This window comes from Alkalicoccus daliensis (genome assembly GCF_900103955.1).
Taxonomy (GTDB): domain Bacteria; phylum Bacillota; class Bacilli; order Bacillales; family Salisediminibacteriaceae; genus Alkalicoccus; species Alkalicoccus daliensis.
Genome location: NZ_FNIL01000008.1, coordinates 1 through 115,343, shown reverse-complemented (window position 1 = coordinate 115,343; position 115,343 = coordinate 1). Strand labels below are relative to the sequence as shown.

General features: G+C 42.9%; 98 protein-coding genes, 1 rRNA gene and 1 riboswitch. Of the genes, 24 read left to right on the top strand and 75 right to left on the bottom strand.

Translation table 11 applies throughout. The features are described 5' to 3' along the window. Nucleotides 1–595 precede the first annotated feature (595 nt). Nucleotides 596–1,669 carry an alpha/beta hydrolase gene (locus BLP92_RS12655; RefSeq protein WP_175444284.1) on the bottom strand — a complete coding sequence of 358 codons (1,074 nt, stop codon included), beginning with the start codon at nt 1,667–1,669 and terminating at the stop codon, nt 596–598. A 378-nt stretch (nt 1,670–2,047) separates the two neighbouring features. Here BLP92_RS12655 and BLP92_RS12650 point away from each other — a divergent pair, with 378 nt between their 5' ends. Further along, entirely contained in the window at nt 2,048–2,575 is a 528-nt protein-coding gene (locus BLP92_RS12650) for a tetratricopeptide repeat protein (protein WP_090843322.1), read from the top strand. A 152-nt stretch (nt 2,576–2,727) separates the two neighbouring features. Here the strand turns inward: BLP92_RS12650 and BLP92_RS12645 are convergent, their stop codons facing one another. Beyond that, nucleotides 2,728–3,684, bottom strand: a complete 957-nt coding sequence (locus BLP92_RS12645; protein WP_090843321.1) for a DMT family transporter — start codon at nt 3,682–3,684, stop codon at nt 2,728–2,730. A gap of 135 nt (nt 3,685–3,819) precedes the next feature. Further along, nucleotides 3,820–5,784 (bottom strand): glycoside hydrolase family 127 protein, encoded by a 1,965-nt coding sequence (locus BLP92_RS12640; RefSeq protein WP_090843320.1) that lies wholly within the window; start codon nt 5,782–5,784, stop codon nt 3,820–3,822. 522 nt (nt 5,785–6,306) lie between these two features. Here BLP92_RS12640 and BLP92_RS12635 point away from each other — a divergent pair. Together BLP92_RS12635 and BLP92_RS12630 are read left to right on the top strand one after the other, a co-directional pair. After that, nucleotides 6,307–7,533: a processed acidic surface protein gene (locus tag BLP92_RS12635; protein WP_090843319.1), complete on the top strand. Its 1,227-nt coding sequence runs from the start codon at nt 6,307–6,309 to the stop codon at nt 7,531–7,533. Next, entirely contained in the window at nt 7,520–8,203 is a 684-nt protein-coding gene (locus BLP92_RS12630) for a class D sortase (protein WP_090843318.1), read from the top strand. Before BLP92_RS12635 ends, BLP92_RS12630 begins: the two co-directional genes overlap by 14 nt. A 57-nt stretch (nt 8,204–8,260) precedes the next feature. Here the strand turns inward: BLP92_RS12630 and BLP92_RS12625 are convergent, their stop codons facing one another. From BLP92_RS12625 to BLP92_RS12610, 4 genes are all read right to left on the bottom strand, one after another. Next, complete coding sequence (locus BLP92_RS12625) at nt 8,261–8,989, bottom strand: AAA family ATPase (protein WP_090843317.1); 729 nt, start codon at nt 8,987–8,989, stop codon at nt 8,261–8,263. A gap of 113 nt (nt 8,990–9,102) precedes the next feature. Next, nucleotides 9,103–9,660, bottom strand: coding sequence for a guanylate kinase (gmk, locus tag BLP92_RS12620; RefSeq protein ID WP_090843316.1), 558 nt, complete (start codon nt 9,658–9,660; stop codon nt 9,103–9,105). Nucleotides 9,661–9,948: 288 nt separating this feature from the next. Beyond that, complete coding sequence (locus BLP92_RS12615; RefSeq protein ID WP_090843315.1) at nt 9,949–12,051, bottom strand: glycoside hydrolase family 3 protein; 2,103 nt, start codon at nt 12,049–12,051, stop codon at nt 9,949–9,951. Nucleotides 12,052–12,307: 256 nt separating this feature from the next. Beyond that, nucleotides 12,308–13,621: an exo-beta-N-acetylmuramidase NamZ family protein gene (locus tag BLP92_RS12610; protein WP_090843314.1), complete on the bottom strand. Its 1,314-nt coding sequence runs from the start codon at nt 13,619–13,621 to the stop codon at nt 12,308–12,310. A 736-nt stretch (nt 13,622–14,357) separates the two neighbouring features. Between BLP92_RS12610 and BLP92_RS12605 the strand changes: the two genes are divergently transcribed. Together BLP92_RS12605 and BLP92_RS12600 are read left to right on the top strand one after the other, a co-directional pair. Next, nucleotides 14,358–15,101, top strand: a complete 744-nt coding sequence (locus tag BLP92_RS12605; RefSeq protein ID WP_090843313.1) for a DUF4352 domain-containing protein — start codon at nt 14,358–14,360, stop codon at nt 15,099–15,101. A gap of 414 nt (nt 15,102–15,515) precedes the next feature. Continuing rightward, on the top strand, nt 15,516–15,695 hold the full coding sequence (locus BLP92_RS12600) for a hypothetical protein (RefSeq protein WP_090843312.1): 180 nt from the start codon (nt 15,516–15,518) through the stop codon (nt 15,693–15,695). Nucleotides 15,696–15,766: 71 nt separating this feature from the next. On the opposite strand, the gene BLP92_RS12595 is transcribed toward BLP92_RS12600, so the two are convergent. The 4 genes from BLP92_RS12595 to BLP92_RS12580 form a co-directional block, all read right to left on the bottom strand. Then, the gene (locus BLP92_RS12595; RefSeq protein ID WP_090843311.1) at nt 15,767–17,833 is read right to left on the bottom strand and encodes a putative bifunctional diguanylate cyclase/phosphodiesterase; all 2,067 of its coding nucleotides are present in this window, start codon (nt 17,831–17,833) and stop codon (nt 15,767–15,769) included. Between the two features lie 564 nt (nt 17,834–18,397). Continuing rightward, complete coding sequence (locus BLP92_RS12590; protein ID WP_090843310.1) at nt 18,398–19,351, bottom strand: calcium/sodium antiporter; 954 nt, start codon at nt 19,349–19,351, stop codon at nt 18,398–18,400. 96 nt (nt 19,352–19,447) lie between these two features. Then, on the bottom strand, nt 19,448–20,527 hold the full coding sequence (locus tag BLP92_RS12585) for an MBL fold metallo-hydrolase (protein WP_090843309.1): 1,080 nt from the start codon (nt 20,525–20,527) through the stop codon (nt 19,448–19,450). A 190-nt stretch (nt 20,528–20,717) separates the two neighbouring features. Further along, nucleotides 20,718–21,890 (bottom strand): DUF418 domain-containing protein, encoded by a 1,173-nt coding sequence (locus tag BLP92_RS12580; RefSeq protein WP_210184567.1) that lies wholly within the window; start codon nt 21,888–21,890, stop codon nt 20,718–20,720. Nucleotides 21,891–22,287: 397 nt separating this feature from the next. On the opposite strand from BLP92_RS12580, the gene BLP92_RS12575 reads away from it, so the two are divergent. Beyond that, entirely contained in the window at nt 22,288–24,033 is a 1,746-nt protein-coding gene (locus tag BLP92_RS12575; RefSeq protein WP_090843307.1) for a gamma-glutamyltransferase, read from the top strand. 113 nt (nt 24,034–24,146) lie between these two features. Here BLP92_RS12575 and pckA read toward each other — a convergent pair whose 3' ends face one another. From pckA to betB, 6 genes are all read right to left on the bottom strand, one after another. Continuing rightward, nucleotides 24,147–25,718 (bottom strand): phosphoenolpyruvate carboxykinase (ATP), encoded by a 1,572-nt coding sequence (gene pckA, locus BLP92_RS12570; RefSeq protein ID WP_090843306.1) that lies wholly within the window; start codon nt 25,716–25,718, stop codon nt 24,147–24,149. Nucleotides 25,719–25,760: 42 nt separating this feature from the next. Further along, nucleotides 25,761–27,092, bottom strand: coding sequence for a 2-hydroxycarboxylate transporter family protein (locus tag BLP92_RS12565; RefSeq protein ID WP_090843305.1), 1,332 nt, complete (start codon nt 27,090–27,092; stop codon nt 25,761–25,763). Between the two features lie 28 nt (nt 27,093–27,120). Further along, a complete protein-coding gene (locus BLP92_RS12560; RefSeq protein ID WP_090843304.1) occupies nt 27,121–28,311 on the bottom strand; it encodes an NAD(P)-dependent malic enzyme in 1,191 nt (396 codons plus the stop codon). A gap of 516 nt (nt 28,312–28,827) precedes the next feature. Then, the gene (locus tag BLP92_RS12555) at nt 28,828–29,541 is read right to left on the bottom strand and encodes a response regulator (protein WP_090843303.1); all 714 of its coding nucleotides are present in this window, start codon (nt 29,539–29,541) and stop codon (nt 28,828–28,830) included. Then, complete coding sequence (gene dcuS, locus BLP92_RS12550) at nt 29,531–31,138, bottom strand: DcuS/MalK family sensor histidine kinase (RefSeq protein WP_342028392.1); 1,608 nt, start codon at nt 31,136–31,138, stop codon at nt 29,531–29,533. Before dcuS ends, BLP92_RS12555 begins: the two co-directional genes overlap by 11 nt. 549 nt (nt 31,139–31,687) lie before the next feature. Further along, nucleotides 31,688–33,160: a betaine-aldehyde dehydrogenase gene (betB, locus tag BLP92_RS12545; RefSeq protein WP_090843302.1), complete on the bottom strand. Its 1,473-nt coding sequence runs from the start codon at nt 33,158–33,160 to the stop codon at nt 31,688–31,690. Nucleotides 33,161–33,447: 287 nt separating this feature from the next. Between betB and cudC the strand changes: the two genes are divergently transcribed. From cudC to BLP92_RS12530, 3 genes are all read left to right on the top strand, one after another. Beyond that, nucleotides 33,448–33,996 carry a choline uptake/conversion transcriptional regulator CudC gene (gene cudC, locus BLP92_RS12540; protein ID WP_090843301.1) on the top strand — a complete coding sequence of 183 codons (549 nt, stop codon included), beginning with the start codon at nt 33,448–33,450 and terminating at the stop codon, nt 33,994–33,996. Between the two features lie 151 nt (nt 33,997–34,147). Further along, nucleotides 34,148–35,131: a glycine betaine ABC transporter substrate-binding protein gene (locus BLP92_RS12535; protein WP_090843366.1), complete on the top strand. Its 984-nt coding sequence runs from the start codon at nt 34,148–34,150 to the stop codon at nt 35,129–35,131. A 158-nt stretch (nt 35,132–35,289) separates the two neighbouring features. Next, complete coding sequence (locus BLP92_RS12530) at nt 35,290–35,607, top strand: TIGR04104 family putative zinc finger protein (RefSeq protein ID WP_090843300.1); 318 nt, start codon at nt 35,290–35,292, stop codon at nt 35,605–35,607. A gap of 426 nt (nt 35,608–36,033) precedes the next feature. Here BLP92_RS12530 and betA read toward each other — a convergent pair whose 3' ends face one another. The 4 genes from betA to BLP92_RS12510 all read right to left on the bottom strand — a co-directional run bounded on the left by betA (nt 36,034) and on the right by BLP92_RS12510 (nt 42,855). Continuing rightward, on the bottom strand, nt 36,034–37,719 hold the full coding sequence (gene betA / locus BLP92_RS12525) for a choline dehydrogenase (protein WP_090843299.1): 1,686 nt from the start codon (nt 37,717–37,719) through the stop codon (nt 36,034–36,036). A gap of 363 nt (nt 37,720–38,082) precedes the next feature. Continuing rightward, on the bottom strand, nt 38,083–38,520 hold the full coding sequence (locus tag BLP92_RS12520; protein WP_090843298.1) for a DUF1801 domain-containing protein: 438 nt from the start codon (nt 38,518–38,520) through the stop codon (nt 38,083–38,085). A gap of 85 nt (nt 38,521–38,605) precedes the next feature. Continuing rightward, nucleotides 38,606–41,701: an AAA family ATPase gene (locus BLP92_RS12515; protein WP_090843297.1), complete on the bottom strand. Its 3,096-nt coding sequence runs from the start codon at nt 41,699–41,701 to the stop codon at nt 38,606–38,608. Then, on the bottom strand, nt 41,698–42,855 hold the full coding sequence (locus BLP92_RS12510; RefSeq protein ID WP_090843296.1) for an exonuclease SbcCD subunit D: 1,158 nt from the start codon (nt 42,853–42,855) through the stop codon (nt 41,698–41,700). Before BLP92_RS12510 ends, BLP92_RS12515 begins: the two co-directional genes overlap by 4 nt. Nucleotides 42,856–43,099: 244 nt before the next feature. Between BLP92_RS12510 and BLP92_RS12505 the strand changes: the two genes are divergently transcribed. Beyond that, the gene (locus BLP92_RS12505; protein WP_090843295.1) at nt 43,100–43,498 is read left to right on the top strand and encodes a GerW family sporulation protein; all 399 of its coding nucleotides are present in this window, start codon (nt 43,100–43,102) and stop codon (nt 43,496–43,498) included. Nucleotides 43,499–43,872: 374 nt separating this feature from the next. Here the strand turns inward: BLP92_RS12505 and BLP92_RS12500 are convergent, their stop codons facing one another. Then, nucleotides 43,873–44,190, bottom strand: a complete 318-nt coding sequence (locus BLP92_RS12500) for a hypothetical protein (RefSeq protein WP_090843294.1) — start codon at nt 44,188–44,190, stop codon at nt 43,873–43,875. Between the two features lie 550 nt (nt 44,191–44,740). Between BLP92_RS12500 and BLP92_RS12495 the strand changes: the two genes are divergently transcribed. Together BLP92_RS12495 and BLP92_RS12490 are read left to right on the top strand one after the other, a co-directional pair. Then, on the top strand, nt 44,741–46,015 hold the full coding sequence (locus BLP92_RS12495; RefSeq protein WP_090843293.1) for an RNA-guided endonuclease InsQ/TnpB family protein: 1,275 nt from the start codon (nt 44,741–44,743) through the stop codon (nt 46,013–46,015). A 327-nt stretch (nt 46,016–46,342) separates the two neighbouring features. After that, the gene (locus BLP92_RS12490; protein ID WP_090843292.1) at nt 46,343–46,705 is read left to right on the top strand and encodes a toxin-antitoxin system HicB family antitoxin; all 363 of its coding nucleotides are present in this window, start codon (nt 46,343–46,345) and stop codon (nt 46,703–46,705) included. Between the two features lie 358 nt (nt 46,706–47,063). On the opposite strand, the gene BLP92_RS12485 is transcribed toward BLP92_RS12490, so the two are convergent. Next, the gene (locus tag BLP92_RS12485; RefSeq protein WP_090843365.1) at nt 47,064–48,056 is read right to left on the bottom strand and encodes a tRNA dihydrouridine synthase; all 993 of its coding nucleotides are present in this window, start codon (nt 48,054–48,056) and stop codon (nt 47,064–47,066) included. A 251-nt stretch (nt 48,057–48,307) separates the two neighbouring features. Here BLP92_RS12485 and BLP92_RS12480 point away from each other — a divergent pair, with 251 nt between their 5' ends. From BLP92_RS12480 to BLP92_RS12465, 4 genes are all read left to right on the top strand, one after another. Next, nucleotides 48,308–49,234, top strand: coding sequence for an AEC family transporter (locus BLP92_RS12480; protein WP_090843291.1), 927 nt, complete (start codon nt 48,308–48,310; stop codon nt 49,232–49,234). Nucleotides 49,235–49,562: 328 nt separating this feature from the next. Continuing rightward, nucleotides 49,563–50,333 carry an alpha/beta fold hydrolase gene (locus tag BLP92_RS12475; protein WP_090843364.1) on the top strand — a complete coding sequence of 257 codons (771 nt, stop codon included), beginning with the start codon at nt 49,563–49,565 and terminating at the stop codon, nt 50,331–50,333. A gap of 116 nt (nt 50,334–50,449) precedes the next feature. Beyond that, nucleotides 50,450–51,295 (top strand): aldo/keto reductase, encoded by an 846-nt coding sequence (locus BLP92_RS12470; RefSeq protein ID WP_090843290.1) that lies wholly within the window; start codon nt 50,450–50,452, stop codon nt 51,293–51,295. Between the two features lie 241 nt (nt 51,296–51,536). Continuing rightward, nucleotides 51,537–51,638, top strand: a riboswitch (SAM riboswitch). A gap of 109 nt (nt 51,639–51,747) precedes the next feature. After that, entirely contained in the window at nt 51,748–52,800 is a 1,053-nt protein-coding gene (locus BLP92_RS12465; RefSeq protein ID WP_090843289.1) for a homocysteine S-methyltransferase family protein, read from the top strand. Between the two features lie 247 nt (nt 52,801–53,047). Here the strand turns inward: BLP92_RS12465 and BLP92_RS12460 are convergent, their stop codons facing one another. Genes BLP92_RS12460 through BLP92_RS12445 form a run of 4 tightly spaced genes read right to left on the bottom strand, consistent with a single transcriptional unit; the run spans nt 53,048 to nt 57,836 of the window. Beyond that, nucleotides 53,048–53,506 (bottom strand): hypothetical protein, encoded by a 459-nt coding sequence (locus tag BLP92_RS12460; RefSeq protein WP_090843288.1) that lies wholly within the window; start codon nt 53,504–53,506, stop codon nt 53,048–53,050. A 5-nt stretch (nt 53,507–53,511) separates the two neighbouring features. After that, entirely contained in the window at nt 53,512–55,698 is a 2,187-nt protein-coding gene (locus tag BLP92_RS12455; RefSeq protein ID WP_090843287.1) for an MMPL family transporter, read from the bottom strand. Nucleotides 55,699–55,756: 58 nt separating this feature from the next. Beyond that, nucleotides 55,757–57,145, bottom strand: coding sequence for a sensor histidine kinase (locus BLP92_RS12450; protein WP_090843286.1), 1,389 nt, complete (start codon nt 57,143–57,145; stop codon nt 55,757–55,759). Further along, complete coding sequence (locus BLP92_RS12445; protein ID WP_090843285.1) at nt 57,132–57,836, bottom strand: response regulator transcription factor; 705 nt, start codon at nt 57,834–57,836, stop codon at nt 57,132–57,134. The genes BLP92_RS12450 and BLP92_RS12445 overlap by 14 nt, the downstream gene beginning before the upstream one ends. Nucleotides 57,837–58,427: 591 nt before the next feature. Between BLP92_RS12445 and BLP92_RS12440 the strand changes: the two genes are divergently transcribed. Then, a complete protein-coding gene (locus BLP92_RS12440) occupies nt 58,428–58,907 on the top strand; it encodes a GNAT family N-acetyltransferase (RefSeq protein ID WP_090843284.1) in 480 nt (159 codons plus the stop codon). A gap of 465 nt (nt 58,908–59,372) precedes the next feature. On the opposite strand, the gene BLP92_RS12435 is transcribed toward BLP92_RS12440, so the two are convergent. The 14 genes from BLP92_RS12435 to BLP92_RS12370 all read right to left on the bottom strand — a co-directional run bounded on the left by BLP92_RS12435 (nt 59,373) and on the right by BLP92_RS12370 (nt 68,980). Continuing rightward, nucleotides 59,373–59,723, bottom strand: coding sequence for a DUF1048 domain-containing protein (locus BLP92_RS12435; protein WP_090843283.1), 351 nt, complete (start codon nt 59,721–59,723; stop codon nt 59,373–59,375). Next, nucleotides 59,723–60,064: a PadR family transcriptional regulator gene (locus BLP92_RS12430; RefSeq protein WP_090843282.1), complete on the bottom strand. Its 342-nt coding sequence runs from the start codon at nt 60,062–60,064 to the stop codon at nt 59,723–59,725. The genes BLP92_RS12435 and BLP92_RS12430 overlap by 1 nt, the downstream gene beginning before the upstream one ends. A gap of 443 nt (nt 60,065–60,507) precedes the next feature. Further along, entirely contained in the window at nt 60,508–61,239 is a 732-nt protein-coding gene (locus BLP92_RS12425) for a CoA-transferase subunit beta (protein WP_090843281.1), read from the bottom strand. Further along, complete coding sequence (locus BLP92_RS12420) at nt 61,236–62,084, bottom strand: CoA transferase subunit A (protein ID WP_090843280.1); 849 nt, start codon at nt 62,082–62,084, stop codon at nt 61,236–61,238. Before BLP92_RS12420 ends, BLP92_RS12425 begins: the two co-directional genes overlap by 4 nt. A 15-nt stretch (nt 62,085–62,099) precedes the next feature. Then, on the bottom strand, nt 62,100–63,431 hold the full coding sequence (locus BLP92_RS12415) for a CoA-disulfide reductase (protein WP_090843279.1): 1,332 nt from the start codon (nt 63,429–63,431) through the stop codon (nt 62,100–62,102). A 722-nt stretch (nt 63,432–64,153) separates the two neighbouring features. After that, the gene (locus tag BLP92_RS12410) at nt 64,154–64,420 is read right to left on the bottom strand and encodes a EutN/CcmL family microcompartment protein (protein WP_244516834.1); all 267 of its coding nucleotides are present in this window, start codon (nt 64,418–64,420) and stop codon (nt 64,154–64,156) included. Continuing rightward, nucleotides 64,420–65,082 carry a phosphate propanoyltransferase gene (locus BLP92_RS12405; protein ID WP_090843278.1) on the bottom strand — a complete coding sequence of 221 codons (663 nt, stop codon included), beginning with the start codon at nt 65,080–65,082 and terminating at the stop codon, nt 64,420–64,422. The genes BLP92_RS12410 and BLP92_RS12405 overlap by 1 nt, the downstream gene beginning before the upstream one ends. Before the next feature lie 23 nt (nt 65,083–65,105). Then, entirely contained in the window at nt 65,106–65,381 is a 276-nt protein-coding gene (locus BLP92_RS12400; protein WP_090843277.1) for a BMC domain-containing protein, read from the bottom strand. Between the two features lies 1 nt (nt 65,382). Further along, on the bottom strand, nt 65,383–65,688 hold the full coding sequence (locus BLP92_RS12395; RefSeq protein WP_090843276.1) for a BMC domain-containing protein: 306 nt from the start codon (nt 65,686–65,688) through the stop codon (nt 65,383–65,385). Beyond that, nucleotides 65,681–66,004, bottom strand: a complete 324-nt coding sequence (locus BLP92_RS12390; protein ID WP_175444282.1) for a BMC domain-containing protein — start codon at nt 66,002–66,004, stop codon at nt 65,681–65,683. The genes BLP92_RS12395 and BLP92_RS12390 overlap by 8 nt, the downstream gene beginning before the upstream one ends. Further along, nucleotides 65,994–66,305: a BMC domain-containing protein gene (locus tag BLP92_RS12385; protein WP_090843274.1), complete on the bottom strand. Its 312-nt coding sequence runs from the start codon at nt 66,303–66,305 to the stop codon at nt 65,994–65,996. Before BLP92_RS12385 ends, BLP92_RS12390 begins: the two co-directional genes overlap by 11 nt. Further along, nucleotides 66,305–66,646: a BMC domain-containing protein gene (locus BLP92_RS12380; RefSeq protein ID WP_244516832.1), complete on the bottom strand. Its 342-nt coding sequence runs from the start codon at nt 66,644–66,646 to the stop codon at nt 66,305–66,307. Before BLP92_RS12380 ends, BLP92_RS12385 begins: the two co-directional genes overlap by 1 nt. A gap of 5 nt (nt 66,647–66,651) precedes the next feature. Continuing rightward, nucleotides 66,652–68,193, bottom strand: coding sequence for an aldehyde dehydrogenase family protein (locus BLP92_RS12375; protein WP_090843272.1), 1,542 nt, complete (start codon nt 68,191–68,193; stop codon nt 66,652–66,654). Between the two features lies 1 nt (nt 68,194). Then, entirely contained in the window at nt 68,195–68,980 is a 786-nt protein-coding gene (locus BLP92_RS12370) for a class II aldolase/adducin family protein (RefSeq protein ID WP_175444281.1), read from the bottom strand. Nucleotides 68,981–69,136: 156 nt separating this feature from the next. Here BLP92_RS12370 and BLP92_RS12365 point away from each other — a divergent pair, with 156 nt between their 5' ends. After that, nucleotides 69,137–69,913, top strand: coding sequence for a DeoR/GlpR family DNA-binding transcription regulator (locus tag BLP92_RS12365; protein ID WP_090843270.1), 777 nt, complete (start codon nt 69,137–69,139; stop codon nt 69,911–69,913). Between the two features lie 74 nt (nt 69,914–69,987). On the opposite strand, the gene mtnA is transcribed toward BLP92_RS12365, so the two are convergent. The 8 genes from mtnA to BLP92_RS12325 form a co-directional block, all read right to left on the bottom strand. Beyond that, nucleotides 69,988–71,052: an S-methyl-5-thioribose-1-phosphate isomerase gene (mtnA, locus tag BLP92_RS12360; RefSeq protein WP_090843269.1), complete on the bottom strand. Its 1,065-nt coding sequence runs from the start codon at nt 71,050–71,052 to the stop codon at nt 69,988–69,990. Beyond that, nucleotides 71,018–72,295: an S-methyl-5-thioribose kinase gene (mtnK, locus tag BLP92_RS12355; protein WP_090843268.1), complete on the bottom strand. Its 1,278-nt coding sequence runs from the start codon at nt 72,293–72,295 to the stop codon at nt 71,018–71,020. The genes mtnA and mtnK overlap by 35 nt, the downstream gene beginning before the upstream one ends. A gap of 27 nt (nt 72,296–72,322) precedes the next feature. Continuing rightward, nucleotides 72,323–73,312, bottom strand: coding sequence for an ABC transporter permease (locus BLP92_RS12350; RefSeq protein WP_090843267.1), 990 nt, complete (start codon nt 73,310–73,312; stop codon nt 72,323–72,325). After that, entirely contained in the window at nt 73,305–74,798 is a 1,494-nt protein-coding gene (locus BLP92_RS12345; protein WP_175444286.1) for a sugar ABC transporter ATP-binding protein, read from the bottom strand. Before BLP92_RS12345 ends, BLP92_RS12350 begins: the two co-directional genes overlap by 8 nt. A 73-nt stretch (nt 74,799–74,871) precedes the next feature. Next, complete coding sequence (locus BLP92_RS12340; protein ID WP_090843265.1) at nt 74,872–76,047, bottom strand: sugar ABC transporter substrate-binding protein; 1,176 nt, start codon at nt 76,045–76,047, stop codon at nt 74,872–74,874. Nucleotides 76,048–76,795: 748 nt separating this feature from the next. Then, nucleotides 76,796–77,062 carry a hypothetical protein gene (locus tag BLP92_RS12335; RefSeq protein WP_090843264.1) on the bottom strand — a complete coding sequence of 89 codons (267 nt, stop codon included), beginning with the start codon at nt 77,060–77,062 and terminating at the stop codon, nt 76,796–76,798. 127 nt (nt 77,063–77,189) lie between these two features. Then, nucleotides 77,190–77,876, bottom strand: a complete 687-nt coding sequence (locus BLP92_RS12330) for a Crp/Fnr family transcriptional regulator (RefSeq protein WP_175444280.1) — start codon at nt 77,874–77,876, stop codon at nt 77,190–77,192. Nucleotides 77,877–77,956: 80 nt separating this feature from the next. Beyond that, on the bottom strand, nt 77,957–79,078 hold the full coding sequence (locus BLP92_RS12325) for a TIGR04053 family radical SAM/SPASM domain-containing protein (RefSeq protein WP_090843262.1): 1,122 nt from the start codon (nt 79,076–79,078) through the stop codon (nt 77,957–77,959). A gap of 134 nt (nt 79,079–79,212) precedes the next feature. Here BLP92_RS12325 and ric point away from each other — a divergent pair, with 134 nt between their 5' ends. Continuing rightward, entirely contained in the window at nt 79,213–79,926 is a 714-nt protein-coding gene (gene ric, locus BLP92_RS12320; protein ID WP_090843261.1) for an iron-sulfur cluster repair di-iron protein, read from the top strand. Nucleotides 79,927–80,729: 803 nt separating this feature from the next. After that, nucleotides 80,730–83,324 (top strand): LamG-like jellyroll fold domain-containing protein, encoded by a 2,595-nt coding sequence (locus tag BLP92_RS12315; RefSeq protein ID WP_090843260.1) that lies wholly within the window; start codon nt 80,730–80,732, stop codon nt 83,322–83,324. A gap of 331 nt (nt 83,325–83,655) precedes the next feature. On the opposite strand, the gene BLP92_RS12305 is transcribed toward BLP92_RS12315, so the two are convergent. From BLP92_RS12305 to groES, 10 genes are all read right to left on the bottom strand, one after another. Beyond that, nucleotides 83,656–85,623, bottom strand: a complete 1,968-nt coding sequence (locus tag BLP92_RS12305) for a methyl-accepting chemotaxis protein (RefSeq protein ID WP_175444279.1) — start codon at nt 85,621–85,623, stop codon at nt 83,656–83,658. 500 nt (nt 85,624–86,123) lie between these two features. Next, nucleotides 86,124–86,294 (bottom strand): hypothetical protein, encoded by a 171-nt coding sequence (locus BLP92_RS18050; RefSeq protein WP_175444278.1) that lies wholly within the window; start codon nt 86,292–86,294, stop codon nt 86,124–86,126. Between the two features lie 9 nt (nt 86,295–86,303). Next, nucleotides 86,304–86,738: an RDD family protein gene (locus BLP92_RS12300; protein WP_090843257.1), complete on the bottom strand. Its 435-nt coding sequence runs from the start codon at nt 86,736–86,738 to the stop codon at nt 86,304–86,306. Nucleotides 86,739–86,813: 75 nt separating this feature from the next. Next, on the bottom strand, nt 86,814–87,116 hold the full coding sequence (locus tag BLP92_RS12295) for a Dabb family protein (RefSeq protein ID WP_090843256.1): 303 nt from the start codon (nt 87,114–87,116) through the stop codon (nt 86,814–86,816). Nucleotides 87,117–87,222: 106 nt separating this feature from the next. Further along, nucleotides 87,223–87,861 carry a DUF1643 domain-containing protein gene (locus BLP92_RS12290; protein WP_090843255.1) on the bottom strand — a complete coding sequence of 213 codons (639 nt, stop codon included), beginning with the start codon at nt 87,859–87,861 and terminating at the stop codon, nt 87,223–87,225. Between the two features lie 124 nt (nt 87,862–87,985). After that, nucleotides 87,986–89,080: an NERD domain-containing protein gene (locus tag BLP92_RS12285; protein WP_090843254.1), complete on the bottom strand. Its 1,095-nt coding sequence runs from the start codon at nt 89,078–89,080 to the stop codon at nt 87,986–87,988. Between the two features lie 262 nt (nt 89,081–89,342). Beyond that, entirely contained in the window at nt 89,343–89,699 is a 357-nt protein-coding gene (locus BLP92_RS12280) for an HI0074 family nucleotidyltransferase substrate-binding subunit (protein WP_210184568.1), read from the bottom strand. Then, nucleotides 89,696–90,040: a type VII toxin-antitoxin system MntA family adenylyltransferase antitoxin gene (gene mntA / locus BLP92_RS12275; RefSeq protein WP_090843253.1), complete on the bottom strand. Its 345-nt coding sequence runs from the start codon at nt 90,038–90,040 to the stop codon at nt 89,696–89,698. The genes BLP92_RS12280 and mntA overlap by 4 nt, the downstream gene beginning before the upstream one ends. Nucleotides 90,041–90,274: 234 nt before the next feature. After that, entirely contained in the window at nt 90,275–91,909 is a 1,635-nt protein-coding gene (gene groL, locus BLP92_RS12270; RefSeq protein WP_090843252.1) for a chaperonin GroEL, read from the bottom strand. A gap of 48 nt (nt 91,910–91,957) precedes the next feature. After that, nucleotides 91,958–92,242, bottom strand: a complete 285-nt coding sequence (gene groES, locus BLP92_RS12265) for a co-chaperone GroES (RefSeq protein WP_090843251.1) — start codon at nt 92,240–92,242, stop codon at nt 91,958–91,960. Nucleotides 92,243–92,554: 312 nt separating this feature from the next. Between groES and BLP92_RS12260 the strand changes: the two genes are divergently transcribed. From BLP92_RS12260 to BLP92_RS12250, 3 genes are all read left to right on the top strand, one after another. Continuing rightward, entirely contained in the window at nt 92,555–93,289 is a 735-nt protein-coding gene (locus BLP92_RS12260) for a CPBP family intramembrane glutamic endopeptidase (RefSeq protein ID WP_090843250.1), read from the top strand. Beyond that, entirely contained in the window at nt 93,286–93,489 is a 204-nt protein-coding gene (locus tag BLP92_RS12255; RefSeq protein ID WP_090843249.1) for a YdiK family protein, read from the top strand. Before BLP92_RS12260 ends, BLP92_RS12255 begins: the two co-directional genes overlap by 4 nt. 199 nt (nt 93,490–93,688) lie before the next feature. Beyond that, on the top strand, nt 93,689–94,942 hold the full coding sequence (locus BLP92_RS12250; RefSeq protein WP_090843248.1) for a methyl-accepting chemotaxis protein: 1,254 nt from the start codon (nt 93,689–93,691) through the stop codon (nt 94,940–94,942). 367 nt (nt 94,943–95,309) lie between these two features. Here the strand turns inward: BLP92_RS12250 and BLP92_RS12245 are convergent, their stop codons facing one another. The 9 genes from BLP92_RS12245 to moaC all read right to left on the bottom strand — a co-directional run bounded on the left by BLP92_RS12245 (nt 95,310) and on the right by moaC (nt 107,284). Next, nucleotides 95,310–96,173 (bottom strand): ROK family protein, encoded by an 864-nt coding sequence (locus BLP92_RS12245; RefSeq protein ID WP_090843247.1) that lies wholly within the window; start codon nt 96,171–96,173, stop codon nt 95,310–95,312. A gap of 164 nt (nt 96,174–96,337) precedes the next feature. Continuing rightward, on the bottom strand, nt 96,338–99,460 hold the full coding sequence (locus BLP92_RS12240; RefSeq protein WP_090843246.1) for an alpha-mannosidase: 3,123 nt from the start codon (nt 99,458–99,460) through the stop codon (nt 96,338–96,340). A 20-nt stretch (nt 99,461–99,480) separates the two neighbouring features. Beyond that, nucleotides 99,481–100,323 (bottom strand): carbohydrate ABC transporter permease, encoded by an 843-nt coding sequence (locus tag BLP92_RS12235; protein ID WP_090843245.1) that lies wholly within the window; start codon nt 100,321–100,323, stop codon nt 99,481–99,483. A gap of 1 nt (nt 100,324) precedes the next feature. After that, entirely contained in the window at nt 100,325–101,245 is a 921-nt protein-coding gene (locus tag BLP92_RS12230) for a carbohydrate ABC transporter permease (protein WP_090843244.1), read from the bottom strand. Nucleotides 101,246–101,254: 9 nt separating this feature from the next. Further along, the gene (locus BLP92_RS12225; RefSeq protein ID WP_090843243.1) at nt 101,255–102,541 is read right to left on the bottom strand and encodes an extracellular solute-binding protein; all 1,287 of its coding nucleotides are present in this window, start codon (nt 102,539–102,541) and stop codon (nt 101,255–101,257) included. A 368-nt stretch (nt 102,542–102,909) separates the two neighbouring features. Next, a complete protein-coding gene (locus BLP92_RS12220) occupies nt 102,910–104,046 on the bottom strand; it encodes a GntR family transcriptional regulator (RefSeq protein WP_175444277.1) in 1,137 nt (378 codons plus the stop codon). Between the two features lie 421 nt (nt 104,047–104,467). After that, nucleotides 104,468–105,898 carry an MDR family MFS transporter gene (locus BLP92_RS12215; protein WP_090843362.1) on the bottom strand — a complete coding sequence of 477 codons (1,431 nt, stop codon included), beginning with the start codon at nt 105,896–105,898 and terminating at the stop codon, nt 104,468–104,470. Between the two features lie 221 nt (nt 105,899–106,119). Beyond that, on the bottom strand, nt 106,120–106,758 hold the full coding sequence (locus BLP92_RS12210) for a redox-sensing transcriptional repressor Rex (protein WP_090843241.1): 639 nt from the start codon (nt 106,756–106,758) through the stop codon (nt 106,120–106,122). Between the two features lie 34 nt (nt 106,759–106,792). Next, nucleotides 106,793–107,284, bottom strand: coding sequence for a cyclic pyranopterin monophosphate synthase MoaC (gene moaC / locus BLP92_RS12205; protein WP_090843240.1), 492 nt, complete (start codon nt 107,282–107,284; stop codon nt 106,793–106,795). A 155-nt stretch (nt 107,285–107,439) separates the two neighbouring features. On the opposite strand from moaC, the gene BLP92_RS12200 reads away from it, so the two are divergent. Next, the gene (locus tag BLP92_RS12200; protein WP_090843239.1) at nt 107,440–109,341 is read left to right on the top strand and encodes an ABC-F family ATP-binding cassette domain-containing protein; all 1,902 of its coding nucleotides are present in this window, start codon (nt 107,440–107,442) and stop codon (nt 109,339–109,341) included. 428 nt (nt 109,342–109,769) lie between these two features. Here the strand turns inward: BLP92_RS12200 and tsaD are convergent, their stop codons facing one another. From tsaD to rrf, 7 genes are all read right to left on the bottom strand, one after another. Then, nucleotides 109,770–110,789 carry a tRNA (adenosine(37)-N6)-threonylcarbamoyltransferase complex transferase subunit TsaD gene (gene tsaD / locus BLP92_RS12195; RefSeq protein ID WP_244516842.1) on the bottom strand — a complete coding sequence of 340 codons (1,020 nt, stop codon included), beginning with the start codon at nt 110,787–110,789 and terminating at the stop codon, nt 109,770–109,772. Beyond that, nucleotides 110,789–111,214: a ribosomal protein S18-alanine N-acetyltransferase gene (rimI, locus tag BLP92_RS12190; RefSeq protein WP_090843361.1), complete on the bottom strand. Its 426-nt coding sequence runs from the start codon at nt 111,212–111,214 to the stop codon at nt 110,789–110,791. The genes tsaD and rimI overlap by 1 nt, the downstream gene beginning before the upstream one ends. 13 nt (nt 111,215–111,227) lie before the next feature. Then, entirely contained in the window at nt 111,228–111,944 is a 717-nt protein-coding gene (gene tsaB / locus BLP92_RS12185) for a tRNA (adenosine(37)-N6)-threonylcarbamoyltransferase complex dimerization subunit type 1 TsaB (protein WP_090843237.1), read from the bottom strand. Continuing rightward, complete coding sequence (gene tsaE, locus BLP92_RS12180) at nt 111,941–112,396, bottom strand: tRNA (adenosine(37)-N6)-threonylcarbamoyltransferase complex ATPase subunit type 1 TsaE (protein ID WP_090843236.1); 456 nt, start codon at nt 112,394–112,396, stop codon at nt 111,941–111,943. Before tsaE ends, tsaB begins: the two co-directional genes overlap by 4 nt. Before the next feature lie 19 nt (nt 112,397–112,415). After that, entirely contained in the window at nt 112,416–113,390 is a 975-nt protein-coding gene (gene thiL / locus BLP92_RS12175; RefSeq protein ID WP_090843235.1) for a thiamine-phosphate kinase, read from the bottom strand. Nucleotides 113,391–113,513: 123 nt separating this feature from the next. Further along, nucleotides 113,514–114,662, bottom strand: coding sequence for a trans-sulfuration enzyme family protein (locus BLP92_RS12170; RefSeq protein WP_090843234.1), 1,149 nt, complete (start codon nt 114,660–114,662; stop codon nt 113,514–113,516). A 561-nt stretch (nt 114,663–115,223) separates the two neighbouring features. Beyond that, nucleotides 115,224–115,340: ribosomal RNA gene (gene rrf / locus BLP92_RS12165) — 5S ribosomal RNA — on the bottom strand. Between the last annotated feature and the right edge of the window lie 3 nt (nt 115,341–115,343).

The following is a 115,343-nucleotide window of genomic DNA, read 5'->3' as shown; positions in this document are numbered from 1 at the left end:
AAGTGAATTTTTTTGTTTGTTTTTTTCAACAGGTTTAATACTAGTCTAAACCGGGTATAAAAATAAACCCCTTTTTTGGAATGTAATAGAACTCTAATCACTTGTAATATTCTTGTAATATATTATTTTCGAATAAATATTTACTCTTTTTCTCTAAATGATCCTTTTCAGATACTGCCATATCAGACTTTATAGTGAAATTTACAAGGTGAATATAGAAGATTAATAACTATTTTTTTCAGGGCAGCAGCTTTGAATTTTACCAAAAATCTTTTTCTTATATTTTATGTACAATTGGATTTTCAGAGATATACAACGTCCGTATTATTTAAAAATCTATCTGGAACATATAAACTTCATTAATTAAGAAGCGGTACCGTCCTTCACTTAAGATATTGTTTCCACTAACAATGAAGACTCCAGTATAAATTCTTGCACGCTGCTGGTTCTTTGTCTGCTCTCTCTTACGTTACAGCGCAATGTTTATTTCATCTTTCATGGTGTAAACAGCCGCGTGTTGTTTTAAGAAAGCTGCGCATGCAGCAGTATATTAAACATAAAAAAACTGGCCGCTGATAAGGCCAGTTTTTTTAGTTTATCTTGTTTTGCGCATCGTCTGATGGTAATGCTTCGATATTTCATAGACAGCATCTGCTGCCTGAGGGTAATATCCCAGCTTTCTTATAAAGGCGTGGGCCATCCCTTTGTATTCAATATGACGAACTGGAACTTCCGCTTCCATTAGCTGTGCAGAAAATTCCTCCCCCTGAAGCCGGAGAAAATCAAACTCCGCTGTTATCATTGTCAGTGGCGGCAGTGACCGTTTTTCCTGACGCAGCAGAGGTGAAACTAAAGGCAGCATCACGTCTTCCAGGTTTGTCAGATATATCGATTGAATAAACGATAGAGATTCTCTCGTAGTAATTAATTCCTGCCGGATCAATTCCTGATCTTTCGCTAAGTTGTAATGTTCAATATTCCAGGAGCTCTTGGAAACCTCAGAAAAATCAACGAGAGGACATAATAACCCTATATATTGAATATCCCAGGCTTCTTCTTTACTTAAATGGTGCACTCCGAGAGCCAGGTTTCCGCCCACACTGTCTCCGACTAAACTGATCTGTTTTGCATCCACCGACAGTTCCTCTGCGTTTTCATATACGTAGCGCAGACTTTCCAGACAATCATCAATCCCGTCCTGATAAGGGTGCTCAGGTGCAAGACGGTATTCAGGTGCGATGACTACTGCTTCCGCTTCCTGCGCAAGAAGTTTACAGATATTACTCATTACTTTTAAATCTAACTCAAAGAACCCTCCGCCATGAAAAAAAATAATTACAGGCTTCTTTTCTTTTGTGCGGTTATATATTCTTACCTTCATCGTATGATCAGTTAAATACACTTTTTCCGTTTCCATTCGGATACCTTTACTTAAGTCCTTGGTATGTTCTTCTGTTCGGCTTCTTATTTCTTCCAAACCATCAATTTCAAGCGGCCGGCGAAAGTTAGGATTTTCCTCATTTATAAGAAATTCTTTTACTCTCGGATCTAACCCCCCTTTGCCTTCGAAAAAAGGTATTTCCTTACTGATTATTTCCAGTCTTCCTTTATTGGATAAGGTAACTTTTTCTTTTAATCGCTGCCCTAACTGTTTCTGTTCCTCATTCATTCTTCCAGAGACCTCCTTTAAAACCCGGACTTCCTGTGAAAACAGATCTGATCGAAACAAAACTAATACAGTTCCCTCCAAACGTAAGTTTCTCTCTTGTTCATTTCTATACCCATTTTCGATAAAAGCTAGTGCTTCCAGGCTGATTCCTTTTCTCATTTTTCAGTAATTTTTCCCTTCAGGAGATCCAGATCATATTTCACTGGGCTGCCTAGTAAATATTTCCTGAAATAAAGATACATGTGTAATACTTGATTGATTTCTTCAAAAAAAGGGAAGGCTTTTTAATGAAGGAAGGTATTTACAATATAAGTATTTTCAATGTTTCTATATATTTATTTCACCTGAGTAAAACAGAATATGAAAGGAGTTATTCAAATGAGCATTTTTAATTTTTCCAAGAAGTTTTCTAACTCTGAAAAATCAAATGCACCGAAACGTAATGATAAATACAATCTGGCAATGAAAGAATTTGAGAGTAATAAATACAGTGACGATGAAAAAGCAAAAGATTATCTTCAAATTGCTTATGAGGCATCGAATGGACACCCATTAGACCGTCATTACTGGTATAATGCCGCTATTGACTACTATTATAATTTAAGCAGAACTGAAGGATATAAAGCCTTGGAAAAATGTAAAGAGCTTTGTAAGGAAAGTATTGAGTTTACACCGGAAGCACTGGACGCTTTTAAAGAGGAATATCATGGAGAGTCTCTTTTAGACTTTATTCCCCCGAATGTTCCCGCGTTCAAGCGTCTTGCAGTCATTTACGAAGAGGAAGGGAATTACAGTGATGCGATTGAAGTCTGTGAAGAAGCAATAGCTCTTGGGTTAAGAGATGGGACCCCCGGAGGTTTTGAAGCAAGAAAGCAGAAGCTCGAGGAAAAGAGAATGTCCAATTAACCTTCAAGATTAAAAAACGCCTCCCCCGACTGGGAAGAGGCGCTTTATAAAATGTTTACAACGCAAGAAACTATTTTGAAGCTTTCCTGTGTAACACTATGGTATCTCCTTTATCTTATTCAAAAAAATTATTTTAATGATAGAAAGCTGTGTCAAGCTGCCTTTCGGACAATTTTGTTGTGTGAGGGAAGGCTGTGGATGATCATGCCGGCAATAATAAGCATCAGCCCTCCTATCGCTGAACCGCTTGGCAAGGGAGTTGCCAGCAGCACTATTTCTCCGAGAAGCACGAATATTACCGTCATGGACTGCGTAGCCTCTACTGCTGCAAGTCTGCCGATATCTCCCCGGACGCTGTTGGTAGCAATAAAAAAAAGAGAAGTGGCGATGACCCCTGAACAAATGCCCACGATAAGCGTCTGCAGGAGCTGGCTTCCTGAAGGCGGACCTGCCTGAATAAATCCTGCCGTACTGATGATCAGCCACAAAGGCAGGCTGCAGATGATCATGCCAAGTATGCGCTGAAAAGTATTTAATCTTTCCCCGCATACCTCCATCATTTTACGATTTCCCAACGGATAAGCGAAAGCTGCAATCACAACCGGGAGCACTCCTGCACTGAGCATATGTAATGATATTCCTTCCGCCTGCTGAAATTGAATAAGCAGAACCCCGCTGAAAATCATTAAAGAAATAAACAAGGCCTTTCCGGGAATTTTATGCCGTATCTTCATTTGCCCCTCTGGAGTGTCAGCTATATGAAAAAAGAATGGACTCAGCAGCACACCAGCTACGATCGTCAGCTGCCAGGTTCCGGCAATCAGCCACCCCGGCCCGTATGCCGCCGCGTATGTCAGCGGTGCATAGAAAAGACCGAATCCTACCGTACTCCAGAGCATCCACGTATAGGGGCGCTTCGCTATTTCCACAAACACTTGTTTTAGATTTTTACTGAACAATAGAATAAGCAGTAAAAAAGGAATCATAAAATAAAACCGCAGGGAAGAACTCCACATCCAGCTTCCCCCATCGAGCTCCATGGCTCTGTTTAAAATAAATGTCACTGCAAAAAACATGGAAGCTGCAATTCCAATACCTATTTCTTTCACCTTTCCTCACCTCATATTCAAAATATACGTATTAAAAGGCATTGAAAGGTGCCGAACTGTTTGTACAGAAGCTTATTTTTTATTCCCTCAGCTTCTCTTACATAGGAAAACCTGACATTCCAGCCTTTTCTAATTTCATATGTTTGTTTGAATCCAGACTTTCATTTCGCCTCTTCCCCTGTTTGCCCATGAAAAATAGGGAATAAACGTTAAAGGCATTGTTTGCGGCGGAATTGTTTCCTGAGCTTTATACAGCTTCTCTCCCCAATGATCCGCCGGTTTTTTATTTCCTTCTCCAGTAATTATCTTTAGTCCCCGGAAATGTTCACTGCCTTCTTTAATATTAAAACTTTGACTGGACTGGAGAAAAATATTATGCAGATTGGCTCCATTGTCGGCTTCTTCCAGACAATACACTACAGGTCCCCGCTGTACTGCAGTTTTTCCCGCAGCATGCCGGACCCGGGGATGCGCCTGCATCAGCATAATTGGAAGCGACAGCTGAAGCCTTATTTTGTCCCCCGGCTTCCATTTTCTACTCAGCAGGATATATCCACTTTCTTCCGGCATCGGCAGTGCTTGTGCCTGATCATTAATAAACAATTCCACTTCTTCACTCCAGGCAGGAACGCGGAGCGCAAGCGCAAATACAGCCTCTGCTTCCGGCGTTACCGTAATCTCTACATTGCCATCCCACGGATAGTTTGTTTGCTGCGAGAGCAAAACTTCTTTATTATTCAGGGTTATTTTTGCATCACTGCTGATATACAGGTGGGTGTAAATCGTTTCTTCCATTACAGTATAAATATACTGCCCTAAGGAAGCAATCAGCCTAGCCACGTTCGGCGGACAGCAGGCACAGGTAAGCCATCCCTGCCTCACAGGAGCAACATGATCGTATCTGCGGCTTTCTTCTGCGGCCTGCGGCTCTACCTCCAAAGGGTTTACATAGAAAAATTCTTTCCCGTCCATCGACATACCCGCAAGCACCGTATTATAGAGGGCCCGCTCCAGCACATCTGCATATTCTCTGTCAGGCTCTATCTGAAGCATTCTGTTTGCAAAAAAGATTAAGCCGATCGAGGCGCATGTTTCTGCATAGGCAGTATCGTTCGGAAGATCATAATCAATCGTAAAAGATTCTCCGTAACTTTGAGATCCGACAGCACCTGTAATATACATCTGTCTGTCTACAACATTCCTCCACAGTCTTCTGCACGCTGCAAGCAATTTTTCGTCCTTGTATTTATCAGCAACGTGGGCCATGCCGGTGCACATATAAGCAAACCGTACAGCATGTCCGGCCGCTTCTTTCTGCTCTGTCACCAGTGCATGCGCCTGGCTGTAGGACTTGTCTTCAATCATCATTTTTCCGGGGAAGTGATGGCTTCCATTTCTTTTTTCTGCCTCTATATCATAAAAATGCGGCTGCTTCCCGCGTTCCAACAGGAAAAACCGGCTCAGCTGCAAATACTTTTCATCCAACGTCACTTCATATAATTTTACGAGTGCCAGTTCAATCTCCTGATGCCCGTCATATCCTTGTGTCTGTCCTTCCTCCGGCCCGAACACTTCATAAATGTGATCTGCAAACTTTACAGCCACCTGAAGCAGCTTTGTTTTTCCAGTGGCCTGATAATAAGCAGCTCCAGCCTCTATCATATGACCTGCACAGTACAATTCATGACACTCACATAAATTCGTCCACTCCCTGCCCGGCTCTTTCAAAATAAAATAAGTATTTAAATATCCATCTTCACGCTGGGCGTTGGATATAATTTCAATGACCTCATCTGCACGCTGTTCAAGTTCTGCGTCTTCCTCTCTTGCCAGCAGGTAACCCACGGCCTCCAGCCATTTAGCCACATCACTGTCCTGAAACACCATCCCGTGAAATTCACCCTTTTCCATCCCTGCAGCAATCTTAAAATTTCTAATGGCGTGACTTGGCTCAATATCAGGTATATTGTCATTTAACGCATCCCACTGATAAGGAACAACTTCCTTTCTCACAAGTTCAATATAGTCTGCCCAAAAGCTGCCATTAATATATACATTTTTCAACGGAATCGTTTTTACCATTTCACGGTCATGCTTCATTCTGCACCGCTCCTTTAAAAATATATGAAAATGCGCTTTCGTATCATTTCCCTTCGCTCGGCAATTTCCTATAGAAATTCAGGCTGAAAAGTACGGTTAATGAAAGAACCTGCAATATTTTAATAAAATACACTGAGAATATCGTTTCACATGTATATATTATATAGTTCTCGCTTTCAGAGAATTATCCTTCCATTCTTATCCATAAGTTTTTTCCAGCATAATTTTTATAGAGTTTCTCTTATTCCTGTTTAATTTTATGAAGATACGGGAGCTTCTGCGTGCCAGCGCCATCGCTCATTGGCTTTATGCATAATTTGGAAAACATTTTATTTATGGTTTCGAAATACTTATTATATGTCAGTAAAATCTATTTATAGTTACTTAGAACGACTTGTTTACCTCTCATTGTGTTATTTATGTAAATTTCCTTTAATTTAGAAAAATAAAGCTACCTTTTTTAAAAATTAAAGCATATAATATACTAGAAATTAACAATTACATATTCTAGGAGGAGCGACTTTGAAAAAATTTATCATCTTGTTATTAGTATCAGCAATTTTATTTGCAGGAATTCCCCTTTCTGCATCTGCAGCCCCTGCAGGAAAAGATTTAACTGCGTATTTGGAGAAAATATCCTGGATACAGCCGGAGCTGGAAGAGCACCTTGATTTTTATGATTTGAAGCTGAAGGATTTCGAGGATGTGGAGGATCTTCGTTCTTTCCTGGGCCCGGTACTTTCCCCAAATAGATTTGCGGTGATTCTGGAAGACTATGAACTTACAGAAGAAGAAGCACTGCAGCTCCTTCGCGATAATGGAGAACTGGAAGAAGGACAGTCAGTATTCGACGCATATAAATTCGCTGACGATCTTGATTATGACCTTTACTTTTATTCACTTACTCCAGTAACTGATGAAGCAATGGAAGAGCTGCTGAAAGAATTCAACTTAACCTACAAAGAATTAGAAGCGCTTTTTGCAGAGTATGATGATGACTTGTCTTACTATGAACATATGGAAGATTTGTATTGGATGACGGAACTTTATTTAAGCGGAGACTATGAAATGTATGAGGATTTCATGGATATTGATGAATTATTTGCTGCTATCGGCTTAACAGAAGAGGAACTTGACCGTCTGATTGAGCACTTTATGGAGCTGGATATTGAAAACGATGCTTTCTGGGAAAAACTTGAGGAGCTTTCCTACCGCATGATGGCATTTGAAGAGTTTGATTATGCTTCTGAAGTTACACCGGAAATGATTGCCGAGCTGCTTGATATTTTCACAGAGCTTCTAGACCTTTTCCAAATGGATGCTTCCTTCTATTTAATTAAAGGAGAGGAAAAGAAAGAAATCAATCTTGCTGCACTCGTGTCAATGACTACTACTGATGGATATGATCTATTAATTGAACTTTATAATAAAGAGGGAGATTTCCTTGCTGATATCCTGCTTACTGGGGATATGTTCGGCTCTGAACTGATTCAGGATACAGGAAAAGATCTTAAGGAAATGGAAGAAGTTGTGGAGACAGCAGTGAAAGAAGTAACTACTGTTAAAGCTGCACCTGCTGCTCCTGCTGCTGTATCAAAAGAAGCAGTAGTTACTACTACTGAACGCGGAGGCAGACTGCCTGATACAGCGACAAACAGTGTGAATGGCCTGCTCGCGGGGCTGTTCGTCATGATGCTTGGAGCTGTGTTGTACCGCAGAGCCCGAGTCAGTGCCAATGAAACTCGTTAAATCACGAAAATTTCTGCTCGTCGCTGCTATCCTGCTTCTCAGCGGCGGGCTCTGGTTTTCCACTACCAACGCTTACACATTTGCAAAAGGTTATATGCTGTATAAAACAGGCAGCGCAGAAACAATTTCATTTTTGGCAGCACCGGAGAAAACTGCATCGGGAAGAATGCTGGGACAGCTCCCTGCAATCGAAGAAACTGCAGCTGCTTCTGCTCTGGAAACGACAGAAGGACCGGATGCTCCACTTTACAGTGCACAGCCTGAAAAAGGCGATCTCATCGGCGAATTATCTATTCCGAAACTGGATGCAGTGCTTCCTATATATCATGGCACAGAGGAAGAAGAGCTGGAGCTTGGCGTAGGCCACTACGCAGGAAGCGTCCTGCCCGGCCTGCCGGATAACAGTGTGCTTTCCGGACACCGTGATACTGTCTTCCGGGAACTGGGAGAGGTAGGGGAAAATGATCTGCTGATTGTTACTACCGCTGCCGGAGAATTTGAATATAAGGTAAAGCGGGTGCGGATTGTGGATAAGGAGGATCGGACAGTAATTGTGCCCAAACCAAAAGCAACGCTTACTGTCTCCACCTGCTATCCTTTCTCCTATGTTGGCAATGCACCGGACAGATATGTACTCGTGGCGGAACTAAAAAGTCAAAAACTTTTTTAAAGGAACTCTTCTTTTCATAAAAAAATCGTCTGCTCCTTTATGGAGGCAGGCGATTTTTTACGTATTCTCTTCTTCACTGGATAAGATATCATGCAGAAATTTTTCCCGGTGCTGCAGAAAATATTTTGTGATTTGATAATGATCTGTGTCCTCATAAGCAGTTTTTTGAATTTTTCCATGGTCGAAACTGAAAATCTCTGCGCCGGGGCATCCGAGAAGAATGGGAGAATGGGACGCAATGATAAACTGGCTGTTTTTTTCTGCGGCCAGCTCATACATGATTTTTAAAAAGGAAAGCTGCCGCTGGGGGGATAATGCTGCTTCCGGTTCGTCCAGCAGATAAATTGCATTGCCTTTGAAACGATTTACAAAAAGCGATAAAAAAGATTCTCCGTGCGACTGCGCGTGTAAAGACTGTCCGCCGTAAGCAGCTCTCGCTCCCACTTCATCTACATGCGAAGCAAACTGATGAAAAGACTCCGCCCGCAAAAAAAAGCCATTTGTCACTTTCGGCATCCAGGAGAGCCTGATGAAATCTCCCAGCGCAGCATCCGAAGCATCTGTGTCATAGTAATTATTACGGCCGCCGCCTGCAGTATTAAATTCACATTTATCAGCGACAGCTTCCAGCAGGGTAGATTTTCCGGAACCATTTTCCCCGACTAAAAATGTGATCGGAACATTTATCTCCAGTTCGTCCAGACTCTTTATAGAAGGAATTGAAAAAGGATACTGATGATAAGAAGGCACCTGTTCTTTTAACAGTGTAATTTTCTTAAGAAACATTGTTCCCTTCCTTTCTGCCCTGGATAATAAAAACGGCTTCTTTATTGAATCAATTTATGATACAAATCAGATGATATTGAAATTAGAATAATAGAATGATGAAATTGATTCTATTATGAAAGCTCTGCTTCGTTTTTAATAATCTCCAGGCATTCTTTTGTCGCCTGGGCTAAATCATCGTTATACACGGTATAATCAAATTTATCTTTGAGCTGCAGTTCATATTCAATCCGCTGCATTCGTTTCATAATGTCGGCTTCTTTATCTCCTCTGTTCCGCATTCTTTCCAGTACATCTTCAGGATTGGTAGGCTGAATGAATATTAATGCTGCCTGCGGAAAACGCTCCTTAAATTTTACCGCTCCATTCACATCAATATCTTTCACGATTGTTTTTCCTTCTTTAAATGCGAGTTCATAGGAAGATAAGGGAGTGCCGTACAAATTGCCGTGGACTTCTTCATATTCAATAAAGTCGTTTTTCGCTACCATATGCTGAAACTGTTCCATCGATACAAATTGATAAGGATTTCCCTGGGCTTCTCCCTCCCGCTTATTTCTGGTCGTATAGGAAGGAATATACGTAAGCGACGATTCTATTTCAAGCAGGTTGTTGATTATTGCGTTTTTTCCTGCGCCTGCGAACCCACTCAGGATAAAGATTTTTTTCATATATGATCACCTTTCTTGAGAAAATATTTTGTATCAGCGTTATGTACAATAGCTGCTGCTTTCATGTGTTAAAACTGCTCCATAGTAAACTTTATCTGTTTTCACTGGTGAACTCAATTATTTGTTTGAGTTTTTTCCAGGCCTGCCCTGAAAAAAATTAATTATCAGCATAGCTGTTATGAAAAAAGTTTTATGAATAACCTCTGGAGTATTAGTATGGAATTCTCCCAAAAATAATATCCCTCCTTTTCCTGATTAAAGAAAAGAAGGGATATTAAATAGGAAAGATTAATAGCTTAAGCCTGTACCAAATGGATAAAGCACACCATTTTCATGATCCGGGATGGTTACCGGCAGTGCACCTGTAGGATTATTTTCTCCAAAAATTACAGAGGCCGTTGCTGCAAAGCTTGCATCCCGGAATCCGTATTGAGTAAGATAGCCATCCACATCCTGGTAGCCCATAATGTCATAGGGATTGCGTATCCCTACACCAATTACATCTTCTTTCAGGTCCAGAATCTGATGAAATACCTGCATGGCTGCATTTTCCGGAGATCTTCCTGCCACATTAAAGGTGTAGGAACCAATAATGACCTGGCCGGCCTCCTCAATTAATTCCTGCTGGGAAGAAGTAAGTGCAGTTTGGCCGCTGGAAAGTGTGATAGTCGTCACGTTTTCATGATAATTTTGAAGAGCTCCTGCTAAGCTGCCGATAAATGAAGTGCCGACCACTACAATTTCCTCGTCGCTTTCCATGCTTATTGGCAGTACATCTTCATTTTTAACCATTGTAATTGATCTGTCTGCTATCTCCTGTTCTACTGCTTTATGCGCTTCTGCACCTATCACCTGCAGAGCATTTTCGGCTTTCTCCTCCTGATTTAAAGTCTCCTCTGTTTTAAAAATACCCCGCTCCATTTTTAAGGTGAGGATGCGTTTTACAGATTGATCAATTTCTTCCTGCTGTATTTCTCCGCTGGAAAGAGCTTCACGGACGCCGGAGAAGACTTCTTCTAACCCTACCGGCATTAAGATAATATCTGCGCCTGCATTAATAGCACGGATCGAAGCATCAACTGGCCCAAAATGATCTGTGATCGCATTCATATTCATCGCGTCTGTCATTACTACTCCCTCATATCCCATTTCGTCCCGCATTAAATCCGTTAACACAGTCCGGGAAAGTGTGGCTGGAATAGAAATTTCGGTGCCGTCTTTTTGGGAAATTGCTTTACTTCCATCAATCTGCGGGAAGGTTACATGTGCCGTCATAATTGCATCAATTCCATGATCCATTGCCTGCTGGAAGGGATAGAGCTCCACTTCTTTCAATCTTTCCATATCATGAGGAACTTCCGGCAGTCCCAGGTGGGAATCCACTGCTGTATCTCCATGTCCCGGAAAGTGTTTTGCTGTAGCTGCCACACCATTCTGCTGGAGGCCGGCAATGTAATTCATCCCCATTTCAGCAACAAGATCCGGATCTTCTCCAAAGGAGCGGACTCCAATTACCGGGTTGTCAGGATTATTGTTTACATCGACTACGGGAGCCAGATTCGTATTTATACCAAGCGCTGACAACTCCGCACCTATGACATCTCCCGCCATTTCAGCAAGCGCCGGAGAGCGGGTGGCACCAAGCGCCATATTTCCCGGCAGATGGGTGCCTGTCTGCAGTCTTGTCACGATTCCACCCTCCTGGTCAATCGTAACCAGCAGGCCGAACTTTTCCGCCGCTTCCTGATAATCGTCCACCAATCTGCTCGTCTGCTCTGTCTCTACTACATTTTCTGCAAATAATATAACTCCTCCCAGATGATATTCCTCTACGAGATCTTCTATCTCCGGAAGCATCTCGGTTACTTCCTCACCCTCAAAGTGACGGAAATCAGGCATCATCATCTGCCCGATCTTTTCATCTTCGGATAAAGAGGCAAGTGCCCGATCAACAACTTGATATCTTTCTCCACTTTCTTTTTTCACTTCGATACTATTAGGCGGCTTACCCTTCCCTGTTTTCTTAGAGGCATCTGCTTTCATCTGCAGGCCAATACGATCTGTATGTTCTCCATTTGTTACGGTAATAAAAGTTTTACCCCGCTGCCCTGAAAATGTCACTTCCCCGTTTTCATTCACAGCTGCCACATTTTGATTGGAAGATTTCCATTCCAGTTCCTCTGTTGCTTCTGTATAGTGTCCCTCTTCATGAATCTGCAGTGTCCGAAGATCAATGCCTTCTTCTGTCAATTCCGCTTCCACTTCCGGTATGTTCTGATAAAGTACTAAATCCTCTGAACCCTGCGTGCCTTCTGCAAAAGCAGGCTGTGCAGCAGCGAATACGGGGGACAGAAACAGTACGGAAGCAAGCAGACTTTTTTTGAATTTCATATATTTTCTCCTCTCCTGAGTAAGTAAAAACCGCTGGGAAAATAAAGCTGTTTTCAATGAAGATCATTCTTATTGCCGTCCACTCTCGGTGAAGGCCAGTTCTCGACTAATATGGACGAAGCAGAGCTTCGTCCATATGCATTCTCAAACTGCTGTGATTTCTGAGCGCCCTGCCTTTCGCTTTACAGCAGTTTAAATTTCAGCAACTATGGAGCAGAAATCTTTCGTGTACGCAGAACCGAAGAGATTATTCAGCTTAATTTTTACCAGGAGGGTTATTTCCTCTTCCTGGATGATCCTTACTTCCGGGGGATCGGCCTTTTGTATGCTCCTCATAAAGTAGATATTCCTCTCTTACTTCATGGAAATCTTCCAGTCCATCCTGCCAGGAGTCGGTAATTTCTTCTGCTGACATGCCGCTTAGAATCTGCTGACGCGTATCACCGTTGCCGATCAGATTATCGAAGAAATTGTTGCTTAGAAATTCAAAGTCCTCCGGGTATAACTCCTGTAAGGTGACTAATAAATGAATTCCGGTTTCTATCGGCTGGAATGCTTCGTAGTCGTCAATGTGTATCTGCACCCCGTTGCTCAGCTGACCTGCATGTTTAGAAAACGCAGGAGTAAAAGAAGCAGCACGGAAAGTAACACCTTGCAGATTCAGCGCATTCATGGCCGCTGCTAATTCTGTGGAATCAATGAAAGGGGCACCAACAAGTTCAAACGGCTTTGTGGTCCCTCTTCCTTCAGAAAGATTGGTACCTTCAATTAACGCAGCACCTGGATACACGTAGGCTGTATCAAGAGTTGGCATATTAGGAGACTGGAGTACCCAGTGCAGCGGCGTATCGTCATAGTTCATCCAGCGCTCCCATCCGTCCATTTCTACTACAGATAAATCCGCCTGAATATCAAATTCTTCATTAAAAAGCAGTGCCAGTTCTCCAACTGTCATCCCGTGGCGAAGGGGAATTGGATACATTCCTACAAAAGATTCAAACTCCGGCTCCAATACCGGCCCCTCCACCTTATCTCCACCAATAGGATTTGGACGGTCGAGCACAACTACCGGGATATCATTTTCTTCTGCTGCTTCCATTACATAAGCCATTGTATAAATGTATGTGTAAAAACGTGTGCCTACATCCTGAATATCAAATAACAGCACTTCTATGTCTTCCAGCATTTCTGCAGTTGGTTTCCTTGTAGCACCGTATAAACTGTAAACCGGCAGTTCTGTGCGTTCATCAATATAAAATTCAACATAATCTCCTGCCTGTGCATCGCCCCGCACCCCATGTTCCGGCCCGTACAATGCAGTTAAATCGACTTCGGGATGCTCAAATAATATATCCACAATACTCGTTAACTCCTGATCAACGCCCGTAGGATTAGTAACAAGACCTACTTGTTTTCCTCTGATTAAATCAATTTCTTCTTCAAGTAAATTATCAATTCCGAGTGAAAAAGCCTGGTCCTTTTTACCGTTTCCTGACTGTCCTGCGAATGCTGTTGTCACAAACGACATAAGTAACAGGAGTGCTAAGCAAAGTAATAATGTTTTTTTCATATCTGATGAAACCTCCCTGGAATTTTATCTCTTACCCCGGCAGCTCCGTCCTCCTTTCTTTTTATTCCGTCATTATATTTCAGCAATAAAATTAATTACTAAAATATTATTTCATATATAAACTTACCATATCGATATTTTGATTCAATAGCCCATTAGGTTTAAATATTCAAAATATAATAAATATTGCCTTCTCTTCCTGACATCTCCGGGTTAATTTTGAATATCGCTTTAAATTTCAGAGGAGTTCACAAGAAAAAAGTCCTGATTAAATTTGAGAATTGATAATTTTATTTTTAATGGGAAACTGTTTTAAAGAAAAGTCTTAGGTCATTATAATCCTGTAAACTTTAATGATGGAGCCAATTTCATAAATACATTTTCAAAAAAATTGACGAACTTTCATTGACATTAAACATTTAATGTTCTTTTTTAATTAGTGCTCCGAAGTGACAGACGGTGACTCCCGGAGGATCAGCGCAGTCTGAAGATCCAATAGGACGAAAGTTTTTTATCGTCCTATTCAGTTGAAGACAAGCCCTCGGGAAAGCATCCGTCTATAACGAAGCAACCTTCTATTATTCGTTTTAAATTAACTGATTTTGTATTGTGAAATGGGCTCGATTAATTGAATTTTATTTGCATTACTTTCTTTTATTTATTAACTACCGTATTTACAACTACTGCTATTTTTATGTTACAGTAGTAACTTATTACATTTTTAGGAGGAATTAAGGTGAAGAAAACAACGATTATACTATCACTTAGTACTTTAGCGGTGCTTGCAGCATGCGGAAACGAATCTGTTAATAATGAAAATACTGCAGAAGCTGATAACGCAGCGGAAGAATCAGGGGAAAATACTCCTGATGCAGAAAACGAAGCCGATGAACCGGCAGCGGAAAATACGGAAGAGACTAACATGGAAACAGAAGAAACAGAAAATAACAGCGAAGCAGAAGGAAATGAAGAAGAAGCTGCTGAGGAAATAGCAGAGGATGGATGGGAAACGGAAGTAGGAGAGACGATCGAAAACGAAGGCGGTACCTTCACTTTACATGCAAGGCAGGACGAAATCGATACAGTAGAAACAGGTCCTGTAGTAATGGAGATTACACAGGTGAATGCAGCTTCCGGAGAATTAGCTCCTGACTTAGCAGAAATGATGGAAACTGAAGAATTGGATTACATACAAATGGATGTGGAAGTAGAAAATACTGCAGATGAGGATATTACTTTTTATGCAAGCCAGGCTACTATTTCCACCTCTACCGGTGAGCAGCTGGAACAGGATTTATGGCTGTCTGATCATATCGATGGTGAATTGATGGCCGGAACTTCTCACAGCGGCAGCTTTTTCTTTGTTCTTGAAAATTCTCAGGCGGAAGAAGTAGAAAGTCTTCGTGCTGTTTGGAGCGCTCCGCATGATGAGGATTGGGAAGATCTCGGAGAAGAAGTTGATATTGAAATTGAATTTTAATTGAATTTTTTATAACAGCGGCAGCCTGAAGATCAGAGAAATAATTAACTAAGCTGATAAAAGAAGTCCTTCCAGGACTTTTTTTACAGGCTGCTGAAAAATGTGTTTTTTCTGTATGAGTATACGATTCTAACCTTTTCTTTCGAAGGTATAGAGGTAACTCTCGCAGCTAACCTGCCTCCTTAAAAGGATCTTCCTCCTTCCCAAAGGTGTCGGCCTTCTGTGGCTGCAGTGCAGAAAAAAACGATTGGATCTTAAACAGGAACTCCACTATTAGCGCAGCTTTTTCAATAAAACACCTTTTCTCCTTAGCGTCCGGCAGCCACAGCGGGATACAAGCGCAGTCCTATACTTTTTTCTGATTAAATTGAAAAGGTACTTTATGCTACACTTAGGAGCGGAAGGAGTGAAAAAATGAACTTTGTAAAGCCGCTGTTATGGATTAATCTGCTCGGAAGTCTCGGAGCGCTGCTCGTTTATGCTTTTACTTTTAATACATTTAATTACAGAGATGATTTTCTCGTTCTGGCAGGTTTGTTTGCAGCAGTAAGTGCCTTAGGCCTGCTGTTATTGAAAACCTCGAATCAGTCATAGCTGTTACTCGGTTTAATGATAAAAGGAAGATTCCTGGGACCAGAAACCTTCCTTTTTTGCTATTTCCATACTTAATTATTCATCTTTAATCCAGGTATTAATTTTTCCGGAGGAAGCGGCTTACTGAAGTAATAGCCCTGCCCGTTCTCACATAATTCCTCTTTTAAATACTTAAGCTGACTTTTTTCTTCAATCCCCTCGGCTATCACCCCCATATTTAACTTTTTTGCTAAAGAAATAATAGTAGAAGTAATCGCCCTTCCGCTGCCTCCCTCTGCAATATCATTAATAAAACTTCGGTCTATTTTCACTCGGTCAAAAGAAAATTGCCGTAAATAGCTTAATGATGTATACCCTGTACCAAAATCATCAATAGATAAAGAAATTCCCATTGCCTTTAATTTTCTTAAACTTTCCTGGATATTGGCTGTGTCTTCCAAAAGAATACTTTCTGTTATCTCCAGTTCCAGCCACTCAGGAGCCAGGTCTGTTTTCTCTAATGTTTCTTTTACCATATCTATAAAGTCCGGATGCTGCAGCTGAATAGTGGAAATATTTACACATACTTTAAAGGGTTCGTAACCTTCTTTCTGCCAGGATTTAATCTGCGAACATGCCGTTTGGAGCACCCAATTTCCTATAGAAACGATTTGCCCGCTTTCTTCTGAAATAGGTATGAATGTATCCGGAGGCACCATTCCCAGATGCGGATGCTGCCATCGGATCAACGCTTCTATTGCTTCTAATTTTCCCGTATTCAGGTTTTTAACAGGCTGATAATGAAGCACAAACTCACCGTTTGCAACAGCAGTTTTTAAATCATTTTCCAGTGTCAGTTTATAAACCGTTTTATTATCCAGTTCGTCTGAATACAGTTTGTAATTATTTTTCCCTAATTTTTTTGCGTAATACATAGCCATATCTGCCTGCTTAATCAGCTCATCACTGCAGGCCTGTTTCCCGCAGTAAACCGAGACTCCAATACTCACGGTGACGCTGATCGAGTGTCCCAGCACCTGGAAGGGCGCTGCCATTACGTGATTCAAATTTTTAGCAAGTGCAAGTGCTTCTTGTTCCTCAGTGCCCGGCAGTAATACTGCAAATTCATCTCCCGCAAAGCGGCCGATAATTCCATCCGGCTGCACATTCTCTGCCAGCCTTTGTGCTACAAGCTTTAAAAACTCGTCTCCCATATGATGACCTAAAGAATCGTTTATAAACTTGAATCGGTCCAGATCAAGGAATAATACTGCAAGCTGCTGATTTGCAGTTTTGGATGCAGCAAGCGCCTCATGGAGTGTTTCTTCAAATAATTTTCTGTTTGGCAGTTTTGTTAATGCATCGTAATAAATAAGCTCTTCCATCATTTTTCTATGCTCTATCTTTTCTGTAATGTCTTTTGCGATGCCGTAAATTCCAATGATTTCTCCATTCTGGTGCATTGGAACTTTGGTGATTTCAATCTGCTTTCGCGCTCCGTTCTTTTGGATGATAGAGATTTCATGAAAGTTGGTGATGCCCTGTGCTGCCTGCTGAAAATATTCAATCGAAATGGAAAGATCTTCTTCTGCTACAATCGGTAGAAACGACATCTGCATCAGCTCTTCTCTTGAATATCCGGTAAGGGTTTCACAGCTGTCGTTCGCTCCAGTGAAATTTCCTTCCAGATCAAATACAAAGATGGAATCCGGATTGTTATCGAACAGTGATTTGAATCGTTCTTCACTTTCCTTCAGCAGCAGATCGGCCTCTACTTTCGTGGTTACATCATAGACAGTGCCCATCACCAGTTCTTTCCCGTGCCGCTTTATTTTCATCGAATGAATTTCAATGTGGCAGATTTCCCCGCTTCTTTTAAAAAACCGAATCTGATAACGGACTTCTGCATCTGCTGGATCCCGACCAAGTTTTTTTATGACGAACGGTAAATCTTCCGGATGCACAAGATCCTGTAAAGTGACTTTTCCTGAAATCAGCTCTTCTGCAGTATATCCGCTCAGTATACAGAAATAGTTATTCACATAAGAAAACCTGCCATCTTCAATCAGATACATACTTGCAGAAGACTCCTGTACCATTACATCAAACATTTCTTTATAAAATTGATCATCCTGTGAGGCTTCAAAATTCTTTATCATGTATTCGCTCCTGTCCTTGTTTAATTTTTACAACTTAAACTGCGAATTTGTAAGTCTTTTTTCATGTTAATTGCTGTGATTAGTTTTATTTTACCTAATCTGCAAGAAAAAAGCACCATTTATATCATGACAAAAGAATTACAAAAAGGCTTTTCATAAATATTCTATACTTACGAAAAGCCAGGCTGTTGAAAAATATTATTTCTGTATAGGTATGCGTTTCGGCGGGAACTCTCTCAGCGAACCTGACTTTCTTAAAAGAGGAGCATGGCTTCACGCAGCCAAAACACTGGCTGGTTTTGCGCATGCTTACTTTATCTTTCCGGCAACACACTTGGGAAGATATAAGAATCGTTCTTCATCCTCCCGGAGTCAACTCTTCTGCGGCTGCAGCTGAAAAAACAGGATTATATTTTATACAGCGTCTCCAGTACAAGCGCAGCCTGTGATCCTTTTTTCTGCCCAAGGGCAGGAGAAAGAGTTGAAGAAGAGCAGGCAAGCTTATCCAATGGGTTGCTTTCGACTAATTTTAGCGAAGTTAAGTTCTGTTTTGATGATAGTTTTTTAGTTTCTCAGAATAATATAAACCATATAAACAATATAAGCGCCCGCTAAAATCAAACCTTCTGTTCTCCCTACCTGGAATTTCGTCCTTGAAAAGATAAGCAGAACTATTGTAAGGGTGAGCATAATAATTACATCAATAAACATGCTGGCATCTACTGCTAAAGGTGCCACCACCGATGCAGTACCGAGCACAAAGAAAATATTGAATATATTGCTTCCTACAATATTTCCGACAGCAATTTCACTTTCTTTTTTTATTGCAGCAGTAATCGAGGTGATCAGTTCTGGAAGCGATGTTCCCACTGCTACAATCGTTAAGCCTACAAGTGTCTCACTCATGCCAAAAGTAACAGCGATGTCCGTGGCACTGTTCACTACCAGATCTCCGCCAAAAATAATAGCAGCTAATCCCCCCAGCGTGAGCAGTATATTTTTCGTCCAGGAACTGGAGCTTTCCTGTGTTTCCGCTGCAGCAGTTGTACGGTTTTTTCTGGCAACTTCAAAAATGTAATATAGAAACACTGCGAAAAAGAGAAGAAGAATCAAGCCGTCACTGCGGGAAATAACACTTTCGTTAAGGGCGTATAATGCCTGGTCACTGATCACAATCAGCAGGGCAATCCCTGCAAGCAGTGTAAAAGGAATTTCCTTGCGGATCGTTTCACTTTCCACCCGCAGGGGAGCAATCAGTGCAGTCAGTCCGATAACGAAGGTAATATTAAATATGTTGCTGCCAACAACATTGCCGACTGCTACGCCGGCGGTACCTTCGAGTGCTGCGACAATACTTACTGTTGCCTCCGGAGAACTTGTTCCAAAAGCAACAATTGTCAAACCAATCAACAGCGGAGATACCCGCAGGGCAGTGGCTATATGAGAAGCTCCTTTTACAAACAGATCCGCTCCTTTAATTAATAAAAGGAATCCTATCACGAGAAATAAATAAGTCACATGCATTCCCTCATTTGTGAATAGTTAATATGCTGCTTCAGTAAATGTCTCAAATACTTCATTTGTTGATAAAGCAACAGCTGAAATGTTGCTTGTTTACCTCCACCACTTCGGCTGCGGGGCCGGTTCATGAATGGAAACTGTACTGCCGACTGCCGGCGTCAGGAGTTCCACTTCCTGCGCCTCCGCTGCTTTCAGCGCTCTTTCCACCGGCTCTTTCCGGCTGTGGTAAGCGAGCGTGAAGCCGCCCCAGTGTGCGAGCATCATCTTCCTGCCGTGCACATCTTTATGTCCCTGCACTGCTTCTTCCGGCCGCATATGCACCCAGTTCCATCTATCGTCGTACTGTCCGCCTTCCATCATTGTCAGATCAAAAGGTCCATATGCTGCACCAATTTTTTTAAAATGAGGTCCATACCCTCCGTCCCCACTTATGTACAGCCTGGTATTTTCGGCCAGAACTGCCCAGCCTCCCCATAGTGTATGATCCCTGTTCAGCATCCCCCGTCCGGAAAAATGGCGTGACGGCGTCAGCGCAAAGAGAATACCCTCTTCTTTAGTTTCCTCCCACCAGTTAAGCTCTGTAATTTTTTCCGCTTCCACTCCCCATCTTTTTAAATGCGCTCCTACACCAAGCGGAACAAGAAAGCGGCGAACTTTACTGTGCAGCTTTTGTATAGAAGGATAATCAAGATGGTCGTAATGATCATGCGTCAGCAGAACCACATCAATTTCCGGCATTTCTTCAATTAAATGAAGCAGACTCCCTGTATAGCGCCTGCTGCCTAAAAATGACACTGGCGAAGCGGCGGGACCAAGCATTGGATCCACGAGTATTTTAAAATCACCGATAGTTATATAAAAGGTGGAATGTCCGAACCAGGTGATACTGTTTTCTCTTTTCCAGTCTGTATATGCGAGAAGAAGATCCCCTGCAGGACTTCGCTCTTCTCTTTTTTGAAGAGAGTCTTTTAAAAAAGAATACAAATCAGCTGCATTCATTTCCATGTTTGACGTCTTTTCATTAACAAATCTGCCTTTTTGAATATTCGGCAGGCTTCGGAAAGTATTTCTTTCCTTCTTATCAGGACCTTTTCCAAAGCCGGGATGGACATTTACAAACAATGCAGCTGCGGCAGCTGCGACTGCGGATAATTTAAATATTGTTTTCAGCATAAGAGTAATCCTTTCCGATTGCTTTTTCTTTCATCTTAAGTTTGGACCAGCATCCCTGCAAGGAAAGGGTCTTTCGATTTTATGTTTTAACACTGAAAAAAGCAGAATTATGGAAGCTGCTCCGATTCATTCTGCTTTTTCGCTTTCAATATGAATAACAAAGTCTTTTAGCTGAAGCTTGAAAAATACATTATTTATTAGCATTTTCTCTTATCATCGGAACGAGCTTTCCATAGGTGCCGACCCTCCAGATCCATTCAAAAGGACCGTAATAGAATTTTTTCATCCATAATTGGCTGAAGATCATTTGGAAGACAAAGAACAGAAGCCCCAGGCTGAGAGCAAAATGATAGCCTGGATTTGTCCAAATACCGCCTTCCTGAAAAATTGTCTGTCCTCTTCCTGTAAATACTGTGGTAAACACTAGTGACTGGAGCAGGTAATTTGTAAAAGTCATTCTTCCGACAGCAGTAAAAGGAGGAAGCAGCTTTGAGGCAACTGTTCTGCTGGTGCCTGTCAGCACCACTCCTATCGCCACTCCAAGCGTTAAAACAAAAGGGAAAAAATTTTGCAGACTCTGGATAAAAAGATTATCCGGTATTAACAGCAATGCAGTTTTCCCGAGAAATCCAACTATAAAAAAGAGCAGAGAGAAGAGCCACATTTTCAGGCGGTGCTCCACAATAAAATAAATTCCTTCTTTCCGGTAAATGAAAATACCAAGCAGAAAAAATCCGAGGTGATTCAGCATGGAAGAAAATTCATTCAAGAAAAGGGTCATTCCTGCTATTGCTTTCCAGCTTTCCCACTGCGCTCCAAACACGGCTGCAGGTGTGACGGATATTCCCAGGTAATTACTATAGAAATCCTGGCCGACCGTATAAAATATCCATAAAGACATTCCAAGTACAAACAGCCATTTCCCGGACAGCTTTAATAAAGCCAGCATGATAAATCCTCCCATAGCAAACATCAGAAGGATGTCCCCCGCCCAGACAGCATACGCATGTATTGTTCCCGCAATTCCTAAAATCACGAGTCTTCTTACTAACATTGGATAAGGGTTCTTATCTTTTATTTTTGTTTTATCGTATAACAGAGCAATACTTAAACCGAACATTATTGCAAACAAAGGCCTGGCACTATCCTGCATTAAGATTTCCAGAAAACTTCTCAGCACAGGCTGCGCATCCGGGGAAACTCCGGCAAGACCGGGGATGTTCATAAGAAATATTCCTAATAAAGCAAAGCCTCTGAGCCGGTCCAATATAATTATTCGTTCTCCTTTTACAGAGTTATCTACTGAGGACATCGAAGAACCTTCTTTCATGATGAATACAATCTGCAGATGAGTTTTTTTCATGAAGCAGATTATTTCTTGGTCTATGTATCGATTTTCATCATCCCAATCAAGACAGCAAAACACGCATAATTGACTAATTCTTCCGTGCCGGCGGTCTTCAAAATATTCTTTAGGATACTCCATAAAAACGAAGCAGTATCAGGAAATGAGTGATTTTCCCTTCTATTCCCGCTTCTCTTATGCAATACACCCGCACTTATTGATAATAATATGTTACGGATAAAATTGCTTCTTTCGATAAGTAATACTTAATAAGTAAAAAGTACTTTCCTCTTAAGTGCTGCAGTTTGTTATTTAATTAATCAGGGAAAACTGAATCACATACGTATTTCTATCTATAAGAGTTCAGCAAATGTATTTTGCTTTCGATACAATCTCCACGAAAGGAGCATAAAATATGTGCAGCATGTATATAAACCATGGAAATTATGCACTTCCCCCTAAGAAATTTATTGTCTCCATTCCTATTCTTTTTATAATGTTGATCGGTTGTGCCCCGGAGGATAATGCGGAAAATTCTCCTGCTGAAAATCAAAATAACCCAGAGGAAAATACAGAAAATCAACAAGAGGAAGTAAATAATAATATTTCTCAAAATGAAGAAGAAAATAATAAGATGAACAGCACCGAAGAGGAAGAAGAGCAAACTGCTTCTTACGGCGTCAGCGCAGGACACCCTGATGCCGTGGACGCCGGAATGGAAGTGCTGGAAGCAGGAGGCAGCGCTGTAGACGCAGCAATTGCAGCTGCTTATGCCGTATCCGTGGTAGAACCGTTCGCTTCCGGGATCGGCGGCGGTGGTGTGACGCTTGTACATGAACAGGGAGAAGCACCCGAGGCTTATGATTACCGGGAAGTCGTCCCGCAGGAAGGAATCCCTGCCTCCAACATCGGCGTACCGGGGTTTGTTGCCGGTACGATGGAGCTGCACGAGGATTATGGTACTGCTGCATGGGAGACGTTACTTGATCCTGCCATTACGCTTGCAGAAAGCGCTGAAGTTTCTTCTCTGCTCGCGCAGCAGCTGCAATCCGGGCAAACCAGGCTTCCTGTTGAACAGCTGGACCATTTTTATCCGGAAAGAACACCTTTAGAGGCAGGTGCAGCTTTGGAACAGCAAGCGCTGGCGGAAGTACTGACAGAAATCCGGGACACAAATGGAGCATCTTTTTATGAAGGAGAGGCGGCAGAAACACTCGCTGCAGCAGTTGAAGGAATCGATACAGCCTCGTTAGAAAGTTTTGAGGTGGGACGGCATGACCCTGCTGCCGGATCGTTTTTAGATTATGAGATCATTGCAGCACCTCCGCCGCTTCCTGGAATCAGCGTCATACAGATGCTCCAGATGCTTGAAGACAGAGAAATAATGGATATGGAACGAAACAGTACAGAGTTCATACACAATACAGCAATGTCTTGGAGAATTGCACGCGAATTTATTGAAACTGATCTGGGAGACCCCGCTTTTACAGAGGTGCCCGTTGCGGAATTAACAGATCCGGAACGAAACGCAGCGATTGGAGAGCAAATCTCGACTGATTCGCTGCTGCAGGCAGAAGAGGGAACCCCTTACGGCGGCTTTGACCCGAACACTACACACATCACTGTGGTGGATGACGAAGGGACGGTGGTCTCTATGACGAATACCCTGACTAACTTCTGGGGCTCGGGAGAATATACAGACGGTTTCTTTCTTAATAACCAAATGGCCAGATTCAGCATCGGCAACGGAGGAAATAACGAACCGGAACCCGGAAGACGCTCTGTGACCTGGTCCTCGCCGATGATCGTAGCGGATGATGAAGGACCTGTGCTGGGCATCGGCAGTCCAGGGGGAGAAAGAATTCCGATTATGCTTACCCAGGTAATTGCAGACTGGGCAGGCAGCGGAACAGACCTGGAAACAGCAGTGCAGGAACTTCGCTTTCAGCTGGAAGACGATACGCTCATAATGGAGGAGCCTCCCGGGCCTGAACAGGCGGATGAATTATTATCCATTGGCTACAGCGAAATTCTGGATCCGCCGACACCGCTGTATTTTGGTTCCATGCAGGTATTGGAATTTGACCGGGAATCCGGGGAGATCATTGGCACAGCCGACCCTCGCCGGGAAGGTGCCTGGCGCGTAGAAGAAAGAGAGTAAATACCAGTTATAGTTTTACAATGGCGCCGTGCTCATGAGAAAGAGGAGATATAAAAATCATATCTCCTCTTTTCGTATGATCTTTTTCAATGAAAAATGACATTCTCGGCTTGCTACAACTTCGGTCCTGCTTCTTTTATTTCCGGCAGCTGATGCGTGAAGCGGTCGAAATTTGCAGTGAATCTTTGCGCTAATTCCTTCGCTTTTTTGTCATAGGCAGCCCCGTCTTCCCAGGCATCACGCGGATGCAATATTTCCGTCGGGACCTCCGCTATTTCATCCGGTACATAAAGACCAAACACCGGCTCCTGCTTGTAAGAAGTGTTTTCAAGTTCTCCCTTTACAGCGGCTTTGACCATTGTTCTCGTATAGGCCAGCTTAATTCGTTCGCCCACCCCGTATGGGCCCCCGGACCAGCCTGTATTCACCAGATATACACGCACCTCATGCTGATCAATTTTCTTCCCAAGCATCTCTGCATATACGCTTGGTTTGAGCGGCAGAAACGGTTCTCCGAAGCAGGCAGAAAAGGTCGCTTCCGGACTTGAGACTCCGCGTTCGGTGCCGGCAAGCTTGGAAGTATAGCCGGAAAGAAAATGATACATCGCCTGTTCTTTCGTCAGCTTTGAAATCGGCGGCAGCACCCCAAATGCATCTGCAGTGAGAAAAATAATTACGTTCGGATGCCCGCCCATGCTTGGGGTCACTGCTCCTGTAATTTTTTCTATAGAATACGCCGCCCGTGTGTTTTCAGTATGTTTATTGTCATTGAAATCCAGCGTGCGGGTCTCTTTTTCCATTGCTACATTTTCCAAGACAGAGCCATATTGAATTGCTTTCCATATCTGCGGTTCTTTTTCCGGGGAAAGCCCGATACATTTTGCATAGCAGCCGCCTTCAAAGTTAAAAACGCCATTGTCGGACCATCCGTGCTCATCATCTCCAATGAGATTTCTTTCCGGATCTGCAGAGAGTGTTGTTTTTCCCGTACCTGACAGTCCGAAAAACAGCGCTGTATCTTCCGCACTCTTTCCACTGTTTGCTGAACAGTGCATCGGCAGGACATTTTCAGGCGGCAGTAAAAAGTTAAGCACACTGAACACGGATTTTTTCATTTCTCCTGCGTACGCTGTGCCGCCAATCAGCACTGTTTTTTTCTCGAAAGAAATAGCAATGAACGTTTCTGAGTGCAGCTGGTCTTCTTCAGGATCGGCTTTCAGTCCCGGCAGACAGATAACGGTAAAGCCAGGCTCCTGACGGTCTGCTTCTCCATCGATAAACAGTTGTTTTACAAAAAGATTGTGCCATGCCAGTTCGTTGACCACCCGGATGGAGAGCTGGTGCGCTGGATCTGCACCTGCTGCTCCTTCAAACATAAATAATTCTCGTTCTGCCATATAATCAAGTGCTTTCTGATACAAAGATGCAAACGTTTCAGGCCGCATCTGCTGGTTCACCTTCCCCCACTTCACTTTCTCCTTTGTGAAAGAATCCGCTACGATATATTTATCCTGCGGGGATCTGCCCGTAAACTCCCCGGTAAAAGCATCCAGTGCACCTGATTCGGTGAGCACAGCTTCTTTACGGGTAATCGCCTGTTCCATTAGTTCAGGCACGGATAAATTTTTATGCATCTTTTTTGCAGTAAATGTTTTTTCCTTATTCATTACAGTCATTTCTCTCATTCCTTTCCTCGTCACCAAGTTTTTCTGCAGCTGCAAGTTATCTTAAATAAACAAAGGGATGAGCAACCCGGCTATTAACAGGATTAAGGCACCGCCTAATCGTGAAGAAATCTGTGCAAAAGGCATCAGTTCCATTCGTTTCGCTGCAGAAAGCACAGCCACATCTCCTGTACCGCCCATGTTTGCCATACAGAGTCCGGCAGTAATTCCTGTTTCAATTGGGTAAAAACCGACCAGCCTTCCTAACAGTGCAGCTCCAAGTACCGCCCCTAATACAACACCCAGGACTGTAAGTACATATTGGAACGTCAGCGCTGCAAGTACAGCTTCCAAATCGGTATAAGCAATACCAATTCCGAACAGTAAAGCAAATGTCCAGTTTTTCGCTACAAACTGATACCACTGGCTTGCTCCATCCACCACAGGGGATGGAATAATATTTGCAATCTTTGAAAGAGCCACCAGAATAATCATGATTGCATATGCATGAATTGGAATAATCCCGCTCAAGAGTGTTCCGATTGTAAAGAATGCAACGGCTGCGAGCAGTCCCACGCCCATTTTTTCAATATCATATTTAAATTCCGGCTTTTCATAGTTATATCCTTTGATTAACTGGCCGTTTCCTGTAAGTGAAGGATACGCTTTGCCGACTTTATTCAGCATGCTCGCAATCACAATCGCGAATACGTTCCCAAGTGCAAGCGCTGGCACAAGGATAGAAATATAATAGCTTGGATCATTTCCTAGCAGTTCTGAGTAAACCTGGCTCATCGGCACTGCTCCCGCTCCCATGCCACCGCCGAGAATCGGCATCGCAATAACCAGTACGGCTTCCTGAAGCGTGAAACCAACGAGAGAGCCAATGATAGCAGTCAGTACAACCGCTCCAAGAATAGCCCCGCCGATCGGAAGAAAGTAGCGAAGGCCCACTTTCTTTAAAATTTTAGAATTCATGCCTAGAATACTGCCCGTGATTAACGCTGCAATATAAAAGTTCAGAAATCCGCCTGTCGTCATAAAGTCTTCTACCCCGACGATAACAGATTCCGGAAGAAAGCCCCCATATACCATGTAAGCGGCTCCAAATATTGCCAAAATAGCGCCCCCGCCGAGGTAGGTTTTAATAATAGGCAGTCTGTCCCCAATCCATCCGAACAGCTCTCCGAGAATAATCATGACGAGCAGGCTTCCTATCATTCCTCCAGGCAGGTTTCCTGTGTACATGCTAATCAATGTTACTGCGGTGAATATTCCGAACCAGAGGACCGGCATATTAAAAATCTTCATTGGCTCTTTCTCGTGAAGAGGTTCCACCTTATGCAGCTGTTCTTGCGGTTCACTGTCTACCTTCTTTTTCGCTAATTCTGACATGCTGGTTCCTCCTCGTTATCTGTTATATTTATGACACTGAAATGATTCCTTTTTTCTCTTGATTCGCTGCATTTCTTACCGCTTTTGCCACGAGCATTGCGACTCTTTCATCGAGTGCATCTGGAATAATGTAGGCAGGGCGGAGGTCCGTTGCGGGAATTGTATTGGCTATCGCCATCGCTGCTGCCACCTTCATATTCACTGTTATATTTTTTGCCTTTGCATCAAGTGCGCCGCGGAATATGCCTGGAAACGCAAGCAGATTATTTACTTGATTCGGATAATCCGACCTTCCTGTTCCGACTACTGCCGCTCCTGCTTCCAGTGCTTCCTCCGGATAAATTTCCGGGATCGGGTTTGCCATCGCAAATACGATGGGATCTTTTTTCATCGCTTTAATGTGCTCCTGTTTCATTACTCCCGGGGCTGATACTCCTACAAAAACATCTGCCTCCTGAATGGCATCATGGAGGGTGCCTGTAATTCGTTTTTTATTTGTTTCTTCTGCGATTTTCACCTGCGCTGTGTTCAGCCACTTCTCTCCTTGGCTGACCACGCCTTCCAGACTGACGAGAGTAATATCTTTAAAACCTGCATGCAGCAGAAGCTTCGCAATGGAAATGCCGGCTGCTCCGGCGCCGTTAATGACTATTTTTATATTTTTATGCGTTTTGCCGACTACTTTCAGCGCGTTATATAATCCTGCGAGAACAACAATAGCTGTTCCGTGCTGATCATCGTGAAAAACTGGAATGTCGAGCTCTTTAATCAACCGCTCTTCTATTTCAAAGCAGCGTGGTGCAGAAATGTCTTCTAAATTAATTCCGCTGAAGCTTGGCTGCAGTGCTTTGATAATGCTTACAATTTCATCCGTGTTTTTTGTGTCGAGGCTGAGCGGCACTGCATCAATATCTGCGAACTTTTTAAAGAGAAGGCTTTTCCCTTCCATCACCGGTATCGCTGCTTTCGGACCGATATCTCCCAGGCCAAGCACTGCTGTGCCGTCTGTCACCACGGCCACCATATTTCCTCTGGCAGTCAGCGTATCCGCTTTCTCCGGCTGCTCCACGATTTCCCGGCAGACATCTCCTACGCCCGGCGTGTACGCGAGACTCAGCCCTTTTGCGTCGTCGATCTTGATTTTGCTCGTGATTTCAATTTTTCCTGCGTGATATCGGTGAAGCTCTACAGCTTCTTCCCGCAAATTTTGTCTACTCATGATCTGCCTCCTCTATTTGTAACCGTTTCCAATATAAGATTCAGCTTAGTGCATCTTTTCCACTGGAGAAAGGTTATAAAATTAATGAATTCTTTTTGTAATTAAAAAAAGCACAGGAGCATTTCCCGGGCAGGAACAAAAGTTCTTTATTTGCATTTTCATTCAATAGACCGGGCATGAAAATTCAATATGGCTTTTGGGCATGGATAAGGTCCTCGTATTCTGTCATTAGCAGCCGTTATCTATACACGATGACGTATTATCTGCTTTTAGCAGGGGATATTCTGTTATTAATGTGTGTATCTGTTACTAAAAAGAAGGAATCTGATTTTAAGTACGCTATTTCCCCGTTTATCTGTCATTAGTAGATGTGAATCTGTTATTAGCAAATAAGTACCTCACCCCGCCCTCTCCTCTTCATTCCTCCTGCCTCCACAGATACCTCGGCGTTCGTCCACAAAAAAGCAGATGATTATTTCCCAGGCAATAAAAAATAACCCAACACAAAGTGTTGAGTCATTTCAGATAGGCATCTACATTTTTGCTGTTTCCTTTGTATTTGTAATGAGAGACTGGCCTGCCGATCCCGTAGGTTAATGTTTCTTCCAGCACTTCGATTTCCTCGAGGAAGAAAAGGTACTTCCTTACTGACACTCTGGAAATGCCTGTGGACCTGGCAATTTCGTCCGTAGTAAACGATTTTTCTTTCGGGAGCTTTTCCATAATCGCAGCCAGGGTGCTTTTTGTTAATCCTTTTGCTAGCACCTTCTGCTCCAGCAATTTCTCCTGCTTTGCCCTTAATAATTTTTGATCCAGCTCTTTTTGATTCAGGCTCTCACGTCCGTGCATCAGTTCAAATTTTTCTTTATAAAGCAGGAGTGCCTGCTTGAACCGGTCAAATTCAAAAGGCTTAATTAAATAATCGATCGCCCCGTAATGGAGAGCCGTCTGTATATTTTCCGTATCATCTGCGGCGGTAATCAAAATCACGTCAATCGGCAGTGCTTTTTCCCGGATCGCGGAGAGCATTTCCAGTCCGGTCTGCCCCGGCATATATACGTCCAGCAGCATCAGGTGAATCTCATTTCCCTTTTCTTTCAGCCACTGTGTAGCTTCTTCCGCAGATCCGGCGATACCGAGCAGTTCATAACCTTCAATCATATGGAGGTATCGTTTATTAAATTCCGCCACCATGGGGTCATCTTCTACAATCAGCACTTTAATCGTCATCTTCCTCCTCCTTCCCCTTTGTGATATGCTCCACTTCCACCTTAAATATGGTACCTTCTTCATTTGAATCAACCTCAAAGGTTCCATTTAGTTTTTCCATACTTTGCTTCATTAAATAAAGGCCGAATCCTCTGTTGGTCCCTTTCGTAGAGAAGCCTTTCTCAAAAATCTGCTTCACATTTTCCCGGCTGATTCCGGGACCGTTATCCGCAACTGTAATCTGCAGTTTATCTTCTTTTTCTATAATCTCCAGCGAAATTTCTTTTTCCAGCGTATTGGCAAGTGATTCAATCGCATTATCTACGAGATTTCCAATGATCGTAATCAGTTCTTTACTAATGCCTACGTCCAGCTCCCGGCTGATTTTCGTTTCAGGGGATATGATAAATGTGACATTTCTTTCTCTGGCGTAACTCATCTTTCCCATGAAAAAACCTGCCAGAACTGGATCTTTTACTCTTTTGGTAACTATGTCAGCATCCTGCTTTTTCAAATCAATTATTTTCCGGATGAATTCTATCAGCTCGTCATATGCTTCCATCTGTACCATACCAAGAATAACATGCAGCCTGTTCATAAATTCATGGGTTTGTGCACGGAGCGCCTCAATATAGGTTTTCACCCCTGTTAACTGCTGGGCCAGCTGGTTTACTTCCGTTTTGTCGCGGAAAGTGGCAATGGCACCAACTACTTCCCCGTTCACAATAATCGGCTCACGATTCGTTAAGATCGCTATTCCATTTAACGTCTGTTCTTCATCCCGTTCAGCATCCTCTGTTTCCATGACCCGGTCCAGCTTTGTATTCGGCATAAAATCTGTAATCTTCATGCCGATTGGCTGCTCAGGAAGTCCAGCCTGCCGAAATAATTGAAGCGCCGATTGATTGACTAACGTAATTTTTTGCTGCTCATCGACCGCCACAATTCCCTCATGCACTGACTGCAGCATCGCACTCCGTTCCTCCAGCAGCTTGGAAATTTCATAAGGCTCCAGGCCGAATAAAATTCTCTTAATATATCCTGCGAGTAAAAGTGCTCCCAGAATACCTACAATAATTCCTACCAGACTCCCGTTAACGATGTTCCAGTGATTTTCCTGGAGGGCGAGATCAACATTTTCCAGAGAAATCCCCACAACAACAGCTCCAAGCTGGTTGCCAAAGTCATCATAAATCGGTGTAAAAGCCCTTAAAGATTCTCCAAGCGTCCCTTCAGAGATCGATACATACTCTTCCCCTTCCAGCACTTCTTCTTCATCTCCTCCCGCAAAAGGTAGACCGATTCTTTCCGGGGTGGGATGCGTATAGCGGATCGCTTCCATATCCATGACCACGACAAACAGCAGTTCCGTAATTGACTGCACTTCATTGGTATAGGCCTGGATTTCTTCTGTAGGTTCCCCTGCGGCCAGACTTTCTGCCACGATGGATGATTCCGCTACTGTCCGGGAAACAAGCAGTGCCTTTTCTTCCTCACTCTCCTGGATCCGTTCACTTGTAGAGGTGGATATCAAAATATCTGTCACCAGTAAAGACACCAATACAACTATGCAGACGAACAGTGTGATAATAGTACTCAATCCGAATTTCCGCTTCAAGATTATCCCCCCCGTTCTCTCTAGAAGGATTATAGCAAAATTCAATTGGATATGTAGGTAGAATTTCACTTTGAACTTCGGCTGCTTTGCGAAAATATATATTGCAGCTAAGGTGGTTTAGACGCCTGCGGAAAAAGAAAGCGTGAAGATCATCCCGGACGAAAGGAAGGGATAGCTGAAGGTTTTCTCCGCGGCAAGCAAAGAAAAAAGAGCCTTAGGCGTACCTTTCTTATATCAACACTATCCTTTAACAGAGACACTCATGCAAAATTTTTGCACCATGAAGTATGAAAGTTAATACTGCTGTGTAACGAAGGAGAGGACGCACGAGCGCAGTTGGAGAATCCATGTTGGCGGACGTTCTTTCCGTCAAAATTAGTCGAGAACAAGCCCTTGGGTAAGCCTCTCCGAAAGTGAAGCAGCAGTATTACTTCTTTTTAGCGGAACTTTTATTTTCAAGGTAGCCTAATTTAAATAAAAAAACTGCCGGCAGGTCTTTTTCGCAAAGACTTACCGGCAGTTTTCTAATAATTTATTTTTTGAAAGAGATTAAAACCAGTTCAGCGGTGCTGGCTTCAGGTTGTGAAAAATATGCTTTGTTTCTGTATATTCTTCAATCCCGAGCTTTCCAAGCTCACGGCCGATACCCGACTGCTTGTAGCCGCCCCACGGTGCGTGCGGGAAGTACAGATTGAATTCATTGATCCATACCGTACCCATGCGCATTTTCTTTACGCAGCGCTCTGCTTTGGCAATGTCGTTCGTCCAGACGCCGCCGGCGAGGCCGTAGATCGAGTCGTTGGAAAGTTTCACAGCTTCCTCTTCTGTCTGGAATTTCTCCACGGTAATCACAGGACCGAATGCTTCATCCTGCACGACGTTCATGTCTGTAGTGCAATCTGTAAAAATCGTCGGCAGATAGAAAAAGCCTTTTTGGAGTTCCGGATCTTCCGGACGGCTGCCGCCGACAGCAAGTGTGGCACCTTCTTTGATTCCAGCTTCTACATACGCTTCCACTTTCGCAAGGTGTTCTGCGGAAATCAGCGGCCCCATCTGCGTATCTTCTTCAAACCCGCTGCCGAGCTTGAATTTTTTCACGCGTGCCACCAGCGCGTCTACAAATTTATCATGAATGCTTTCTTCTACAATCAGTCTTGTGCCGGCGGAGCAGATCTGCCCTGCGTGGAAGAACACTCCGTTTAATGCCTGGTCTACAGCGATATCGAAATCGGCATCCGCAAAGATGATGTTCGGGTTTTTCCCGCCGAGCTCCAATGCCAGCTTCTTTACATTTACGCTTGCTGCCTGCATGATTTTCTTTCCGGTCACAATCCCGCCGGTGAAAGAAATAAGATCCACGTCCAGGCTGCTTGATAATTCTGCACCAACTGTGTGCCCTGCGCCGAGTACAAGGTTGGCAACCCCTGCAGGGACGCCCGCTTCTTCCATCAGCTGAAATACTTTTACCGTCGTAAGCGGCGTAATTTCACTTGGCTTCATAACTAATGTATTGCCTGTTGCAAGTGCCGGCGCAAGCTTCCAGGAAGCCTGTAGCAGCGGATAATTCCAAGGTGTGATCTGCGCACAGACACCGACTGGTTCGTGAACGACTTTGCTGATTGCATTCGGTACGGGAGCATCAATGATTTCTCCCCCGTTTTTATCTGCGATTTCTGCATAATAGCGGAATACTCCAGCAATGTCGTCCATGTCGCCGCGGCTTTCTTCAACAGTCTTTCCTGTATCGAGTGATTCCAGTTCCGCAAGTTCTTCCCTGTCTCTTTCTATTAATTCCGCAATCTTTCTTACGATTGCTCCCCGCTCCGTTGCCGGTGTGTCCGCCCAGTCTCCCTGGTCAAATGCTTCTCTTGCCGCAGCGATTGCTGCTTTCGTATCTGCTTCGTCCCCTTCAGGAGCCTTAGCAATTACTTCCTGATTATATGGATTAATAATATCTCGTGTATTTCCTGATATAGCGTCTACCCATTCTCCATTAATATACTGCTGTGGTTTTAAATTCAAATTTGTCAACTCCAGTAATAAGATAAATTAAGTTTGTTAAAAATATATTTAACGTTTAAAATAGCTTAACACGTCTTTTTCCTGCTGTCAAAGTCTCATCCACAAAAAAAATCAGAAAGAATTTAAAACAGGATTAAGCCTTACTATTACTGAATAATTTGTTTAATTCATCTGCCTGAATTGTGCTTTTGCCATTGACATTTGTTTTGAATTCGGTAACATAAAGTTTGTAAAGAAAATTAAATAATATTTTAACACGCTTTACTTTAGGTCAAAGGAGCGACTATATGAATGAATCTACCGAAGCTTCCAGAGCGAAAATCGAGGATGCCAAAGATAAAGTAATTGGAGCAATTGCAGAGACGATGGATATTTACGGTGTCACACCGGCTGCTGCAAATTTATATGCCACCATGTACTTTAAAGATCAGATGACACTTGATGAGATGCGCACGGAGCTTGAAATGAGCAAACCAAGTATGAGTACCAGTGTCCGTAAGCTGCAGGAAAATGAAATGGTCAAAAAAACATTTACCCGCGGCTCCCGGAAGCATACTTATGCAGCGGAGAAGAACTTCTTCCGCTCCTTCATGGCATTCTACTGCCACATGTGGGAACGGGAAGTGAAAATGAACATGGAAGCAATTGAAGAAGCGCAGACGGATTTAATCGATGCGATTAAAGATTCTGCCAGCACACCGGAGATTGTTGCCGAAGCAAAAAAGTATTATGACCAGCTGGAAGATTCCAAGACGTATTACCGCTGGCTCGACAGCTTAGTTGGAAGTATTCGCAGCGGTGAAATTTTTGAGTTTTTACCGAAAGATGCGAAGTAATAATTTACGGACAGTGTAATGAAAGAATGTTTCCTCTATCTCTTCCTTGCGAAGAGATAGGTTAACTATAGATTTTTTGTTAAATTTTTATTTAACATATTTAATATTGTTAATGTTCCATCCAAAAATTCTGGGGAGAGTGGTTAACTTGATGAAGAAAAAAGGACTAAGTGTAATCGTTTCACTAATTGCAGCGGGCACACTGGCTGCATGCGGAAATTCGAATGAGAATGCAAATGAAGAACAGGCTGATGCAGAATCAAACAACAGCCAGAATGAAGCAGAAGTGAATGAGAGCGAAGAGAACGAAAACGCAGCAGAAGATGAAAATAACAATAATGAAGAAGCAGCGGGAAATGGAGAAGAATTAACGTTTTCTCAAATTAACTGGGCGGAAAATATCGCCGTGACAAACATGTGGAAAGTGATTCTGGAAGATGAAGGCTATGACGTGAACCTGAACCTACTGGAAATGGGCTTTACTATGGAAGCTCTGGCAAACGGTGAACTGGATGCCAATCTGGAAATCTGGCTGCCGGTACAGGATGCCAACTATCTGGAGCAGTATCAGGATTCTGTGAACTTTTCAGAAGAAACATGGTTTGATAACGCAAAAGTAGGACTCGTTGTTCCTGAATATGTAGAAGAAGTAAACAGTGTAGAGGATCTTAATGAACATAGAGATATGTTTGACGGTGAAATCGTCGGTTTTGATCCAGGTGCAGGAACGATGGAAGTGACAGAAGATTTAATTGAGGAATACGAGCTTGATTTCGTACTCCAGCCAAGTTCTGAACCTGCAATGATCGATGAAATCGGCAATGCGATTCGTAATGAAGAAGCTATTGTGGCACCTCTTTGGAGCCCACATTCGGTTTTCTCAAACTATGACCTGAAGTTCCTGGAGGATCCGGAAAATGTGTATGGCGGCGTGGAAAAGATTCACCATGCAACCCGTCACGGGTTTGAGGAAGACTTCCCGGAAGTAAGTGAATGGTTAAAGAACTGGAAGATGGAAGATGAGGAAATTGGAGAACTGATCGACTATGTTGAGAGCGCGGATGAGCATATTGAAGGCGCAAGAGAATGGATCGATGAGAACCAGGATCTCGTGGATGAGTGGATGAATAGATAGTAAAAATAAAAAAAGCTGGTTTCCCTTCGGGGGACCAGCTTTTTTTGTGAAGAGCAGGATTTTTAATGGCCGAATGATAAAAAGGGATTTAATCCCAATAAAAGAAATTTATGATACAATAAGACAAACAAACATTTGTATCTTAAGAGGTGACAGTAATGAAACCTGCATTACCAGTGTGTGAAGCCTGCGGTGTAAAATTGAATTGGAAAGAGGCATTAAAAGCTCAGCGATTTTTGTATGAATATACTTACTGCCCATACTGTAAGGAAAAACAGTTCATCGCAACAGATAAAATAGTAATGTTCCTCATACCCATCATTTCTGTATTGCCCCTGACATTGAATCTTTTCATTGATTTAACAATCTTTGCTTTTCTTTCTATGTCCTTAGGGTTGTTGACAATTTTCTTGTCAGCTAGTCCTTTTATTTACAAATTGAAATCCAAGGATCCCCGGCTCCCCATCAGAAGCTAATAAGCACGGTACTCCCATTACTGAAGTGTTTTCAATATGTATTTGGGTATGTCCTGCAATGGGCAGAGTATAGTTTTAAATCGAGGTGATTAAGTTGTTAAGTCATGTTAAGTTCTTCTTATTTATGGCAGCTGGACTTTTATTATGGAAGGTGTTCTCCCCTTCTAACCTTTCAATGATGCAGATAATAGGCACCGCTTTTTTTGCAACTATTTTCAGATGGATATTTGATCATACTTGGAAAAGGAAACCAGATAGCACTGAATCATCTTGAAATCTGCTCATCATCAATCGAGGCCTGTAATTGGATAAGGGAACAGCTTTATCAATGGAAAGTAAATGCTTGCGTGTTTTATTAACTTTATCAATGCCAAAGAAGTCCTCTTTCAAAATGCTTTGAAAGAGGACTTCTTTGTTTTAGTTATATTAAGAAGTTACAGTCCCTGCATCTGCAGGATGCACGCCGTGACGGTAGAAGTCTGCGTTGATTGGGTCAAGCGGCTTGCGTCCCAGAATAAGGTCCGCTGCCTTCTCAGCAAGCATCAGTACCGGTGCGTGGATGTTTCCGTTTGTTACATAAGGCATCACAGAAGCGTCGACAACGCGGACGTTTTCCAATCCGTGTACTTTCATCGTCTTCGGATCTACCACTGCCATCGGGTCAGATGCTGGTCCCATTTTCGCTGTACAGCTTGGGTGCAGTGCAGTTTCTGCATCTTTTGCTACCCAGTCAAGAATTTCTTCATCTGTCTGCACAGACGGTCCTGGAGATATTTCTCCTGAGTTATAAGGAGCCATCGCCGGCTGGGACATAATCTCCCGTGAAATTCTTACTGCTTCGATCCACTCGCGACGGTCCTGCTCTGTGGAAAGATAGTTGTAAACCATGCTTGGATGCTCCTTTGGATTCTTAGAGCGGATCTTCAGAGAGCCCCGTGCATCAGAATACATTGGTCCAACGTGTACCTGGAAACCGTGCTTTTCTTCTGCTTTCTGTCCGTCATAACGCACTGCCAGAGGGAGAAAGTGGAACATCAGGTTCGGGTAATCCACTGTTTCATTAGAGCGCACGAAACCGCCGCCTTCAAAGTGGTTTGTTGCGGCCGGGCCTTTACGTCCGAGCAGCCACTGCAGCCCGATCCAAGGCATTTTTAATTTGTTCAGGTTCGGCTGCATAGACACCGGCTGCGGGCAGGAATACTGAATATAAGCTTCCAGATGGTCCTGCAGATTTTCCCCTACGCCCGGTAGATCTACGACCGGCTCTATTCCAAGAGAGCGCAAATGTTTTGCATCTCCTACGCCTGACAGCTGAAGCAGCTGCGGTGAATTGATCGCACCGCCGGAAAGCACTACTTCCCCCGCAATTACTTTATGGACTTTTCCGTTATGCTTATAAGTTACGCCGCTTGCACGCGTTCCGTCGAAGTCAATGCTTGATACAAATGCACGCGTCTGGACAGTAAGGTTTCTCCGCTTCATGACCGGGTGTAAAAATGCACGTGATGCAGACAGACGTCTTCCTTTATATACGTGCTTGTCAAATGGGCCAAATCCTTCCTGACGGAAACCATTCACGTCCGGAGTACGGTTGTATCCGGCTTCCACGGCAGATTCAAAGAATGCCTGGAATAAAGGATTAGTTGCGGGACCGCGCTCTAATTTCAGCGGGCCGTCCTGGCCGCGGAATTCGTGATCGTCTTTAGATGCAAGCGCAGTTTCCAGGCGCTTGAAATACGGAAGGCAGTGCGCGTAGTTCCACTCGTCCATGCCTTCATCCGCACCCCATCGTTCATAATCCAGTGGATTTCCCCGCTGATAAATCATGCCGTTGATAGAGCTTGAACCGCCGAGCACTTTTCCTCGCGCATGCTTGATTCGCCGGCCGCCCATGTGCGGTTCCGGGTCTGATAGGTATTTCCAGTCATACAGGCTTTTTCCTGCCGGGAACGGAAGTGCCGCCGGCATTTGAATTAACAGATCCCATGCATAGTCGCTGCGCCCTGCTTCCAGTACAAGTACTGTGTTTTCTTTATCTGCACTTAAACGGTTTGCCAGCACAGAGCCGGCGCTTCCGCCACCAATAATTACGTAATCATATGTTTGTGTCATATTAAAATCCTCCTAGTAGATTAAAAATTCATCATTGTGATCGAATGAAAAATATCTTTATTTGTAGTTCTGTTCGATCAGAAGATAGTTCTTTTAATAAATGAAGTACCCTGGCAGATAGCCTGTATTATTCCACATATTTTATGGCCTGCTGCTGATTCATGTGCTCCTTTATTAAAAGTGTTAAATTTTTATTTAACGTATTTAATATTTTAAATTTAACACAATGCGTTTTTTTTGTAAACCTGTGTGGAGGTAGTTTTAATGGTTTTTTTCGTGAATGATATGTAAAAAAGGGAGTTGAAATAAAATAAAGCTGATCTTTCCGCCGGTTCACAGACGAAAAGATCAGCTCTTCTAACTTTAAGATATTCGTTCATACATTTTTATCCATTCCTTCACCGTAACTCTGGAGACAAGGTCGCCGAGCAGTTCATAAGGAATTTTATCTGGATTGGTAAAGCGGATGCAGCTTTTACCCATGTTTAATTTTGTACTCATATGCCTTGAGTATTCCCCCTGAAACCACTGAAGTAATTCCTGATCCGCATAAATTCCCATATGATAGACAGCGATGTGATTTTTCTGCGCCGCAACACTGATAAAAGGAAGCGGCGTATTTTTTCCTGCATGATATCCCGACGGATACACAGTGAAAGGAACGACGAAAGAGGGCATCCTGTACTGCATCTGCAGTACAAATCCTTCGGGAATATTCTGTTCAATAACTTGTAAAAGTTTCTGAAAAGAGGGTTTCCACTTTTCATCTATGCTGTTTAGATAAGGATTTATTTCATTCATATGCTGCCCCCTGGGTGCCTTAATTCCTGTGTCAGAAAATTCGGCTGTTATAATACTTTTTTAAAAGCGTATTAAATACTAACACCTAATTCAGTACAAACTTCGTTTCACTGTGTCCTTCTTTTGATTTTTTTACTTCGAGCGTTGCCGGAATGACCTGCTTCATTTCCTGTACGTGGGAGATGACGCCGATCATTCTGCCGGACTGCTGCAGGTCGACGAGCGTATCAATCGCTTTCTGCAGGGATTCTTCGTCGAGAGAGCCGAAACCTTCATCGATAAACATCGTTTCGATGGAGATTCCTCCCTCGTAGGACTGAATGATATCTGCCATGCCGAGCGCGAGACACAAGGAGGCATTGAATTTTTCTCCGCCGGATAATGTCTTCACGTCGCGCATCTGTCCGGTGTAGTTATCGAGCACATCAAGTCCGAGTCCGCTCTGCCTGCCCCGCTTCTCCAGCCGGGCGCTCCGCATCAGGTAGTACTGTCCGTTCGAAAGACGCTTCAGCCGTTCGTTTGCGGCGTGGATAATCTGCTCCAGAAATTCAATCTGCAGATAGCGTTCGAAACTGATTTTTTTCGTGTTTTCCCCGCGTACAACGTCATACAAATCTTTCACCAGCTGAAATTCCTGCTCCACATCTGCCAGCGCCATTTCCGCAGCGGCGATTTTTTCTTTTCCCTGCTCCGCGGTTTCCAGAGAAGCTGCTGCCTTTTGAAACGCTGTGCGTGCTTCTTCCATTTCCTGCTGGAGCGCGTGTAGTGTTTCCTGCAGGCTGTGTACATCGACCCGCTCTTTGTCTTTTAATTCTTCCTGCAGGTCTTTTACCTGCACCGAAACGGTATGCACTGCGGTATGATACTTTTCTATTTCCTGCTGCAGCGCCTCGCGGACATCTGCCGGAAGCTTTGCTTTCTTATATGCGTCTTCTGAAGCAAAACCGGCTTTCTCCAGTGCATTTTCATACTCCTGCTGCACTTTTTCTTTCTTTGCTTCCGTATCCTGTACTTGTTGCTCTGCATGCTTTAAGTCGGACTGCGCCGTAAGCAGCTGCTCCTGCGCCTGCTGGCGGACCTTTTGTGCTTCTTCCCACTGTGTTTCAAGCCGCTGCTTCTTCTCTTTTGTTTCCTGCATTTTTGTTTTCAGCTGCTCCAGCGCACGCAGCTCTTCCGGAATTGCAGTCAGGCTTTGTTCATATAAAGACGTTTCCGTTTTATAATCGGAACGCAGTTCGGTCAGGCGCTCCACTGTTTTTGTTTGTTCCTCTGTTTTTGCTTCGAGCGCTTTTTCCGTATTTTGCAGGGTTTCCCTGAGCTGATCCACGGATTCCTGATCTTTTTTCAGCTGGGTAATTTCTTCTCCCAGCTTCTTTCCCTGCTGCGCAATTGTCTGGAAATCGTCTTTTGCCTTCTCCGGGGCATAGCCTGCGTCAATCACTTCCTGCTTTTTTTCGTTCAGCTGATCCGCTGCTGCATTTAATTTTGCCTGCGCCTGCGTATAGTCCATTTCTTTTTGCTTTTTCTGGCGGCGTTTTTCGTCCAGCTCGTCTTTTGTTGGAATGTCCTCTGTTAAAACCGCTTTGTTTGGATGCGCTTCGCTTCCGCAGACGGGACACGGCTTCCCGTCATGCAGATGATCCGCTGCAAGAATGCTTGCCTGTCCATTGAGCCAGCGTTCCTCCAGCTGTGTAAATGCCGCTTCTTCTTTATCATGAACTGCTTTGAACCCGGAAGCTTCTGCCTCTGCTTCCTCTTTAGCTTTCTGTCTTTTTAAATAATCTCTTAAAATAAGTGCGTCCGCTCGCAGATCTCCCTGCTTTTCCGTCAATGCCGGCAGAGATCGAATGCTTTCTTCCAACGGCTTCAGCTTTTCTGTAAGTTTTGTTCTTTCCTCTTTAGCCCGCTGGACTTCCTGCTCTCCTGCTGCGGCTTTTTTAGAAAAGGTATCTACTTCTGTTTCCAGCTGGCGAATTTTCTTTTTTCTGCCTTCCAGCTCTTCCACTGCAGGGAGTATTGTCTCCAGGCGGTCGAGTTCCCTTGTCGCTGCTTCCCGATGCGCTCCATTTTTTTCTTCCTGTTCGAAAACTGCCTGCGCTTCCTGCTGTTTTCTCTGTGAGTCGCTGCACTTCTTCTCGGCCGTATCCCGCTGCTTTTTTTTGCTGCGGTATTCTTCCTGGATTTCTACTGCCTGCTTTTCGTAAACCTCGAGCTGTGCTGCTTTTTCGGCAAGCTTCTGCTGCTGCTCTTTTTCTTTGAACTGTTCTTTTTGTGCTTCGAGCTGCTGTTTTTCGCGGACTTTTTCATTCAGCAGATCGATCCGTTTATTCATTTCCTGCGCGCGGAGCATCTGCGCTTCGCACTTCTTGGCGCTGTCTTCCTTCTCCTGAAATACTTCGAGCTTTTCTTTCTTACTCTGCTCGTAGAAAGAAATTTCTTTCTCCAATCCATCGATAATCTGATGGGTATTATAGTGCTCCTGTGCGAGGACGAGGAAAAATGCAGATTCTTCTCTTTGCGGCAGGGAAGCTTTGAGATTTTCAATATGTATATCTCTCGTCTGCTTCTGCCCTTCAAACTGCTTCTGCACATCTTTCCGTTTCTCATTCAGATGCTCGACAACTTTATTGTAAAAGCTCGTTTTGAAAATTTTCCGCAGAATTTCTTCCTTGTTTTCCGTCTCCGACGTCAGGAGCTTCCGGAATTCTCCCTGCGGCAGCATGACAATCTGGCTGAACTGATCCTTCGTCAGGCCGATGATCGACTGAATTTTTTCATTCACCTGCGAAACGATAAAGCGGTCGGTCAGCGGCACTTCTTTTCCATCTGTGATTTCATAAAATTCATATTTTTCCCCGGTGCCGCTTTTGTTTCCTTCCTTTACGTGCGGAAGCTGGCGGAACACGCGGTAAATGCGGGATTTCAGTTCAAATTCAAATTCCACTGACGTATGGAGATCATCGTCTGCAAAGTGGCTGCGCATGGAACGGATGTCGCTGCGGTCTTCCCCGCTTGCGTCCCCGTAAAGCGCAAAGCAGATCGCGTCGAAAATAGACGTTTTCCCTGCCCCGGTTTTCCCGGAAATTACAAACAGTTTGTGCTCCTGCAAGTCCTTAAAATCGATGACTTCCTGCTTTTTATAAGGACCGAAGGCGGTCATTTTTATTTTTAATGGCTTCATTTGCGTTCCCCTTCTTTCGCAGCAAGCGACTGCAGTGCTTCCTGGAACAACTGCTCCGTTGCTTCTGTCGCTTCCGATCCTCTTACTTCCTGATAAAACGATTGGAACAATGTGAAGTCGTCCATTTTCGTGCGGTCTTTCGGCGTTCCTGACGCATCTGTTAATGACAGTGCAGGAAACTCTCTTTCTACATGCATCGCATTCGGATAAACGGAACGGATCTTTTCCATCGCAGAAAGCACGACCGTTTCGTCGAGCAGTTTTACAAACACGTAGTCCTCACAGATATCGTGCTGGAGGATGTCTGCGATGCAGCCTTCGACTGCATACATATCCCGTCTTGGCTCGAGCAGCTTTTTTTCCACTGCCACCGCTCCGTTTTCGTTTATTTCCACGACCAGGTATCCTTTTTTATGATGCTGCTCGGATAAAGAGTATTTCAGCGGAGAACCGGAATACTGCATTTTAGGATTACCCACATGATGTGCCTGATGCAGATGGCCGAGTGCCACGTAGTCAAATCCGTCCAAATACTTTGCGCTCGCATGATCTGCTCCACCGATGGAAAGCTGCCGTTCGGAGGTGCTGGTGTTTTCCTTTTCTTCTCCGTGGGAGGTCAGAAATGCGTGACCGACGAATACATTACGGACGTCGGGATTTTTCTTTTCTTCGATATTTGCGGCAATCGCCTTTAACGCATCATCGTGGGTTTTGATCGTTTCATCTTCCAGCGCAATGCGTACCTGGCTCGGGTCGGTGTAAGGAATTAAATAAAAGTGCACCTCGCCGTAATCGTCATGTAAAACAACAGGCTGGCACGGGATGTCCAGTTCTCCGGTAATATAAAAGCCGGACTGCCGCATCATTTCCCGACCGAAATGCAGCCGGCTCGGACTGTCATGGTTCCCAGCAATCGCTAGCAGCGGTGTTTTCAAATCGATTGCGATCGTTTCCAAGGTACGGTTCAGCAGCTGTACGGCATCTGTCGGAGGAATCGCACGGTCATATAAATCCCCGGCAACAATTACCGCATCCGGCTTTTCCGTTTTCACCGCTTCCATAAACTGCTCCAGAATGAATTCCTGGTCTTCGGTCATATAAACTCCCTGGACGAGCTTTCCTAAATGCCAGTCCGCGGTATGGAAAAATTTCATCAGTGACGCCCCTTTAACAAGATATATTTAAGTAACCCCTGCAAAGTTCCTTTAGGAAATTTCAGAGAATGTATGTTCTGTTAGGATAACTATACCAAATCGGGAGGTGTTTTTGTATGATTCGTTGATTCTCGTTACTCAAAAAGAGAGTGCTTCTAACGTCTGTTCACTTAAAGCTTACTAACGTTCTCTGTACAGGAAAATAATTTCCAATATTAAAAGGGAAAGAAGGGAGACGTGGGGAATGGATAAGTACTACTATACAAGAGGAGTGATAAACATGAGCGAAGAAAAACTACCGAAAAGCTTCCCCCTTAAGTCCATCTTTGATAAGTTTGCCGAAAAAAGAGACGTGACACTTGTTTACGGGGATCCGATTAAACTTGAACACCGGACGATCCTGCCAGTGGCAAAAGTGAAGTACAGCGTAGGCGCCGGGAGTGGCTATGAAGACGGAGATGAAAATAAAAAAGGCAGCGGCGGGGTTGGAGGCGGCGGCCAGTTTTCAATTAAACCGGTTGGTGTGTATGACATAACGGATGAAAAAACAACGTACAAACCGGTAGTCCCGCTGGAACTGATTTTCATTATTCCTGTGATTATCACGGGGATTGCCATGCTGTTCGGTGCTAAATCAAAATAATTTATTGTGCGAGAGAATGACCACAATCCCAAAGAAGCTTTTTATACTTACAGCAGCTGAATTTCACCCGAAATAAAGGATTTTTAAAGATGGTTTCAAGTAGTGGGAAGTGGCTGCGGCCAGATTCCAGGTTGTTAAGATTACGTAAGAGTTTAAACTAAATTCGCTATATTACACATAACAGAAAAAACCGCAGATGCGCTAACGTCTACGGTCACTTACAACTGGCTCACTCAAAGAGTGGCTGGCTCAGGTTTCGTTGAAAATAGATCTCCCTTAAACTTGCGAAGGCTTAAGGAGGTCTATTTTTCTGTCTTATGACAAGTATATCCACCATTTAAAATCCCTTTTTTTATTATGTACAATACGGATTTTTAGGAATAACTTTCCTCTTCCCTGCTGTAAATTTCGTAACCAATATACCCGCCAAGGAGCCCGAGAGCGGCGCCCAAGCTTAATCCATAAGAAATAGAGAAAGTAAAAATGAAGCTTAACACCATGCCGGAACAACAGCCAATCACCATCCCCAGCGGAATCAGGCTATCGAGCAGAGTCTGCGCCCGTGTTGAGTTTTTCTTCCCAAGCGTCCCCTGCTTGTATTTCTGCTTCATCCGCATAACTACAAATAATGCCATCACTCCAACGAAAATGATTGGCAGCAGAATCGGTATCATTTCCATCACAAACTCCATCAGTGATTCCCCTTTCTGTTTTCTTCCGGGTAATTTTATGTGATCTACCTAAGTCGAGCTTTTAAAAGAAATAATTAAGGATCTAAACTTTCTTACTTCTAAATTTTTCATTTTTAATTCTACCACGGGAACTGATACTTTTTAGTTGAAATATGGAATTGAAAATTATATATCCTAATCTCTTTGCGACACCGTATACGGTACCATAATCACAAGAGTAAAAGGAGGTGAATCATTGCTGGAGTGGAATAACTGGTTGATAAAATGAAACGTCAACCGAATAACATAACGTTCTCAGAAATGAAAAAGGTTTTAGGAAATAGCCGAGAACCCTCGTGACTTCAGTCATGAGATGAATCGGCTTCGGGCGAGGGGAACGCAAGTACCCCTCGCCCGACTTTTTTTCTGTTCCTTGTGATATACTTTTCATGAGGGCGGATATCCGAAAAATTTTAATGAAACCCTAGTTAATTTATTGCTACAGAACACAAACAACAAGTATTCCCATAGATGCAAACCCTAGATAAGAAAGAACAAGGTGGTGGAGATCATGGAAACAATCGTACAACGTGGATATGTGTATGCTGCGATGCCTGCATCTAAGGAAGTCGAAACATATCTTCGTCAATGTTTCGGTGCGGCTCGCAAACTCTATAACCTGCATGTAGCGCACTTATACGATTATCTGGAAAAGAATGATTACCAGCCTGGGGAGCGCTTACCATCCATGAAAAAGATGCAAATGCCTTCTGTTTCCACGTTCAAAAAACAGTGTGTGGATGAACATGGATTTCCGTATCTTTATCTCGTAGATGCATTCGCCTCGAACGAGGCAAAACAACACTTTCAGAAAGCCATTTCCGCCTTTAATAAAATTGCGTATAAGAAGCAGTTCAAGAAATCTGCGTTGCAACGTCAAAAGACACTGAGGACGGAACTGACGTTCCGTGACCTCCAAGGGATGCCTCGTTTTCATAGCAAAAAAGGAAGCAAAGCGAGTTACACGACGTTCAACCAAAACGGGACAATCTCTATCAGAGAGGGAGTGCTGTATCTTCCTACGGCGCAGAAATCTCCGATGAACGAAGTTGCTTTAACATTAAATATGCACCGCCCCCTGCCAAAGGGAAGTAGTATCAAAAACGTCACGGTGTCTGTAAATGCACAAGGGAAATTCTACGTATCTCTCTGTGTGGCATTCCCAAAAGAAATAGCGCTCATAAAACAACCCAAACAGATCTTGGGCATCGATTATTCCCAATCTCATTTTTTTGTCGACAGCGAGGGTAAGAAAGCCAATTACCCGCAATATTATCGACAGGCAGAAGAACGATTGGCGAACGAACAACGCTTGTTGTCACGACGAGTAAAAGGGTCGAACCGCTGGGAGAAACAACGCCTTGTAGTGGCACGCTTACAAACGAAGGTAGCGAATCAGCGGAAAGATTGGTTGCATAAAAAATCTTATGCACTGGCACGGCGTTATGACATGGTCGTAGTCGAAGATATCGACCTTCGGTCGCTCAGTCAAAACAAACGATATGCGAAAAACCAGCAGGATAATGGATTCGGAACCTTTCGCCTGTATCTCCAATATAAACTGGAAGACAGAGGAAGGCGCTTTGTCAAAGCACCGAAGCAGTTTCCTTCTACGCAATTATGTTCGTGCTGTGGTTGTAAAAACACCTTGCTAAAAGGGGACGTGGGTATTCGCTACTGGAAATGCCCATCGTGCGAAGTTGCTCACGATCGCGACATCAATGCGGCATTCAACCTTAAACAATACGGAGAACGACACCTACACGAATCACACATATCTGCTTAAACAAGGACGGGTTGCTTGGAGCCCAAACAGCACCTCTTGCGTGGTTTAAAGGGCAAGGCGTTCGCCTTGTAGTCCGCTGTGAATTCCAGAGGTCGCAAGACCTCACAAGCCCGTGACTTCAGTCATGGGTTGTTGACAAGCTTATGGCTATGAATTGGCAAGGATCAAAGGAAGTCATCATATCTTTAATAAACTATACTTTTGAAGATCGCTGGCCTTTGCCGAGACAAAAACCTTTGAAACCTTACTTAATCAGAGAACTGTTGAAACGAATAGGGGAAGAGTGATTCCCCTGTTTCCAAACCCACTTTACAGTCATGGCATAAGATGAGTACTTTAGAAAAGAAACAGCTGAAAGAATATTTAGAACGGCCATATAATATCATTTTAAAAGCAATTCATGATGAAGCTGGCCAATACTATGCTGCCAGAGTATTGGAGTTTGATGGCTGCATCGCAACTGGAGAGACAAAAGAAGAAGCATATGCTGCTGTCTCGGAAGTGTTAGAAGGATTTATCGAGGATATGCTGGAAGACGGCGATCCGATTCCTGAACCGATAGGTGATGATCAATTCAGCGGGAACCTGAGAATCCGCATGCCAAAGAGCCTTCACCGCAATTTAAGTCAAGCTGCGAAGCTGGAAGGCGTATCTTTAAATCAGTATTTGATTCATAAGCTGAGTAAGTAACGGCACCAACTGCTTTTTTGCGATTAAGCTCTATCCTTGTATTTCAAAACAGAAAGCGATCTCAAAATGTATATTAAGTTGATATTTTGTAGGTGAAGTATGATTAGCAGAATACTTTGATAAGCCCGGCTTCACTCCCGGGATGATGCTTTCCTGCGGGCACGGCCTCAGCTAAATCGTTCCTTTCGGATCGATTTGATCTTCGGCTCGTGCTGACCCGCCAGAAGTCCCATCCCTTCGCTCTGCCGGTTATTTGTTTTTTTATCTTTCAAGAAATGCATCAATAAAAGCCAGCAGACCTCCTTCTAAAAAGGTCTGCTGGCTTTTTATAAATTATTTCTAATGTTAATTCCGTGCATTAGACATGCAGTTGTTTTTCTTTCTCCCTTACCTTTTCCTCAAACGCATCGAGCAGTTCCCGCACTTCATCGGTCGTCTCCGTCTGCATCAGCTGGTTTCTTAATTCTCCCCCGCCGCGGACACCGCGGATGTAGATTTTAAAGAAACGGCGGAGCGGCTTGAATAAAATCGGCTCGATTTCTGTGGAATATTTGTCGTGAAGATCAAGGTGCAGCCGCAGGAGGTCAAACATTTCCTTTGTGCTGTGCTCTCTCGGTTCTTTTTCGAACGCGAACGGATTTTTGAAAATCCCCCGCCCGATCATGACGCCGTCGATGCCGTATTTATTGGCAAGCTCGATACCGGTCTGGTAATCAAGAATATCACCATTAATCGTGAGGAGCGTTTTCGGTGCAATTTCATCGCGGAGGGCCTTGATCTCGGGGATCAGCTCCCAGTGCGCGTCGACGTTGCTCATTTCTTTTTTCGTGCGCAGATGAATCGACAGGTTGGCAATATCCTGCTTCAGTACGTGGGTCAGCCAGCCTCTCCACTCGCTTACGTCTGTATAGCCAAGTCTTGTTTTCACACTGACCGGCAGTCCACCGGCTTTTGCTGCCTGGATAATCGCAGCTGCATTTTCCGGCTCCCGGATCAAACCGCTGCCCTTCCCTTTCGCGGCAACGTTCGGCACAGGGCAGCCCATGTTAATGTCCACCCCTTTAAATCCCTGCTCCGCCATGCCGATACTCATTTCCCGGAAGTTCTCGGGTTTATCTCCCCAGATGTGTGCAACCATCGGCTGTTCATCCTCGGTAAACGTGAGGCGCCCGCGTACACTGTAGATTCCTTCCGGATGGCAGTAGCTGTCGGTATTCGTAAATTCTGTAAAAAACACATCGGGTCTTGCTGCCTCAGCCACTACATGACGAAAAACTACATTCGTTACATCTTCCATCGGCGCCAGTACGAAAAACGGCTTTGGCAGTTCTGCCCAAAAATTTTCTTTCATATTATATTCCAATCCTTTCGTATATAAAATAAAGGGTCCGCCCTTCATTTAACATTTCTTAGTTGTCTATCTATCGGCAAATGTCATATTTTTAAAGTTATTTCAATTATACGTAACCTTATACATTTTACACAAATCAGGCGTTTGTGCAAAGGGGCAGTATTCCTTTTCTCTCCTGAAGGTACGAGAACCTTCTTGCGCCACGGAGAAGTGCGCGGTACCATGGATAAAGATGGAAAGGAGGAACTTTCTTGGGAGAATTTATGATCATTTTCCAGAGTATTATCCTGCCGATATTTGTGATTATGACTGTAGGATATGTCCTCCAGATAAAATTCCAGATGAATCTGCAGACGCTCGCGAAATTAAATATATACTTTCTCGTACCCGGCTTTATTTTCGTGCAGCTGTACGAAACCGAAATTGCGGCTTCCCTGTTCGGGTATGTATTGTTATTTTTCGTTCTCTACTGTCTGCTGTTATATTTTCTCGGAGAAGGAATCGGCCGGGCGCTCGGACTGAAGGAGAAAAAGACAACTTTTACGAACAGCCTTATGTTTTTCAACTCGGGCAACTACGGCGTGCCGGTAAACGACCTTGTTTTCCGCGGGGATCCGTTTGCGATGTCCATTCAGGTGATTATCCTTACCTTCCAGAATATCTTTCTCTTTTCCTACGGTATTTTCTCCCTCCAGGCAGCCAATATCGGGCGCTTAAGGGCAGCTGCGGGCTACTTTAAAATGCCGGTGCTGTATGCGATGCTTCTCGGAGTGACGCTCAACTACTGGAACATCGGCATTCCTGAGTTTATCTGGACTCCCGCGAATTACGTGGCGGATGCCATGATTGCCATGGCACTCATTACGCTTGGCGCACAGGTGGCACAGTTTAAAATTACAACCCATCTTACTTCGATTTACTGGAGCATCGGTGCCAGACTGATTATCGGACCGGCAGTGGCGCTTGTTATTATCTGGCTGCTTCCCGTCGAAGGCGTCATGGCCCAGGCACTGTTTATTGCTTCCGCCATGCCAACCTCGGTAAACAGTGCGATCATTGCACAGGAATATAAAATCCACCCCGAATATGCTTCACAGGTGGTGCTGTTTTCAACGCTGTTCAGCGCATTCACCGTTTCTGTCGTGATTTATTTGTCGAGAATATTCTTTGGAGGGTAAGACGTAATCCAGCATTTGAGTGACGTTTTTTTATAAGTATTACTTCTTCCTCTACTCTCTATGTTTAAAAACCTCTACAGTACTGAAACGACAGTACAAGTAATATCACTGAGAGAGCAGTAAATAATAGTATTAGAGATAGAAAGTATTGAAAAAACAATCTTATCTCTTCCCTATTTCTCTAATTTACTGATATAAATAAAGATTTTTAAAAATATCACCTGAAATTCAGATGATCAGCATCCTCTCGTGTACAATGAATATATCATATATTCCCTATTTTGCATGAAATTCCTTTTAATAAAAATTCTTGAGATACAGGAGGGATATTGCCTTGTTTTATAAAGAATATGGAGAAGAGAATGCTGTAATGATAGTGTTTATCCACGGCGGCGGAGTAAGTGGCTGGATGTGGGAAAAACAGGTTGAGCACTTTCGTTCAACCTTTCACTGCCTGGTTCCGGATCTTCCGGAGCATGGGAAGAATACAGAGGGCTCACTGTTTACAATCGACAGTTCTGCGGAAGAAATTAATGTGCTGATTAAAGAAAAAAGTAAAGAAAAAAAGGTCATAGTGATAGGATTTTCGTTAGGTGCACAAATATTAATTGCCATGATCAGTAAGCAGCCGAAGCTGATTGATTTTGCAATGATTAATAGTGCGTTAGTAAAGCCGCTGCCGTTAGCAACTCCATTAATCCAATCGATGATGCTGGCATTCCCACTGATTAAAAATAGAACCTTTTCAAAAATTCAAGCTAAATCCATGTATTTAAAAGATTATCAGATTAAGACGTATTTTGAAGAAAGCAGGCAAATAAGCAGAGAGACTTTTCAAAGAGTGATGCAGGAAAATATGTCATTTTTCCTCCCCACTGATTTTCATCAAACAAAGGCTCGTCTATTCGTAACCGTCGGAGAAAAAGAGCGGCGCATCATGAAGGATTCTTTTGATGAAATTGTAGAAAGCAATCCTGCCTGCACAAGACTCATTATTCCTAACATGGGACACGGTGTTTCTTTAGGAAATCCCGAACTGTTTCACATGTTGCTGGAAGAATGGCTGGAAAAGGAAGCCATAGCAAATGATTTTCGCTGAACTCCTGTTTTATCGTTAACGTTTTAACATTTCTGGGCGTGCACCACTTCTAACAATCATTAGAAAAGTTTTCAATTTCATGGTAATCTCAAAAAAATAGAAAGGGGAAATTTAATATGAGCAGATCCATTCCAGAAATCACGCTGCACGATGGCATGACCCTGCCTGTACTCGGTTTAGGTACATATCAGCTGAAAGGAAAGCAGGGTGCTGAGGCGATACAGCACGCAGTAGATGAGGTAGGATATCGTCTTATCGACTCGGCTTATAACTACGAAAACGAAGGTACTGTTGGAGAAGCAGTCAGACGCTGCAGCACGCCGAGGAAAGATTTGCGGATTGCTTCTAAGCTGCCCGGCCGCTACCAGGAATATGACAAGGCGCTCGTAACAGTAGAGGAATCTTTATACCGCGCTGGCCTGGATTACTATGACCTGTATCTCGTCCACTGGCCGAACCCGAAGCAGGATCAGTATGTGGAAGCATGGCAGGGATTAATTGAAGCGAAAAAACGCGGCATGATCCGTTCTATCGGCGTCTGTAATTTTCTGCCGGAGCATCTTGAACGTCTCGAAAAGGAAACCGGAGAAAAGCCGAGCCTCAATCAGGTGGAGCTGCATCCTTTCTTTAACCAGAAGGAACAAAGAGAATGGCACGAACAGCACCAGATCGTTACCCAGTCCTGGAGTCCGCTTGCAAAAGCAAAAGATATTCTGGAAAACAATACGCTCCAGCAGATTGCAGAAGACCATAACAAAACCATTTCACAGGTAGTACTTCGCTGGCATTATCAGCTTGGTGCTGTCTCGATTCCAAAGTCTGCATCGCCGGAAAGACAGCTCGAGAATATCTCTATTTTTGATTTTTCCCTCCGTGATTCAGATATGAAAGCAATCTCTGAATTGACAAAAGCAGACGGCAGGCTGAATGATCAGGATCCTGCAGAGTATGAGGAATTTTAACGAAAAATATAATATTTGAAGCTTCATGTTAAAGTCCGCAGAGCAAAGCAGCATATCACAGCTGCCTGCTGCGGACTTTTTAAAACGGGTCGAAGCTGTCTGTCTTTGAGATCTGTCAGTATCTTCTCTTCTTCCTATAACTGCTTGTGAAAAAGTCCTGAAATTTTGAAATGGTTTTTAGATGGTTGACTTTTCCCAATTGCAGCTGTATTCTGATAATCACCAATTAAATATGCATTTTTTCTTATCCAGAGAAGTGGAGGGACTGGCCCTTTGACACTTCAGCAGCAGACTAGTAATAGTACTGTGCTAATTCCAGAAGCAGCAGGCTTGAAGATAAGAAGAGCAATTTGTCGTCATTCGCCAAACCCTCTTCTTTTGATTAAGAAGAGGGTTTGTTTTTTCATAAGACAATGGCGGGAGCAAGATAATAGGTAAAAGGGGAGAATAACATGACAAAACGAAGCTTGGAACAACGACTGCAAGAAGGAACGGTCATTGCCGGAGAAGGATTTTTATTTGAACTGGAACGCAGAGGCTATTTGCAGGCGGGCTCGTTTGTGCCGGAAGTGGCACTGGAGAATCCGGACGCGCTGAAGGAAACCTACCGTGATTTTATGAAGGCAGGATCTGATGTGGTGCTCGCTTTCACCTACAATGCCCACAGAGAAAAAATGCGCATCATCGGCAAGGAAGAGCTGCTCGAACCGCTGAACAGAAGTGCCATCCGCCTGGCGAAAGAAGTGGCAAAAGAACACCCCACGGAAGAAGCACTCGTTGCCGGGAATATTTCCAATACGAATATTTTCGATCCGGAGGACCCGGAATCGAAAGAAAAAGTCCGCGCTATGTTCGCGGAGATGATCGGCTGGTGTAAAGAAGAGGGTGTGGATTATATACATGCGGAGACGTTTTACTACCACGAGGAAGCAGTCATCGCCCTCGAAGAAATCCAGAAGCAGGGACTGCCCGCGGTGATTCTGCTGGGACTGATGGGCGAAAACATCCTGCGGGACGGGTATACCGTAGAAGATTCCTGCCAGGTGCTTTCCGAAAAAGGGGCACTGGTCGTAGGGATGAACTGCTTCCGCGGACCGGATACGATGCAGCCGTATTTAGAAAAAATACGTAAACAGGTAACCGGCTATACAGGAGGCCTCCCCGTTCCTTACCGGACGACGGAAGAACATCCGACATTCTTCAATCTGCCCGATGGCGGATGCAGCTGTCACCTGCCGACAGAAACCACTTTCCCGACGGCGCTCGAGCCGCTTTCCCATAATCGGTACGAGCTGGCAGAATGGGCGAAGGAAGCAAAGGATATCGGGATCAATTACATCGGATTGTGCTGCGGTGCCTCCCCTGCCATGATACGTGCAGTGGCAGAAGCCTGCGGTCTGGAAACGATCAACTCCCGCTATTCACCGGATATGGAAAAACATTTTCTGTTCGGTAAAGACAAGACGTTAAAACAGCATAATTTAAACTATCGTTCCAAAGCGTAAAACAGCAGATGCACCTATCTTTTTATTAACCTTGTGAAGGACATGGGCCGTTTGGATTTTCAATTTTCTCCTTTGCAGAGTCATAAGTATACAGTTTTCGTTTTTAAGAAAAACAGAAATTTTTTGTCGGTTCCTTACGCACCATGTAGTTTACGGAGGATACAAATCCTCTTTTATCTATGCTTTTCACAGATCAATATCCGTTAAAAGTCAAAGTGCGTGTCCCTGACTGGAACACGCACTTTCATTAATTTATTCTCATCCCTACTACAATGATAACAAGCAAAACGAGTGCAGCAGAACTGAACATATAATTGGTATGCGCCAGACTTAATGCTTCCAGCGTTTTATCTTTTTTCAGCGTTTCTCCCTCCAGTTTCTTCTTCAATCTGCGGCTGTACACAGAAAGCATCACCACCGTCAGCAGCACAATCATGGAGCCTGCCTGCTCCATAAAGATCATGTAGAACGGCAGTGTCTCCCGGTTGAGCTGCAGGATCATATACACTCCCGTCAGCATCACTACCACCGCTCCCGGCAGCACCCCGTAATTAATCCATATTCTGATTTTATTAATAACACTGCGGTAATTTTTCATCGGTTCGTCTTCCCGGACGAGTGATTGAAGCAGGAACCCGAAGGCAGTAAAGGATCCCAGCCATAATGCCACCCCGATAATATGAATAATATAAGATAAAGAATACATTTTCTCTACTTCCTTTCTTCAAAGTTTTTTTCATGGACGGGCCACCAGTTCCATTTTCCAAGAACCGTTACAATCGCTGGTACGAGTATTCCCCGGACGAGGAATGCATCCAGCAGAATGCCCAGACCTACGATAAAACCGAACATATATAATTCCATCAGCGGCTGTGTCATCAGCACCCCGAAAGTTGCGGCCAGTATAAGTCCTGCAGAGGAAATAACTCCGCCGGTCAGTGCGACCCCGCGTTTCACGGCAAAGTTGGTGCTGTAGTATTTTGCTTCCTCTCGTATACGGGAAATCAGCATAATATTATAGTCAACTCCAAGAGCTACGAGAAATACAAATGCATAAAGTGGGATCCGGTAGCTCATTGCCTCAAAACCAAACAAGTTGTGGAAAATAAACCAGCTTAGACCCAGTGCAGACAAGTAGGAAAGAAGAATCGTAGCCATCATATACAGCGGTGCTATGAGCGAGCGTGTCTGCCAGAACAGCATGAGCGTAATCACAAGGGTCACTGTCATTGCAACGACGAGCGTATCTCTCTCGTTTAGTGCACGGACATCTGCCTGCTTTGCCGATTCTCCTGCCAGGAATAAACTGAATTCTTCCGGAGGAAGGCCGCTCTCTGCAAGAAGTTCTTGCCGCTGCTGATTCAGCCGTTCTACTGTATCAAGGGAAGCATGATCATACGGATGCTGCGCCATGATCAATTGCCCGCTCAGTGCGTGCCCGGTTGCATCCAGATTGTTATTTTCTTCTATTTCCTCCAACGAAAGAAATGTCACTTCATAGACTCCGTCATCAGCACGGAGAAGTTGTTCAAGTTTTGCTATATACTCCCACTCTGCTTCATGTAAATCAAAACCATCTTCACTTTCTAATATCACAGTCACCGGTGCCAGGTCCCCCGCCGGATAGCTTTCTTCCATTACCTCAAAACCGACGCGGCTCTGCATTTCTTCCGGAAAAGAATTAATGAGGTTAAATGATTGTTGAATTGTGGGTACATTTGACGCGTTGATCACGAGAAAAATAAGTACCAGACTGCCGGTAAGTATCGGGCGCTTCGTTACGAGACTGCCTATACCGCCCCAGAACCGGTTCTTCTCCAGTGTTTTCTCACCTACTTTGGGAATCATCGGCCAGAATGCCCTCCGCCCAACTGCTGTAAAAAGGGCAGGGATAAGTGTCAGTCCAGCAAGCAGCACTACAGCGATAGTAACAGCAAAAGTATATGCGAAATTATTGTAAGGTCCATACTGTGCCAGTAATAAGACAAGCATGGCAGCAAACACCGTACCTCCACTGAAGAATATTGGTTTTGCTACGCCGTCCACGGCTTTGGTCATGGAAACAAACTTATTTTTCTGCAGCCGGAGTTCCTCCCTGAAACGGGAAAAGATAAACAGGCTGTAATCTGTGGTAGCACCTAGCAGCAGAATCATCACAATCGACAGCGACTGTGTTTCAATCGTAAAAATTTCGTTTGCTGCAAACATCCCGAGGACGCGGTCAGTTATTTGATATACAATACCCGCCGCTGCCAACGGAATAAATGCAAGCAGTGGTGATCGGTAAATAATGATCAGAAGTAAAAGTACGAGACCGATCGTAGAAAAAAGAAGTGTCAGATCTGCATTAGAAAAAATAGCAATTGTATCGGAAGCTATCCCTGCAGGACCGGTAACATACAGCTCTCCCTGTTCCAGAGTTTCCTCACCCTGCTGCATAATTTCCATTACTGTATCATTTATTTCTTCCATTGCCAGGCCGCTTTCTAAAACAACCGGAAGCACCATCGTAGTGCCGTCTTCAGATCGGAACGCTGAACGAGCCCCCTCTGGAAATTCATGGAACGGCACTGCTTCATCAATTGTATCTAAAGGAAAATCATCGGCAATCCATTCGGTGATCACTGCAATATTTTCCCATCCTGATCCATTGTTCCATTCTGTTTCCTGTGTAAAGACGAGGAGGGCCAGCTGCCCATCATCCTCCGGGAAATATTCCTGTATTTTTTCTTCAGCAATCACAGCATCTGCCTGTACAGGCAGATCATTTTCCCCTGTATTTATCGTATGATCATTTGCGGAAGGGGCAATGCTTAAGGCGCCGGCGGCAAACACCCATAGAAGAATTGTTATCCATACTGCTTTTCTGCTGGAGGTAAGCCTCAATAAGAACTTCATCATTTCTCTCCTTATAATATATTACTGCGTATAATTGAATGAACTCCGCTGCAGGACGTTATTTTTTCAGTGGCAGCTGAAACGTAAAGACTGTTCCTTGGCCAAGCTTGCTTTTTACAGTGATTTCCGTTTTATGCAGCTCCATTATCGATTTTACGATAGAGAGGCCGATGCCGGTGCCGCCCTTTCCCGTCCGGGACTTCTCCCCTTTATAAAATCGTTCCCAAATGTGCTTCAGCTGTGCTTCCGGAATACCTTTTCCTTCATCCTGGACATGCACTGCCAGCATATCTCCTGTTGTTTCAAGCTGGATACGGATTGTTTCCCCATTTAGGGAAAACTGCAGTGCGTTATGCAACAGGTTTACGAGTGCCTGTTCGATTCTATCTTTATCAGCCACCACGAATAGGTCTGTATCTTCAGGCTCCAGCTGAATTCCCACACCTTTTCTCTCCAGCTGCGGTTCGAGGAGCACAGCGATACGCTGCAGCTGTCTCGTTAAGTTGTATGGGGCCGGCGCAATTTCTATCTGTCCTGCTTCCAGCCGGCTCATATCGAGCGTGTCATTTACAAGCTGAATCACTCGTTCTGTCTCTTCTTTCATCAGGAGATAATAATGGTCCCGTTTATTTTCCGGGATGGTGCCGTCGAGCAGCGCGACAATAAATCCTTTCATTGAAGTAAGCGGCGATCGCAGATCATGGGAAACATTTGCAATGAATTCCTTGCGCATTTTTTCAAGACTGTTCAATTCTTCCGCCATATAATTAAACGTGTCTCCCAGCTGTCCGATTTCATCTCGGGAAGAGACCGTTACTCTGCGGGAAAAATCACCGGTTGCAAGCTGGAGTGCTGCCTCATTCATATGCCGGAGAGGGGCTGTAATTTTTTGTGATATGAAATAAATAATTCCTCCGGAAAAAGCGATTGTAATAATGAAAGGAATCAGCACCATGAGTGCCATCTGTTGATATTGATGATTAAGATCATGGAACACCATAACAGCCACATATGTCTCTTCATTACCAGGCACTGAGAAGGAATCTGCAATAATATAACTTAAATTCCCATTCATAGTAGCTCCTTCAGAAACGAATTCATCAGAAGCAGTGAGAATGATTTCCTGGTCCGGTTCATATTCAGCGTCGCCTTCCGGCTGAATGAACAATTCCCCTGTATTATCGTAGATGAATATATTGTAATTCCGGTGGTGCAGTGACGGCTGTATGAGGTCCGCTGTCTCCTCATCCGACCAGCCTTCCTCTGCACTTTGAGCAATCTGTTCCTGCAGCCGTTCGTAATGAAAGTCATACAATTCCTCATAATCATCGTAAAGATTCAAATGAAAAATGTAGATGAACACAAGTCCAAACAAGGTGAAAGATAGAAAAATAATCATTGAGTAACTGAGGAAAAGTTTTGTGAAAAGTGTTTTAGTTTTTATCATGATGTATTTCCTCAAATCTGTAACCGATTCCCCGGATCGTTGTAATGGACCATGATGCCTGATGACGATGAAGCTTATCCCGTACGCGCTTTATATGTACATCGATCGTACGGGGATCTCCCTCAAATTCAAACCCCCATACATTGTCGAGAAGCTGCCGCCGGGAGAGCACCTGATTTCGATGTACAGCAAAATAGTAGAGCAATTCCATCTCCCGTGGTGCTGTTTCTACGTTTGTGCCATTCACCCGGAGCCTGAAATCACGCTTATTAATCTCCATATTCGAAAAAACAAGTTCCTCCTGCTGATTGTCCGTTATCCCTGCCCTTCTTAACATGGCTTTTATTCTTGCACTGAGTTCATTTGGATCAAATGGTTTAACCATATAATCATCTGCTCCTATTTCCAGTCCTTTTACAATATCGTAGCTTTCTCCTTTTCCTGTGAGCATGAGAATAGGAATATGCCTATCATCGAGACGAATCATTCTGCAGACTTCCCAGCCGTCAATTTCCGGAAGCATCAGATCCAGGATTATACAATGCGGGGACATGTCATAATACATTTCCAGACCTGCACCACCATCGACTGCAATAAGCGGCTCAAAATTCATTTTTTTGACATACATAGAAATCAGGTCAGAAATATTCGGGTCATCTTCAATTATCAGTATCTTCACGGGAAGTTTCATCACTCACAGCTCCTCTTTCAATTACATTCTGCCTTCAGCATACTGCAACAGTTATTATTTTTACACAGCAATATGAACAGAGTGTTAACAACCAAGGAAAGTATTTCTTTTCAGGCCTTCTCATAACTCTCGTGCGCAAGTTGAGTTCAAGCTGAAGATTATTATATCTGCCGGCACTGCTCCTGGATAAATGCTTTCGTTCTCTCTTACAGCGGACGGTTTTTTTGCTGTACTTTAAAAAATTGGTCAATCAGTGACATAAATCTGTGAAAATGCCACCTGCTCCTTCTTTTATAACTTAATATCATTTTTTGCTCTTTCGTTTTATAAATATACTGTGGCGCAAAAGAGCTCCTGTAGAATTTTTGCATTCTGGACTAAATAAACAATTGTATTATCCAGAATAATCTTGGAATTTATTAGAAATAAAACTATATTATTCAAGGAAAACAAATCCTAAATTTAGTAAATTATAGTATACTTAAAATGTTCGGCTGTATAAGATTTAAAGAGGATCCGATCAGCCAAGCTGGGCAGTTCCCTCCTCGTAAGAAATGTTAGTAAAATTGAAAAATAAAAAGGAGAAAGAAAATGAATTTAGCGCTGCAAACTGAAAGGCTTATACTTACCCCTTGTACTGACAAAACATTATTAATCTATGCTACGAAGGGATATGAGCTTGGACCTCACATTGAAATGTATCTCGAGGAAGTTAAAAAAGATGCATCTGCTTTAGGCTGGGGAGTCTGGCTTGTGATTGATAAACAAACAAATAATATCATTGGGGATATAGGGTTTAAGGGGAAACCTGATAAAGATAATTCGCTGGAAGTAGGATATGGCATTACCTCTGCAGAACAAAACAAGGGTTACGCAACAGAGGCATTAAATTGTCTTATTGAATGGGCATTTAACGCTGATTCGGTACATAAAATAATAGCTGAATGTCTGGAGGATAATATCCCATCCATAAAAGTACTAAAAAAACTAAACATGGTAAAAATGAAAAAGGATAACCAAATGCTCTACTGGCAGTTAAATAAAAGCGCAGGTAAGAGCCTTGCTCTTTAACTATTTTCCCAAAGAAAATTCCTCGAATTGGAACTTCCTTTTTTTCATGTGATATGTACAGTAAACTTCACATTCACTTTTCACACAAAAAAGAATCTTCTTCTCGACTAAGAATAGAAGATTCTAATAAAAAGAAAATACCTTTATGAATCAGCAGTGCAAGTGAAGCTGTCTCCAATTTGAATATCTCACGATCGCATGTACGATAAAGGTTCCATTCTGGTTCTCAGCGAACAAACGGACAACCTGCAGTTATAATCCAGGAAAGAATAATACACCTGCTTAGATAGTACTTTTGCCGAACTATATAGTAACAATGATAATCAGTATTACTGACTACTGAAGTAAAATAAAAACCGGAAAATAAGATTGTTATTTTCTCAGTTTCACTTCTGCGGCTGAATTTCTATAGAGACTGCACTATTCATGAAATTGCTCATTCACTCGAATCTGGGCAAAAGACAATTATACTTCTCCGTTGTTCTGCCCTATTTTTTTGTTTAATTTTTCTCGGTACTTGTCGTGCCAGGTAACAGTATCTTTGAGCAGTTCGTCACAAAAAGCGGCAACGTCCTCTCCAGTAAGGTCAGTTACTTTTCTTCCATCAGCTGCACCTTCTTCGAACATATCCAGAATCCCGCCAAAAATTCGTTTTATATCTTCCCAATCAGACAGACCGCCCGAGCTCCACAAATATTCTTTAATTGCTTTATAAGCGTTTTGGTACTCCAGCGGCAAAGCTTTCGCCCGTGCTTCCATCGCTTTCCATTCCCGCTTCTCTTTCCGATTTCCAATAATTTTTTCAAATATACTCATCATGATTCTCCTTTCGATTTTGCATTCATTTTCAGTTCAGTCATTCTGCTTGATACGAACTCCCACTTCTTCCAGAAATTTTTCAGGTGTTCTTCTCCCGCTTCATTGAGCATATAAAATTTTCTGGGCGGTCCTTTCGTGGATGGCTTTTTTTCGATATCGACCAGGTTGTTTTTCTCCAGCCGCATGGTAATTGCGTAGACTGTGCCTTCTACCACATCTTCAAAACCGAGTTCTCTCAGCTGCTGCGTAATTTCGTAACCGTAAGTCTCGCCGTGGCTGATAATCTCCAGTACACAGCCTTCCAGAACTCCCTTGAGCATTTCCGTATTGTTATCCAAACGAACCCTCCTCCCAAATATCATAAAATCTGCAATACAGTATTCATTAATACTACTTACTAGTATATAGTAATACTGAATACTGCAATAGTCAAGCCTGTTTCTTTATAAATGAGTAAATGATTAGACAGTTGTTCCATAAACTTTATTCATCCCACAGAATCTACTCCGCGTACAGGACTTCTCTCAGTGCATTTGTTGCGACCATCGATAAATTATAAGCAAAGTGTTATATAGTCAATATCGAATTATTCTTCTTAAAAAAAGTTTGTTAACTGAAACTTATAATTTTCTATTTTACTCAGGTTAATATGTAAGTTCTTTTCGAAAAATATTGTGTCCCCTTCTGGTATACGTTAATTTACATGAAATTGCTAACATCTTCTAATTAAGATCTGGCATTTTCGGCGTACAAAAAAAGCACCTGGTTTCAGGCACCTTTTTCACTTAAATTCAATTGCCCGTAAATTGTTCGGGTCAATTTTTCTTAGAGTATTTAATTCCTGCTGCGTTGGGGCGGCATTTACCGGAACTTCTGTTTCGTGTATTTTGAATCCGGTCTGGGCTTTAACTTCTTCGACTGTCGTTCCAGGGTGGATGGAATCAAGAACTAACCTTCCTTTAAAATAATCAAAAACACACAGGGGCGTGACTATTTTCCACAAGTTTCCTTTTGTTGTAATGAAGTCCACATGTTCTACAAATGTACGGACGTCATGCTTCGTTCTCCAGACAATCGCCTTTTTTGCCGTAGGTATCAACACTGCGCTTCCTGCTCCTCCTGGCAGTCTCACCTTTAGATTATCCGGTGTACCGATAATCGAAGCATTTACATGACCGTGCTGATCAAATTGAACACCTCCGAGAAAGGCCACGTCCAATTTGCCTCTTATAGACAGATCAAATACGTCCAGGAGACTGAAAGTGGATTCACTGTGGCGCACCAATTCCGTACCTGCCGAGGAATAACTTGTATTTCGAAGAGTTGAAGGGTTCACGCCACCAGGGATGTTCAAATGCACCATAGAAGGAGCATGAAGTGCCTTGGCTAACATCATGGAGACCATGGGCATATGTGAAGATACCCCGTGGAACGCTACTTCTCCGTCTTGAAGAAGCCGCGACATCGCGCACGTCATCATATCTGCTGTTGTATAAGCCATTTTGTCCCTCATCGTCTAAATCCTCCTGCTTGTTGACGTAGACCTTTTCGATCAGTTTGATCATAGTTATCAAGCCAAATCTGGTGATCCTTTTTCTCCCTGCCCGATAGGAATTTCTTCAGCATACGGTGATCTACTTCATAAAGTCCTTCATAGCTGCACGGTTTGGCCCCACCGGGTACTTCAATCACCGCATCGGTCATGAAGCCAGGGATATCAATCGTCTTTTTCCCGTACGTGCCTTTTAATGATGGGATGATTTTTTCAGCTGTGATAATCACATGATCTGCCGCTCTCCAAATAATCTCATCATCATACTTTGCCCCGTTGATGATGGCGTTACCCTGTTCATCAGCCTGATGGACATGGATAATCGCGACATCTGGTTTGAGTGTTTTAACCAAAGTAACAGGCTCCTGACCGCCAAAGGGATCATCGACTACTTTGAAATAGTCATTCTCCACGAGAAGATCACTGTACAGCAGGCCATGAACCGGCATAAAAGGTACATTCATGATGGCGCCTCTCAAAGCACATAGGACCGTGTAGCAAGCATGCTCATTTCCTGTGATTCGCTTTTCTTCCACGCCTTTGCGGTAGTGCATGCATAGCCCGTAGACGGATTCATAGCTGACGAAACCCGCATCCACAGTGTCTACCAGGCCCATTGCGCATAACAGATCAATATCAAGTGCGCCTGCTGTTTTTACGATCTTGAGTTTGCTGATCTCCTGCCTGGCAATTTCTCTCACAGCTGCCATAGGCGCACGATGAAGCGCGTTACCGCTGAAACAAAGCCGGCTTCCCGGTCTGATAAACTGTTTGATTGCTTCTTCAAGTTCCATGCGTTTCGACATCTCTATGACCTCCAATTATTTTACTGCGTTACTAACAATATGAACGGCATCCCAAACACCAGCAAAGGGCGGTGCATAACAAAAATCGACCATTCCTAATTCATCTGTCGTCATTTCGTTATGAACAGCAAGAGCAATAAGATCTACTCTTAACACGGCACCCTTTTCACCGACGATTTGGCCTCCAAGGATTTTTTTCGTCCGCTTCTCACAAATCAGCTTTAATTCAAGAGGGACGGAGCCAGGATAATACTGAGGATGGTCTCTTGCTGTCAGAGTCACCGTGGAAATTTCGTCATACCGCTCTTCTGCCTCAGACTCGCTCATACCCGTACGACCCATTTCCAGATTAAATAGTTTTATGGCTGCACTGCCAAGGGTTCCTGTATATTTACGCCTTGCCCCGGCAATATTTTCTCCTGCGATTCTCCCGCATTTATTTGCATTGGTTCCAAGGGGAATGAAATCTGTTTCATCTTTTACTTTGTTATAAACCGTTGCACAATCACCCGCCGCAAAGACGCCAGGTATGTTCGTTTTCATTTCTTTATCAACTATGATGGCACCTCGCTGATCCAACCGTAACGGCGTCGCATGAAAGAGAGATGTCGCTGGGCGTACGCCGGTGGCTAGCACGATATAATCAGTCTCGTAGGTTCCTCGGTCTGTGACGACCTTTCGCTTTGCACCTGTTTCATGAATCTCTTTCAACGTTTCTGAGAGATGGAGACTGACGCCATTCTTTTCCATCTCTTTTTGTGCAATGTCTACTATTTCCGGGTCAAAAGGCATCAGTATTCTCTTCGCCATTTCAATCACACGAACCTGTTTGCCCATCGTTCGAAGCGCTTCAGCCATCTCAATCCCGATATACCCTCCTCCGATAACGGTAACATCGGAAACGTCATCGCCTTGAAGTCGTTCCTTCATACCAAGTCCATCTTCCATGGTTTTTAACACCCGGACATAGTCATTGTCTATTCCCGGCACTGGAGGGATAATCGGTGATGTTCCTGTGGAGATCATCAAACGATCATAAGGATCGATCCAAACTGAACCCGTTATCAGGTCTTTCACCATGAGCTGCTGTCGGTCAAAATCCACTTTCACAACTTCGTGGTTCAAGTTCACTTGAATATTCTGTTTTTGGAATTCTTCTACTGACCTGGCAATCATCCGTCTGTGGTCGTCATTTTCATCTGAAATATAATACGGCAGTCCACACGCCCCATAAGTGGGGAAGGCACCTTTCTCATAGACGACAATCTCTGCGTCAGCATTCATCCGTCTTAACTTGGATGCGGCCGACATTCCCGCCGCGATACCTCCGATTACAATAAGCTTCATGGGGTTTCCTCCTCCTTCACCAGGATGGCTGGCGTGTCATCCTTGTCTTGTTCAAACATTTCTCTTGCCGTCTCTTTACCATGAAATGCTTTCGCGCCTTCCCTGTAGAGAGGTATCGAAAGCGCACCTTTATCGCTTCTTACCGGTAATGGCTCGTGACATCTTTAAAAAGTTCAGGGTATACACGCCACCATAGATATTGATTTGAATCTCCATCATCGGTCGTTGCCAACACCGGTTAGCACGCATAGCTTGTTCGTTCATCGCAAAACCAAACTGTCCGCCTCACGTCACAAGCGACGACATTGGATTGCAGTGATCCTTTGTACTCCTCACTGGCGTAGGTCTCCTTAGAACTGCCATAAACAATGCGATTCCTGGGCTTCAACACCAATATCCCAGCAAAAATCAATCAGCCCTGTCTTATGTAAGAAACAGACATCGAAGTAAAACCTCTACGACAGAATATCAAAAAAAGATTTTACTCGACGCTTCCTTTAAAGCATTGCAGGACGAAGAACTTTTAGCGTTTTTGGCGATATTCATCATTTCTGAAATCTTAGTTGTCCTTGCAAATGGGCAGGAGGGTTTTATCTTTTCTGCGGACCAAACATAATCCCGGCAAAAAATGGAGATAAATATAAGGTTTCCTTAATGTATATTTTGTCGATCTGATGATGTTCCGTCTCATAAACTAACACCACAGGATTCTCTTCATGACTTTAGCTTTCAACTATAGGTTTGCTATCAATAATTCCTACGACCAGCATATCCACGGGGGTGTCGCGGTGAAGCCCGTGTTTAACTTGCTCACCTGTGGACAGAAGGACATATTCCCCTTTTCCAGCTCCGATGATATCTGCAGCAACCCGGTATTCTTTCTGTTTTTGATGCATCAATTCGATGACCAGCAGCGTATAGCCCTGCAGCGAATCTAATTTTCGTGTCGAGACGACGTTGGAAATGACTTTTCCCATTAACATGTTCATCACCAACTTTCTTTTACGATTTCACCTGATTCTGACCCTTGGATCAGGAAGGCATTTCCATCATCTGTATCTATATGCATATCAAGTTTATATGTGTCTTTTACGCGAACGGTGACATTCCCCATAATCCCTGGTTTTTCACCAGAAACCTTCACAGCAATCCGGTCGCCATCCATAACGTGAAACCTGCTTGCGTCCTCAGGAGTCATATGAACATGACGATCGGCAATGATGCACCCTTCCGACAGGCTTAACTTCCTGCCATTGATTGCAATCAGGGTTACGGCTTCTGAACCTTCGAGGTTTCCCGACCTTCTCACCGGTGGTTTGAGACCTAATTTCCTTGCATCCGTCATTGAGACCTCAACTTGTGTCTGGCCTCTTGAGGGACCAAGGATTCTGACATTGTCAATGCGTCCTCTAGGTCCTTCTATACTTACTTTTTCTTGACATGCATATTGACCAGGCTGGGAAATGTTCCGGAAATAAGTCAGTGAATATCCTTTTCCAAAAAGAGTTTCCACATGTTCTGGAGATAAGTGAACATGACGGGCTGAAACACTGATTGGGATCTTTTGAGTGAGAACAATTTGTATGCCCTTTTCTTCTAAGATCTTCGTTATCGAACGATAGATTTCTTTCTCAATCTGCATTTGATTCATACCGTCATATCACTCCTTATCATTTATTTCATCATGGGTAAAATTTTTATTACATCGTCGTGCGGTCTTGGAATTACGTGCGCAGCAACCAGTTCACCTGTTCTTTCAACCGCTTCACTGCCTACATCGATAGCAGCTTTCACAGCTCCTACTTCGCCCTTGATCACGACTGTGACGAGTCCGGATCCGATCTTCTCGCTGCCAACCACTTCCACATTCGCTGCCTTAAGCATGGCATCTGCTGCTTCAATAGCTGCTGTTAATCCTCTGGTTTCAATCATCCCGAGTGACTGGTTCATATTATTTTCCTCCTTGTTTTGCATCTTGTTTTATATCTTGTTTAGGTAACAGTCTTGCCAAATCACTATGCGGACGAGGAATGACATGAACAGCGACAAGTTCTCCAATTCTTTGGGCTGCTTCTGAACCAACTTCGGTCGCTGCTTTCACTGCACCCACATCACCCTGCACCATAACAGAAACCAGTCCAGATCCAATTTTCTCACTGCCTACAATTTGAACATTTGCCGCTTTTAACATGGCGTCCGCTGCTTCAATGGCCGCTGTTAAGCCTCTAGTTTCGATAAATCCTACAGATTCACTCATTGTTAGTATCCTCCTTTTTTTTACGTTCTTCGCCAAGATAATTCATGATTTCATCTGATGGCTGGGAAATCAGCACGGTGTTCATCAAATAGTGACCATCAAACTGACTGCTTATCGTGACAGCAATATCAAGGGCCGCCTGCACATTTTCAATCGTACCGCCAATTACGAGCGTCACTAGTCTTCCGCCGAGATCGTTCTCACTGGAGACGAAAACGACTTCAGATCCCTTGCACATGGCGTCAAGAAGCTGAGATGCCAGCGTGAAATACTTTACTTCAATAAGGCCGATTGCATCATATTGTTCAACTACCATCTTCATCACCTCTTTGCATGCCCTGCTGATATTTAGTTATCATTCGTTCCCAGCCCGGGTAAGGCTTGGCGATAACCCGCCCAGAGATATCACCCGTCAATGAACAATTCATCGCTTCTTCCACCGCCATCTGCACCGAGGCCAAATCACCTTTTATCACTATTGTCAGATACCCGGAACCGAGTTGTTCCAATGACTCAAGTTCAATGTGATTTGACTTGAGCATGTGATCAAGAACAACCAAAGCCTCCACATACTGCCGGGCTTCAATGAAGCCGAATGAAAGCTTGTCGTAATTCATTATCCGATCACCTTCTTCTTCACCTTGCCATTGGTTAATAGACCCGCCATACGGTTATCGGTTTTCGGGATAATCGTTGTTTTCACAACATCTTCAGACAGATAGTTCAGCGCTTTCGTTCTTGCAGCTTGCATTGCCATTTCCACATTGGCTATGTCCCCTCTAAATTTCACTTGAACAACCAGGGGGATCTCCGCCTTGTCCCCCTCTATCGGATTATTACAGTCAATTCCTTCAATCGTAACGTCTGCGTATTTCACTGCTTGATCCGCTGCAGCGATGGCAACACTGAAGCCGAGTACTTCGAGCATACCTAATGCTTTATTCATCGTGTCCACCATCCTTCTCAGCCAATTATCCGAAACCCGCCTTCTGCAAGTACACAACGTCTTGTTCTCGTGAATGTCCTTGGAGAGGTAATTCCCTCTCCTGTAGGCCCAGCGATGGTCATAGAGGTATATCCTTCTCCTCCAAAACCTACCCCCGCAAGAGAAGAAGCGTTTTTTACAAAAATCGTTGTTTGAATTCTTTGGGCAAAATGAGTTAATCTGTCGACATTTTTAGAATGAATGATCGCCGTATGACGATTGCCTTTCTCTGCGATTACCGCCTGGTCTACTGCTTCTTCAAATGTGGAAACTTTTACCAAAGGCAATACCGGCATCATCTGTTCAAGCTGTACGAAGGGATGGGCTTCATTCACATCACAAAGAAGTAATCTTGGGGAATCATTCTTTCCTGTTGCTTCTTTTAATATTCCTACGGCACTTTTTCCTATCCATTTCTTTGCCACATGATACCTTTTTTTCGTTTCTGATACGGTACATCCTTTAGAGGCTTCTGGACCTGGTGTCTGATTAATCAAAACGGTTGCCATGACCTGTTTCAGCTCAGCTTCATTGAGCATATAACCGCCATACTGCAACAACTGATAGACAAGTTCATCAAACACTTCTGCCAACACGAAAACTTCCTTCTCCCCAATACAGAGGATGTTATTGTCGAAAGCCGCTCCCTGAATGATCGCTTTGGCGGCTGCCTCGATATCTGCCGTTTCGTCTACAATTACCGGCGGGTTCCCGGCCCCGGCACCAATGGCTTTTTTACCAGATTTCAGGAGCGACTTAACCAGTTCTTTTCCACCTGTGCCAACAAGCAGTTGGACATCGGGATGACTCGCGAGCTGATTTACGGTCTCTAACGTTGGTTCTCCAATCATCGTAATCAGGTTTCCCGGCCCTCCTGCCCCTTTAATTCCTTGATTCACATCCGCTACGACTTTGGCACATGTAGCCTTTGATGATGGATGAACATTAAATACCACCGTATTTCCAGCAGCCAACATCGCCAGACTGTTATGAATCACAGTCGTTGTAGGATTCGTCACCGGTGTCACCGCACCAATAACACCAAATGGCGCATCTTCTTCAATCGTCAGTCCGAAATCCCCACTGACTGCTTCTGTTCTCAAATCTTCAACACCAGGGGTTTTCGAAATGACCAGTTCATGTTTCGCGACTTTATCTGATACAGAACCTAGTCCGGTTTCCTCTACTGCCATGGTTGAATAACTTTCTTTGTTCTCTTCGACGACTTTTTTGATTGTTTCCAGAATACTTTTACGTTGTTTAATGGAGTAGGTCATTAATTCTTTTTGGGCTGCTTTAGCTGCATCGACTGCATCATTTACCTTCGTAAAAATGCCGGAATGACCTTGGCTGATTAAATCTGACTGGTGAGTATATGGAGGCAGAACCGACTTTTTCTCTTGAAAGGTTTCCACGTTAACACCTGGATGAGGTGTTGAGGTTGAATGTCCTAATTCTTCCTCCACATTTTTCATCACCGAAGTGACAATTTGCTTTAACATTTCCTCGGAAATGGACACGTTAAGCCCTCCCTTCTTTAATATTTTTCAATACTTCATTTGTCACAGAAGCGATTATGTCTTCCAGATTAACAGCGTCTTTCTCGTCTTCACTTTCCTCACTCCGACATGAAGGAGTCCCACCGGTTGTGAATCCCAGTTTCGATCGAATACCAATTAAATCGGAAACTTGATTGCAATTGAGTTCGTTACTTTTTTTAAGAATGTTCGTTGAGTACATCGTCATCAATGCGTAATGTTCAAGGCTTTCTAAACGGAAATAAGCCTCAGTGAGGTCTTTCCCCCAGGTTAATGCCCCGTGGTTTGCTAGAAGTACGGCATTATGTGTCTTACAATAAGGCGCAATTGATACCGGGACTTCCTCAGTTCCGGGTGTTGCATAAGGAGCGATCGGCACCGTGCCCAACAAAACAACAGCTTCCGGTGAAATAGGGCGATCGAGTTCAACTCCTGCGATAGCAAATGAAGTGGCCACTGGTGGATGCGCATGAACAACAGCATTGATTTCAGGATTTTCGTTATAAGCACGCAAATGCATTTTCACTTCAGAAGAAGGTTTGTATTTTCCTTGCAGAACTTTTCCTTTCAGATTCATTTTGACCATCATTTCCGGCCTCATGAATCCTTTACTGACTCCTGTAGGTGTTGTCCAAATGGCATCACTGCCAACTTTTACAGATATATTTCCATCATTGGCTGCAACAAAATTCTTTTTATAAATCCTGTCACCAATTTCACAAATTAATTTCTTTGCTTCAAAATCAGATAAGTAAGGTGTTTTTTTCATTTTCAATAACCTCCCTTCTTTTATTTTCTTTGTTTGTGTTGTTTTTGTCAATATTTATTTTGTTTTATACTATATTCATTTGTAATTCGTTTGTTTATTTCCAATAAATCATGGTATAATACAGATAAAAATTAATTCAACAGAGGAGACATTTATATGCTGGCTATTGAACGGAAGAAATTCATTAAAGATTTAATCATTGAGAAGAAAAGTGTCACCGTAGCTGCATTAACCAATCAGTTCAAAGTAACAGAAGAAACTATCAGAAGAGACTTGAAGCAACTCGAGGAAGAAGGTGTACTCACCAGGACATATGGTGGTGCCTATATTTCCGAAGGTGTACAAAACGATGTGGATATCAACCTCCGTGAACATATTCATGTGGAAGGAAAGAAAAAAATTGCCAAGGAGTGCCTGAAACATATCCACAGTGGCGATTCCATTTTTCTCGATGCTTCCACGACTTCCTTGATGATCGCACAGCTGTTAAAAGATATTAAGCTCACAGTTGTAACCAATTCCATCAAAGTTGTTCAAGCTTTAAATGACAATCCTTCTGTCAATGTCGTGGTCATAGGAGGTCAGTTTTCCCGTTCTTCCCAATCAAATTTAGGAAGACTGTCTGAAAAAACCCTTGAATACTATTATTTTGACATTGCGTTTATCTCTTGCCGGTCTGTGAGTATGGAACATGGGATCACGGATTCCAATGAACTGCAAGCTGGAATCCGGAGAATCGCTGCCGATCATGGCAATACCGTTTTTCTTGTAGCAGATTATACGAAATTCGACAAGACATCCTTCATCCACATTTCCGAATTTGACCAAATCCAACATATTGTCGTTGATGGACAATTGTCAGAAGAATGGAAGGAATTCTTGAGAGTGAAAAACATCTTTTTGCATCAGGCAGATACACCTTCACCACGTTAGTTAACCTTTCATACCGTGCTGTCACCTCGTTCATTATTCGAGTGGTGCCAGCATGGTACATTTTAATTTAAGTCTTATTTGTGAAACAGTTCGTGCAAACTTTCCTGGTAACCTGGATAAGCAATCCCTTTTTCTGTAACAATTGCCGTAATCAATGAATGATCAGTGACATCAAAAGCCGGGTTATAGACTTTCACGTCTTTAGGGGCCATCCGTTCGGAGTACCACTTTTCCGTGACTTCTTCCAGGCTTCTTTGTTCGATTTCGATGTTCTCCCCTGTTTCACACGCTAGATCAATGGTAGATATAGGGGCGCAAACGTAAAACGGTATACCGTAATGCTTCGCCATAATAGCTACAGAAGATGTCCCAATTTTGTTAGCCGTATCGCCATTGGCAGCCACCCGGTCACAACCGACAAGAACAGCTTCAATTTTGTTTTCTTTCATAACGATTGAAGCCATGTTATCACAGATTAAGGTGACATCAATGCCGGCCTTCTGCAGCTCCCATGCCGTTAAGCGGGCACCTTGCAGTAAAGGCCTCGTCTCATCCGTGAAGACCTTGAACTGGTAATCCTGCTGATGACCAAGGTAAAGAGGTGCTAGCGCTGTACCATATTTTGCAGTAGCTATAGTGCCTGCATTACAATGTGTTAAAATCCCCATACCTGGCTTTAACAGTGTCAATGCATGTTCTCCAATAGTTTTGCAGACTTCTTCGTCTTCGTTGCGGATTTTATCGGCTTCTTTTTTCAATTGTTGCTTCACTTCAGGGACAGATAACCCGTCAGCAAAGGCTTCATGCAGTCTTTTCTCCATTCGCTCCAAAGCCCAGAAGAGATTGACGGCAGTCGGTCTTGAGGACGCAAGATAATTTTTCGCCTTAGCAAAGGCTTTAGTGAAAGCATCGCGATCCGTTTCATTTTCCTGCTTGACCGCCAGATAGACCCCGTAAGCTGCAGCGATTCCGATTGCTGGTGCACCGCGTACTTTCAGTTCATAGATGGCCTCCCAAACATCCTCAACGGTTATTAAATCAAGATATTTTTCCGTTTCAGGCAATACAGACTGATCGAGGATAACGAGAACATTCCGACTGTCTTCAAGCTTCACCGATTGAATTATTAACCCTTCCATTATTCATCGCTCCTTTATTTTTATCTAATAACTTTGTAACCACATTTAAGAATTCTTCCCCAGTTGAGAAAGTCTCTCGTTCGAGAATAAATGTCTTTCCGGCCTTGAGACAAATCGTCTCTGCATAGATGCGTTGCTCGTGATTTTGAATAACAGTAAGATCCTTCACATGCGCAATTCCCACCGTACGTCTGATTAATTCGCAACCCGCTGTACCTGCAGTATCTTTTAGTAACCGTGACATATAATAATTATAAAATCCGCTATACTCAGCAGTCCTCTCTTTATCAGCTTTTCGCCAGGCTATTTCAAATTTCGCTTTGAAGAGGTCCACCACTTCGATGATCGTTTGAGATAAATATGCTAAATAACTTTTTTTATCCTGCTCATTTTCTATTGTGACAAAGCCGTTCATATAGGCAAAAATAAGGTTAGCGATCACGTTTCCCACGTCATATCCTGCAGGTCCGTAGAATGCGAATTCGGGATCGATGATTTTTGTAGAGTCCTTTGTAACGAAAACCGAGCCCGTATGAAGATCTCCGTGGATCAGTGACTGAGCATTTGTCATGAATTCAAATTTTAATTTGGCCGTCTCCAGCTTTAACTGTTCATCAGACCAGATCAGATTTTCAACTACTTCCTTTGAACCCTTGAATACATCATTTCTCGGACAATCGTAGAAAGGTTCAGTAAAGACCAGATCCTCGCTGATCTCACATAGATCCGGGTTAACAAATGATTTTACCAGTGCTTTCTTTTCTTTATGATTCATAACCACGTCAGACGTATTCAAAAGTGTATTTACCATGAATGTCGTAATATGATCGGCAAAATTTGGAAAGGTTTTCTTCTCCATAAGAGCATCACGCATGATCTGATGATCAGACAAATCTTCCATGGACATGCAATTCATAATCGGATCATAGTGATAAACTTTTGGTACTAACCCCGGTGCAGACTCTCCCTGTAGCTTGAGAATGTCATATTCGATTCGGTTACGGTCCGGCGATACAACAAATTCATCCGAGATCCTGGCTACAGGCCCTGCCTGCTTGATAATTAAAGAACGATTCATTTTCCTCTCCTTAATTAAAAAAACATAGTTGAGGTTTCCGTCTCCAATCTCATTCACCTCCAATTCAGCATCTTTGTCGAAATAAGTCATTTGTGTTAATACATATTGTCTGACGTCGTCCTCATTCATAGTGAAATAAGCAGATTCGAAATCTTTTTGAGTCATTTTTCATCCTCCTCAGGTGTTCATTCGCTACTTGTTTTTGTAATACGTTAATGCCAGTGCCAAGGCAAGAACTGTTCCTTTTACAATATCCATGGCATAATACGGTACACTCATCATGATGAGTCCATTTGCCAAAATTCCAATTAACACAGCTCCGATAAATGTTCCAAAGGCATTTGGCTTCCCTGCCCCAAGAACGGCAAAACCAATAAATGCTGCGGCAACGGCGTCCATTAGATAAGGACCGCCGGCATTGATTTCTGCTGTCATTACCCGCGATGCGAGGATCATTCCACCGATTGCTGCAAATGTAGCCGATAATAAATAAGCAGCAACTTTATACTTATTAACCGGTATACCAGAGAGTCTTGCTGCTTCCTTGTTGCCTCCGATGACATACATATATCTGCCATGCTTCGTATAAGTCAAGAAAATATGTACAACCAGAACAGTGACGGCCATGATGATGATAATCCAGGGGACTTGTCCCAATGTCGCAAAAAATGGAGTAATTTGTCCTTCGGCATAGGTGCCGTCTGACATAATCATATTCTGTGAAATTGTTGCGCCACGTGTATAAGTCAAAGCAACGCCTTGGATGATGAACATGGTTGCCAATGTCATTAACAAATCTGGGATCTTAACTTTAACAATCATAAACGCGTTAAAAGCACCGACCGCCAATGCAGCAAGAATCCCTGCACTGATTGCTATAAGAGCGGGTTGCTGGTACCAGACAAACATTGAGATAACCACTGCATTTGACAAGGAAGCCACCGATCCTACGGACAGGTCAAAGCCGTTGACAGATAAAGAAATGGTAATTCCTACTGCGATAATGGTGACAATGGAAATAGCTCTTAAAATATTGATGATGTTTCCTGTTGATAAGAAATTCGGGTTCATTAGTGCAAAAAAGACAATCAAAACAACAATTAATATCAATGTCCCATACCGGTAAAGAAAATCAAAAAAATCAAATTCAGTCTTTGCGACTGATGTATTCGTTTTACTCACTGGCCCCGCCTCCTGTAGAATATAGAAGCAACATTTCTTCGTCTGTTTCTTTTTTCATTACTTCTTTTACAATTTTGCCGTCATACATTACATAGATTCTGTCACTAATTCCCATAATTTCAGCCAGTTCACTGGATGCATAAATCACCGATTTTCCTTTATCAGCCAATTCGGTGATCAGCTTGAATATATCTTTTTTTGCACCGACATCCACTCCTTTTGTCGGTTCATCAAAAATATACACTTGCGCATCTGCGACAAGCCATTTTCCAATGGCAATCTTTTGCTGATTTCCCCCGGACAGATTTTCAACGATGGTTTTTTCAGACGGAGTTTTAACATCAAGTTTTCGAATCATCTCTTGTGCTTTTAAAGCTTCTGATTTGAAATCCAGAAAACTGAATACTTTCAGGAAGTTGTTCATACTTGCTACACTGAAATTAACGGTAACCGTCTCTTCGACCAACACGCCTTCTTTTCTTCGTTCTTCCGGGACAAGCGCCATGCCTTCTTTCACAGCGTCGTAAGGTGATTTCAGTTTGAGTGTTTTTCCATTAAGAGTAATTTTACCCTCCACTTTCTTTGACTCACCGAACAACGCCTTGCAAAATTCTGTTTTTCCCGCTCCTACCAGCCCAGCGATTCCAACAATTTCGCCTTTTTTTGTGTGTAGTGTCACTCCATTTACACTTTCTTGATCATTTAAATTATCAACTTGTAAGGACAATTCTCCGATATTTGCAACTCGATCCGGAAATTGATCTCCTAATTTTTGACCGAGCATATGTTCAACTACTTGATTTACATGGGTGTCAGCTATCTGTTCTTTAATCACAAACTTTCCATTCTTCATAATGGTGATTTCATCACAATTATCGAATAATTCAGGTAATCTGTGAGAAATAAAAACAACCCCTACATTTCGTGAAATTAAATCTCGGACAATACGGAATAATTCATCGGTTTCCGTTAAACTTAGCGGAGCTGTTGGTTCATCAAGTACGAGAAGTTTACAATCTCGGGAGATGGCACGAGCAATGAGAATCATCTGCTTTTGCGACAGACTGAGCTCACTCACGAGTTTTTTCGGTGACAAATTTACGTGAATGCTGTCGAGTACTTCTTTCGCACGGCGATAGATATGCTTCCAATCAACGAATTGTTTCTTACCTAGATCACTCACGGTTTCATTGAGCATGATATTTTCAGCTACGCTCAAGTATGGAATCAGAGCCGTATCCACTTCTTGATAAACGATTTGAATTCCTAAGTCTTGGGCGTCTTTTGGAGATCGAATCGCTACCTTTTCACCATTTATAAAAATATCACCTGTGTAATGGCTGTAAGCTCCGGCCAGCACTTTCATCAATGTAGACTTCCCCGCTCCGTTTGCTCCAATCAAAGCATGCGATACACCCGTTTCCGTTTTAAAGTCGACTTGATCAAGCGCTCGAACACCTGGAAATTCAATGGTGATCTTTTTCATTTCAATCACTGTTCGTTCCAATTTATAAATCTCCTTTCAAAAAAGAGGAGGGTGAAAACCCCCCTCAGTTTTATTATTCGTTTTGGCTTTTTAACACTTCCATCCAGTCCTCAAGGAACTCATCTGTTTCGCCCCATCCTGGTATGATTTGATTCAAAGATTGCATATTCACCGCTTCATCGCTGCTTTGGAGATCTTCTTGAGAGATTAAATCCGCTTCAAGGTCATACGTATCTGGAGTATCTTCACCTGCAAGCTTCTTTGCAAGGATACGCATGTTCACTGCTCCGATCACCTTAGGATCAACTGCAGCGGTATAAAGCCATGGACTTCCTTCTTCTTGCATGATTTCAAGATCCGCGTTCGATACATCGATGCCGTAAATATCAATTTCATCTCTTCCTGCCTCGTTTATAGCTCTGGCTGCCCCGATCGCAAACGCATCCCAAGTTGCAAATATCGCATCGATTTCCCCTTCTTCGTTTGCATTTAACATAGAGGCTACAGCATTTTGAGTTTGTACTGTTGTATCTTCAGCTGCCACACCAAAGCGTTCTAACTCTTCCAACCCATCATATTCTTCAAGATAATCCAAGTAGACATTGTTTCTTCTTACCATTGGCGGGAACCCATCCACCCAAAGGTAAACAATATTCGCTTCTTCGTCATAATCTTCCACTAATTGATCGAGTACTAACGTAGCTAGAGCTTCATCATCCTGAGAAGTAACCGTTACATTATCAATCTCCGTCAGTTCAGGAATCGAATCGAAGGTTACCACCTCAATACCAGCTTCCCTTGCCTCTTCCACCGCTTCATACGTGGCCTCATCATCACCATGAGAAATCACTAATCCATCTACCTCTTCTTGAATGGCTTGTGAGATTGCATCATGAAACTGTGCTGAGTTCCCATCTGCAGTAAATAAATCAACATTAAACCCTAAAGAGTTTCCTTCTTCGCTTGCACCGGCCAAAAATTGTGCTGTATGATCATCTCCACCAATTTTACGGATAACACGGATGTCGACTTCCTCATCGCCACTGAATCTCTCCGGGACTTCTTCATCAGCACTGGCAGCACCATTCGAATTGTCTTCGTTTTCATTTTCCTCATTATTTCCTGACTGATTATTGCTACTTCCGTTATTCTCTTCGTTACTAGCAGCATTATCTTCACCACAACCTGCTAAGAAAACTGTTGAAACAGCAGCAACCAGTAATGATTTTCTAAAATTTCTTTTTTTCATTTGTAAACCTCCCCTGAGTATATTAAAACGCTTTCATAAATATAAACAAAATATACCATAAATGTTTTGCTTCATCAATGTTTTATTTTTGTTTTTACCTTATTTATTTTGTTTTATTTTTGATTTGATACAAAGTGAAGTATCTTTCGATGAAAAATATAGAAAATACCAGCATTATTTATAGGGTTTAAGTGAGTTTTTGTGGTTTTCTAATTTCGTTCTGAAGGGGGCACTTCTACTTTAACAACCTGTAATAACTGAAATTCACTTTCTTAACGATATTTTTTTACACTCCCAACAACTTCTCTTTTTACAGTTTTGTCATACTTATTTTTATTTTCCGGATGTATCTTCGAATAAAGACTCCTCCTACGTTATATTCAACGGTGTTTGCGAAAATTCTTTTTTAAAAGATGGTTGAATTGATGTCCTTATTTATCAGTCACAGCTTGAAAAATGATCTTTAAGGTCATCATACATACATATCCTTTTAACTAGATATTGTATAGCTGTTCTTTTAATTTTGAGAATAATAATTATGTATACCTAGTTATACTATACAAAAAATTACAGTTCATCACATTAAAATATACAAAAAACTGTAAATAAGTCTCTTATGATACGAGACTTATTTACAGCTGCTTATATAAGTTAATATAATTCTTTCTTTTAATTTAACGTTCTGAGAATTTCTATTACATACAATAACAGTTCCTTGCTTCTAACAATTTTTTATTCTTTTCTCTTGCTACTTCTTCTCTCTTTCCTTATCTGCACGCTGCTTATCCAATTCGATTGCTTCTTTTTCCTCTTCTTTTCTCGTATTGTCATAAAAAGCCGCAACTACAATTACCGCGGCTATCATCACCAGCGTAACAACGACCGCCCAGAAGCCTGCCCAGCCATTGGATAGCACCAGTCCCAGTAAAAAATATAAGGAAATCGCATAAGCAACTATTCCAATAGGTGCCGTAATGGCTCCGAGCAGTATCAACATCCATCCCCGTCTGGTCATACGCCACCTCTTTTTTTACTGGTTTTATCCCTGAAGTTACCTTTTTACGATTGATTTGAAGATAATAAAGAAAGTAAGTTTACTATATACTAACTGTGTAATTTTTCCAACAGAAAGATCATCGGCCTCATTCATACTCCGATAATCTCTCCATATCCAATATCAATATTTCTTTCCGGCTGTGCTCGATGATTCCTTCTTTCTTTAAGCGGTTCAGTGCCCGGTTGACGGACTCCCGAGTGACGCCGATGAGATTCGCGAGGTCCGTATTCGTCATCGGCATATTGATTTTTATCGTCTTCCCGTCTGTCTGCACTTTTCCAAGTTCCCGCGAAAATTTCACTAAGGCGCCGATGATTCTTGTAAATACATCCTGGGAAGTGATCGACTGGATCCGCTGCTGCAGCTCGAGCAGCTTCTCTCCCATCACTTTCATCACCTTGATCGCGATTTTGGGGTTCCGCAGCAACAGCTGATCAAACGCGTCAATCGGAATTCGCAGCAGCTGCACGTTCGTCACCGCTGTGGCAGTCGCAGGATAGTCCGTATCATCAAAGAATCCTACATGCGGAAACATTTCTTCCGTCTGCAGAAAAGAAATCACCTGTTCCTGCCCTTCGCTGCTCACCTTAAATACTTTCACCAATCCGGAAAGAATAAAATACACTGCTGTCCGTTTCTCCCCTTCCACAAATATCGTGTTGCCGCGAGGATACGCTTTTTGGCTCGCAATCTGCGCGACTTCCTTTAGTTCGTCCGCTGTCAGATCGCGGAAAATAGGAAACTGCTTAAAAAAATTGTTCGAATAGGTCATCGATCTCCGCTCCTTTGCCATCCCTTTTCTATCTTTATTATAAACGAATGACTAGGGAGAAAAATATGCACAGTTTTCTTTCACTGCAGACTTGTTTCTTCTTTCAAAACTTCAGGCAGCGCTCCTTCATATCCTTTCGGAATATAGGTGCAGTACGGTTCACTTTCCATGTAATCCCCGGTCACCGCGTACGCTCTGGCACGTGAGCCTCCGCAGATGTTGCGGTACTCACAGACGCCGCATTTTCCTTTATACAGGTCCGGACTGCGGAGCTCCTGAAAGACGCGATGATGCCGGTAGACATCTGCCAGCGGTTCTGCGCGGATATTCCCGCATTTAATCGGCAGGAACCCGCTCGGATAGACATCTCCCGTATGGGAAATAAATAAAAATCCGTTCCCGTCATTTACGCCCATCGGCGCTCTGCCCAGCACATCCTGTCTCGTTGTTCTCCCCTGCGCAAACACATTTTCTTTTTTCCGGGCTTCTTTGTTTCGCTGCATAACGACCCTGCGGAAAAACGGCGCCTCTGTTGTTTTAATATCAAAAGGTCTTTCCTGTTTAAAATCGTACAGGCGGTGCATCACCTGTTCGTGCAGTTCCGGGGAAATTGGTTTCAGGAGCTCCCCTCTTCCTGTAGGAACGAGAAAAAAGACACTCCACAGCACTGCTCCGAGCGACTCCACCATGTCGGCGAGCTCCTCTAGGTAATCCACGTTATGTTCGCAGATGACCGTATTAATCTGCACCGGGATCTCCAGCTCGTGTAAGTATTTGATGGACTGAATCGTTAAATCAAACGAGCCCGGCGACCCGCGGAAATGATCGTGTATTTCTTTATTGTGGCCATCGATGCTGAATGCCCAGCGGGACAGCCCTTTTTCTTTTGCTTTCGCGATTGCTTCTTTCGTTACTTTCGGTGTGGCACTCGGTGTCATGGAAACGCGCACACCCTTCTGCGCAGCGTAATCGATCAAATCGAATAAATCTTCTCTTTCCAAAGGATCCCCGCCGGTAATAACGAGCAGCGGGTTCCCCATCTCATAAATTTGGTCAATCAGATCTTTTCCCTCACCAAAAGAAAGTTCCCCGGGGCTCCGGCGGTACTGTGCGTCCGCCCTGCAGTGGAGACACTTTAGCATACATGCTCTCGTAAGCTCCCAAATAACAATAAACGGATTATGATCAAAGTTAGGTTTCATTGTTGTCCCTCCATACTGTTATGTCTCTCTTTATCCTACAGGGAATTATTTTTCGTTTCTGTGATTTACCGCACAACACCCTCTTCTTAAACCAGTTACAGTGAGGGTGTACAAAAAATATGGAGGGCTGCAAAATGGAAAAACAATTTACTTTGGAAACAAAAACAGGAGATATCGTGACACAATTCCCGAAGGCAAGCTTTATCTTTAAGGAAAACAAAATAGATTTCTGCTGCGGAGGCAACCGGCCATTTGGAGAAGCTTTGGCGGAAAAAGGTCTGGATAAAGAAGAGATTCTAGGGACCATCAACGAACTGTACGCTTCCGTTCATGCGCTGGAACCCGGCAAAAATAAATGGGCCGAAAGAAATTTCGGGGAACTCGTTGATCACATTATCGACCGGCATCACGGCTACCTCTATCAGGTACTGCCGGAGCTTACAGGCTATGTGGGAAAGGTATACCGAGTACATGGCGGAAATCAGCCGCATCTTGCCATCATTTATAAAATGTTCAATCAGCTGAAAGAAGAGCTTCTTCACCACCTGGAAGCGGAAGAAAAGCAGTTATTTCCGTTAGTGAAGCAGTATGAAGAGGACAAAGCGCCGGAGACGCTGCAAAAATTACTGGCCACCCTGGAAGAACTGGAGGAAGAGCATGAACACGCAGGCCAGCTGCTTGCTGCGATCCGCGAGGCAGCGAATGATTACAACATTCCCGAAGGAGCATGCAACACCTATCAGCTCACCTACCTGAAGCTCGAGGAACTGGAGTCCGATATGTTTGACCATATCCACCTGGAAAATAATATTCTCTTTCCGAGACTGGCGGAGGAGCAGGTATCTTAAAAAATTTAACATGATCGGTAACGAGGGATTTTAATACGATAATTAATCAAAGAAGCATTGCAGTGATGATAAAATCTCTAAGAGTTTCAATGGAATTATTAGGTCCAGCCTCTTTGAAAAGAAGAAGAATAAAAATAAAGCAGTCAAAGGCTGCTTTATTTTTTATTGCACGGCACTCCTCTTCCTACATTCACAGATTTCATATTTAGGCTGCCATTTTAGAAATTTGATAATTCATGCGGAATTCAGGAGCCACACACAAACTCCCGAAACAATTAGATAGTGGTACCAGCAATATATTTACCCAACGTGCCTTCATCACCAATTCCAGCTCAACAAAATTAAACCTTGAATCCACCTACCAGAAAATTGTTATATAAGGATATGAACTGATCTTCACTTACGTATTTAAATTTCATTAATAACTTTTAATATAAACTTATACGGTTAAAAAATGTACTTGTATGGTCGAATTTATCCATACAAGTTAATAATAATTACAAAAAACTATGTAATTTAGTGTTATTAACGTTAAAAGTCAGGTGCTTGTACTCAAGATTTGTGAAACCAATTCTATTACTATTAACTTAATTATAAAGCGCTTACATTTTATTAATTTTTAATGTAATCGCTTTGTAAATAAGGGGATCTGCCATTTCAAGAAGGGAGGCTGGTTAATGGTAAAGTGAATTAGTCTTTTCATTTCCAAAGCCATACGATAAGCATACGGACGTTTGCAGGTTTTAAGTTTTTTTATGGGTTAATGGTTTCAAAAAATTCATTTTGGATAGGAGACAATTTTAATGCGAAAAACTTCTGTACAAAGAATAATTCTTCTTGTGTTAGTACTGTTATTAATGCTGCCTCTTACAGTTTCCGCGAATGAAAAATCAGGAAAACAAAACGTTCCCCCAAGTGAAAATAATAATAAACCACATTTGAATTATCAGGGAGATCCCATGGATTTTGACAATGCATCCGTTCATGACCCTTCCATCATAAAAGCCGATGGAATGTATTATGTGTTTGGTACACATATTGCTGCTGCAAAGTCTGAGGATTTGATTAACTGGACAAACTTTACCAATGGTTATGCCCGTACGAACAATACATTATTTGGGGATTTATCGGAGACCCTAGCCGGAAGCTTTGCATGGGCAGGAGAAAATGATGCCGACAGCCGCAATGGATTTGCCGTCTGGGCACCGGATATTTTTTGGAATGAGGACTATGTGAATGAAGATGGCACGAAAGGTGCTTATATGATGTATTATAGTGTTTCTTCTACATGGCAGCGCTCTGCTGTCGGCTATGCGGTTTCCCAAGACATAGAAGGTCCGTATGAGTATGTGGATACGATTGTTTACTCTGGTTTTACGGAAGTGGAAGCATATGACCAGAATAGTAATGTGAATAAACAATGGGAAAACACGAATATTCCAGAACTCATTGAAGATGGTGTTTTTGATGAGGCGAATCCAGAGTGGTTTCACTCAGATGATGTTTATAATACCCGTCTCTATCCAAATGCCATCGACCCGAACATGTTCTATGATGAAGATGGAACGCTGTGGCTGACCTATGGTTCATGGTCCGGCGGTATCTATATGTATGAGCTTGATAAGGCTACAGGCCAGCCCATCTATCCTGGGGAAGATGGTACAACCGAGGATGGCAGAATGATTGACCGCTATTTCGGCAAGAAAATCGCCGGAGGATATGGCTATTCCGTGGAAGGCCCATATGTTTATTACGATGAGGAGCTTGATTATTACTACTTATATTTAACCTATGGAGGATTAACAGCTACAGGCGGATATCAAATGCGGGTTTTCCGCTCTGAAAGTCCAACGGGCCCATATGTAGATGCCGCTGGAGAACCGGCTGTTTTACCAGACAGCCTGGATGATGGCACAGTCGGCAATAAAGTAGAAAATTATGCCCATAGTGACTTTGGGAATAAGCTGATGGCTAACTTTAGGTTTGAAAGAAAAATCGGTGATCCCGGTTCAGGAGATACGCATGCTTATGCGGCCCCTGGCCATAATTCCATCCACTACGACCAGGAGACCGGAGAAAGGTTTGTTGTCTTTCATACGCGTTTCCCAGATCGAGGAGAAGCGCATGAAGTACGGGTGCATCAACTCTTTATGAATGAAGATGGATGGCCGGTTGCTGCACCATTCCGTTATTCTGGTGAAACACTGGATAAGGTAAATAGACAGGATATCGTTGGTGAATATAAATTTGTTAACCACGGAAAAGACATCACCGGTGCCGTGACAGATTCTGTATTCGTTACATTAAATAAAAATAATACCATATCAGGTGATGTATCCGGCACTTGGAAAAAGACCGGCCATAACAAGGCAGAGTTAACAATTGATGGAGAAACGTATGATGGTGTCTTCCTGCGCCAATATGACACTGCTTCGGAGCTTACTGTCATGACCTTTACTGCCATGTCGAATGACGGAGTAGCAGTCTGGGGTGCGAAAACACTCGACCGCACGGCAGAGGAAGTGATTGAAGCTGTAGTCAATGATTTAGATCTTGGAAACTTAGATAGTATTGTTTCTAATTTAACTCTTCCTACGGAGGGTACGCAGAATACGGTGATTTCCTGGGAGACCTCTGATCCTGGTGTAGTAACTGACACCGGAGAAGTAACCCGGCCGGCAGTCGGGAATGAGGATGCCACCGCTACGCTTACAGCAACGATTACAAAAGATGGCACAACAGTGACAAAAACATTTGATATAACTGTGTTAGCCTATCAGCCGGCTGGTTTAGCAGCGCATTATGCTTTCGAAGGCAATCTTGAAGACAGTACAGGAAACTTTAATGCAGGTACAGTGACAGGAAATCGAATTAATAATACTGGCGGAACGATTACCTATACAGATGGTGTTCGTGGAGAAGCTGCGGTATTTAACGGAAATTCTGGTGTCCGCTTGCCTGACGGGCTGATTTCCAGCTATACGTATTCTGTATCCTTATGGCTGAAGCCTGAACAGTTAACACCATATACTACTGCATTCTTTGGAGGAAGAACGAACAATAGCTGGGTAAGCCTTCTCCCAGGTGGGAATGGCAATGGCCAGACAATGGTTTGGTCCGGCAGCCAGTGGGTGGACGCTGCAACCAACAGCACGATTCCAACAAATCAATGGTCTCATGTGGCATTCACTGTCGATGAAGGAAATATCAAGATTTATATAGATGGCGAATTAAAACATGATAGCAACAACTTCCCGAATGTATTTACAACTACAAACGGAACCTTTGGTCTCGGCGTTAACTGGTGGGACACGCCGTTTAGAGGGTTAATGGATGACTTACGAGTGTATGAAGGTGTACTGGCACCAGCAGAAATTGCAGAATTAGCACAAGAATAAAAATTAAGAGGGTGACACTTTGTGTCATCCTCTTTTTTGGCTGGCGCACTTCTTCTTCATCACATGTTGCCTGTCAGGAACAAGAGTCACAGAAGGGCACCTCAAAGCCACAACCGACAGAGCAGATTACTTTTTTAGAGGAAAAACATTATTATCTTTTCTGATAGATCTCAATCCTATAGGAACTGCGAAGAAAAAAGAAATGAATGAGGAACCAAAAATTCTGCGGCAGAATATTCTTTACAACAGCGGGTATTCTTACATATTCCTTCTTCAAAAAAACGTAAAAAGACATCCTTCAAAAGCGATGTCTTTTTATCTTTTCATTCCTTTATTCTGTTGTAAACGTATTAATCGCTCCTTTTAAATTGCTGGAACTTTCACTCGTATCCTGGGCCAGTTTTCGCAATCGGTCAGTTCTTTCCAGTATCGCTGTATTTCTTTGCGAAATATCTTCAATATCACTGGCGATGCTGGTGTTTTCCTGCGAAATTTCAGCAGTTGCTTTGGCACTTTCAGAGATCGCTATCATTAACGATTCCGCATAATGATTAAAATTGTTAATTTGTTCCCCTATTTTTTTAGCGTCTGCAGAATATTGGACACTGGAATCTGCCATCGTCTGATAATCCACGCTTACCGTTTCGTTCATAAAGGTTAACAGCTCTTCTGATGACTCCTGCATTTCTTTTACAGCTTCAATCACAGTCGCTGTCGTTCCCTGGATTTCTGTCACGGTGGCACTGGACATTTCCGCTAATTTTCTCACTTCATCCGCTACTACAGCAAACCCTTTGCCATGCTCCCCTGCTCTTGCTGCTTCAATGCTCGCATTCAGCGCCAGTAGGTTCGTCTGGTCCGTGATCGCCAAAATGGAGGAGGTTAATTGATTGATCTGCTCTACTTTTTTCGATTTTTCAATCGCCTCTACTAATTTTGCAGAAACGTTTTGGTTCGTTGCAGCTGCTTTTTCCTGCGATTGAATCACAGTGCTTTTGAGTGCTTCTGCTCTTTCTCCAATAGCGTTAGAGTCTGCCACACCTGTTTTTGTATTCTCCGATATTTCTTTTACTGTATCTGTTAACTGATCCGCGTTTGCACTTATTTCCTGTGTTGTTGCAGCGATCCCGTCCATACTTTGGACAATTTGATTCGTTAACGCAGATACATCCGTAACGGCCTGCTGCAACTCGTTGATATCCTCATTTGTCATCTGTGTAAATTGATCCGTCTGATGGGACTCTTTCGTAATCGTACTGACAATATCCTTCACGTTTTCGTGCATCGTATGAATGGAAGCCATGAGTAAAGCTGTTTCGTCACTCCCCTTTTTAAATTTATCCGGGAATGTCTGCGTAAAATCTCCTCCCGCCATGCCGCTTAATTTTTGGGAGGCAATTCGGATCGGGTTGGTGATTCGTCTTGTTAGAAGCGCGATGATAATCATTGCGATTATTCCGCTAATAACCACCACAAGCAGAATGCTGCTTTGTAATGAATCAATATGAGACATGTACTGGCCTACTGGAATGTGCGTCACAATATAAGTTTCTTTTTCAGCGTCCAGGCTGTAATAACCGATATGCTCTTCATTGTTTAATGTAAAGAAGCTGTAGCCCTGATCTTCTGTCTGCATCTGGCTGAAGAAAGAACTCATATCTCCTTCTGACTGACTTAAGTTCAATTCCAGCGCCAGCTCCTCAAAAGTAGAGGAGATCACTAACCCATCTCTATCGATCACCATTGTATTAACGCTCTCGCCTGACTCATCTCCAGCGACTAAGCTGTTTGTTAAAGTGAACATATCGATAGGAGATGCAAATACACCCAGCACCTCTCCGGTAGCATCATCCAGAATTGGAGCGGAAATAACAATCGCCGGCCTTCCTGATACGGGAGAGATCATATAATCACTTAATAACATTTCTCTTCTTTCCAATGTTTCAAAATACCATTGTTCCATTTCTGGATCGAACTCATGTCCTTCTGCCGCTCCGCCAATTCCATCAATAATGATCTGGTCGTCATAAGTGAGAAATATATTTTCGTATAAGCCGTCTGCTTCATTAAACATTCTTTCCAGGTCTTCCTGCAGAGACTGATATCCTGCCGGATCCAGTTCGCCTGTTTCGTTTAGTTGATCATACGTCGTCTGCGTATATGTATTACTCGCCATCTGATTGGCGATTTCCATATTTAAATCAAACACGGTGTCGATCTGTTTGTTTTTTTCGCTGTTAATTTCCTGCAGATGTCTTTTCGCATCATCCTCCAACGTTGCTGAAGTGGTTTGGCTCATATAGACCCCACTTACGATTAAAGGAACAATAATACAGATAATACTGGCTAAAAATATCTTTAAGAATATACCTCTCGATTTCTTCCTGCTGTTTTCTTTCCTCATTGTACGCCTGCTCCTTTTTTATCTTTCTGTTTTCATTGCACGTTTTCAAGAAAAATTACTTTCTGTTCCATAAGCTGAAATTGCGAATATCTTTGTTCATCTAAACATTTATACCCAGTATAATATGACTAATTCAAAAAGCCTAATATTATCTCCTGAAAATGTTAATGTTTAAATTTTCTGATACATTGTTCCTATGTTTTAGATAAATAAGAGGATTTATATATTTGCACACCTTAGGAGAAATAAAAAAAGAGGCCTCCCCCAAGTTTAGTAACTTGATAAAAGACCTCTCTTCATTCTTATCATTTAATTTTAATACCAGCGTTTTTTCAATCGTGCAAGCAGATGTAAAAGTTCAAATTTCTTGTTTATCAAGGGTTATGGGCATTTTATCACATCATTCTGCCCATTTTACCTATGCCGATTATATCTGGCATGGTGCCGTTTTCTTCTGAAATATCTGCTGCTTCGGTAGTCAGGGACTTTGCAGAAACGGATGCTTGCGTTTTAGAGCGTGGAGCGTGCAGCTTTAAATTTCTATTTGACCAAATCCTCGTATTCACCGGTTGCTGCTATGTAAACGAACCCTTCGAGTGAATCACCTTGGTACCGCCGACAAAGTCATGAACTGCTCTCTTATCTTCACGAAATGCGACCATGAATAAACTCACGATGACGGAGATCCCAAGAGTGAAAATGCCGATTAGATAATACCCGACAATTTCCCGCATAAACATATTGCCAAGCGTCACGTTTTTCCCGTCTTGATGACGGACGACCCGGATGTTCAGGATCCTTTTCCCGATAATATATCCGCTCCAGAGTAAAGGCGTAATTGTGATATACAACGCATAGACAGCCTGGCCGTACGCTTCAGTCCTCCAAGTATTTGTATACCCGGGCTCTATCAATAAAGAGATGATGGCTATAAGCGTCATTACAATAAAAGAATCCAAAAATAATGCCACCAGCCTGGAGCCTAGCCCCGCCCGTTTTTCATTTATCATAGTTTTGCTCCCTATAATTTAATGTAATGGTATTTTATTCACAAAGAATAAATGATAATACTGATATAGAATAAATTAAGCCAGCGGATAATCTACGACAATTACATCTTCAATTACACCTTCCAGCGATGCTACAAACTTCAAATGTTCGGGGTGATTTGCATAGCTGTCCAGCGAGCTTTTATCTTCAAAAGTGACCCGGAGACCTAACGTATAACCTTTGATGTTTTCTATTTCTTCCGTCACGTTGATACCTGCAGTCAGTGCTGCAATGCCGGGAATTTTCTCTTTAAATCCCTGCAGAGTTTCTAATAACTCTGCTTCTTTTTCGGCGGTAAGATTTTCATTGAATTTGAAAAACACTAAATGCTCGTACATTCGATTTCCTCCTCGGTAGTTTCACTGAGCGATTTTTTAGAAATAATCATTAATAGAAATTCTCTGATAATATAAATCGGTTTAAATTTTTGGTGATGTGACTAATTTAACTTAAACCGAACAATTCTGACATGTATACCTTTTTTAAGCCTTTTAAAGCAACTGCACGTCCTGCGTGACGTGGATCTCCGTGTTCAGTAAATCTATTATTTGCATTCTTAATATCCAAAATATATAAATCATCTTTATGTGTTATAGATAGTAAATCAGTAATGCGGAGTACTTCTTTGTAATAAAATAAGTTGGAAATAGTTTTAACTTCTGGTTTCCCCCAAGCTAACACTACAAATCTCTTCTCCTTCATAGTTATTGCAAGCTTATTTTCATTTAATTTTTGAACTTTCTCTAGCATGCTTTCTTTATGTAAATCTCTGATCTTGGCTAAAACAGATGTGGTATTACTAGCATAAACAGGCAATATGTTACAAATAGTAATATCTTTAACATAACTTTCATCTAACTGAAAGTCATAAAAAAAATCAATTAGCTTATTAACAGTACCATCGGATTTCTCTAAGTTTGCTCTAGAAGGATTCATTAATACTATTCCTACTGAATGACCTTCTATCCGGTTTAAAAAAGGTATAGTTAAAGAATATCGAACATCTACATCTTTTATAAAAGTTTCCTCATCTATAGTAATCTTATGATGATCAACCTTTGATGTATTATAAATATTGGCCATATTAACACTCCTTTTTAGATTTATAAAAGGATTAGGCATTCCTTAGTTTTGAAACTTTAATGAAAATTGTGTTTTCCTCTTCTAGCAAATATAACAATATTGATAATTATTCATATATACTCTCTCAACGATGTCTTCTTACGATTTCCACAATCGCCGGCCCGTACTTCTCTCCTTTTACTTTACCAAAACCTTTAACGTTCATAAGGTCCGCCACACTTCCAGGCATTTTATCAATGATCTCGTCTAAAGTAGAATTGTAGAAGATGAGATAAGGTTTCATTTCTTCCGCCTTTGCCTGCTTTAATCGGTATTCTTTCAGCTCTTTGTACAGCGCGTTTTTCTTTGACATGTTAACATGTCTGTCATTTATCACAGGCGTTGGCTCAACTACTGGAGCAGAATCTATATTAGTTTTTTGTTCATAGGATGGGGCTGTTTCTGATACTACTGATTCACGTCCCGGCACATCTAATTTATATCTATCTATATTTACGTCTGCCGTTTTGTTTCTCGAGATAATGAAATCACTTATATCAGTTACAAACTTATCCAGCATGTACCGGTCTTTTCTATGTAGTTTAATATCTTTCGATAAGTAATTCACCAGCTGATCAGATTTAATGATCATATCCTGCACAGCTTTCGGGGCTTTCTTTTTATCGATAATTGATTTTGGGTTCGCCATTACTACAATCGGTTTTACAGGAGTTTTCTTGATCAGTCCCTGATCCGATAACATTTTCTGAAGGATTCTACTGTGTCTTTCGCTTTGCGTGACTGGGCTGTACATTCCTTCTCTATTTACGATCTTTCCGTACCTGTTTTTAATTTTACGGATAAATTCTCCCGATCCATTTACGTCAATATCCCCATAAAGCTTCTTTGTTTCAATTACGTAGAGAACACTGTGTGTGATGACAATAAAATCAAACTGTGCTGTGTAATCTTCCACTTGCAGGCGAACATCGTGCAGACAAACTATCGGCAGCATTGAATTTTTCAGCTCGTAGTTCACCTGCGATTCGCCAATCATCCCGATCTTAAATAAAGCCAGGTCTTTCTCCACCCGCTTCTTATCAATCGTTCCTGACGTGTCTTCCAGTAAAGACTGTAACTGCATGATATTCTCCGGAGTTTCTGTGAATTTTTTGCTGAATTTGGCTGTTTTAATATCTCTTCTGTCAAATAAGGCATCGTATATGTTCTTTAATGTCACGCGCAGCACATCCTTTTAGGCAGGTTTAAATTATTTCCGATTATTACTTAAGTCCAGTCGTCACTAATTCTATTTACCTACCTATACTATACCTTTAATTACAGATAATTACATTAAATCACACAAAAAAACTGTCAATTCGTCTCGTAAAGTACGAGATTGATTGACAGCAGCAATACAAACCAGAAATCATTAAGTCGAACTTTTATATGAACAATTTTGAGGTCGAGCTGCTAAGTTCTGGGATTAGCACTTATTATAACTATTCCATCACTTTTTCCTTCATCCGTTCCACCCATTGAGTAAGCAGGTTATTATAACGCGGCAAATTTTTATGGATTTTAAAGGCTAATTCTTCATTGTAGGTATGGACGGTCAAATTATGATCATTTACCATTTCCAGTGCCATAATCGCTTTGTCGTCTTCCAATAAATGAACCTCTCTGCAACTACGAACAACGCTCTTCGGAGAGCCGGCCTCCACTCCTTCTACATCATATAGATATTGCTTCGCTGCTTTCCAGCTGGCTTCGAAAGAGGATTTAAAACGTTGAATCGCTGCATCTCGTTCTACATCATTCGGGCTTTCTAGGTTTGCTAGCTTTTTAAATACAGTCAGCGCTTTTTCAGCAGCTTTTTATCGTTGTTGTAATCTTTCCATAAGCCCCCCTCCTCTTTCACTTGTTTAAAAAGTACTTCATTAGCCTCACGTAAATCTACCAAATCTACCTTGTAAGGTATGGTTGATTCTTCAATTTGCTCGATCAGTTTATTCCATTTAGCCGGAGAGAGTGAGGAGTATGATTCGATCGCTATGTCAATATCAGAGCTTTGTTTTTCTTCCTTACGGGCCCAGGAACCAAATAAATAAACACGCACATGTTCATTTGCGAGCTGTTCATTCAGAATCGATTGTAGTTGGTCTAAACTATGCTCCCGTAAACCTGCAGGAACTCCCATAATATTCCTTCCTTTTTTGTCCTATTATAGCATATATACTTCTTTTTAATGATCGACCTTACTTGTCTAAAAGAATTGAACACTTAAAAATTCGATAAAAAAAGGTCTCCACCAAGTTTTGCAACTTGATGAAGACCTCTCTCAAAATCAATTATTAATATCGGTGGTTTTTCAAACGGTGAAGCAGATTTTAAAGCTCACATTTCCCTATATTTCAAGGGTAATGGGCTTGTATTACATCATTCCACCCATTCCACCCATGCCGCCCATATCCGGCATGCCGCCGCCTGAACCGTTTTCTTCTGGAATGTCTGCTACTACTGCTTCGGTAGTTAGGAACATTGCAGAAACGGATGCTGCGTTTTGAAGCGCGGAACGAGTTACTTTTGTTGGGTCAACAATACCTGCTTTGACCATATCCACGTATTCGCCTGTTGCAGCGTTATAGCCGATGCCGACTTTTTCGCCTTTCAGACGTTCTACGATGATTGATCCTTCAAGGCCAGCGTTTTGTGCAATCTGTCGTACCGGCTCTTCAAGGGCACGGAATACGATGTTCGCACCAGTTGCTTCGTCACCTTCAAGGTTGAGGTTCTTCAGCGCTGTGAGTACGTTTACGAGTGCTGTACCACCACCGGCAACGATACCTTCTTCTACTGCTGCGCGCGTAGAGTTCAATGCGTCTTCGATGCGGAGCTTCTTCTCTTTCATTTCTGTTTCAGTAGCTGCACCGACTTTTACTACTGCCACGCCACCTGCAAGCTTCGCAAGGCGCTCCTGCAGTTTTTCACGGTCGAAGTCAGAAGTAGTTTCTTCGATCTGGGACTTGATCTGGTTTACGCGGTCTGCAATTTTTGCAGAGTCGCCGGCACCTTCTACGACTGTTGTGTTGTCTTTTGTGACAACAACTTTTGAAGCGCGGCCGAGCTGCGTGATGTCTGTGGATTTCAGATCCAGGCCAAGCTCTTCTGTGATTACTTCTCCGCCTGTCAGTGTTGCAAGGTCCTCAAGCATTGCTTTACGACGGTCACCAAAGCCAGGAGCTTTTACTGCTACTGCGTTGAATGTACCGCGCAGCTTGTTTACTACAAGCGTTGCAAGTGCTTCGCCTTCCACGTCTTCAGATACGATCAGGATTGGACGGCTCTGCTGCACCACCTGCTCAAGTACAGGAAGCACTTCCTGGATGTTGCCGATTTTCTTATCAGTAATAAGAATGTAAGGATCTTCAAGGACTGCTTCCATTTTGTCAGAGTCCGTTACCATGTAAGGAGATGCATATCCGCGGTCGAACTGCATACCTTCCACAACTTCAAGCTCTGTGCCGAATCCTTTTGATTCTTCCACAGTGATAACGCCGTCGTTTCCAACGCGCTCCATTGCTTCCGCAATCAACTGGCCAACAGTGTCGTCCGCAGAAGAAATTGCTGCTACCTGGGAGATAGCTTCTTTGCTTTCGATTGGGTTGGAAATGTTCTTCAGCTCTTCTACTGCAGCTTGCGTTGCTTTTTCAATACCGCGGCGGATCACCATTGGGTTCGCACCGGAAGTAACGTTCTTCAGGCCTTCCTTGATCATTGCCTGTGCCAGAACAGTCGCAGTTGTTGTACCGTCACCAGCTATATCGTTTGTTTTGGAAGCTACTTCGGATACAAGCTGTGCACCCATATTTTCAAAGTTATCTTCCAGCTCAATTTCCTTCGCGATTGTTACACCGTCGTTAGTGATAAGAGGTGAACCAAACTTTTTCTCCAGAACTACGTTGCGCCCTTTTGGCCCAAGCGTTACTTTTACTGTATCTGCTAAACGGTCTACCCCGCGCATCATCGCGCGGCGAGCGTCTTCACTGTGCTTAATTTCTTTTGCCATGCTGAATCAACCTCCATTATAAGTGATATTTCAAGCGTTCATTTTTAATTATTCGATAACTGCAAGTACATCGCTTTCGCGAAGAATTAATAGATCTCTTCCTTCGTACTTCACTTCTGTACCTGAATATTTGGAGAATAGGATTTTATCATCTTCTTTTACCTGTGGTGCTACTTTGTCTCCGCTTTCTGTAATGCGGCCAGTGCCCACTGCGATGACTTTCCCTTCCTGCGGCTTTTCCTGCGCAGAATCCGGCAGTACGATCCCGCTTGCTGTTTTCTCTTCCTGCTTTACTAATTCAATGACAAGACGATCTCCTAATGGTTTTAACAAGGAAAACACCCTCCTTTATTATTTGGCACGTATGTACGTGCTTTGTTAAAAATATCTTTATTAGCACTCGACCTCTATGAGTGCTAACACAATTATAATAATAATCAAGACGAAAAAAATTTGCAACCCTTTTGCTGAAATTTTTTTCTCTTCCTATTAATACAAAACCCTTCTTCCTATCCCCTTTCCCTCTCCAAAGTAAACGCAGGTCCCTGGAGAAGGTATCTGTAAAATATTTATGATACAATGTTTTTTGTATGCTTCATGCAGATATAAGAGAGATAGAATTATAGATAAAGGGGAGAACAGCGCTTGAACAAACACTACTGGCTGATTTTAGTATTCTTTATTTTAATGCAGCTTTCACCGATCGGGATCATTCCAATTATGTTTGCAATGGGATTTGACGGTTCGATGGAAGAGCTCCAGGGACTGGCAATCTCTATCGGCTTTACGATCGGCTTCATTATCATTACCTGGATTGCGTTCCGCGCAAAACCAAACGAAGCCTTACAGGAAAATAAAGCAGATATCCCCAAGACGGTACTCTGGTCGTTCCTCGGGATTTTCCTTGCTTTTGCGGCACAGTATGCAGCCGCAATGATTGAAACATTCGTCTTCGGCATTGAACCGGGATCTGAAAATACGGAAATGATCGTGGAAATGGCAAACGCCGCTCCGTTTACGATCCTTGTTGTGGCAGTATTCGGCCCTGTGGTAGAAGAAATTGTGTTCCGGATGGTTATCTTCGGCGCACTTTATAAACGATTCGGCTTTTGGATCGCGGCCTTAAGCAGTGGTTTAATGTTCGCAGTCATCCACTTTGACTTTACCCACCTGCTCGTCTACCTTGCCATGGGAGTAGTATTCGCCTGGCTCTATGTGAAAACGAAGCGGATTATCGTGCCGATCATTGCACACGTCGGGATCAATTCGTTTGTGATGCTCGTACAGGTAGTTTTTGGAGAACAGCTGCAGGATCTGCTTGAGCAGATGGAAGAAATGGAACAGTCTGTACAGATGATTCTGGGAGGTTGGTTTCTATGAGTCGATCCCCACGTTTTAACGGTTACTTGTTTTTCTTTCTGGGGACGTTATTTTTAATGCTTGCGATTCAGTCCGCCGGGCAGTCCAGCGGCTGGGAAGCACTGACGGTGATCTTAATTGCGTTCGCCGCCTTTGACTACTTCCTCGCCTTTAAATTTTTTGGCGCAGCCGGAAGAGCAGCGGAGCAGAAACGCAAATAGCATAACAATTGATAAAAGCACTTTCCTTCATTCAGGAAAAGTGCTTTTTTCTGTTTTCCTTACTAGTCTATTAGACAGGTATCTTTTTTCTTAAAAAGTGCATTTTTTATGTTTACTTTTCCGCTGACAGGGTATTTTATCCTAAGTATATAGATAGAAAATAAATTCACAATTACTTAGAAAAAGGAGAACACTCATCATGAAATTCTGGCAGGGACTTACATTCCGTTTTATTACCTCCGTTGTTATTGTATTGTTAATCAACACTACCCTCTCTAATTTTTTACTGCAGATGATAGATGCCGTTGGAATAAATCTCGGGATTCTCGGCGTATGGCTGAACGCATCAATGAATATTATTGTTACCACTATTTTGCTTTACTTTCTCTTAAATATTTTCGTGATTAAACCGCTCCGCTCTATGCTTGAGAAAATCAACCGTTTTGAAGAAGGAGAACGCGGCATCACTCTGGAACCAAAGCGTTCCGACGAAATATCGCAGATGGAAGCACGCCTGCAGCGGTTATTTACCAATACAGAAAAATCTGAAGCAGCTTTAACAGAACAGATGCAAGCTGTAGAACAAAGTGCAGCTTTCATTTCTTCTAAAATTGCACACCTCACCGAACGGACGGAAGACATTAACAAGCTGACGGATCATGTGGAAGAAAGCTCCCAGCTGCAGCTTGCCACCTTCCAGGAAACACTCGGCACTACAGAAACGATGGAAGCGCGAATGAACCAGATTTCCAAGCACTTAATGTCTACAGCCGAAGATTTTCAGGCACTGGAAGCAGAAATTGAAGCAGGAAAAGAAGACGTGCAGCAGGTTTCCACCATTATTACTTCTTTAACGAACAGAGCAGAAGATACCCAGCAGATGATGGATCATTTCTCCCGTGAAGTGGAAAAGATTAAAGACGTCATCTCCCTGATTAACGATATTTCCGAGCAGACAAACCTGCTCGCTTTAAATGCCTCGATTGAAGCTGCCCGCGCCGGGGAGCACGGCCGGGGGTTTGCCGTCGTCGCAGAAGAAGTCCGGAAACTTGCGGAAAGTTCCGTTGCCTCTACGAAAAAGATTACGGACACGGTAAACACCATTCGAGTGCAGGTCGGAGAATCGAGTGCCCAGACAAAAGCAGATACCGCAGAAATCAAAGAAAGTGCTGTACAGATAAAAAGTATGAATGACCGCTTTGATTACATCCTTCGGAAGATTTTAGAAAAAATCAGTGAAATCCAGGAAGTAAATGAGCAGACCAGCTCCATCACCCAGGCAAGCAGCGAAATAGCAGCTGCCATGCACACGGAAGCAGAGAATGCTGATAAAAATTCTGCAATGATTGAAAAAGCAAGTGACGCCATTGACGTCCAGCTGCGCGAAATGGAGGAAATGGACCAGACCCTTCAGGAACTGCAGGAGTCCACCGCGAAGCTTGCGGCTTCCTAAGTTTATAAATTTTTATAAAAGTTGAAGAGCATGTCAGAAGAATTTTTCTCTGCAGGCTTTTGTTAAAGTCATACCTATAAAATATATATAAATACATTGGTGCTATAAGACAAAAGTACCTTCCTACAAGAAAGAGATACTTTTTTATCATTTGAATTTTTTTCAATCCATAAATATAATAACTCTTTATGTCCTTACACCACTGCAATCAGGCGAGATTTTGAAATGGCTCTGCCTACTCTAATGCGAACAATTATATACATCGTTACAACAGTAGTTAAGATAGCAGTGGTGAAGATTTACTATTAGAAGATATATGTTGTGATCCCCATCACTTTAGTCGGCCTCTCTAAAAAGATAGATTATTTTACCAAACGTTATTGGAAGCGGACCATACCGCCCCTTTGATTGCTTGTTGATCACCTAATAAAGGTGGAACAATTAACTCCTTTATATTATCTAAGGGCAGGTACCCATTCAACATTTTCTCAACTTCCGAATGGATCAGTCCATATAACTGTGTCTGCTTCATAACTCCTCCACCTAAAATAATTTTTTCCGGAGAAAATAATAGAAGAAAATTACTTACGGCTTGCGCTAAATAATAGGCTTCTAAATTCCAGACAGCTTTGTTTTCAGCGAGTTCTGCTCCTTTTTTTCCGTAGCGCTGAAACAGGGAAGGACCAGCTGCAAGTCCTTCCAAACATTGCTCGTGATAACTACAGCTTCCTCGAAAAAAATCTTTAGGGTGGGGTTTTATAAACATATGCCCCATTTCGGGGTGGTAACTGGTACCATTTAGACATTTTCCATTTAAGATAAAGCCTGCGCCTATTCCTGTACCTACAGTCATATATACACAACTCTCTGCATCCCGGGCCGCTCCATAATAATACTCTCCAATTGCTGCCATATTTACATCTGTGTTTATATAGATAGGAACTTGTATTCTATCTTTAAAATACTGATAAACATTCACCTGCTGCCAATCTTTTTTTGGGGAGGCAAGCACTTGTCCATAATCTGGACTGGAAGCATCAATATTTACTGGACCAAACATGCCTATCCCAATTGCTTCTATGGGATGTTTTTTAAAAAAGACTAAAATCTGATCCAACGTTATTTCAGGAGAAGCAGTAGGCAGGCTGAATTGCTCCTGAATAACCCCTTCTTCATCTGCAACTGCGCATATACATTTCGTTCCTCCAGCCTCTATGGCTCCAAACAACATGACGGCCCTCCTTTAAAACAGTTCCAAAAAAGCTCTTTATATTTAACAACGATTTTTGCCTTACATTTCAACTGAGTGAAATTTTTTCTTTATTTGATATATTGTCTAATTCCCCTTTACTTAGTTGCCTTTTTGCGTAAACGCAAGACATGGAGGTGTAGAAATTAGAAGTATATTAAATAAGTTTTGATTTCATAAGGCTGAATCTCATCATATATAACTCTATCCTCCTGTATAGTCCCTTCAGGTCGTTCCATCAAATCGCAGTGCTGCCAGGATTTTATTCGAAAATCACTTTTCAATGTAATGGAGCTTTGCTGACCAGAATATTCATGTATACGAAGTACTATACCTTCTCCATCTTCAGCTGGTTTTACTGCATCAATCATTATATGTTCTTGGTCAGCGTAAAATAATTGTTTTTCAGGTATACTGCTTTGGCTGTCATGAACTTGAAATGGTTGGTTTAATTGCCAGGCCGCTTTTACTGTTCCGCCTTCATACCAATCTCCTTTATGAGGATATAAAGCGTATGTGAAAAAGTGATCTCCTTGATCTTGGGAGGCATCAGGACTTACAGCTGATTTAATCAAAGAAAGGCGCATAATATTATTCTTAATGTCATATCCATATTTACTGTCATTGAGCAGGCTGACACCATAATTCCTTTCGGACAAGTCTGCCCACTGATGTGCTACAGTTTCAAATCTGGCCATATCCCAGCTTGTATTCCAATGAGTAGGACGCTTAACGTTTCCGAACTGAATATCGTAAGTAGCTTCAGTAGCACGGATATTTACCGGAAAAGCAACTTTCAATAGTTGATTGTGTTCCTGCCAGTTCACTCGAGTAGCAAAATCAATTCTCCTATTTTGCGAATACAACATCATATCCTGCTCTATGATAGAATTTTTATAATTCCATTTGAAACGAATTGTATATCGAAGAGGTCCTTTTTCAATGATTTCACTACTGATAAGTTCTTCTACATTCTGATATTTTTTTTGGTAAAAAATATCAATATCCCATGCCTCAAAATTCAATGGTTTATCTTCAAATACTTTAAAAACATTCGCAGGTTCACCCGTTAATACATTCTTATCGTTTTCTAAATCTTTGATTTTCGTAAGTTGCCCAACATCATTCCAGGTAATATCATAAAATGGAGTAACAACTTGCTGCTCTTTTATTTCAAATGATTCTACTGTATTTGCAGGCTCAGTGTTTTTTCCTGGCTCAAAAACGATTCGAGCACTGCTTAAAGCAGGAATCGATTTTACATAAACTAAAGAAACATTATTCGATATCTGAGTATGAAGTACATTCCCTAAAGCATCTTTCCACTCCCCTTCGATTTCTCCAGGCTGAGGAAGCTCTATATAATCAGATTGTTCCCATGATGAACTATTAAAAACGGTGAGTTCTTTAGTAGAATTATTATTTGTATATTTTTGATGTGTTTGTGATAATGCTTGGGTCACGAGTGAAAAAGCTTCCTCATATTCCTGTTTACTATCTTCATAGACTTCCCTTATAGAAGAACCTGGAATAATATCATGGAATTGATTTCTTAATAATATTATCCACGCTTCATCAATTAATTTTTTCGTGGAGGGATATTTTTCTCCATTAATCACCTGCGTTTGAGTCAATAAAATCTCTGCATATCTTAATTGAAGTTCGAGCTTACGATTCATGTTCTTATTATAAGCTTGGCTGGTGTAAGTACCCCGATGGTATTCCAAATAAAGCTCGCCGTCCCAGGTATGGACATATTCATTTGTGTTATCGATAGTTTTTTTCAATTCATTGAAGTAATCATCTGCCCTTCCAGTTTTAACACGGGGCATACCTGGTATTTTATCGAAGCGACGTCTCATCTCAAGCATATCTCTTGTAACGCCTCCGCCCCCATCTCCATACCCATAAGCTAATAGAAGATTTTTATTTACATTTTTATCCTGATATTCTTCCCAAATGCCATTTACCGACTCTGCATCAATCATGCCATTATAGGTAAATCTTCCACTCGGATCAGGGGTGGTGATAAAATGCGTTAGTATTTCACTCCCATCAATTCCCCGCCACATAAACGTATCGTGTGGCATACGATTGTATTGGTTCCAGCTGATTTTAGTTGTCATAAATGTACTAATTCCAGATTTTTTTAGTATTTGCGGGAGTGCCCAGGAATATCCAAATACGTCGGGAAGCCATAAATATTTCAGCTGACTGTTTTCGCCGAATTCTTTGTCAAAAAAGGCTTGTCCTTTCAAAAGTTGCCTCACCAATGATTCACCTGAAGGCAGATTGGCATCGGATTCCAGCCACATGCTGCCTCCCGCTTCCCATCGTCCCTCCTCGATTCGTTCCTTTATTTCACTATAAAGAGCAGGGTAATCTTCTTTTACGTATTCGTACAACTGCGGCTGGGTTTGAAGAAAGATATACTCAGGAAACATTTCCATTAATCGGAGTACTGTAGAAAAAGATCTCCCGCACTTTTCTCTTGTATGCTTTAGTCTCCATAACCATGCTACATCAATATGTGTGTGACCAAGCGCAGTAATGGTGATCGGGGAATCTCGATTCATCTGTTCCAGCCCTTCAGTGAGATAAGTATTAGCCCGTTTTATTGAAGCATAGAAGGTATCGTCTCCTGGATTAGACCAGTCGATAAAGAGGTAGGTTTTGTCTAAAAGGCTTAAGAGATCAATTTTTACTGGGTCGTTTTCATTCATTAATTCGCAAGCTTCAATAATTGCACGACTATTAAAGTAAAGGTCGTCTGTCGCTTCGTCCAGCCAACCGATCATCCCAGGATGAAGGAGATGTTCCTGCTTCATGTACTTCCCCTCCATACCATCAAGCCCTGACCAAAGACGAAAACGTAAAGAAAGAGGTTTCCCAAATTGATTTTCTTTGAAAAATACTTCCTGATGATTTGAATCGACTCCTTGAAAAAGCTGATTATCAATATAGAGCTGCGATTCAAAGCCTGAATTATTCCCATGACCAGTAGAGCCAAAATCAAAAAAACCTACAGGACGACGTCCTTCTACAATATCAGGGACCGTAATATCAAAACCAACCCATAAATACCGATCCCAGCCTTTCCAATAAGAAGGCGTCTCGATGAGCTCCCAGTCAGATATATCTCCTGAATTTACTGAAGTATCATTTGGTTCTTCAAAAACGTAAAAATTACAAATATATTCCTGCAGTATATAGCGGTATTTGTTCAATTCTTTTATTCTATTATTTAGTTTTTGCTCCATTAAAAACACGGCTTATTTCCTCCTTTAAATTAACCTTTTACTGCCCCACTGGTGAGTGCTCCTACAATAAAGCGCTGCAGTATAACAAATAAAATGATTACTGGCAGTACAGATATAACACTGCCTGCTGCAAGCAGATGCGTACTGATAGTCTGCTGCGTTGATTGAAGATTCATAACACCTACAGACACCGGATAAAAACTTTCATTATCCAGTAGAATAAAAGGAATTACAAACTGCGACCAACTCTGGACTGCAATTAAAATGGTGACGGAAACGATGCCTGGAAGACAAGTAGGAATTAAAATTCTAGTCAAAATTTGAAATCTTGTACATCCATCAACAATAGCTGCCTCATCTAGTTCATAAGGAATCGTGTCAAAATATCCCTTCAAAAACCAAGTAGAGAATGGAAGTACCACGGCAACGTACACGATGATGAGAACTACGTAATTGTTAATAAGTCCCCATTCAGCAAACAACCGATATAAGGGTATTGAGATAACAACGGCTGAAATCATCTGTGTCATTAAAATAGTGACAAGCAGCGCACTCTTCCCTTTAAAACGAAATCGCGAAATAGCATAGGCTGCTGGTATAGCTGTAATAAGAGCAAAAATCACAGTAAACAGCACAATAATGAACGAGTTTCTCAAATAAAGCAATACGTTGGAGTTCTCAAGTACGTGAAGGTAATTCTCATATGCAAATGAAGTCGGAATTATTGCAGGTGGTGTGGCAAATAATTCCTGTTGAGTTTTCAACGATAATGAAATGACCCACAGCATAGGAAAAAGGAAGAAAACAAGAACAGTGCCATAACAGAGATAAATAAAAATTTTCGTAAACAGCAGCTGTTTTTTATTTAACATATTAAGCCGCCCCCCTTTTCCCTAAAACTCTAAGATATACAATGGTCATCCCGACGTTGATTGTTAATAGAACTACGGCAGTTGCTGCTCCATGACCAAGATTAAACTCTCTAAAAATCGAGTTATAGATACTTAATGCAATCACTTCAGTGCTTTGGCCTGGTCCTCCACCAGTTAAAGCCATTACCATATCAAATGTATTGAAAGTATCTATAGAAATAATAATTAAATTGATTAATATTATTGGAGCCAGCATAGGAAGCATAACTTTTAGAAGGCGCTGAATCGCTGAAGCGCCATCAATTTTCGCAGCTTCCATAACATCTTTAGGCAGTGTCTGGATGCCTGCATAAAGAAGAATCATGCTAAACGCTGTTCCTCTCCATATATTCGCTAATGTGACAGCAAAAAGTGCCATGTACGGATCAGATAAAAATGGTACGATATCTACACCTACAAAACTGATAAGGTAATTGAGAATACCTGAAGGAGTTTCGGTATACATTATCCTCCATATAATTCCAATTACTACTCCAGGAATGGCCCAGGCTGTCAACACTGCTGTTCTAACCATTACCGTACCCTTAAGGTTTAATTTCTGACCTTTATCAATTAAAAGAGCAATTAAAAACCCAAAAAACATTTGAAAAAACACACTAGCGGTAACAAAAATCAAAGTAACGATTAACATCTGATAAAACCCGGGAAGAGTAAACAAACGAACAAATGAACTTATAGTATAGCTATAGTCAGTTTCTAAGAAGGAAGCGTCCGTAAAACTGTATCGTATAATCTCAAACACCGGAAAGAGAAATACGAACAGCAGTATAAGTGATAATGGGATTAACCAAGGAATAGGAGAGTTTCCTATTCCTTTAGTTAATGTAAGGGAAAGTGCTGAGCGCTTATTCGAAGTATTCATACTAATTCATTACTCCCCTTCATTCACAACAGCCCATGCGTCGTCAAGTGCTTCTTCCGGTGATTTCCCCCCACTTATAACTTCTGACACTGCAATCTGCATCTGATTGGAAATTTCATTATAGTGCTGCGAAGCTGGTCTTACGTTGGCATCTTCCAAATACTCTCTAAAAGTGTCACTGAATTCACCAGCTTCTAAGTCTTCAGCCTCGTAAATAGAAGTACGGGAAGGAAGACCTCCATGGACATTCGTCCATTCTGTCATACCCTCTTCACCTACAAAAAGACGGTTAATAAGGTCAAATGCAGCTTCTTGCTTTTCTTCTTCTTCTGCAAAAATCCCCCATGCCCAGCCTCCGGCACTTGTTGCAAATTGTCCTTCTTCCAATTGAGGAAGAGGAGCTACTGCCCAACTGTCAAAATCATCTCCTAAAGTTTCTCTCAGAAATGACACTTGCCAGTTGCCTCCTAAAAACATCGCTGTATCACCGCCAGCAATTTCTTCGTTAAGATCGTTCTCTCCACCATAACTGCTGACTCTTTGAGGAGTAGCACCAGACTCTACTGCTTCATTTACAGCTTGAAGTACATTAAGCATCTTGTCGTAGTTATCCCCTTCTCCAAAAGTAGGATTACCGTCCTCGTCGACTAATTCACCTTCCTGTGCCCAAAACAGCGGCCATAATGTTGTCACAGCAGTTCCTTCTCCCCGTCCTCCTGGAAAAATTAATCCGTTGTAACCTTCTTCCTGAATTTCAAGGGAAGTTGCAATGGCTTCGTCCCAAGTAGTTGGAGGTTCTTCCACTACATCTGTATCGTAAAAAAGTACTCTAGTATCTGTATTCATGTAAAGACCATATATTTGTCCATCGTCACCAGTTAAAACATCCTGAACAAAAGGAAGATAATCATCTATGTCAATTTCATATTCGTCAAACAAATCATCTAAAGGCTGAAGGTAATCCATAAATCTTGGAAAAAAGTACCCGTCAATAGCTGCTACATCGGGAGCACGATCAGTATTTGCCTGCTCCAAAAGCCTTGTCATAGATTCATCAATATCGGTAGATTGAAGATCAGTATTCAATTCTACCTGTGGGTAGTCTTCTTCAAATTCACTTACTTTATCTGCAATATAATTTGCCTGAGACTCAGTAGGGTTTTGTGTAGAATATGAAGGCGTAGTAGACCAGTTTAATTCAAATGACTCCTCTTCCGCCTGTTCTGCATTTCCACATGCCCCGAGTAAAATAGCACTTCCTGATAAAGCAGTAATTGTTTTAGCAAGCTTTTTCATAATTTATCGCTCCTTTAATATTATTGTCAGGACTGATAAACGATGTCCCCCCTCTTTTTATATAATAGCGCTTACATTTATTATACTAATTATTCTGAAAAGTAATGTCAATACAAAATATTATATTATATATACATTTGTTATGTTTTTCTGTTTGTTAATTGTTTTCTTTTGTGTATATACGATTTAAACACTGAAATTAAAGGATTTTTACGAGTATTTATTCAAATAAATAATATGTTATTTAATGATTGCTCACTTATATTATTCATATCTTTTATAAATTAAAAGATCACATCAAAAGAAATACTCTTTTGATGTGATCTTAGAACTGCTTTTTTGTGAACTCGGCAGATGAAAAGTATTTATTATATTCGGCGTGCAGTATGTTTCTCTACTAATTCAGCTTCCAATGTTGTTTTAATAGGTATACTTTCATTTTTGATAAGTGCTTCTAGGCTCTCTACTGCTTTCCTTCCCATGACCTTTGCATTTTGCTTTATATGAGTGAACTGTTTTCGCCCTATGCTATTTTCTGGATTGTCAAAGCATATAATAGATAAGTCTTCAGGAATGCTTAAGTTCATTCTTCTAGAAGCTTCATACGTCAATGCTGCAATATTGTATTCCATAGCGAATACTGCAGTAATTTTAGAATTCTGTTTTAAATGTTCTTGAATTAGTTTTATATCATGCTCTATAGATTCTAAATCATACTTTGGATACGGAAAGCTGGAATGAAAATTGGTCAGCCAAATTTTTTTATTTATAGGAATACCCCGCTCAGCGTAGGCTTGAAAAAATCCTTCCACACGATCTTCAATAGCAGATGTGTCTTTATAAGGTGGTGAAAATAAAGCAATGTGTTTGTGCTGTAAATCAAACAAATAATCTACTGCTTTCCGAGTAATTTCACGGTTATCAGTAAAAATCATAGTTGTGTCAAAACCCTTTAAATATCTATCAACCAACACATGAGGAAAACGCTGCATATTCAATTTTACAATTTCTTCATTATAATATTCTCCTGAAACCGGAAGAATGATTAATCCGTCTACCTCGAATTCTATAAGTGAACGTATCGCCTGTTTTTCCAAATTAATATCTCCATATGTGCGCTTAATAATCAATTGAAAATTTTTTTCGGCGGCTGCATTCTCTAATGATAAAAACAATTCAAGTCCATGACTTTCATCAAGATCTGGCACTATATAACCTATTACAGTTTGATTACGTTTTTTTGAGCTGGAAGTTTTGAGCATGTTTTCTGAGGAAGTTACAAACGATCCTTTTCCCGGAATACGTTCAATCAGCTGATCAGATACCAGCATGTCTAATGCTTTTTTAGTAGTAATTCGACTCACATTAAATTTTGTGGTGAGCTCTTTTTCAGTAGGGAGCTTTTCACCGAGTTTAACCTCTTGATTTATGATACTTGCTTTTATTTCTTTGTAAATTTTTTCGTATTGAGGAGAAGACTTCACATATTGGTTTGGTTGTTTCATAATACATACTCCTTTAATTGAGTGAAATGTTATAAATATCATATCATTTATTTTTATTCGGTTCCAGTGAAAGGATAATACCTAAGCCCGTTTCTACTAATTCTTTTTAATGGGTTAGCCTTCCCGTCACTTCAACCTATTAGCATTTTTATCTATTAATAGTACTGTGATCACAAAAAATAAATCATTTATATTATAATTCATAATAAACCTCTTAAATAAAACCAATTCAATAGAAGTTTACCTAAATTGAAATATTACATACTTTCATTATATGTTATCGTGTTTTATTTCTATTAATTAATAAATGTTTCAAAGAATAATTACTAGAATTCCCCTTATCTACAACGAGAATTGGGCACATTTTCCAATTTTAGATGTTCTCCCTAAAAAAACTAAGGCATAAAGAAGTCTACCTTCTTTATGCCTCTTTTCTCTTCTGTTTACTAACGTTCTCCTGTCGTTTATGCTCTCTTCCCAAAAGAATCCCGGCTGGAATCGACAGAAACGCAAGCACCGCGATCACGAGAAAGCCTTCGTTAATTGCCATCAGGCTTGCCTCTTCCAGTGTACTTCCGTTTACCGCCATGACCTGGCCGCGCCTTACTTCAAAGTAGATAGAAACAAATACAATCCCGAGCGCCGAACTCATCTGGCGGAAGACGTTGTTCATTGCCGATCCGCGCGAGACAAATTTATCCGGAATCGCATTTAATCCTGCCGTCATCGCTGGCATCTGGCTCAGCCCCATCCCGATTCCGCGCAGTGCGTTTAACGCAATCACAATCCAGATCGCCGTATCCATCTGCATAAAACCGAGTGCAGCGGTTCCCACGGCAGTAAAGCAGAGCCCTGTCGTTACGGTAATTGCCGGGCCCCTTTTATCCAGCAGCCTGCCGCCGATCGTCATAAATATCCCGGCGAGCAGTGCGGCTGGCAGAAAAGCAATCCCTGTCATGATGGCCCCGTAGCCATACACATTCTGAATCAGCAGCGGCAGGAGGAAAATCCCCGAAAACAGCGTAATCGAACTGATCATTGCCACCCACACAGCGTAGGTATATGCTTTTTCCTTAAACACGGATAGATCGAGCAGCGGCTGTTCCACACGCAGTTCAATTTTCACAAAAATTGCGATCGAAATCATCCCTGCGACCACCAGCAGTAGATTCACCGGGTTATACAGCTGGGCGAGCTCGGACATTCTGCCGAGTGCAAATAGTATCGACCCCACCCCGAGGGAGACCGCAATGAATCCCTTATAATCAAAACGGATGTTTTTCACTTTCTCTGTCTGTTTTAAGTAGACCATTGAAAAAATCAGCCCGAGGATTCCTGTCGGCAGATTGCAGAGAAATAACCACTGCCAGGACGCGAATTCTACTAACACCCCGCCGATAGTGGGCCCGATGGTCGGCGCCATCATTGCGGCAATCCCCCATACTCCTGTGGCGAGTCCCCGCTCCTTTTTCGGAAATACTTCAAAAATAAGTGCGAGCGACAACGGCATCATTACCCCGCCGCCTACACCCTGCAGCCCTCTGAAAAAGATGAGGGAGGAAAGATCCCAGGAAAGGGAGCCGAGGACAGAGCCGGTTAAAAAGACGGTCAGCCCGAGCATATACAGCTGCTTCTTACCGATTTTATCTCCTAAGTATCCCGTGAGCGGCATCGTCATGCCCATCGTTACCATAAAGATCGTAATTACCCAGCCGGTCGCCACTGCATCCGCTTCAAACACCTGCATTAAGTGCGGCACTGCTGGATTTAACATACTGTTATTTAAAATAATCGTAAACGTACCCAGCAGTACGGAAATGACGACCAGCCATTTCTGCGGTATTTTTGCCATAGTAAACACCTTTCTTCGCTTCCCGAATAAACGCTCTTTTTCTATCATAGCACGAGCAGGAAAGGAATTCTGATTTCAACTCCTGCCCACTGCTCCAGAAAAGAAGCACACAGCTATCACTTTCCATACAAAAAAGCTGTACTAAAAGAAGAAGTCCTCCTTTAGTACAGCAGCGTTTTATGTCACACAGTGAAATCTTCTCCACGGCACGCGGGGCTAATTTACGAAAGCGGATAATGCTTCAGGAAGTAAATCAGCGACTGCAGTTCCACCGACAGGTCGATGTGATGCACGCGTACATGATCCGGCAGGGAAAGTCTCGCCGGGGTAAAGTTTAGTATACCGTTGATTCCTGCATCCACAAGCTCTTCTGCAATGCCCTGCGCATGCTGGGAAGGAACGGTAAGAATCGCTACGTCTACTTTTCCTTCGATATGCTTCTGCACGTCTTTAAAATGGTGCACCGGAACATCGCCGATCACTTCACCGACAATTTTTTCATCCACGTCAAATGCCATTTCTATCCGCGTATTATTGCTTTTACTGAAGTTATATTTCAGGAAGGCGGTTCCCAGATTCCCGACACCGACGAGAATTACTTTTGTAAGCTCATCCTGATCGAGTGTTTTGCGGAAAAAGGAAAGCAGATAGTTTACGTTATAGCCGTAGCCTTTTTTCCCGAGTGCACCGAAGTAGGAAAAATCGCGGCGGATCGTCGCGGAATCCACTTTTACTGCTTCACTCAGTTCAGAAGAAGAAACACGGTGCTTGCCTGATGCCTGCAATCCTTCGAGAAAACGATAGTACAGCGGCAGCCGTTTCGCAGTTGCCTGCGGTATTTTAGTCTGATCAATATCCATTCCATATTCCCCCTGTCAATGCAGTACACATTGTTTATTCTATGTTTTCACGGGTGAAATCCCCGCTTTTCCCGCCGGTTTTCTCCATTAAGTACGTCGGGCCGATGACCATGCCCTTATCGATCGCTTTACACATGTCATAGACAGTCAGTGCAACAGCGGAAGCACATGTTAACGCTTCCATTTCCACTCCCGTCTTCCCGGTGGTTTTTACGAAAGTTGCTATCTCCAGTGTATATGTTTGTTCCTTCACAATCCACTCAAACGAAACGTCCACCCCGGAAAGCGGAAGTGGATGGCACATCGGAATAATGGTGGATGTCTGCTTGGCAGCCATAATTCCCGCTACCTGTGCTACACCGAGTACATCTCCCTTGCCAATTTCGCCGGCTGTAATTTTTTCATAAATTTCCTGGTTGACGCGTACACTTGATGCTGCGGCTGCGGTGCGGAACGTGGTCTCTTTGTTTGTCACGTCCACCATCTGCGCACGCCCCTGCTGATTAAAGTGAGTCAAATCACTCATCTTCCAACACCTCTTTTCCACTTTTTATTGTACACTATTGAACGAGTATGTGCATAATCCTTTATCCGGAAAGTTGCCCCGTCTCCTCTCCCTCGTGTAAACTAAAGAGTGGAGTAAACGTACGGTATTCACATAACAGAGAAGGATGACTACGCATGATTTTATTACAGTGTGCCCAATTATCAAAGTTTTTTGGATCGGAACAAATCTTATCGAACGTAAAAATGGAAGTGAAAAACAGAGAGAGGATTGCGCTTGTCGGCAGAAACGGCGCAGGCAAGTCCACGCTGCTGAAGATTTTCGCCGGGGAAATGAATCATGATGAAGGCCATTTAATGATTCCGAAAGAAGTCTCCATCGGCTACCTCGCACAGGACAGCGGGCTGGATTCCGACCGTTCTATCTGGGAGGAGATGCTTACCGTCTTTATCGGACTTCAGCAGATGGAGCGGGAGCTTCGTGCACTGGAAGAACGTATGGCTACCGGAGATGAAAAGGTACTGGCAGAATACGACCAGCTGCAGCAGAAATTCCAGCAGCGCGGCGGTTTTCAGTATGAAGCGGAAATCCGCAGTATTCTTTCCGGACTGAACTTCCAGTCGTTTGACTACAATACCCCTGTCTCCTCTTTAAGCGGCGGGCAGAAAACACGGCTCGCCCTCGGGAAGATGCTTCTGGCCAAGCCGGATCTCCTCATTCTCGATGAGCCGACGAACCATCTGGATATCGATACGCTCACCTGGCTGGAAGGCTATCTGTCTTCCTATGACGGCGCCGTCCTGATTGTTTCCCACGACCGCTATATCCTGGATAAAGTAGTCGACTACGTCTACGAGCTTTCTTTCCACCAGACGCGCCGCTTTACCGGGAACTATTCCAGCTATCTGGACGAAAAAGCCAAGCTGATGGAGCAGGAAATGAAATCCTTTGAGAAGCAGCAGGACGAAGTGAAAAAACTCGAGGACTTCATTCAAAGAAATCTGGCACGTGCCTCTACAAGCAACCGGGCAAAAAGCCGGCGCAAGCAGCTGGAGCGTATGGAAAAGATGGACCGTCCGAAAGATGACGATAAATCAGCAAACTTTCAATTTTCCATCCAGCGCCAGAGCGGTAACGACGTATTAATGCTCGATAACGTCGCCGTCAGCTATGACGAGGTCGACCCGCTTATTAAAAATATCAATATGACGCTCACACGCGGTGAGAGCGTTGCGTTAATCGGCCCGAATGGTATCGGCAAGTCCACGCTGTTAAAAGCGATCACAGGACGTCTTACGCCTTTCCGCGGCTCTGTCCGCCTCGGGAGTAACGTCATGATCGGCTACTACGACCAGGAACAGACCGAGCTGCATTCCAGCAAAACAGTGCTGCAGGAGCTCTGGGATGATTATCCGCAGACGAACGAAAAAGATATCCGCACCGTACTCGGCAACTTTTTATTCACCGGGGATGACGTGCTGAAAAATGTACAGGATTTAAGCGGCGGAGAAAAAGCCCGGGTCGCGCTTGCTAAGCTGATGATGCAGAAAGCCAACCTGCTGATTCTTGATGAGCCGACGAACCACCTCGATCTCGACAGCAAGGAAGTACTTGAGAATGCGCTGATTGATTATCCGGGGACCATCATCTTCGTATCCCACGACCGGTATTTCGTGAACCGGATGGCCACCCGCGTCATTGAACTGCGCCAGGAGGCTGCCACAAGCTATCTCGGCGACTACGACTACTACGTCGAGAAAAAGTTTCAGCAGGAGGAACTGAAGCGCCTCGCAGAGGAAAAACATGCGCTGGAAAACAACACCGCTCCTCCGGCGAAAAACGATTTCCGCAAAAATAAGGAAAAGCAGAAGGAAGAACGCCAGAAGCAGCGGCGCATTGAAGAAATTGAACAGATGATTGAAACGGAAGAACAGACGATAGCTTCGGTTGAAGAAGAGCTTTGTATTCCCGAAGTATTTCAGGACCACCAAAAATCGCTGGAACTGAATGAAAAACTGCAGGCGTCCCATACGAAGATTGAAACACTGATGGAAGAATGGGAAGCGCTCCAGGAATAAGAGAAAAAGTCGCCTGTGGGAAACAGTTTTCCACAGGTTTTCTCTTTCTATCAACAATCTTTACAAAAAGTCAATCATTGTTTCGTAGTATTTTTCTTCCCTCCGGGTTATCCTCAGAGTTATACACATATAAACAGCCTGCACCGTAACTAATTTAGAAGTTATGCACAATTTTTGGACTTATCCACAAATTTTCTGTTAACAACTGCAAATCCCCGTCCATCAACTGTGTATACGTTTTATTCACATTATCCACAACTTGTTCATATATTGTTATTAACATTGCTTTTTTCCTGTAAATGTTCACAAATATTCTGACTTTATCCACAAAAGCCCCGCAGCAGATATTATTCTGCTGCGGGGCTTAAAATCTTCATCTTTGTCAAGATACATATGGTATTTTCTGTATACTTTTTCGCTGCTGATGCTTACACATTTTCTGTGAGGGAAAGTCCTGGGACGCCGTTTAACCGGTCATCTGCAAACTTCTCCTGCAGAAAAAGAATATGTGCGGCACTGCCGATCATCGCCGCGTTATCTGTGCATAAGGCAAGCGGCGGAATCGTAAGAGATACCTCCGCGTCTGCTGCTGCCTGCTTCAGCGCCTGGCGCAGTCCGCTGTTTGCGGCAACACCGCCTGCTACAACGAGTTTATTGACGTTGTATTCTTTTAAGGCGCGCATCGTTTTCGTTACGAGTACATCACAGACCGCTTCCTGAAAGCTTGCTGCGATCACTTCCGGAGCGATCTCCACTTCTTTCTGCTTTGCGTTATGAAGCGTATTAATCACCGCAGATTTCAAACCGCTGAAGCTGAAATCGTAGGAGTTATCCTCAAGCCAGGCACGGGGAAAATCAATCGATGCTTCTCCTGTCTGCGCCAGTTTATCAATCTGCGGGCCGCCTGGATACGGCAGCCCGATCGTACGGGCCACTTTATCATAGGCTTCCCCCACTGCGTCATCCCGTGTTTCCCCAATCAGTGCAAAATGGCCGTGTTCTTTCATATAAATCAGTTCCGTATGTCCGCCGGAAACTACGAGCGAGATGAGCGGGAACGTAAGCGGCTCGATTAAGTGATTAGCATAGACGTGTCCTGCAATGTGATGCACCGGGATGAGCGGCAGATTATGCGCAAAGGCAATCGCCTTCGCTGCGTTTACACCGACAAGGAGTGCGCCAACAAGTCCCGGCCCTTCCGTTACTGCCATCGCATCCAAATCTGCAAATGTCACTTCTGCCTGGGCCATTGCTTCTTCAATCGTGACCGTAATCTGTTCCACATGATGCCTTGAGGCAATTTCCGGAACTACCCCGCCAAACCGTTTGTGGCTCTCCATCTGCGAGGCGATTACATTGCTCAGAATTGTATCTCCATTTTGAATCACAGCAGCTGCCGTTTCATCACAGCTTGTTTCTATCGCAAGAATCGTTGTTTCTTTTTTCATCATAAATTCACCCACATTACTAAAGCATCTTCTTGATTATCGGTATAATACCGCTTACGGATTCCTCCTGGCTGAAAGCCGAACTTCTTATATAAATGCTGTGCCCCTTCATTGGAAACACGGACTTCCAGGCTGAGCTTTTCTGCGCCGAGCATTTTCGCCATATCGACTGCACCTTTCATAAGGCCTTCCCCGATCCCCTGCTTCCGGTACTCGGGATGCACGGCAATATTCGTGATATTTGCGTTTTCCACGACCACCCAGAGGCCGCAGTAGCCGACGATTTTCCCGCCGAGCTGCGCGATAAAATAATAGGCAAATTGATTTTTGGTGATTTCCTGATAAAACGCTTCTTTGGTCCACGGCGTCGAGAAGCTGAGCGCTTCCACTTCCAGCACGCCTTCGATGTCGATCACGTCCATCATGCGGATGCGGACATTACCGCCCGTTCTGCTGCCGCTCCATCTGTTGCTCACGCCACTTCGCCTCCGCTTCTGCTAGTCGTAGATACTCCGGAACAAAAGCATGCACTTCTGTCTTATCCTGCTGATACAGCGCTGCTGCAGCCAGCGCAGAAGGACGTGCTGCGTGATCCCGTGCTGCGGGAATCGTAAGAAGGCTGCCCAGTCCTGCTGCTAATGCTTCGCGGTGTTTGTCTTCCTCCGGACCGAGTGCAAGGACATTTTCCTCCAGTGCGCTGACTTCCTGCAGCCACTCCTCCAGGAGCACAATTCTGTCTTCCTTCACCTGCATCATCCGGCCATTTTCAGAGCGGTACAGACCTGTAAAGACCTGTCCCCGGCGCGCATCAAAAAACGGCATCACAAGTCCATTGTGATACACTCCGTTCTGCGCGAGTATTTCCAGGGAAGATACGCCGATAATCGGAATATCCAATGCCCATGCCATACTTTTTGCTGTCGTTACGCCTATTCTGACGCCTGTATAAGAGCCGGGCCCCTGTGCCACCGCGATCGCGTCCAGGTGTTCCGGCTTCCAGCCTGCTTGATCCATTAACGAACGAATCGCCGGCATCAGCCGGACAGAATGATTTTCTTTTTTATTCGTCACGATTTCTGCTTCGAGTTGCTCTCCTTCTGTGAGCGCAACTCCCATGACGTATGTGGAAGTATCAATTGCAAGGATTTTTGTCATATGTTCCACTCCTTCAGCACCTGCTCGTACCGGGCGCCGTGCGCTTCCGCCTGCAGGCTGCGCTGCGTTTCTCCTGTATAATGCAGCTGCAGCGCAAGGTATGTTTCCGGCAGCTGATCCTCAATCATTTCCGGCCACTCAATCACAAGCACCCCGTCGCCTTCGATGTATTCCTCGAGTCCCATTTCTTCCATGCTGTCTTCCAGCCGGTAAGCATCCATATGATAAAAAGGGAGATCCCCCTGGTATTCTTTCATAATTGTAAACGTTGGGCTGTTTACATTTTTCTTCACGCCCAGTGCTTTCGCCAGCGCTTTCGTAAACGTTGTTTTTCCTGCGCCGAGATCCCCGGACAGGGTAATAACGTCTCCCTGCTGCAGTATTGCTCCCAGTTTCGCTGCCAGTGACTCAGTTTCCTCTGCAGACTTGGTTTCCCAGGTCAGGCTTTCCATATCATTCCACTCCAGTTTACTAAAAATGTGTATAGCCGCCGTCATACAGCAGCTTTTCCGTGCCTTCGTGCTTGAGCCAGACGTTTCCTCTTCCGGGACGCACTTCCCCTATCTGGTATAAGGACAGTCCTTTCTTTTGCAGCTGCTTTTTCATCTGCTGGAAAAGACTTGCCCGCATCGTGCCGAGCAGAGAAAAATCTTCTCCGCCGTGCAGCAGCCATTTCCGCTGCTTTGTCAGTGGTACGTGCTGAAACAGATCAAGACGCGGCATTTTTTCCCAGTCCAGATGCAGGTCTACCCCGCTCGATTCTGCGATTTCCTTCGCTTCGTGTGCTACGCCGTCACTTACGTCGTTCAAGGCAATCCGCTCACCGCTTTCTGCGAAAAAACGCCCGTGCTCTACATGCGCAATCGGCCACTGATGTGCCTGTATGAACGGATCATCTCCCCAGGCGTCCTTTCCTTTTTCCAGCAGCTCATCAAGTCCTGCAGCAGACATTCCCACCGGCCCTGTGAGGAAAACAATGTCATTTGTTTCCGCATCGCTTCTAAGCAGCTGCCGGTACTCTTCCACCCTGCCGGTCACCTGCACAGTAATCACGAGGTCGCGGCTCGTAGAAATCGTGTCTCCTCCGATTAAGTCCATATCATATTCTTCTCCAGCTTCTCCCATGCCTTCATAGATTTCATTAATCTCTTCCTGTTCCCAGTTTTCTTTCGGAACAGCAATAGAAACCATATAATATAAAGGTTCTGCCCCCATCGCAGCAAGGTCACTCACATTTACTGCAAGAGCTTTATATCCAATCGCTTTCAGCGGCATCGTATTTTTCGTGAAATGCACGCCTTCGACCAGCGTATCTACCGCAAGTACAATATCGTAGCCTACTTTCGGACGAATAACCGCAGCATCGTCCCCAATACCTTTTATCACACTCGCACGACGGTGTTTAGATGGGGCAATTGAACGGATCCACTCAAATTCGTTCTTCATTTGCAGGGCCCCTTTCCGAATTTTGTCGCCTTTCATTATATCAATAGGAGATACGAAAGAAAAGCACTAGTCCCTTTTTCGCAAAAAGGAACGCCCTTATATCAAGAGGGCGTTCCGATTTTATTATACGTTCGCTTTATGCAGTGTTTCCTTTAATGCTTCTTCAAACGCCGCAATAATATCCCGTTCATCTTCAATCCCTACGGAAATACGGATCATCTGCTTTGTAACTCCGAGTTTTTCACGGAGTTCTTCCGGAAGCGGCCTGTGGGAGGTTGCCACAGGATAAGTCACAGACGTTTCCAGGCCTGCGAGCGTCGGCACTACTTTAATCCAGCCGAGATTTTTGGAAAACGTAATAATATCTGCCGCAGTATCAAGTTCTATTGTTACGACTGCGCCATTTCCCTGCGCGGAAGCCGCCTGCGGATAGTAAACCTTGCTGATCCCTTCCAGTCCGTCGAGCGCTTTTGCAAGTGCCTGCGCGTTTTCACACTGTTTCTGCATACGGATACTTAATGTTTTCAGGCCGCGCACACCAAGCCAGGCATCAAAAGGACCGATATTGCTGCCGAGCATGCCGACTTTGGCTTTCGCTTTCGCCATTAATTCTGCAGACCCTGTCACTACCCCTGCGGTGACATCACTATGGCCGCCGATATACTTTGTCGCACTGTGGGCCACAATGTCTGCGCCGCTTTCCAGCGGGCGGATTAAATAAGGAGTCGCAAATGTATTATCTATCATTAATTTCAAGTTGTTTGCAGAAGCAATCTGCGCAAGCCCTTCAATATCTTCTACACGGAGAAGCGGGTTCGTAATGGACTCTGAATACAAAAGTACGGTATTTTCTTTTACTGCTGCTTCAATTGCTTCCCTGTCTTCCATATCGACAAAACTTACTTCAATGCCGAAGTCCTGCAGATCACTGGAGAACAGCGACCACGTACCGCCATACAGATCCTGTGTTGCGATAATATGATCTCCTGTTTTTGCCACCGCAAGAACTCCGGCAAGAATAGCGGAAAGTCCGGAGGCGGATGCAACGCCTGCCTCGGCTCCTTCCAGTTCTGCAACACCTTTTCCTAAATCATCACTGTTCGGGTTCCCCATGCGTGTATATAAATAAGATTTTTCGCCATTATAATAATCTTCCATATCCTCAAAATCTGTAAAGGTAAATGCGGAAGTTTGATAGATCGGCTTTGTTTTGCTGACTTCTTTTGCTTTTTCCTTATTTGGAAAATGAATATTTTTAGTATGAAAATGCATAAATAATCTCTCCTTCTTCTAACAGCTATTTTTCTATCATACCTTATTTCTAACTATTTCGACAATGTTTGAAAATAAGAAGCCCAGTGCTTTAAGAAATGTAGTGTTTATTATAATATCATTTAACAGTGTTTGTTATATATTGGTTCTTTACCATATCATATAGTTGAAATTCAGATAGTTATTTTTCCACACTGATGATTGCAGCCTTTGCATTCATGGGGGCGCTTTCCGGGCGGGCCGGTCTCAGCTAATCCCTTCCTCCGGAGCGATAGGAGGAAGGGATCTTCGACTCGCCTTGCAGTCGCCCATTTCCACTTCGACTGCAGAAGCAGTGTTGTTTTTATAAAATCTTTTTTCTATTTTAATTATTTCTTTTCCTGTTAACTATACTTCGTATTAGAGAACCCTCTCTTAGGCTTATTTTTAAATTTCCACAGCCATGAGCACTTACAATAACAGGCTTTTCTCTTCGAAAAATGGCGCTGATATACAAATTTTCATTTACAGCACGGCAAAAAACAACAAAAAAGCACTTCATCCGCAGATGAAGTGCCGGGTACCTAGCAGCGTCCTACTTTCGCAGGGGGAGAGCCCCCAACTATCATTGGCGCTGGTGAGCTTAACTTCCGTGTTCGGCATGGGAACGGGTGTGACCTCACCGCTATCGCTACTAGATTG

What these genes read in the sequence shown, in the direction of transcription:
- BLP92_RS12445 (WP_090843285.1), bottom strand. Translation starts at nt 57,836, where the DNA reads ATGAAACTTCCCGTGAAGATACTGATAATTGAAGATGACCCGAATATT.
- BLP92_RS12565 (WP_090843305.1), bottom strand. Translation starts at nt 27,092, where the DNA reads ATGTCAGAATTAGCGAAAAAGAAGGTAGACAGTGAACCGCAAGAACAG.
- pckA (WP_090843306.1), bottom strand. Translation starts at nt 25,718, where the DNA reads ATGAGAGAAATGACTGTAATGAATAAGGAAAAAACATTTACTGCAAAA.
- BLP92_RS12455 (WP_090843287.1), bottom strand. Translation starts at nt 55,698, where the DNA reads ATGAAGTTCTTATTGAGGCTTACCTCCAGCAGAAAAGCAGTATGGATA.
- BLP92_RS12250 (WP_090843248.1), top strand. Translation starts at nt 93,689, where the DNA reads ATGAAATTCTGGCAGGGACTTACATTCCGTTTTATTACCTCCGTTGTT.
- BLP92_RS12600 (WP_090843312.1), top strand. Translation starts at nt 15,516, where the DNA reads ATGAACTTTGTAAAGCCGCTGTTATGGATTAATCTGCTCGGAAGTCTC.
- BLP92_RS12300 (WP_090843257.1), bottom strand. Translation starts at nt 86,738, where the DNA reads ATGATAAATGAAAAACGGGCGGGGCTAGGCTCCAGGCTGGTGGCATTA.
- BLP92_RS12200 (WP_090843239.1), top strand. Translation starts at nt 107,440, where the DNA reads ATGATTTTATTACAGTGTGCCCAATTATCAAAGTTTTTTGGATCGGAA.
- BLP92_RS12325 (WP_090843262.1), bottom strand. Translation starts at nt 79,078, where the DNA reads ATGAAACCTAACTTTGATCATAATCCGTTTATTGTTATTTGGGAGCTT.
- BLP92_RS12335 (WP_090843264.1), bottom strand. Translation starts at nt 77,062, where the DNA reads ATGACCAGACGGGGATGGATGTTGATACTGCTCGGAGCCATTACGGCA.
- BLP92_RS12380 (WP_244516832.1), bottom strand. Translation starts at nt 66,646, where the DNA reads ATGGTGGACACGATGAATAAAGCATTAGGTATGCTCGAAGTACTCGGC.
- BLP92_RS12505 (WP_090843295.1), top strand. Translation starts at nt 43,100, where the DNA reads ATGGATAAGTACTACTATACAAGAGGAGTGATAAACATGAGCGAAGAA.
- BLP92_RS12215 (WP_090843362.1), bottom strand. Translation starts at nt 105,898, where the DNA reads ATGGCAAAAATACCGCAGAAATGGCTGGTCGTCATTTCCGTACTGCTG.
- BLP92_RS12435 (WP_090843283.1), bottom strand. Translation starts at nt 59,723, where the DNA reads ATGAGTATATTTGAAAAAATTATTGGAAATCGGAAAGAGAAGCGGGAA.
- BLP92_RS12580 (WP_210184567.1), bottom strand. Translation starts at nt 21,890, where the DNA reads ATGAAAAAAACTCATCTGCAGATTGTATTCATCATGAAAGAAGGTTCT.
- BLP92_RS12230 (WP_090843244.1), bottom strand. Translation starts at nt 101,245, where the DNA reads ATGAATACTTCGAATAAGCGCTCAGCACTTTCCCTTACATTAACTAAA.
- BLP92_RS12385 (WP_090843274.1), bottom strand. Translation starts at nt 66,305, where the DNA reads ATGAATTACGACAAGCTTTCATTCGGCTTCATTGAAGCCCGGCAGTAT.
- BLP92_RS12470 (WP_090843290.1), top strand. Translation starts at nt 50,450, where the DNA reads ATGAGCAGATCCATTCCAGAAATCACGCTGCACGATGGCATGACCCTG.
- BLP92_RS12340 (WP_090843265.1), bottom strand. Translation starts at nt 76,047, where the DNA reads ATGAAAAAAAGAAATTTTAGAAAATCATTACTGGTTGCTGCTGTTTCA.
- BLP92_RS12365 (WP_090843270.1), top strand. Translation starts at nt 69,137, where the DNA reads ATGCTGGCTATTGAACGGAAGAAATTCATTAAAGATTTAATCATTGAG.
- BLP92_RS12450 (WP_090843286.1), bottom strand. Translation starts at nt 57,145, where the DNA reads ATGATAAAAACTAAAACACTTTTCACAAAACTTTTCCTCAGTTACTCA.
- tsaB (WP_090843237.1), bottom strand. Translation starts at nt 111,944, where the DNA reads ATGACAAAAATCCTTGCAATTGATACTTCCACATACGTCATGGGAGTT.
- BLP92_RS12520 (WP_090843298.1), bottom strand. Translation starts at nt 38,520, where the DNA reads ATGAATGAAATAAATCCTTATCTAAACAGCATAGATGAAAAGTGGAAA.
- BLP92_RS12295 (WP_090843256.1), bottom strand. Translation starts at nt 87,116, where the DNA reads ATGTACGAGCATTTAGTGTTTTTCAAATTCAATGAAAATCTTACCGCC.
- thiL (WP_090843235.1), bottom strand. Translation starts at nt 113,390, where the DNA reads ATGAAGAACGAATTTGAGTGGATCCGTTCAATTGCCCCATCTAAACAC.
- BLP92_RS12245 (WP_090843247.1), bottom strand. Translation starts at nt 96,173, where the DNA reads ATGTTGTTTGGAGCCATAGAGGCTGGAGGAACGAAATGTATATGCGCA.
- BLP92_RS12485 (WP_090843365.1), bottom strand. Translation starts at nt 48,056, where the DNA reads ATGAAAGAAAATTTTTGGGCAGAACTGCCAAAGCCGTTTTTCGTACTG.
- BLP92_RS12390 (WP_175444282.1), bottom strand. Translation starts at nt 66,004, where the DNA reads ATGGTAGTTGAACAATATGATGCAATCGGCCTTATTGAAGTAAAGTAT.
- BLP92_RS12640 (WP_090843320.1), bottom strand. Translation starts at nt 5,784, where the DNA reads ATGAAGCATGACCGTGAAATGGTAAAAACGATTCCGTTGAAAAATGTA.
- BLP92_RS12500 (WP_090843294.1), bottom strand. Translation starts at nt 44,190, where the DNA reads ATGGAGTTTGTGATGGAAATGATACCGATTCTGCTGCCAATCATTTTC.
- BLP92_RS12555 (WP_090843303.1), bottom strand. Translation starts at nt 29,541, where the DNA reads ATGACGATTAAAGTGCTGATTGTAGAAGATGACCCCATGGTGGCGGAA.
- groL (WP_090843252.1), bottom strand. Translation starts at nt 91,909, where the DNA reads ATGGCAAAAGAAATTAAGCACAGTGAAGACGCTCGCCGCGCGATGATG.
- BLP92_RS12615 (WP_090843315.1), bottom strand. Translation starts at nt 12,051, where the DNA reads ATGAAATTCAAAAAAAGTCTGCTTGCTTCCGTACTGTTTCTGTCCCCC.
- BLP92_RS12630 (WP_090843318.1), top strand. Translation starts at nt 7,520, where the DNA reads ATGAAACTCGTTAAATCACGAAAATTTCTGCTCGTCGCTGCTATCCTG.
- BLP92_RS12345 (WP_175444286.1), bottom strand. Translation starts at nt 74,798, where the DNA reads ATGAAAAAGATCACCATTGAATTTCCAGGTGTTCGAGCGCTTGATCAA.
- ric (WP_090843261.1), top strand. Translation starts at nt 79,213, where the DNA reads ATGGAAAAACAATTTACTTTGGAAACAAAAACAGGAGATATCGTGACA.
- BLP92_RS12235 (WP_090843245.1), bottom strand. Translation starts at nt 100,323, where the DNA reads ATGTTAAATAAAAAACAGCTGCTGTTTACGAAAATTTTTATTTATCTC.
- BLP92_RS12400 (WP_090843277.1), bottom strand. Translation starts at nt 65,381, where the DNA reads ATGAACCAGTCACTCGGGATGATTGAAACCAGAGGATTAACAGCAGCT.
- tsaE (WP_090843236.1), bottom strand. Translation starts at nt 112,396, where the DNA reads ATGGAAAGCCTGACCTGGGAAACCAAGTCTGCAGAGGAAACTGAGTCA.
- BLP92_RS12305 (WP_175444279.1), bottom strand. Translation starts at nt 85,623, where the DNA reads ATGAGCCAAACCACTTCAGCAACGTTGGAGGATGATGCGAAAAGACAT.
- BLP92_RS12425 (WP_090843281.1), bottom strand. Translation starts at nt 61,239, where the DNA reads ATGAGGGACAAAATGGCTTATACAACAGCAGATATGATGACGTGCGCG.
- gmk (WP_090843316.1), bottom strand. Translation starts at nt 9,660, where the DNA reads ATGAAAAAAATCTTTATCCTGAGTGGGTTCGCAGGCGCAGGAAAAAAC.
- BLP92_RS12595 (WP_090843311.1), bottom strand. Translation starts at nt 17,833, where the DNA reads ATGATAAAGAATTTTGAAGCCTCACAGGATGATCAATTTTATAAAGAA.
- BLP92_RS12170 (WP_090843234.1), bottom strand. Translation starts at nt 114,662, where the DNA reads ATGCATTTTCATACTAAAAATATTCATTTTCCAAATAAGGAAAAAGCA.
- BLP92_RS12210 (WP_090843241.1), bottom strand. Translation starts at nt 106,758, where the DNA reads ATGGATATTGATCAGACTAAAATACCGCAGGCAACTGCGAAACGGCTG.
- BLP92_RS12255 (WP_090843249.1), top strand. Translation starts at nt 93,286, where the DNA reads ATGAGTCGATCCCCACGTTTTAACGGTTACTTGTTTTTCTTTCTGGGG.
- BLP92_RS12405 (WP_090843278.1), bottom strand. Translation starts at nt 65,082, where the DNA reads ATGAATCAAATGCAGATTGAGAAAGAAATCTATCGTTCGATAACGAAG.
- BLP92_RS12220 (WP_175444277.1), bottom strand. Translation starts at nt 104,046, where the DNA reads ATGAAACAACCAAACCAATATGTGAAGTCTTCTCCTCAATACGAAAAA.
- BLP92_RS12535 (WP_090843366.1), top strand. Translation starts at nt 34,148, where the DNA reads ATGAAGAAAAAAGGACTAAGTGTAATCGTTTCACTAATTGCAGCGGGC.
- BLP92_RS12610 (WP_090843314.1), bottom strand. Translation starts at nt 13,621, where the DNA reads ATGAAAAAAACATTATTACTTTGCTTAGCACTCCTGTTACTTATGTCG.
- BLP92_RS12560 (WP_090843304.1), bottom strand. Translation starts at nt 28,311, where the DNA reads ATGAGTAGACAAAATTTGCGGGAAGAAGCTGTAGAGCTTCACCGATAT.
- BLP92_RS12465 (WP_090843289.1), top strand. Translation starts at nt 51,748, where the DNA reads ATGACAAAACGAAGCTTGGAACAACGACTGCAAGAAGGAACGGTCATT.
- tsaD (WP_244516842.1), bottom strand. Translation starts at nt 110,789, where the DNA reads ATGAAAAAAGAAACAACGATTCTTGCGATAGAAACAAGCTGTGATGAA.
- BLP92_RS12440 (WP_090843284.1), top strand. Translation starts at nt 58,428, where the DNA reads ATGAATTTAGCGCTGCAAACTGAAAGGCTTATACTTACCCCTTGTACT.
- BLP92_RS12415 (WP_090843279.1), bottom strand. Translation starts at nt 63,431, where the DNA reads ATGAAGCTTATTGTAATCGGAGGTATCGCGGCGGGAATGTCGGCCGCA.
- BLP92_RS12585 (WP_090843309.1), bottom strand. Translation starts at nt 20,527, where the DNA reads ATGCTGAAAACAATATTTAAATTATCCGCAGTCGCAGCTGCCGCAGCT.
- BLP92_RS12530 (WP_090843300.1), top strand. Translation starts at nt 35,290, where the DNA reads ATGAAACCTGCATTACCAGTGTGTGAAGCCTGCGGTGTAAAATTGAAT.
- BLP92_RS12495 (WP_090843293.1), top strand. Translation starts at nt 44,741, where the DNA reads ATGGAAACAATCGTACAACGTGGATATGTGTATGCTGCGATGCCTGCA.
- BLP92_RS12650 (WP_090843322.1), top strand. Translation starts at nt 2,048, where the DNA reads ATGAGCATTTTTAATTTTTCCAAGAAGTTTTCTAACTCTGAAAAATCA.
- mtnA (WP_090843269.1), bottom strand. Translation starts at nt 71,052, where the DNA reads ATGGAAGGGTTAATAATTCAATCGGTGAAGCTTGAAGACAGTCGGAAT.
- BLP92_RS12315 (WP_090843260.1), top strand. Translation starts at nt 80,730, where the DNA reads ATGCGAAAAACTTCTGTACAAAGAATAATTCTTCTTGTGTTAGTACTG.
- BLP92_RS12225 (WP_090843243.1), bottom strand. Translation starts at nt 102,541, where the DNA reads ATGAAAAAGCTTGCTAAAACAATTACTGCTTTATCAGGAAGTGCTATT.
- BLP92_RS12410 (WP_244516834.1), bottom strand. Translation starts at nt 64,420, where the DNA reads ATGAACATGTTAATGGGAAAAGTCATTTCCAACGTCGTCTCGACACGA.
- moaC (WP_090843240.1), bottom strand. Translation starts at nt 107,284, where the DNA reads ATGAGTGATTTGACTCACTTTAATCAGCAGGGGCGTGCGCAGATGGTG.
- BLP92_RS12460 (WP_090843288.1), bottom strand. Translation starts at nt 53,506, where the DNA reads ATGTATTCTTTATCTTATATTATTCATATTATCGGGGTGGCATTATGG.
- mtnK (WP_090843268.1), bottom strand. Translation starts at nt 72,295, where the DNA reads ATGACTCAAAAAGATTTCGAATCTGCTTATTTCACTATGAATGAGGAC.
- BLP92_RS12490 (WP_090843292.1), top strand. Translation starts at nt 46,343, where the DNA reads ATGAGTACTTTAGAAAAGAAACAGCTGAAAGAATATTTAGAACGGCCA.
- BLP92_RS12515 (WP_090843297.1), bottom strand. Translation starts at nt 41,701, where the DNA reads ATGAAGCCATTAAAAATAAAAATGACCGCCTTCGGTCCTTATAAAAAG.
- BLP92_RS12575 (WP_090843307.1), top strand. Translation starts at nt 22,288, where the DNA reads ATGTGCAGCATGTATATAAACCATGGAAATTATGCACTTCCCCCTAAG.
- BLP92_RS12395 (WP_090843276.1), bottom strand. Translation starts at nt 65,688, where the DNA reads ATGAGTGAATCTGTAGGATTTATCGAAACTAGAGGCTTAACAGCGGCC.
- cudC (WP_090843301.1), top strand. Translation starts at nt 33,448, where the DNA reads ATGAATGAATCTACCGAAGCTTCCAGAGCGAAAATCGAGGATGCCAAA.
- rimI (WP_090843361.1), bottom strand. Translation starts at nt 111,214, where the DNA reads ATGATGGACGTGATCGACATCGAAGGCGTGCTGGAAGTGGAAGCGCTC.
- BLP92_RS12625 (WP_090843317.1), bottom strand. Translation starts at nt 8,989, where the DNA reads ATGTTTCTTAAGAAAATTACACTGTTAAAAGAACAGGTGCCTTCTTAT.
- betA (WP_090843299.1), bottom strand. Translation starts at nt 37,719, where the DNA reads ATGACACAAACATATGATTACGTAATTATTGGTGGCGGAAGCGCCGGC.
- BLP92_RS12420 (WP_090843280.1), bottom strand. Translation starts at nt 62,084, where the DNA reads ATGTCGAAACGCATGGAACTTGAAGAAGCAATCAAACAGTTTATCAGA.
- BLP92_RS12370 (WP_175444281.1), bottom strand. Translation starts at nt 68,980, where the DNA reads ATGAAAAAAACACCTTACTTATCTGATTTTGAAGCAAAGAAATTAATT.
- BLP92_RS12510 (WP_090843296.1), bottom strand. Translation starts at nt 42,855, where the DNA reads ATGAAATTTTTCCATACCGCGGACTGGCATTTAGGAAAGCTCGTCCAG.
- BLP92_RS12330 (WP_175444280.1), bottom strand. Translation starts at nt 77,876, where the DNA reads ATGACCTATTCGAACAATTTTTTTAAGCAGTTTCCTATTTTCCGCGAT.
- mntA (WP_090843253.1), bottom strand. Translation starts at nt 90,040, where the DNA reads ATGGGAGTTCCTGCAGGTTTACGGGAGCATAGTTTAGACCAACTACAA.
- BLP92_RS12290 (WP_090843255.1), bottom strand. Translation starts at nt 87,861, where the DNA reads ATGGCCAATATTTATAATACATCAAAGGTTGATCATCATAAGATTACT.
- BLP92_RS12655 (WP_175444284.1), bottom strand. Translation starts at nt 1,669, where the DNA reads ATGAATGAGGAACAGAAACAGTTAGGGCAGCGATTAAAAGAAAAAGTT.